Annotated in this window: 97 protein-coding genes and 1 pseudogene; 41 read left to right on the top strand and 57 right to left on the bottom strand. The window is 36.1% G+C overall.

Annotation, left to right across the window (positions count from 1 at the left end; all coding sequences use genetic code 11):
* Positions 1 to 52: 52 nt before the first annotated feature.
* From AC0INN_RS02850 to AC0INN_RS02835, 4 genes are all read right to left on the bottom strand, one after another.
* Positions 53 to 1,192 carry an aspartate aminotransferase family protein gene (locus AC0INN_RS02850; protein WP_273647560.1) on the bottom strand — a complete coding sequence of 380 codons (1,140 nt, stop codon included), beginning with the start codon at positions 1,190 to 1,192 and terminating at the stop codon, positions 53 to 55.
* A gap of 94 nt (positions 1,193 to 1,286) precedes the next feature.
* Positions 1,287 to 2,249 carry an N-acetyl-gamma-glutamyl-phosphate reductase gene (gene argC, locus AC0INN_RS02845; RefSeq protein WP_306611589.1) on the bottom strand — a complete coding sequence of 321 codons (963 nt, stop codon included), beginning with the start codon at positions 2,247 to 2,249 and terminating at the stop codon, positions 1,287 to 1,289.
* Positions 2,246 to 3,442, bottom strand: a complete 1,197-nt coding sequence (gene argG / locus AC0INN_RS02840) for an argininosuccinate synthase (RefSeq protein WP_306611588.1) — start codon at positions 3,440 to 3,442, stop codon at positions 2,246 to 2,248. Before argG ends, argC begins: the two co-directional genes overlap by 4 nt.
* The gene (locus AC0INN_RS02835; RefSeq protein ID WP_172277878.1) at positions 3,414 to 4,103 is read right to left on the bottom strand and encodes a GNAT family N-acetyltransferase; all 690 of its coding nucleotides are present in this window, start codon (positions 4,101 to 4,103) and stop codon (positions 3,414 to 3,416) included. The genes argG and AC0INN_RS02835 overlap by 29 nt, the downstream gene beginning before the upstream one ends.
* A 158-nt stretch (positions 4,104 to 4,261) precedes the next feature.
* On the opposite strand from AC0INN_RS02835, the gene AC0INN_RS02830 reads away from it, so the two are divergent.
* From AC0INN_RS02830 to acs, 9 genes and pseudogenes are all read left to right on the top strand, one after another.
* Positions 4,262 to 4,678 carry an IS1/IS1595 family N-terminal zinc-binding domain-containing protein gene (locus AC0INN_RS02830; RefSeq protein ID WP_306611586.1) on the top strand — a complete coding sequence of 139 codons (417 nt, stop codon included), beginning with the start codon at positions 4,262 to 4,264 and terminating at the stop codon, positions 4,676 to 4,678.
* Positions 4,679 to 4,881: 203 nt separating this feature from the next.
* Positions 4,882 to 6,261: a porin gene (locus AC0INN_RS02825; protein WP_306611584.1), complete on the top strand. Its 1,380-nt coding sequence runs from the start codon at positions 4,882 to 4,884 to the stop codon at positions 6,259 to 6,261.
* A gap of 56 nt (positions 6,262 to 6,317) precedes the next feature.
* A complete protein-coding gene (locus tag AC0INN_RS02820) occupies positions 6,318 to 7,898 on the top strand; it encodes an MFS transporter (protein ID WP_306611582.1) in 1,581 nt (526 codons plus the stop codon).
* 43 nt (positions 7,899 to 7,941) lie between these two features.
* Positions 7,942 to 8,169, top strand: a complete 228-nt coding sequence (locus AC0INN_RS02815; protein WP_172277871.1) for a DUF6814 family protein — start codon at positions 7,942 to 7,944, stop codon at positions 8,167 to 8,169.
* Positions 8,170 to 8,248: 79 nt separating this feature from the next.
* Positions 8,249 to 8,443, top strand: a complete 195-nt coding sequence (locus AC0INN_RS02810; protein ID WP_306611580.1) for a hypothetical protein — start codon at positions 8,249 to 8,251, stop codon at positions 8,441 to 8,443.
* Positions 8,436 to 11,129 (top strand): ATP-binding protein, encoded by a 2,694-nt coding sequence (locus tag AC0INN_RS02805; RefSeq protein WP_306612892.1) that lies wholly within the window; start codon positions 8,436 to 8,438, stop codon positions 11,127 to 11,129. The genes AC0INN_RS02810 and AC0INN_RS02805 overlap by 8 nt, the downstream gene beginning before the upstream one ends.
* 9 nt (positions 11,130 to 11,138) lie before the next feature.
* Complete coding sequence (locus AC0INN_RS02800; RefSeq protein ID WP_306611578.1) at positions 11,139 to 11,504, top strand: response regulator transcription factor; 366 nt, start codon at positions 11,139 to 11,141, stop codon at positions 11,502 to 11,504.
* An 80-nt stretch (positions 11,505 to 11,584) separates the two neighbouring features.
* Entirely contained in the window at positions 11,585 to 13,483 is a 1,899-nt protein-coding gene (locus tag AC0INN_RS02795) for an AMP-binding protein (protein WP_306611576.1), read from the top strand.
* A gap of 42 nt (positions 13,484 to 13,525) precedes the next feature.
* Positions 13,526 to 15,442, top strand: a pseudogene (gene acs, locus AC0INN_RS02790) (acetate--CoA ligase); the annotation flags it as partial.
* 53 nt (positions 15,443 to 15,495) lie between these two features.
* On the opposite strand, the gene AC0INN_RS02785 reads toward acs, so the two are convergent.
* Both AC0INN_RS02785 and AC0INN_RS02780 read right to left on the bottom strand, forming a co-directional pair.
* Positions 15,496 to 15,954, bottom strand: coding sequence for a T9SS type A sorting domain-containing protein (locus tag AC0INN_RS02785; protein ID WP_306611575.1), 459 nt, complete (start codon positions 15,952 to 15,954; stop codon positions 15,496 to 15,498).
* Entirely contained in the window at positions 15,932 to 16,759 is an 828-nt protein-coding gene (locus AC0INN_RS02780; protein WP_306611573.1) for a WD40/YVTN/BNR-like repeat-containing protein, read from the bottom strand. Before AC0INN_RS02780 ends, AC0INN_RS02785 begins: the two co-directional genes overlap by 23 nt.
* 247 nt (positions 16,760 to 17,006) lie before the next feature.
* Here AC0INN_RS02780 and AC0INN_RS02775 point away from each other — a divergent pair, with 247 nt between their 5' ends.
* From AC0INN_RS02775 to nhaA, 3 genes are all read left to right on the top strand, one after another.
* The gene (locus AC0INN_RS02775; protein ID WP_172277860.1) at positions 17,007 to 17,369 is read left to right on the top strand and encodes a hypothetical protein; all 363 of its coding nucleotides are present in this window, start codon (positions 17,007 to 17,009) and stop codon (positions 17,367 to 17,369) included.
* Positions 17,370 to 17,480: 111 nt separating this feature from the next.
* Positions 17,481 to 19,691 carry a RelA/SpoT family protein gene (locus AC0INN_RS02770; protein ID WP_172277859.1) on the top strand — a complete coding sequence of 737 codons (2,211 nt, stop codon included), beginning with the start codon at positions 17,481 to 17,483 and terminating at the stop codon, positions 19,689 to 19,691.
* A gap of 2 nt (positions 19,692 to 19,693) precedes the next feature.
* Positions 19,694 to 20,881, top strand: a complete 1,188-nt coding sequence (gene nhaA, locus AC0INN_RS02765; protein ID WP_306611571.1) for a Na+/H+ antiporter NhaA — start codon at positions 19,694 to 19,696, stop codon at positions 20,879 to 20,881.
* A 53-nt stretch (positions 20,882 to 20,934) separates the two neighbouring features.
* Here the strand turns inward: nhaA and AC0INN_RS02760 are convergent, their stop codons facing one another.
* The 3 genes from AC0INN_RS02760 to AC0INN_RS02750 all read right to left on the bottom strand — a co-directional run bounded on the left by AC0INN_RS02760 (position 20,935) and on the right by AC0INN_RS02750 (position 23,221).
* On the bottom strand, positions 20,935 to 21,078 hold the full coding sequence (locus AC0INN_RS02760; protein WP_172277855.1) for a bacteriocin-like protein: 144 nt from the start codon (positions 21,076 to 21,078) through the stop codon (positions 20,935 to 20,937).
* Positions 21,079 to 21,236: 158 nt separating this feature from the next.
* Complete coding sequence (locus AC0INN_RS02755; protein ID WP_306611568.1) at positions 21,237 to 22,196, bottom strand: YihY/virulence factor BrkB family protein; 960 nt, start codon at positions 22,194 to 22,196, stop codon at positions 21,237 to 21,239.
* A gap of 2 nt (positions 22,197 to 22,198) precedes the next feature.
* Positions 22,199 to 23,221, bottom strand: a complete 1,023-nt coding sequence (locus tag AC0INN_RS02750) for a DUF4421 family protein (protein WP_273647549.1) — start codon at positions 23,219 to 23,221, stop codon at positions 22,199 to 22,201.
* 159 nt (positions 23,222 to 23,380) lie between these two features.
* Between AC0INN_RS02750 and AC0INN_RS02745 the strand changes: the two genes are divergently transcribed.
* Positions 23,381 to 23,854 carry a 23S rRNA (pseudouridine(1915)-N(3))-methyltransferase RlmH gene (locus AC0INN_RS02745; protein ID WP_172277849.1) on the top strand — a complete coding sequence of 158 codons (474 nt, stop codon included), beginning with the start codon at positions 23,381 to 23,383 and terminating at the stop codon, positions 23,852 to 23,854.
* Positions 23,855 to 23,856: 2 nt separating this feature from the next.
* Here AC0INN_RS02745 and AC0INN_RS02740 read toward each other — a convergent pair whose 3' ends face one another.
* The 3 genes from AC0INN_RS02740 to AC0INN_RS02730 are packed head-to-tail and all read right to left on the bottom strand — an operon-like array spanning position 23,857 to position 25,568.
* A complete protein-coding gene (locus AC0INN_RS02740; protein WP_273647548.1) occupies positions 23,857 to 24,672 on the bottom strand; it encodes a tetratricopeptide repeat protein in 816 nt (271 codons plus the stop codon).
* On the bottom strand, positions 24,669 to 25,235 hold the full coding sequence (locus tag AC0INN_RS02735; RefSeq protein ID WP_172277845.1) for a phosphatase PAP2 family protein: 567 nt from the start codon (positions 25,233 to 25,235) through the stop codon (positions 24,669 to 24,671). Before AC0INN_RS02735 ends, AC0INN_RS02740 begins: the two co-directional genes overlap by 4 nt.
* 3 nt (positions 25,236 to 25,238) lie before the next feature.
* The gene (locus tag AC0INN_RS02730; RefSeq protein ID WP_172277843.1) at positions 25,239 to 25,568 is read right to left on the bottom strand and encodes a Sec-independent protein translocase subunit TatA/TatB; all 330 of its coding nucleotides are present in this window, start codon (positions 25,566 to 25,568) and stop codon (positions 25,239 to 25,241) included.
* A 223-nt stretch (positions 25,569 to 25,791) separates the two neighbouring features.
* Between AC0INN_RS02730 and AC0INN_RS02725 the strand changes: the two genes are divergently transcribed.
* Entirely contained in the window at positions 25,792 to 26,733 is a 942-nt protein-coding gene (locus AC0INN_RS02725; protein WP_306611565.1) for a hypothetical protein, read from the top strand.
* Between the two features lie 67 nt (positions 26,734 to 26,800).
* Here the strand turns inward: AC0INN_RS02725 and AC0INN_RS02720 are convergent, their stop codons facing one another.
* Both AC0INN_RS02720 and secD read right to left on the bottom strand, forming a co-directional pair.
* Entirely contained in the window at positions 26,801 to 28,027 is a 1,227-nt protein-coding gene (locus AC0INN_RS02720; protein ID WP_172277839.1) for a TCR/Tet family MFS transporter, read from the bottom strand.
* Between the two features lie 208 nt (positions 28,028 to 28,235).
* A complete protein-coding gene (secD, locus tag AC0INN_RS02715; RefSeq protein WP_172277837.1) occupies positions 28,236 to 31,130 on the bottom strand; it encodes a protein translocase subunit SecD in 2,895 nt (964 codons plus the stop codon).
* Positions 31,131 to 31,347: 217 nt separating this feature from the next.
* On the opposite strand from secD, the gene AC0INN_RS02710 reads away from it, so the two are divergent.
* The gene (locus tag AC0INN_RS02710) at positions 31,348 to 32,712 is read left to right on the top strand and encodes a PQQ-dependent sugar dehydrogenase (RefSeq protein WP_306611562.1); all 1,365 of its coding nucleotides are present in this window, start codon (positions 31,348 to 31,350) and stop codon (positions 32,710 to 32,712) included.
* Between the two features lie 23 nt (positions 32,713 to 32,735).
* Here the strand turns inward: AC0INN_RS02710 and AC0INN_RS02705 are convergent, their stop codons facing one another.
* From AC0INN_RS02705 to AC0INN_RS02690, 4 genes are all read right to left on the bottom strand, one after another.
* Positions 32,736 to 33,941: a hypothetical protein gene (locus tag AC0INN_RS02705; RefSeq protein ID WP_306611560.1), complete on the bottom strand. Its 1,206-nt coding sequence runs from the start codon at positions 33,939 to 33,941 to the stop codon at positions 32,736 to 32,738.
* Between the two features lie 3 nt (positions 33,942 to 33,944).
* The gene (hemN, locus tag AC0INN_RS02700) at positions 33,945 to 35,303 is read right to left on the bottom strand and encodes an oxygen-independent coproporphyrinogen III oxidase (RefSeq protein ID WP_172277832.1); all 1,359 of its coding nucleotides are present in this window, start codon (positions 35,301 to 35,303) and stop codon (positions 33,945 to 33,947) included.
* 272 nt (positions 35,304 to 35,575) lie between these two features.
* On the bottom strand, positions 35,576 to 36,586 hold the full coding sequence (locus AC0INN_RS02695; RefSeq protein ID WP_306611558.1) for a glycosyl hydrolase: 1,011 nt from the start codon (positions 36,584 to 36,586) through the stop codon (positions 35,576 to 35,578).
* Positions 36,587 to 36,660: 74 nt separating this feature from the next.
* Positions 36,661 to 38,190, bottom strand: a complete 1,530-nt coding sequence (locus AC0INN_RS02690; protein ID WP_273647541.1) for an APC family permease — start codon at positions 38,188 to 38,190, stop codon at positions 36,661 to 36,663.
* A gap of 177 nt (positions 38,191 to 38,367) precedes the next feature.
* On the opposite strand from AC0INN_RS02690, the gene pnuC reads away from it, so the two are divergent.
* From pnuC to AC0INN_RS02665, 5 genes are all read left to right on the top strand, one after another.
* Complete coding sequence (gene pnuC / locus AC0INN_RS02685; protein ID WP_273647540.1) at positions 38,368 to 39,045, top strand: nicotinamide riboside transporter PnuC; 678 nt, start codon at positions 38,368 to 38,370, stop codon at positions 39,043 to 39,045.
* Complete coding sequence (locus AC0INN_RS02680; protein WP_273647539.1) at positions 39,042 to 39,668, top strand: hypothetical protein; 627 nt, start codon at positions 39,042 to 39,044, stop codon at positions 39,666 to 39,668. Before pnuC ends, AC0INN_RS02680 begins: the two co-directional genes overlap by 4 nt.
* A 92-nt stretch (positions 39,669 to 39,760) precedes the next feature.
* A complete protein-coding gene (gene dapF / locus AC0INN_RS02675) occupies positions 39,761 to 40,528 on the top strand; it encodes a diaminopimelate epimerase (RefSeq protein ID WP_306611555.1) in 768 nt (255 codons plus the stop codon).
* A gap of 33 nt (positions 40,529 to 40,561) precedes the next feature.
* Complete coding sequence (gene mltG / locus AC0INN_RS02670) at positions 40,562 to 41,587, top strand: endolytic transglycosylase MltG (RefSeq protein WP_273647538.1); 1,026 nt, start codon at positions 40,562 to 40,564, stop codon at positions 41,585 to 41,587.
* 168 nt (positions 41,588 to 41,755) lie between these two features.
* Complete coding sequence (locus tag AC0INN_RS02665) at positions 41,756 to 44,275, top strand: TonB-dependent receptor domain-containing protein (protein WP_273647537.1); 2,520 nt, start codon at positions 41,756 to 41,758, stop codon at positions 44,273 to 44,275.
* 35 nt (positions 44,276 to 44,310) lie between these two features.
* Here the strand turns inward: AC0INN_RS02665 and AC0INN_RS02660 are convergent, their stop codons facing one another.
* From AC0INN_RS02660 to AC0INN_RS02650, 3 genes are all read right to left on the bottom strand, one after another.
* Complete coding sequence (locus tag AC0INN_RS02660) at positions 44,311 to 44,757, bottom strand: adenylyltransferase/cytidyltransferase family protein (RefSeq protein ID WP_273647536.1); 447 nt, start codon at positions 44,755 to 44,757, stop codon at positions 44,311 to 44,313.
* Positions 44,758 to 44,837: 80 nt separating this feature from the next.
* A complete protein-coding gene (galE, locus tag AC0INN_RS02655) occupies positions 44,838 to 45,860 on the bottom strand; it encodes a UDP-glucose 4-epimerase GalE (protein ID WP_273647535.1) in 1,023 nt (340 codons plus the stop codon).
* Between the two features lie 484 nt (positions 45,861 to 46,344).
* Complete coding sequence (locus AC0INN_RS02650; RefSeq protein WP_306611551.1) at positions 46,345 to 47,469, bottom strand: DegT/DnrJ/EryC1/StrS family aminotransferase; 1,125 nt, start codon at positions 47,467 to 47,469, stop codon at positions 46,345 to 46,347.
* 86 nt (positions 47,470 to 47,555) lie between these two features.
* Here AC0INN_RS02650 and AC0INN_RS02645 point away from each other — a divergent pair, with 86 nt between their 5' ends.
* A complete protein-coding gene (locus tag AC0INN_RS02645) occupies positions 47,556 to 49,160 on the top strand; it encodes a S8/S53 family peptidase (RefSeq protein WP_306611549.1) in 1,605 nt (534 codons plus the stop codon).
* Positions 49,161 to 49,228: 68 nt separating this feature from the next.
* Here AC0INN_RS02645 and AC0INN_RS02640 read toward each other — a convergent pair whose 3' ends face one another.
* A complete protein-coding gene (locus AC0INN_RS02640) occupies positions 49,229 to 51,763 on the bottom strand; it encodes a phosphoenolpyruvate carboxylase (RefSeq protein WP_273647532.1) in 2,535 nt (844 codons plus the stop codon).
* A 478-nt stretch (positions 51,764 to 52,241) separates the two neighbouring features.
* On the opposite strand from AC0INN_RS02640, the gene AC0INN_RS02635 reads away from it, so the two are divergent.
* From AC0INN_RS02635 to AC0INN_RS02625, 3 genes are read left to right on the top strand one after another with little or no spacing between them, the layout of a single operon-like run.
* Positions 52,242 to 52,907, top strand: coding sequence for a hypothetical protein (locus tag AC0INN_RS02635; RefSeq protein ID WP_273647531.1), 666 nt, complete (start codon positions 52,242 to 52,244; stop codon positions 52,905 to 52,907).
* 54 nt (positions 52,908 to 52,961) lie between these two features.
* Complete coding sequence (locus tag AC0INN_RS02630; protein ID WP_273647530.1) at positions 52,962 to 53,366, top strand: hypothetical protein; 405 nt, start codon at positions 52,962 to 52,964, stop codon at positions 53,364 to 53,366.
* Positions 53,367 to 53,403: 37 nt separating this feature from the next.
* The gene (locus tag AC0INN_RS02625) at positions 53,404 to 54,009 is read left to right on the top strand and encodes a hypothetical protein (protein WP_273647529.1); all 606 of its coding nucleotides are present in this window, start codon (positions 53,404 to 53,406) and stop codon (positions 54,007 to 54,009) included.
* Positions 54,010 to 54,043: 34 nt separating this feature from the next.
* Here the strand turns inward: AC0INN_RS02625 and lpdA are convergent, their stop codons facing one another.
* Positions 54,044 to 55,444 (bottom strand): dihydrolipoyl dehydrogenase, encoded by a 1,401-nt coding sequence (lpdA, locus tag AC0INN_RS02620; RefSeq protein ID WP_273647528.1) that lies wholly within the window; start codon positions 55,442 to 55,444, stop codon positions 54,044 to 54,046.
* A gap of 103 nt (positions 55,445 to 55,547) precedes the next feature.
* Between lpdA and AC0INN_RS02615 the strand changes: the two genes are divergently transcribed.
* The 4 genes from AC0INN_RS02615 (at position 55,548) to AC0INN_RS02600 (ending at position 58,625) form a co-directional block, all read left to right on the top strand.
* A complete protein-coding gene (locus tag AC0INN_RS02615) occupies positions 55,548 to 55,952 on the top strand; it encodes a winged helix-turn-helix transcriptional regulator (RefSeq protein ID WP_273647527.1) in 405 nt (134 codons plus the stop codon).
* Positions 55,953 to 56,067: 115 nt separating this feature from the next.
* Positions 56,068 to 57,231: an iron-containing alcohol dehydrogenase gene (locus AC0INN_RS02610; RefSeq protein ID WP_273647526.1), complete on the top strand. Its 1,164-nt coding sequence runs from the start codon at positions 56,068 to 56,070 to the stop codon at positions 57,229 to 57,231.
* Between the two features lie 205 nt (positions 57,232 to 57,436).
* The gene (locus tag AC0INN_RS02605) at positions 57,437 to 57,898 is read left to right on the top strand and encodes a lipocalin-like domain-containing protein (protein WP_172277794.1); all 462 of its coding nucleotides are present in this window, start codon (positions 57,437 to 57,439) and stop codon (positions 57,896 to 57,898) included.
* A gap of 70 nt (positions 57,899 to 57,968) precedes the next feature.
* A complete protein-coding gene (locus AC0INN_RS02600) occupies positions 57,969 to 58,625 on the top strand; it encodes a GDSL-type esterase/lipase family protein (RefSeq protein ID WP_273647525.1) in 657 nt (218 codons plus the stop codon).
* 76 nt (positions 58,626 to 58,701) lie between these two features.
* On the opposite strand, the gene AC0INN_RS02595 is transcribed toward AC0INN_RS02600, so the two are convergent.
* From AC0INN_RS02595 to AC0INN_RS02585, 3 genes are all read right to left on the bottom strand, one after another.
* A complete protein-coding gene (locus AC0INN_RS02595) occupies positions 58,702 to 60,054 on the bottom strand; it encodes a DEAD/DEAH box helicase (RefSeq protein WP_273647524.1) in 1,353 nt (450 codons plus the stop codon).
* A gap of 67 nt (positions 60,055 to 60,121) precedes the next feature.
* Positions 60,122 to 60,631, bottom strand: a complete 510-nt coding sequence (locus AC0INN_RS02590) for a hypothetical protein (protein WP_273647523.1) — start codon at positions 60,629 to 60,631, stop codon at positions 60,122 to 60,124.
* 42 nt (positions 60,632 to 60,673) lie between these two features.
* Positions 60,674 to 62,323: an ABC1 kinase family protein gene (locus AC0INN_RS02585; protein WP_273647522.1), complete on the bottom strand. Its 1,650-nt coding sequence runs from the start codon at positions 62,321 to 62,323 to the stop codon at positions 60,674 to 60,676.
* Positions 62,324 to 62,480: 157 nt separating this feature from the next.
* On the opposite strand from AC0INN_RS02585, the gene AC0INN_RS02580 reads away from it, so the two are divergent.
* Positions 62,481 to 62,642, top strand: a complete 162-nt coding sequence (locus AC0INN_RS02580; protein WP_172277785.1) for a bacteriocin-like protein — start codon at positions 62,481 to 62,483, stop codon at positions 62,640 to 62,642.
* Positions 62,643 to 62,708: 66 nt separating this feature from the next.
* Here the strand turns inward: AC0INN_RS02580 and AC0INN_RS02575 are convergent, their stop codons facing one another.
* The 10 genes from AC0INN_RS02575 to AC0INN_RS02530 form a co-directional block, all read right to left on the bottom strand.
* Entirely contained in the window at positions 62,709 to 64,217 is a 1,509-nt protein-coding gene (locus AC0INN_RS02575; protein WP_172277783.1) for a bifunctional GNAT family N-acetyltransferase/carbon-nitrogen hydrolase family protein, read from the bottom strand.
* 82 nt (positions 64,218 to 64,299) lie between these two features.
* Complete coding sequence (locus tag AC0INN_RS02570) at positions 64,300 to 67,275, bottom strand: glycoside hydrolase domain-containing protein (protein WP_273647521.1); 2,976 nt, start codon at positions 67,273 to 67,275, stop codon at positions 64,300 to 64,302.
* Positions 67,276 to 67,594: 319 nt separating this feature from the next.
* A complete protein-coding gene (gene guaA / locus AC0INN_RS02565; protein ID WP_273647520.1) occupies positions 67,595 to 69,124 on the bottom strand; it encodes a glutamine-hydrolyzing GMP synthase in 1,530 nt (509 codons plus the stop codon).
* A 158-nt stretch (positions 69,125 to 69,282) separates the two neighbouring features.
* Entirely contained in the window at positions 69,283 to 70,521 is a 1,239-nt protein-coding gene (gene purD / locus AC0INN_RS02560) for a phosphoribosylamine--glycine ligase (RefSeq protein ID WP_273647519.1), read from the bottom strand.
* Between the two features lie 92 nt (positions 70,522 to 70,613).
* The gene (gene purH / locus AC0INN_RS02555) at positions 70,614 to 72,131 is read right to left on the bottom strand and encodes a bifunctional phosphoribosylaminoimidazolecarboxamide formyltransferase/IMP cyclohydrolase (protein WP_273647518.1); all 1,518 of its coding nucleotides are present in this window, start codon (positions 72,129 to 72,131) and stop codon (positions 70,614 to 70,616) included.
* A gap of 149 nt (positions 72,132 to 72,280) precedes the next feature.
* Complete coding sequence (gene purN, locus AC0INN_RS02550) at positions 72,281 to 72,844, bottom strand: phosphoribosylglycinamide formyltransferase (protein ID WP_172277773.1); 564 nt, start codon at positions 72,842 to 72,844, stop codon at positions 72,281 to 72,283.
* Between the two features lie 77 nt (positions 72,845 to 72,921).
* Entirely contained in the window at positions 72,922 to 73,914 is a 993-nt protein-coding gene (gene purM / locus AC0INN_RS02545) for a phosphoribosylformylglycinamidine cyclo-ligase (protein WP_273647516.1), read from the bottom strand.
* 281 nt (positions 73,915 to 74,195) lie between these two features.
* Positions 74,196 to 74,750, bottom strand: coding sequence for an NADPH-dependent FMN reductase (locus AC0INN_RS02540; RefSeq protein ID WP_273647515.1), 555 nt, complete (start codon positions 74,748 to 74,750; stop codon positions 74,196 to 74,198).
* Between the two features lie 36 nt (positions 74,751 to 74,786).
* The gene (locus tag AC0INN_RS02535) at positions 74,787 to 75,515 is read right to left on the bottom strand and encodes a pirin family protein (RefSeq protein WP_172277767.1); all 729 of its coding nucleotides are present in this window, start codon (positions 75,513 to 75,515) and stop codon (positions 74,787 to 74,789) included.
* A 261-nt stretch (positions 75,516 to 75,776) separates the two neighbouring features.
* Positions 75,777 to 76,163, bottom strand: coding sequence for a winged helix-turn-helix transcriptional regulator (locus tag AC0INN_RS02530; protein ID WP_273647514.1), 387 nt, complete (start codon positions 76,161 to 76,163; stop codon positions 75,777 to 75,779).
* A 91-nt stretch (positions 76,164 to 76,254) separates the two neighbouring features.
* Here AC0INN_RS02530 and AC0INN_RS02525 point away from each other — a divergent pair, with 91 nt between their 5' ends.
* Positions 76,255 to 76,851 carry an FMN-dependent NADH-azoreductase gene (locus tag AC0INN_RS02525; RefSeq protein ID WP_273647513.1) on the top strand — a complete coding sequence of 199 codons (597 nt, stop codon included), beginning with the start codon at positions 76,255 to 76,257 and terminating at the stop codon, positions 76,849 to 76,851.
* A 459-nt stretch (positions 76,852 to 77,310) separates the two neighbouring features.
* Here AC0INN_RS02525 and AC0INN_RS02520 read toward each other — a convergent pair whose 3' ends face one another.
* The 7 genes from AC0INN_RS02520 to AC0INN_RS02490 all read right to left on the bottom strand — a co-directional run bounded on the left by AC0INN_RS02520 (position 77,311) and on the right by AC0INN_RS02490 (position 88,868).
* Complete coding sequence (locus AC0INN_RS02520) at positions 77,311 to 78,693, bottom strand: MFS transporter (protein ID WP_273647512.1); 1,383 nt, start codon at positions 78,691 to 78,693, stop codon at positions 77,311 to 77,313.
* 6 nt (positions 78,694 to 78,699) lie between these two features.
* A complete protein-coding gene (locus tag AC0INN_RS02515; RefSeq protein ID WP_273647511.1) occupies positions 78,700 to 79,215 on the bottom strand; it encodes a nuclear transport factor 2 family protein in 516 nt (171 codons plus the stop codon).
* A gap of 26 nt (positions 79,216 to 79,241) precedes the next feature.
* Complete coding sequence (locus tag AC0INN_RS02510) at positions 79,242 to 81,104, bottom strand: glycoside hydrolase family 13 protein (RefSeq protein ID WP_306611537.1); 1,863 nt, start codon at positions 81,102 to 81,104, stop codon at positions 79,242 to 79,244.
* A gap of 75 nt (positions 81,105 to 81,179) precedes the next feature.
* Positions 81,180 to 83,336 (bottom strand): glycoside hydrolase family 97 protein, encoded by a 2,157-nt coding sequence (locus AC0INN_RS02505; protein ID WP_273647510.1) that lies wholly within the window; start codon positions 83,334 to 83,336, stop codon positions 81,180 to 81,182.
* Between the two features lie 109 nt (positions 83,337 to 83,445).
* Entirely contained in the window at positions 83,446 to 84,516 is a 1,071-nt protein-coding gene (locus tag AC0INN_RS02500) for a SusE domain-containing protein (protein ID WP_273647509.1), read from the bottom strand.
* A gap of 17 nt (positions 84,517 to 84,533) precedes the next feature.
* Positions 84,534 to 86,132 (bottom strand): RagB/SusD family nutrient uptake outer membrane protein, encoded by a 1,599-nt coding sequence (locus AC0INN_RS02495; protein ID WP_273647508.1) that lies wholly within the window; start codon positions 86,130 to 86,132, stop codon positions 84,534 to 84,536.
* Positions 86,133 to 86,138: 6 nt separating this feature from the next.
* The gene (locus AC0INN_RS02490; RefSeq protein WP_273647507.1) at positions 86,139 to 88,868 is read right to left on the bottom strand and encodes a SusC/RagA family TonB-linked outer membrane protein; all 2,730 of its coding nucleotides are present in this window, start codon (positions 88,866 to 88,868) and stop codon (positions 86,139 to 86,141) included.
* A 335-nt stretch (positions 88,869 to 89,203) separates the two neighbouring features.
* Here AC0INN_RS02490 and metG point away from each other — a divergent pair, with 335 nt between their 5' ends.
* Complete coding sequence (gene metG, locus AC0INN_RS02485; RefSeq protein ID WP_273647506.1) at positions 89,204 to 91,240, top strand: methionine--tRNA ligase; 2,037 nt, start codon at positions 89,204 to 89,206, stop codon at positions 91,238 to 91,240.
* Between the two features lie 91 nt (positions 91,241 to 91,331).
* On the opposite strand, the gene AC0INN_RS02480 is transcribed toward metG, so the two are convergent.
* The 6 genes from AC0INN_RS02480 to AC0INN_RS02455 form a co-directional block, all read right to left on the bottom strand.
* Complete coding sequence (locus tag AC0INN_RS02480) at positions 91,332 to 92,036, bottom strand: class I SAM-dependent methyltransferase (protein ID WP_273647505.1); 705 nt, start codon at positions 92,034 to 92,036, stop codon at positions 91,332 to 91,334.
* A gap of 252 nt (positions 92,037 to 92,288) precedes the next feature.
* On the bottom strand, positions 92,289 to 93,101 hold the full coding sequence (locus AC0INN_RS02475; protein ID WP_273647504.1) for a siderophore-interacting protein: 813 nt from the start codon (positions 93,099 to 93,101) through the stop codon (positions 92,289 to 92,291).
* A 261-nt stretch (positions 93,102 to 93,362) separates the two neighbouring features.
* Entirely contained in the window at positions 93,363 to 94,955 is a 1,593-nt protein-coding gene (locus AC0INN_RS02470) for an efflux MFS transporter permease (protein ID WP_306611532.1), read from the bottom strand.
* Between the two features lie 91 nt (positions 94,956 to 95,046).
* The gene (locus AC0INN_RS02465) at positions 95,047 to 96,162 is read right to left on the bottom strand and encodes an HlyD family secretion protein (protein WP_273647502.1); all 1,116 of its coding nucleotides are present in this window, start codon (positions 96,160 to 96,162) and stop codon (positions 95,047 to 95,049) included.
* Between the two features lie 24 nt (positions 96,163 to 96,186).
* Positions 96,187 to 97,497 carry a TolC family protein gene (locus AC0INN_RS02460; protein ID WP_273647501.1) on the bottom strand — a complete coding sequence of 437 codons (1,311 nt, stop codon included), beginning with the start codon at positions 97,495 to 97,497 and terminating at the stop codon, positions 96,187 to 96,189.
* Positions 97,498 to 97,586: 89 nt separating this feature from the next.
* The gene (locus tag AC0INN_RS02455; RefSeq protein WP_273647500.1) at positions 97,587 to 98,432 is read right to left on the bottom strand and encodes a helix-turn-helix domain-containing protein; all 846 of its coding nucleotides are present in this window, start codon (positions 98,430 to 98,432) and stop codon (positions 97,587 to 97,589) included.
* A gap of 71 nt (positions 98,433 to 98,503) precedes the next feature.
* On the opposite strand from AC0INN_RS02455, the gene AC0INN_RS02450 reads away from it, so the two are divergent.
* The gene (locus AC0INN_RS02450; RefSeq protein ID WP_273647499.1) at positions 98,504 to 98,977 is read left to right on the top strand and encodes an Mpo1 family 2-hydroxy fatty acid dioxygenase; all 474 of its coding nucleotides are present in this window, start codon (positions 98,504 to 98,506) and stop codon (positions 98,975 to 98,977) included.
* Between the two features lie 53 nt (positions 98,978 to 99,030).
* Entirely contained in the window at positions 99,031 to 99,891 is an 861-nt protein-coding gene (locus AC0INN_RS02445; RefSeq protein ID WP_273647498.1) for a DUF4349 domain-containing protein, read from the top strand.
* A 40-nt stretch (positions 99,892 to 99,931) separates the two neighbouring features.
* On the opposite strand, the gene AC0INN_RS02440 is transcribed toward AC0INN_RS02445, so the two are convergent.
* From AC0INN_RS02440 to dnaA, 5 genes are all read right to left on the bottom strand, one after another.
* The gene (locus tag AC0INN_RS02440; RefSeq protein WP_172277728.1) at positions 99,932 to 100,309 is read right to left on the bottom strand and encodes a hypothetical protein; all 378 of its coding nucleotides are present in this window, start codon (positions 100,307 to 100,309) and stop codon (positions 99,932 to 99,934) included.
* A gap of 149 nt (positions 100,310 to 100,458) precedes the next feature.
* Positions 100,459 to 101,157, bottom strand: a complete 699-nt coding sequence (locus AC0INN_RS02435) for an SAM-dependent methyltransferase (RefSeq protein WP_172277727.1) — start codon at positions 101,155 to 101,157, stop codon at positions 100,459 to 100,461.
* Between the two features lie 4 nt (positions 101,158 to 101,161).
* Positions 101,162 to 101,662: a Cif family virulence factor gene (locus AC0INN_RS02430; protein WP_273647497.1), complete on the bottom strand. Its 501-nt coding sequence runs from the start codon at positions 101,660 to 101,662 to the stop codon at positions 101,162 to 101,164.
* Positions 101,663 to 102,112, bottom strand: coding sequence for a low molecular weight protein-tyrosine-phosphatase (locus tag AC0INN_RS02425; RefSeq protein ID WP_273647496.1), 450 nt, complete (start codon positions 102,110 to 102,112; stop codon positions 101,663 to 101,665).
* A 103-nt stretch (positions 102,113 to 102,215) separates the two neighbouring features.
* Positions 102,216 to 103,670 carry a chromosomal replication initiator protein DnaA gene (dnaA, locus tag AC0INN_RS02420; protein ID WP_172277724.1) on the bottom strand — a complete coding sequence of 485 codons (1,455 nt, stop codon included), beginning with the start codon at positions 103,668 to 103,670 and terminating at the stop codon, positions 102,216 to 102,218.
* A 137-nt stretch (positions 103,671 to 103,807) separates the two neighbouring features.
* On the opposite strand from dnaA, the gene AC0INN_RS02415 reads away from it, so the two are divergent.
* The 5 genes from AC0INN_RS02415 to AC0INN_RS02395 all read left to right on the top strand — a co-directional run bounded on the left by AC0INN_RS02415 (position 103,808) and on the right by AC0INN_RS02395 (position 109,145).
* Entirely contained in the window at positions 103,808 to 104,236 is a 429-nt protein-coding gene (locus AC0INN_RS02415) for an acyl-CoA thioesterase (RefSeq protein WP_172277723.1), read from the top strand.
* 83 nt (positions 104,237 to 104,319) lie between these two features.
* Positions 104,320 to 105,168 (top strand): prephenate dehydratase, encoded by an 849-nt coding sequence (gene pheA, locus AC0INN_RS02410; RefSeq protein WP_273647495.1) that lies wholly within the window; start codon positions 104,320 to 104,322, stop codon positions 105,166 to 105,168.
* 340 nt (positions 105,169 to 105,508) lie between these two features.
* The gene (locus AC0INN_RS02405; RefSeq protein WP_172277721.1) at positions 105,509 to 106,225 is read left to right on the top strand and encodes a hypothetical protein; all 717 of its coding nucleotides are present in this window, start codon (positions 105,509 to 105,511) and stop codon (positions 106,223 to 106,225) included.
* Positions 106,226 to 106,347: 122 nt separating this feature from the next.
* Positions 106,348 to 108,597 (top strand): DUF2339 domain-containing protein, encoded by a 2,250-nt coding sequence (locus AC0INN_RS02400; protein WP_273647494.1) that lies wholly within the window; start codon positions 106,348 to 106,350, stop codon positions 108,595 to 108,597.
* A 110-nt stretch (positions 108,598 to 108,707) separates the two neighbouring features.
* Entirely contained in the window at positions 108,708 to 109,145 is a 438-nt protein-coding gene (locus AC0INN_RS02395; RefSeq protein ID WP_172277719.1) for a hypothetical protein, read from the top strand.
* A gap of 47 nt (positions 109,146 to 109,192) precedes the next feature.
* On the opposite strand, the gene AC0INN_RS02390 is transcribed toward AC0INN_RS02395, so the two are convergent.
* Positions 109,193 to 110,470 carry a replication-associated recombination protein A gene (locus tag AC0INN_RS02390; RefSeq protein ID WP_273647493.1) on the bottom strand — a complete coding sequence of 426 codons (1,278 nt, stop codon included), beginning with the start codon at positions 110,468 to 110,470 and terminating at the stop codon, positions 109,193 to 109,195.
* 101 nt (positions 110,471 to 110,571) lie between these two features.
* On the opposite strand from AC0INN_RS02390, the gene yidD reads away from it, so the two are divergent.
* Positions 110,572 to 110,814 (top strand): membrane protein insertion efficiency factor YidD, encoded by a 243-nt coding sequence (gene yidD, locus AC0INN_RS02385; protein ID WP_172277717.1) that lies wholly within the window; start codon positions 110,572 to 110,574, stop codon positions 110,812 to 110,814.
* 434 nt (positions 110,815 to 111,248) lie between these two features.
* Positions 111,249 to 112,115, top strand: coding sequence for a prolipoprotein diacylglyceryl transferase (gene lgt, locus AC0INN_RS02380; protein ID WP_228456944.1), 867 nt, complete (start codon positions 111,249 to 111,251; stop codon positions 112,113 to 112,115).
* A gap of 78 nt (positions 112,116 to 112,193) precedes the next feature.
* Here lgt and AC0INN_RS02375 read toward each other — a convergent pair whose 3' ends face one another.
* A complete protein-coding gene (locus tag AC0INN_RS02375) occupies positions 112,194 to 113,711 on the bottom strand; it encodes an NAD(P)H-hydrate dehydratase (RefSeq protein ID WP_273647492.1) in 1,518 nt (505 codons plus the stop codon).
* Positions 113,712 to 113,876: 165 nt separating this feature from the next.
* On the opposite strand from AC0INN_RS02375, the gene mscL reads away from it, so the two are divergent.
* Positions 113,877 to 114,257 carry a large conductance mechanosensitive channel protein MscL gene (mscL, locus tag AC0INN_RS02370; protein WP_172277712.1) on the top strand — a complete coding sequence of 127 codons (381 nt, stop codon included), beginning with the start codon at positions 113,877 to 113,879 and terminating at the stop codon, positions 114,255 to 114,257.
* A gap of 53 nt (positions 114,258 to 114,310) precedes the next feature.
* Here the strand turns inward: mscL and AC0INN_RS02365 are convergent, their stop codons facing one another.
* Complete coding sequence (locus AC0INN_RS02365) at positions 114,311 to 115,270, bottom strand: D-2-hydroxyacid dehydrogenase (protein WP_172277710.1); 960 nt, start codon at positions 115,268 to 115,270, stop codon at positions 114,311 to 114,313.
* Between the last annotated feature and the right edge of the window lie 73 nt (positions 115,271 to 115,343).

Genomic DNA, 115,343 nt, shown 5'->3' with positions numbered 1-115,343 from the left:
TTACGTTTAACAATCTATCATTTTCGTTTTTGCAATTCTGCAATTTTCACTCTTACAATTTCGTCAGTACTTCCCTCAATGCACCAATGAAAAGATCTGTTTCCTCTTTCCTGATATTGAGTGCAGGAAGGATCCTCAGCACCGTTTTATCATTAGAATTTCCGGTAAAAATATGATGATCGTAAAGCAGGCTTTTCCTTACCTCTGCACAATCCCTGTCCAGCTCTATCCCGATCATCAGGCCTTTCCTTCGTATAGAGATGATATGTGGTAAATCTTCAATTTCTTTTTCGATATAGCTTCCCATATGCTCAGCATTATCAATAAGGCTTTCATCCCTGATAACATCTAACACAGCAATCGCTGCAGCACATGCCAGGTGATTACCTCCAAAAGTAGTTCCCAGCAAACCATGGCTTGCTTCAAATTTAGGATGGATCAGGACTCCACCAATCGGAAAGCCATTTCCCATTCCTTTTGCGGTTGTAATTATATCAGGCTGGATACCGAACTCCTGGTGAGCAAAGAAATAACCCGTTCTACCATATCCTGACTGAACCTCATCTAAGATCAAAACAGCATTATATTGATCGCATAGCTCTTTAATTTTAGATAAAAACTCAGGCGTTGGAATCATAATTCCACCCACTCCCTGAATCCCTTCAATAATCACCGAAGAAATTGAATCTCCCTGAGTCCTGAAAACTTCCTCTAATTGCTCTACATTATTCCACTCCGACTTTATGAAACGTTCGGAATAATTGACAGGTGCTACAATTTTCGGATTATCCGTTACGGAAACTGCCGCAGAGGTTCTTCCATGAAAAGAACCGGAAAAATAAAGCACTTTACTTTTTCCATTATGAAAAGAAGCAAGTTTTAACGCATTTTCATTGGCTTCAGCTCCGGAATTACACAGGAAAAGATCATGGTCTTCGTATCCTGATATCTCTCCAAGTTTCGATGCCAGTTCAGTTTGCAATTCGTTTTGTACTGAATTTGAGTAAAAAGAAATTTTTTCTAACTGATCCCTTAATTTCTCCTGATAATAAGGATGATTATGACCTATAGAGATCACTGCATGGCCTCCATAAAAATCAAGGTACTTTTCTCCCTTATCATCCCAAAGAAATGATCCCTTTGCTTTTACAGGATTTATATTGAATAATGGATATACGTTAAATAAGTTCATTTTTTTTAATTGAAGTTGAAAATTTTTAGTTACCGGTTTCGGGTTATTGTTTTACAATTCCACCCTTCCCCATTTTACTTTTATAAGAATGTATTTAAAAACCTATTGGTTTCAAATCCAGTCCCAGGTTTTCTTCCCATCCCATGGCAATATTCATATTCTGAACAGCCTGTCCGGAAGCTCCTTTTAACAAATTATCAATCGCTGAGTGAATAACAACAACATTATTATTCTTTTCAATATGAATCACACAGCGATTGGTATTGATAACCTGTTTGAGATCAATTGCTTTCTCACTCACCTTTACAAAAGGTGCATCTTCATAAAACTTCCTGTACAATGTCTCAATATCTGAAAGCTCCAGGTCTGATTTAACCGTTGAGCTGGTAAAAATCCCTCTTGTAAAATCTCCCCTCCAGGGAACAAAATTCAGGCTTACGTCTTTATTGTTAAAAGAATTCACTTGCTGCAAAATCTCGTCTACATGCTGATGGCTAAGTGTTTTATATGCAGAAATATTATCATTTCTCCAGGTAAAATGAGTGGTCACCTGTAAAGACTGTCCGGCCCCTGTCGATCCGGTAATTCCTGTTGTATACACATCATTCAAAAGTCCTTTTTCAGCCAATGGCAATAGAGCCAGCTGGATAGCAGTTGCAAAACATCCCGGGTTGGCAATACTTTTTACCCCCAAAAGATTTTTTTTATTGATTTCCGGAAGCCCGTAGATAAAATTTCTATTTCCGAAAGCACCATCCAAACGAAAATCATTTCCCAGGTCAATCACCAACGTCTCATCTGTAAGAGCATTCTGATTCAGCCAATTCTGACTTTCCTTATGAGGAAGACACAAAAAAAGAATATCTACAGCCGAAGGATTGTCCGTTAAATCCATTTCACAAACCGTCGCTAAATCCGGGTACAGATCAGAAATCTTTGTACCCGAATTAGAACGACTATATAAAAAACTCAATTCAATATTGGGATGAAAAGCCAACAGGCGCACCAATTCACTACCGGTATATCCGTTAGCTCCTACAATTCCTACCGTTTTCATATTTTCACGCCGTTAATCTGGTGGTAAATATTCAGGGAATTGCTTACAATTTTTGTGTACCCTTTTACATCTTCTCCGCTCCATGCTCTGTTTGCCTCTCCGTAACTTCCAAATTGATCAGACATCAGATCATGTTCAGATTCAATGCCGTTCAAAACAAATCTGTAAGGATAAAGAGTGATGAAAACTTTTCCTGTTACCATTTTCTGAGAGTCAGTAAGGAAAGATTCTATATTTCTCATCACAGGATCTAAAAACAATGCCTCATGCAGCCAGTTCCCATACCAGTCGGACAATTGCGACTTCATCATTTGCTGGTATTTCGATAAAGTATGTTTTTCCAATAAATGATGGGACTTGATGATCACAGATGCAGCCGCCGCCTCGAATCCTACTCTTCCTTTAATTCCGACAATAGTATCTCCTACGTGAATATCCCTTCCGATACCGTAAGCAGAAGCCAATTGTTCTATTTTCTGGATAGCATACACAGGATGGCTGAAGTCCTCACCATTTACTGCTGTAATTTCACCGTTTTTAAATTCGATTTCCAGTTCAGATGACTGGGTTTCTTTGATCTGCGACGGAAAGGCCTCTTCCGGAAGGTTATTTCTGGAAGTCAGCGTCTCCTTTCCACCCACAGAAGTCCCCCACAACCCCTTATTAACAGAATATTGAGCCTTTTGAAACTCCATATCATATCCGTGGCTTTTCAGGAATTCAATCTCCTCTTCTCTCGAAAGTGCCATATCACGGATCGGCGTGATAATCTCAACATGCGGAGCCATTACCTGGAAAATCAGATCAAAACGAACCTGGTCATTTCCCGCTCCTGTGCTTCCATGAGCAATAGCATCCGCCCCTTTTTCCAGTGCATATTTTGCAATTTCCTGAGCCTGAATGGTACGCTCAGCGCTTACGGAAAGCGGATAAGTATTATTTTTCAATACATTTCCGAAGATCAGATACTTCACACATGAATTATAGTAATCTTCCTGAGCGTCAATACACCTGTATTCCTTTACCCCTAATTTCAGGGCTCTGTTTTCAAGTTCTTTTTCTTCTTCTTTTGAAAAACCTCCTGTATTCACAGTTACTGCATACACCTCATATCCCAGACTTTCACTAAGATATTTGGCACAGTAAGAGGTATCCAAACCACCACTAAACGCTAAGATTACTTTCTTTTTCATCGATCTTCTTTTTCGTATTATTGTTCGTATAATGTAATCCACCGGATGTAATCTGCCCCGAAGACAAAAGCCCATCCTGATTTACTTCATCATTATCCTTATTTTGAGGTTCATTATTTTTCACCTCCTTTATATCATTGTTGGAAGGAATAAAAAGCATTGCTGTACATAAGCAGTTCTTCCTTTCCTTTTTCATTAAAATTTCGTAATTCACACAGTTTTTACAACCATTCCAAAATTCCTCATCCTGAGTAAGCTCAGAATAAATAACGGGCTTATAACCTAAATCGCTGTTGATTTTCATGACAGCCAACCCGGTTGTTAATCCAAAAACCTTAGCCGCAGGAAATTTATCCCTTGATAACTGGAAAACTTTATTTTTAATCAGGGTCGCAACACCCCTGTTCCTGTATTTTGGCGAAACGATCAGCCCCGAATTGGCCACAAACTGACCGTGGGACCAGGTCTCTATATAGCAGAAACCTACCCATTCCCCGTTTTCAGTAGCAACAACGGCATTGCCTTCTGAAATCTTCTTACTTAAATATTCTATGGAACGTTTTGCGATCCCCGTTCCTCTCCGTTGTGCAGAATCATACATTTCCTGCTGTATTTCACTCACATACATTAAATGTTCGCATGAGGAAATTTCTATTTCCATTTATTTATCTGAATTTTTCGGCAAATTTAAAGCATAATAACTTTAATAACCAAATTAAAAAGATATTTTTTTTGTTTAAATGATTATTACAAGATAATATATCTTATTTGAAATATATAATTTTGCTAAATTATTATATATTTGCTAAAATATTATATATGGAAAACAAATGCCCTAAATGCAATAGCTCCCATCTTGTAAAAAGTGGGGTGATCAACCAGAAACAAAGATTTCATTGCAAATCCTGCAATTATTATTTCACCGTAAAAAAAATAGGCAAGCAGATCGATGACTACTACGTTACCAAAGCCCTTCAGCTTTACCTCGAAGGATTAAGCTTCCGCGAAATAGAAAGGATTATCGGGGTCTCACATGTAACCATAAGCTCATGGATCAAGAAATACAATATCACCCGGCCGCCGCATTCAGAATTCCATCCCGTATATAAAATCCTGAAGCAAAACGAATTGATCGAATACATGTCCAATGAAGACAATATTAAAAACTCAGGATTGATCATCACACAGTTCGCAGATAAATACATGTTGATCAAGTGGGAACGTTTTAAAAAGTAAACAAACAAAAAGAAGGAATCATAAAATCACCTATTTGCAAAATCAGGAAATGAAACTCTCTATTCCGAGCTTCAGCTTCAACTAACAAACAGGTACTTATAAAAAAACTATATACTTACCATTAATATATATTAAATTTCTCTAAATAAATTATTAATTCCAATTTGGCTTTCACAAAATTAACGCCAAAAAATTGATAATTTATGAAGAAAATACTCACTTTTATTGGATTAGCTTTAATCAGCAATACATTATACTCCCAGGGATCTCCCGACTACGGAAACGGATTAAAAATAAACCTTAATCCTGAAGGAGATAAATTTGTCAGATTTATTTTATGGGATCAGTTCTGGTTAAGGAACTCACAAATGAACCCGGGAAGTATGGTCGGAGGAGAACCCACAGACAATACCTGGAATGTAGGGAACCGCAGACTCCGTGCCTTAACGTACGCCCAGGTTACCAAGCGATATATGATCCTCCTTCACTTCGGCATCAATAACCAAACCTTCATCAATGGAGGAGCGCCGGGTACAACAGGAACAGGAGGAAACGGAAATGGCAAAAAAACACAGCTTTTTTTCCATGATGCATGGAATGAATATGCAGTACTGATGCCGGGAGAAGCAGGAAAATTCACTTTAACATTAGGAGCTGGACTGCATTATTATATGGGACTCTCCAGAATGACTATGGCCTCCACCCTCAATTTTTTAACCCTCGATTCTCCCATATTTTCGTGGCCATTAATCGATAGCTCTGATCAGTTCGCAAGACAACTGGGTATGTTTGCCAAAGGAAAGTATGGAAAACTTGAATACCGCCTTAGCTTAAACAAACCCTTCGCTACAGATCTGGTTCCTGTAAATGTAACCGATCCCTCAAAAGCTGTTGCTGTGGATAATAACGGAAATCCCAGCTTTTCCAAAGCCGGATACGTAGAATATCAGTTTCTGGACGAAGAATCCAATACCCTTCCTTTCAAAGTTGGATCATATCTGGGAACAAAGAAAGTGTTTAATGTAGGAGCCGGCTTTTATCATCAGGCGGACGGAACCAGAACTTCCGTAAACTCAAATATCGAAAAGCACGACATCACTCTTCTAGCTGTTGATGCTTTTGCAGATATCCCTTTGGGAAATGCCAAACATAAAATGGCAGTTTCTGCCTACGCAGGATATTATAATTATCAGTTCGGCCCCAATTATATCCGAAATCTGGGGACTATGAATATCGCAGCAGCTGATCCTAACTTTACAGGACAAAAGGCAATTGCCGGACCTGGAAACTTACAGCCAACGATCGGAACAGGTAATATTATCTATGCACAAGCCGGATTATTACTTCCTAACGAAGCAGAAAAGCCTAAAATCAGAATTCAACCGTTTGCAGCATATACCCATAAAAACTTTGAAGCCTTCGACAAGTCGTCTTCACAGTTTGACGTTGGAGCCAACTGGTTTATAGACGGACATCACGCTAAAATAACAACCCAGTACTCCACCAGACCTGTTTATACCAACCCTACCGAGCGTCCAAAATCCAAAGGCGAGTTCATTGTTCAGTTTCAGATTTATTTATAATGACAGACTCGTTTAAACCCACATAAAAAAATTAACTAACATCAAAATCAAGTGATATGAGCGAAAACCATCATGAAAGCTATGAAAATATGACCGATAAGCAGAAGAACAGAACCATATGGAGTGTTATTACTGCATCTTCACTCGGTACACTGATAGAATGGTACGATTTCTATATTTTCGGAAGTTTAGCTGTTGTGCTGGCAACAAAATTCTTTCCGGCAGACAACCCTACCGCAGCCTTTTTATCCACCCTGGCTACTTTTGCCGCAGGATTTGTTGTGCGACCTTTCGGAGCCCTGTTCTTCGGAAGATTAGGAGATATTATCGGACGAAAATACACTTTCCTGGTCACCCTGCTGATCATGGGATTTTCCACTTTCCTTATCGGATGTATTCCTAGTTATGAAACCATTGGATTTATGGCTCCGGTTCTGGTTCTGATCCTGAGATTATTACAAGGACTGGCCCTGGGAGGAGAATATGGAGGTGCAGCAACTTACGTTGCAGAATACGCACAACCCCACAGAAGAGGCTATTGGACTTCATGGATCCAGACCACCGCTACCGCCGGACTTTTTATCTCATTGATTGTTATTTTAATAACAAAAAACACCCTTTCTGCAGAGGAATTCGACGGCTGGGGATGGAGAGTTCCTTTCTGGATTTCTATTTTAATGGTGGGCGTCTCTTACATCATCAGAAAAAACATGAAGGAATCACCGCTTTTTGCTAAAGCCAAAAGTGAAGGTAAAACATCAAAAAATCCATTAAAAGAAAGTTTCGGAAATAAATACAACTTCAAATTCGTCCTGCTGGCATTGTTCGGAGCCGCAATGGGACAAGGTGTCATCTGGTATACAGGACAGTTTTATGCCATGAGCTTTTTGCAAAAAGTAATGAATGTAGAATCTGCTCAGGTTGATTCATTAATGGCCACCGCTTTATTTTTAGGCACACCATTCTTCGTATTTTTCGGATGGCTTTCGGATAAACTGGGCAGAAAAGCCGTTATGATGACCGGGATGCTGGTTGCCATTTTAGCTTACCGCCCGATTTACAACAGCATGTACAAGAGTGTTAATCTCGAAAGCAAAACCATAGCTTCCAACGGCATCAGTGAAAAGAGAACAGCAAAAATCCATAAAGATATTGCCAGCGACAGCCTGATCACTTTCCATAAGGAAACCCTCTTTACGGATGGAACTTTAATAAAAAAAGACAGCATTGTACACTGGTCGGCAAACGGCCCCGTTATAAAAGACGGAAAGATCGAGGAACCTAAGGTGTCACAGTCCTTAAAGCTCAGTGATGATACCAAATGGTACCTGATATTCCTGGTGTTCATTCAGGTGATCTTTGTAACGATGGTGTATGGTCCTATCGCAGCATTCCTGGTAGAAATGTTCCCGGTAAGAATACGATATACTTCCATGTCATTGCCTTACCACATTGGTAATGGTGTATTTGGAGGACTATTACCTGCAGTAGCCACTTACCTTGTAACCACAGGAAAAGAGGCAGGACACCCTTCATGGTATCTTCAGGGACTGTGGTATCCTATCGGTGTTGCAGCCGTGTGTTTACTCATTGGATTATTTTATCTTAAGAGCAAGAACAATAATATCCACGATTAACCACTGAATCAGTCAAATTTTTATTAATTTTAAAACTACTAAAATGAACGGACTAAAAAAAATATTAGGTATCCTCTGGATTTTAATTGCTTTGGTTGTAGGATATTTCGGGATCACCGTTTTGGGTATTCCAAAAATCACTTCAGGAAAGCAGGAAGACCTTGTTTTTGGCATCATCATCCTTTTTGTTTTGATGCCAATTATTTCCGGAGGACTGGCAGTCTTTGGATATTACGCCTTAACCGGAGAATATTCTGACGACAAAATATAATTATTAATGATGAATGATAATTGGTGAACAATCTGTACAAAGGATCTGTTCATCAATTGTCTTTTATCCATCATCATGTATGAAAAAAAGACACGAACAAAAACTGATCATACTAAGCATTGGATTAGTCATTCTCTTCAGCATTCCTATTTCATTGTTATTCAACAGTGAAAAAGATACTTTTGGCTATCCCGTGATTTTGATCTACATCTTCGCCGTCTGGATGATTTCGATCATCATATCGTTTATAATCGTGAAAAAATATGATGAGTAGTTTTGCTTTATTTGTTGTTGTCCTGCTTTACCTGGCCCTTCTATTTGTGGTCGCCCACCTGGCAGAAAAGAAAAAAAGCAAGTTATGGATCAACAATCCTTACATCTATGCATTATCCTTAGCAGTATACTGTACAGCCTGGACATATTACGGGAGTATTGGCGTTGCTGCCACTACCGGACTCAGCTATCTTCCCATCTACGTAGGACCTATTGTCATTATTCCTGCATGGATATTTATCAACACACGAATCGTAAGAATTTCACGAATCAATAAAATAAGCAGTCTCGCCGATTTTATTTCGCTTCGCTACGGAAACAGCAGAAGCTTTAGTGCCGTTATTACCATCGTTTGCCTTTTAGCAATCGTCCCATATATAGGTTTACAGATTAAAGCCATATCAGAAACCTTCCATTTGGTTACGAAAACTCCGGTATCTCAAAATATTTTAACCGATAATGCAACCTTCGTAGTGGTTTTGATTGCTTTATTTTCCTCCTACTACGGAACAAGATATGTGGATGCTTCAGAAAAGCGCCTTGGAATCATATCCGCTATTGCCCTGGAAAGTTTTCTAAAGCTGTTTTTCATTATCATCCTTGGATTATTTGTGATTTATTTTGCCTTTGACGGATTTTCAGACATTTATGAAAAGGCAAGCAAATTCGAAGATTTCAAACAAAAGAATACATTCAATGGTATTGAAGGTGCTTTGAACTGGATGATCTTATGTATGATCTCTGCAACAGCTATTTGTATCCTTCCAAGACAGTTTCATACAGCCATCGTAGAAAACAGGCAGGAAAAACACATCAAAACCGCCATTTGGTTTTTCCCTCTCTATCTTTTAATTTTTACCATTTTCATTTTTCCAATTGCTTGGGGAGGCAGGCTTTTATTTAACGGACAGAATGTAAATCCTGAATTCTATTCGATCCTGATCCCTCAATATTTTGACAACACTTTAATCACAGTATTTGTTTTCCTTGGAGGACTGAGTTCTTGTATTTCAATGATCATTATATCCGCGATCACATTATCCATCATGCTTTCCAATAACCTCATCATTCCTTACGGTTTACTGGGAAAATTTAAATCTGAAAATGAAATTCAAAACACAAGAAGCATAACGAATATCAGGAAGATAAGTATTTTTGCCCTCATCATAATGGCTTTTGCCTTTTACAAGTATTTTATCCTTAAAACATCCCTGGATTCAGTGGGCCTGATCTCTTTTGTTGTTATTGCCCAACTCGCACCTGCGTTTTTCGGAGCTTTATTCTGGAGAAGAGGAACCTATAAAGGTGCAGTAATAGGGCTTCTTGCCGGGCTGGCCATTTGTTATTTCGGATTGATTATCCCACAGTATTATTTTTCTTACAATCAGGAATTCAAAGGAGTATTGAGAGATATGTATACTGTTTTTGATTTTTTCAGGATTCCTTACTTAAGTAAGATCCCGGAAATTTTCTTTTGGTCAATCTTAGTAAACACCGGGCTATTTACTACAATTTCAGTCAGCGTAAAAGGAAATTACAGGGAACGAAACTTTGCCGAGCTGTATGTGGATGTTGATAAATATATTCAAAACCATGAAAACGCCTTTATCTGGCGGGGTACGGCTTATGTTTCGGATATAAAAAACATCCTGGAACGATTTTTAGGAAAAAAGAAAACAGAACAGGCACTAAGGATATTTAATTTAAAATACAACATCGATTCTCAAACCGAAACAGCAGATTCGAGGTTTATAAAATTCTCTGAAAACCTTCTGGCAGGAAGAATAGGAACCGCTTCTGCCAAGATTCTCATCGAAGGCGTAACTAAAGAAGATAAAATTTCTTTAAAGGAAGTTCTGAACATCCTCGAAGAATCAAAAGAGAATATTACACTCAACAAAAAACTGACTGAAAAATCCAAAGAACTTAAACAACTTTCTGAAGAACTTACCGTAGCTAATGAAAGTTTAATAATTAAAGACCGTCAAAAGGACGATTTCCTGGATTCCGTCGCACATGAACTGAGAACTCCTATAACGGCCATCCGTTCTGCGGGAGAGATTCTAGCCGATGACGATGATATCCCTTCGGACATCAAAAGAGAATTTTTAAACAATATTATTACGGAATCCGATCGTTTAAGTGAGATCATCAATGACATTCTTTATCTTGATAAGCTTGAACATGGAGAAATTGCCCTTACAATAAAGAAAAACGACATCACAGAAACCTACAGGAAGGCATTAAATCCTATCCTTCACCTGATCCAGCAGAAAGATATCCAGGTTAGTGAAACCAATCTTCTCACAGAAAGTGTATTTGAATACGATGAAGCAAGAATGATCCAATTGTTTCAGAATATCCTTGGAAATGCTTTGAAATTTGCAGATCAGCAGGGAGAGATACAAACCCGTTTCTTAAAAAATGAAAATGCCTTAAATATCACTATCTTCAATACGGGTAAACCTATTCCTGAAGAAGATCTGGAGATGATTTTTAATAAATTTTATCAGTCCAAAAATCAGAATATTTTAAAACCAACAGGAAGCGGGCTTGGGCTTGCCATCTCAAAGCAGATTATTGAGGCCCACGGAGGTCTAATCTACGCTGAAAACAAAAGCTCAGGAGTAATATTTACCATAAGCCTTCCGGAAAATATATATAAAGATGAAGTCGAACAGTACTAAAAACACATTATGAAAAAAATAATCATTGCAGATGATGAACATAAAATACTGATGTCCCTGGAATATAGTTTCAAAAAAAACGGCTATGACGTATTCATCGCCAGAGACGGTACTGAAGTATTGGATTTTCTTAAAACCATGGTTCCCGATGTTATCCTTCTGGATATTATGATGCCAAATCTTGACGGATACAGCACCCTGGAAGCCATTAAAGAACAGGAACAGCTGAAACATACAAAAGTTATTTTCCTGAGTGCCAAAAACAACCCAAAAGACATTGAAAAAGGCCTCGAAATGGGAGCTGATGCCTATGTTACGAAACCCTACTCTATCAAGAAGCTGATACAGCAGATTGAGGAATTATTTGATAACTGAGAATAAAAGCTTGGAGAGGCCAGATACAAGACTTCCGACTATCAAAAAAAACAAAAAAAACACGAAATACTATTATTAATATGAATGCAGAAGATTTATTTAAAAGAAGTATCGAAGACAAAGAAAATTTCTGGAAGGAACAAGCCCGGGAAATAAGCTGGTATACATTTCCTCAACAAATTCTTTCGCGAGATACAGACCGCTATCCGGAATGGTATCCGGATGGGCAGCTTAACATGTCTTATCTGTGTATAGATCAACATATTGAAGATGGTTTTGGAGATCAGATCGCTATCATTTATGACTCTCCTGTTACAGACCAGAAAAAAACATACACATTCAGGCAACTGCAGGAAGAGGTTTCAAAATTTGCCGGCGGACTTGCTTCTTTAGGATTAAAAAAAGGAGATACCGCTGTAATTTATATGCCGATGATCCCACAAACCCTTTTTGCAATGCTGGCCTGTGCCCGGATTGGAGTAATTCACAATGTTGTTTTCGGAGGATTTGCCCCGCATGAACTTGTGGTAAGAATTGATGATTGCAAGCCTAAAGCTTTGATAACCGCTACTGCAGGAATAGAAATCGCCAAAAGAATTCCTTATCTGCCATTGATAGAAAAAGCAATTGAGTTTGCTCAGGACAAAGTGGATCACATCATTGTTTACAACCGAAAACTGGTTGATAATAAAGATGAAATGTTTGACGGCCTGATCGATTATGAAGAACTCACCCAGAAGTCTTCCCCGGTTTCTCCTGTTGCAGTGGAATCTACCCACCCACTCTATCTTCTTTATACTTCAGGAACAACAGGAAAACCCAAAGGAATAACAAGAGATACGGGAGGCTACGCAACAGCCCTGAAGTTCTCAATGAAATATATTTATGGCATTGAGCCTGGAGAAACGTATTGGGCTGCTTCCGATTTCGGATGGGCGGTGGGACATAGTTTTTCCGTTTATGGACCTTTAATAAACAGAAACACGACCATTATTTTTGAAGGCAAACCGATCATGACTCCGGATGCCGGAACTTTCTGGCGCATCATTTCAGAATATAAGGTTTCCGCCATGTTTACCGCTCCTACAGCCATCAGAGCTATAAAAAAAGAAGATCCGGACGGGGAGCTCGTCAAAAAATACGATCTATCGCATTTTAAAAAGCAATTTTTGGCAGGCGAACGGTGTGACGTGGCTACCCTGGATTGGTTCAGTAAACACATTGGAGTACCCGCCATTGATCACTGGTGGCAGACGGAATCGGGGTGGCCAATGCTGGGACTGATGACTTTTGATCATCATTATACCATTAAAAGAGCCGCAGCAGGAAAGCCTATTCCGGGGTACGACATTAAAATATTCGATGAAAATGGTTTTGAACTCGATCCTCATCAGGAAGGCTATCTGGTGATCAAACTCCCCCTGCCTCCAGGTGCACTTTCCGGAATATGGAAAGATGAAGAACGTTTTCAGAACAGCTACTTATCACAATATAAAGGATATTACTTCTCCGGAGACGGAGCCATACAGGATGAGGACGGATATTTTTTCATCACCGGAAGAGTGGATGACGTTATCAACGTTGCAGGACACAGGCTCTCCACTTCGGAAATGGAGGAAATTGTCGCTTCCCATCCGGAAGTGGCGGAATGTGCCGTAGTAGGAATCGATAATGAGCTGAAAGGACAAGTTCCTTTTGCCACTGTAGTATTAAAAAACGGTTCCACGATTTCAGAGGAAGATCTTGAAAAAGACACTGTACGAATGGTACGGGAGAAAATAGGAGCAGTCGCATTTTTAAAGAATGCCATGGTTGTAAAACGATTACCCAAAACACGCTCAGGAAAAATCCTGCGAAAACTTATCCGGACGCTTCTGGATGGAAAAGAATTTCAGGTTCCCTCAACGATAGACGACGATCAGATCATTGAGGAAATACAAGAAAAAATCGTTAATTACAGGGCAAAATTCACAAATTAGACATACATTTAATATCAATAAAATTCAAATTTCAAAAACAAAAGGGATATGAGAAATTACTTAATAGAAGATTTACCACATTATTTTGAGGAGTATAAAAAATCTATTAAAAATCCTAAAAAATTCTGGGATAAAATAGCCGATCAAAATTTTGTGTGGTATCAGAGATGGAGTAAGGTAGTTAAGTATGATATGAACGAGGCAAAAATCACCTGGTTTAAGAACGCAAAATTAAATATTACCAAAAACTGCATCGACAGGCACCTGAATGAAAGAGGAGATAAGACGGCTATTATCTGGGAACCCAACGATCCTAAAGAAAAAGCTGAGCATATTTCTTATAGTGAATTGTACGTAAGAGTTAACAAAACAGCTAACGTCCTAAGGGATATGGGCATTGAAAAAGGTGATCGTGTATGCATTTACCTTCCTATGATCCCTGAACTGGCAATCACAATGCTCGCCTGTGCAAAATTAGGAGCGATACATTCAGTAATCTTTGCAGGATTTTCAGCCAATGCAGTAGCTTCAAGGATCAATGACTGTGAAGCGAAGCTAGTAATTACCTCCGATGGCAGCTACAGAGGAAATAAAGTGCTAGACCTTAAAAGTATCGTTGATGAAGCTCTTGAAAAAACAACAACGGTTGAGAATGTCCTGGTCGTTAAAAGAACAAACAATGAGATCAAAATGAAAGAAGGCAGAGATCACTGGATGTCTGAACTCTATGAAAAAGCTTCTCCTGATTTTGTTACGGTAATAATGGATGCCGAAGATCCCCTTTTCATTCTTTATACTTCAGGTTCTACCGGAAAACCAAAAGGAATGCTCCATACCTGTGCGGGATATATGGTCTATACCGCGTATACTTTTAAAAATATTTTCAATTACCAGGAAAATGATATCTATTGGTGTACTGCAGATATCGGCTGGATCACGGGACATTCTTACATCCTTTACGGGCCTTTGCTAAACGGAGCCACTACAGTTATTTTTGAAGGTGTTCCTACATATCCTGACCCGGACAGATTCTGGGAGGTTATTGAGAAGCATAAAATCACCCAATTTTACACAGCACCAACCGCTATTCGCTCCCTGGCCAAGGAAAGTGCCGAATGGGTAGATAAGCATGACCTCAGTTCGTTAAAAGTGATCGGGTCGGTAGGAGAACCCATTAATGATGAGGCATGGCATTGGTTCAATGACCATGTGGGTAAAAAGAAGTGTCCTATTGTGGATACCTGGTGGCAGACCGAGACAGGAGGAATTATGATCTCTCCCCTACCTTTTATAACGCCTACCAAACCTACCTACGCAACCCTTCCCTTACCTGGCGTTCAACCGGTGCTGATGGATGATAAACGGAATGAAATCACAGGAAACCAGGTAACAGGAAATCTCTGCATCCGTTTTCCATGGCCTGGAATTGCAAGAACCATCTGGGGTGACCACCAGAGATACAAAGAAACTTATTTTACCGCTTTTCCCGGAAAATATTTCACTGGAGACGGTGCTTTAAGAGATGAAGTTGGATATTACAGAATTACAGGCCGGGTAGATGATGTAATCATTGTTTCCGGACATAACTTAGGTACGGCTCCTATTGAGGACAGCATCAACCAGCATCCTGCCGTTGCCGAATCTGCAATTGTGGGATATCCTCATGATATCAAAGGAAATGCTTTGTACGGGTATGTTGTTTTAAAAGAAACCGGAGAAAGCAGACAAAGGGAAAACCTTAAAAAAGAGATCAACCAGCTTATTGCCGATCAGATCGGACCGATCGCTAAACTGGATAAAATACAATTCGTTTCAGGATTGCCAAAAACACGTTCAGGAAAAATTATGCGTAGGATCCTTAGAAAAATTGCCGAAGGAGATTTCAGCAACTTCGGAGATATTTCTACGTTATTAAATCCGGAAATTGTGGACGAAATTAAAAATGAAAGAATAGACTAATCTTTATCATTAATAAGAAGGCGCAGGGTTTACCTGCGCTTTTTTTATCAACTCTATTCTTTGATAATTTTTATAGCTTGTCTACCGAGGTTGGAATGTGCACTAAGTAGATAATTCCCTTTAGGATAATGAAAATCCAAAGAATATTTTTTCAGCCTTTTCCCACTGATATCATCTTTCAGAATTTCTGTAATGAACTTTCCTGATGTGTCATACAGCCCGATAATGATATGATCGGAATGTAAAAAATGAATACTGAGATTCAGCTTGTCTTTAACAGGGTTGGGAGCTACATCGATCTGAAGTTTCCTTTCCTGATTCTCTCTGGTAGTTTCCTGCGTTGCAAGATTACCGACAGTCATTTTATAAATACCGGTACCAGCAGCATATGCCACATTACTGTTAACAAAAAATATCCTGTTCAAAGTACCGCCTACTCCTGTGTCCGTCCAGGTTTCCCCACCATTAAAGGTTTCATAAAACCCTGTATTATGCCCCCCCCATCCACCCATGGTCTGGTGAAGTAAAGCCCACAGCCTGAACAAAAGTATCCGGAAAATCCTTTGTTTCCCAGGTAAGTCCGCCATTTAAAGATTTCAATAACCTTCCTGTATTAGGAGATTCTGCTTCAATAGAGCAGAATATTTTATTATTATCCAGAAGCTGCATTTTCCAGACGTACTCAAAAGGAATATTACTATTATATATTTTTGTCCAGCTTGCTCCTCCATCAGTCGTTTTAAGAATAACCGCACCATCATCATCACTTCCGGATGCGAAACCAACGTTCTCATTGATAAAAGTAATTTCTACCAGGGCGGTAGCATACGCGGACATATCCATATACTGCCATGTTATACCGCTATCTGTTGATTTGATAATATAAGCAGGATAAAACCATGCTCCGCAACCGTACACAGTGGATGTACCCACACAATCCAGACCACAGATTCCTTGCGGGTATGGCGAAATATTATCAACTCTTTGCCATGTAGCTCCGCCGTCTGTTGTCTTATAAAAATTGTTATTCAACGTCCCCAGAAAACCTACATTTTCATTTAAAAATTCAATATTCCTATAGTATTCATTGGGTGTCGTGCTCACAATTTGCTGTGTCCAGCTGGTACCACCATTTGTTGTCTTAAAAACAGCTCCGTTGCCGCCCCGGGCTGCCCACCCTAAATTTTCATTAAGAAAGAACACATCATCATACCGCCCTCCCCCATTTCCCGGAGGATAAGAGAACGCGGTCCAGTTATATTGCTGAGCCTGCAGAAGGAATGATGATAGAATAAGAGTAAATAAAATTCTTTTCATAGGTATTAATTTTAAAAACAAATTTGAGGTTTTTGAGATAAGTATACAATAAACTTCTTAATAATTCATGATACTGTCTATCAACGACTAACGGACTTTTAAGTTCAAACATTTGATTGATAGAAATCATCAAATATTTTAACATTTAATTATAGATAAAACAATATAAATCAAATTTTATTGAATTTTATTCAAATAATTTGAAATTTAATTATTACCTTTAAGTACAAATTTAAAACACACGATCATGACAAAAATATTAGCCGGATTATTTCAATCTCACAGTGATTATAAGAAGCTTGAAACGGACCTGGAAAGCTCAGGCTTCGGAGATTCAGATTATATTGTTTATCTCAACGACCATCAAAATTCACAATATCTTGCAAGTGTTGCAGTAAAAGATACAGATCAGGCAGATAATGCCAGGAACGTTTTTAATAAAAATGCTGTGGTAAAAACTTATTTATTTGAGAATATGGGAATAGAACAAGCAGACTACCATAACATAAAAAGATATATTGACGCACGAAATAAAGCTGAAATCCATAACAGTCCCGACGTTAAAATCAAGGGTTCAAGCAACGGCATGGATTCAGAAGTAAAATTCTAATAAAAACTAAAATCTAATAACCGGAAATCCGCAGATCTTTCTGCGGATTTTTTGTCATTGACAAGTGGGAAAATTTTCGTATTTTCGTTTAATTATACGGGATTTACACAAATGAGCTACGACTTAGAACGGGAGAACAAAGAAATACTGGCAAGATATAAAGACCTGATTTCTAATACTTACAGGACTTTGGATGAAGAAAACAATAAACTCATCCGAAAGGCATTTGATATTGCATTAGATGCTCATAAAGATCAAAGGAGAAAATCCGGAGAACCCTATATCTACCATCCTATTGCCGTAGCTAAAATTGTTGCAACGGAAATAGGTCTTGGAGCTACATCAATAGCCTGCGCACTGCTGCATGATGTGATTGAAGATTCCGACTATACCTACGAAGATATCAAGAAGATCTTTGGGGAAAAAATAGCCAATATCGTGAATGGATTAACCAAAATATCCATCATGAATCATCAGAACATTTCCGTACAGTCTGAAAACTACAGAAAGTTATTGCTCACACTATCGGAAGATTTCAGGGTTATACTGATTAAAATCGCAGACCGCCTTCACAATATGCGGACACTGGAAAGCATGGCCCCGGATAAGCAAAAGAAAATTGCTTCTGAAACCGTGTACATCTACGCTCCCATGGCCCACCGTCTGGGATTATACAACATCAAATCCGAGCTTGAAGACCTTTCATTAAAGTATAATAATGCGGAAGTTTTCAATGAGATCACTGAAAAGTTAGAACTAGCCAAGGAAAACCGGGAAAAATACATTGAGGAATTCAAAAAAGAAGTTTCCGAAAGGCTCAAAGAGGAAGGATTAAACTTCAGTATAAAAGGCCGTGCAAAAGCAGTTTCTTCCATTTACCGGAAAATGCTCAAACAAGGAGTTTCCTTTGAGGAGGTATTTGATAATTACGCCATCAGGATCATTTACAAATCAGATGCAAAAAATGAAAAGTTCCTGGCCTGGAAAATTTATTCAATCGTAACGGATGTATACCACAGTAACCCTTCAAGAATGCGTGACTGGATCACACAGCCCCGTTCTACAGGATATGAAAGTTTACACCTTACTGTCCTTGGACCGGATAAAAAATGGATTGAAGTACAGATCCGTTCAGAAAGGATGGACGAAATTGCTGAAAAAGGGGTAGCCGCACATTATAAATACAAAGAAGGATACAAGCAAAGCAGTGAGGACAGAAATTTTGAAAGATGGGTAACAGAGATCCGGGATGTTTTAGAACAGCAGCAGAACCTTTCTACCTCCGAACTTCTGGATAACATCAAACTCAATTTATATTCTAAAGAGGTTTTTGTTTTTACTCCCAAAGGAGAAATCAAAATTCTGCCAACCAACGCTACGGCATTGGACTTCGCATTCTCTGTACACTCTGATTTGGGTATGAAATGCCTAGGAGCCAAGATCAATGGAAAACTGGTTCCTATCTCATATGTTCTTCAAAACGGAGACCAGGTAGATATCCTTTCTTCCCAGAATCAAAAGCCTAAATCGGACTGGCTCGAATTCGTAGTTACTTCCAAGGCAAAATCCAAGATTAAGAGTTATCTTAATTCACAAAAAAATCAGCTGGTAGAAGAAGGAAAAGAAATTTTACAAAGAAAGCTTCGTCACGCTAAAATTAATTTTAATGATGAGGAAGTCAATAAACTTCAGAAGTTTTTCAACTTAAAAACATCACAGGAACTGTTTTTAAAATTCCAGAGCAATGAACTGGATGTAAGCAGTCTTAGAAAATACATCGAAAGTAAAAATGTATTCAATAATTTACTTTCAAGATTCAGAAAATCTCCTTCCAAAAACGTTCATTATGAAGAACCAAAGGAGCAAAACCTGGACATGATCGTCTTTGGAAAAGACGAAGAAAAGTTAAACTATAGTTATGCAAAATGCTGTACCGTAATTCCGGGAGATAAAATTTTTGGATTCATTACGATTTCAGACGGTATAAAAGTGCATAGTGATAATTGTCCGAATGCTATTAACCTGAGGGCACAGTATGATTACCGGGTTATTCCAGCCAAATGGGTTAATGCTGAAAGCTTTAAAAACAGGGTTAAAATTGAAATTGAAGGTTTAGACCGGATGGGAATGATTAACGACATTACCGCCGTGATCAGTGGCACTATGGGAATGGATATGAAAAGTCTTTCCATAGAATCCAATAATGGCGTCTTTATGGGTAACATTATTCTTGAGGTTAAAAATAAAGGTCAGTTGGAAGAAACCTTTAAAAAACTTAAAAATATTAACGGAGTTTCAAGGGTGAGACGATTACAATCATAGGCATGAATTTATCTATTTATTTTAAAAAATTTTTCAACAGCAGTCAATCTTCGGGTATCATCCTTATTTTTTGTGTAGCGATTTCTTTATTAATTGCTAACTCGAGCTTAGGAGAAGGATTTCAAAATTTTCTCCACTATGAAATAGGCACTCATCTTTTTCACTTGAAATATCCGATCCATATCTGGATCAATGATGGTCTCATGGCTATTTTTTTCCTTTTGGTAGGCCTCGAAATAAAAAGAGAACTGGTGGAAGGTGAGCTTTCATCTTTTAAAAATGCTTCTCTTCCGATTTTTGCGGCAGTCGGAGGAATGCTTGTTCCCGCAACCATCTATACCCTATTCAACTCAGGAACAGAATTCAGCAATGGATGGGGAATTCCGATGGCTACAGACATAGCCTTCTCGCTTGCGTTGATTTCCATGCTAGGAAGTAAAATTCCTAATTCCATTAAAATTTTCCTAGCTGCTCTGGCCATTGTTGATGATCTGGGAGCGATTTTAGTTATCGCTATATTTTATACAGATCAGATTCAATGGATGTATTTGTTGATCTCTTTCGGAATTGTCGCTTTCTTGTTTCTTTTGAATTTTTTAAAAGTGACGAGGCTTATTTTCTATATTATCCCTGGATTATTTTTGTGGTATTTTCTTCACAATTCAGGAATTCATGCTACCATCGCAGGAGTATTACTGGCTTTGTCTATTCCTACCAATGCATCCAATGTTCAAATTTCTCCTTTGGAAAAATTAGAGCATCATCTTCATATACCTGTAAGCTTTCTAATCATGCCAATATTTGCCCTTACAAATACCAATATTGCCTTTCACAGCGGAATGGCAGAAGGGTTGATAAGTACTTTGGGATTAGGGATCATCGGTGGTTTAGTCCTGGGAAAACTAATCGGGATCAATTTATTTTCATTTATTGCCATTAAACTTAGAATAAGTTCACTTCCACACAATAGCACATGGTCGCATATGCTGGGGGTAGGCTTTCTTGCAGGAATTGGTTTTACGATGTCTATTTTTATAGCATTACTATCCTTTAAGGAGCAATTTGAAATCCAGGATGAAGCGAAATTTGCAATCCTGATTGCATCGTTTTTATCAGCTATTTTAGGCGTAATTATATTAAGCCTAAGTGCTAAAAAGAATAAATTTATCGACGACGATAGTGATGAGTAATTGCTAACTATAAAAATAAAAAAGAGCACCTTTCAGTGCTCTTTTTTATTGTATTACGGGCAAATGTAAGTGGATATCTTACATAGTCCGTTACAGCAGTAGGTCGTTCCCGGACAATAATCATCCCCGGTTCTGCATGCTAATCCTCCTTTTACGATTTTCAAATCGTTTCTCGTTAATTTTTTGATGTTTTTCATAATAAATTAATTTGGTATTTGTACAAGAATTTCAAATTCTTACTAGTCACTAAATTACCATAAAAATGAATACGAAAAAATATAATCAGGTATTTTTAATTGACCCATAAATAAAATATTAGCTGAATCAATACAATATTGATTGAAGAGAATTCAGATTATTCTTTTTCGTTCGGGGAATGATCTGCCTGCACTTCTTTTCGGAGTTCATCAGCCAGTAATTTTTCTATCCTGAGTTTTCTGATAGCCATATTAAGTTCATTACCAAATAATAGCAGATAAACATTCACATTTACCCATACCATTAAAAGAATCATACTTCCAATGGACCCGTACAGAACATTATAACGGGCGATATCTTTTACATAAATAGCAAATATGTAAGTAGTAAGAACAAAAAGAACAGTCGTTAAAATAGCCCCAGGAACCGCTTGCCTGAACCTGGCAATCTTCACTGTTCCCAACCAGTAAAACATCGCTAATAAAATAAAGTAAAAAAGAGGAAAAGACACAAATCCAATAATCTTAGAAAGGTTATTCACCAGCCAGGAAACATTATGGATAGGTGTAAATAGTTTTAAAACTACTTCTACATAATAGACTCCGAAAAGAGCTAAAAAAACTATGGTGATAAAGCCTATTGTAATAAAAAAAGAAAGAATAAACTCTTTTACGTCACTCAGCTTTTCTTCGGAATTTTCATTGAATCCATTAATGAGGGAAAAAGTCCCGTTTGTAGCAAAAACAAGGGCAAGAATAATGGTTAGATTACTGATTCCCCTCATATTGGGAATGATACTTTTCTCAATATAGCCTCTAACATCAGTTTCCATATTGGAAGGGAAAACATTGTGAATCAGCACTTCAAAAATATAAAAATGAAGCTTATCATAATGCGGCATATAAGGTAAAACGGAAAGCAAGAAAAGGAGAAACGGAAATAAACTGATGGTAAAGCTCCATGAAATAGCGGCTGCCTTTCTTCCTATCTTATCCTTAAAAATACCCGAAATATAAATCTGAAACATTTGCCACAGTGATATTCCCAGGAGCGGGATATGGATATCATCTAAGAATTCCTGAATCTTCAGGATAAAATTAGGTGTTTTTATATTCATAATTATTTCAGGATATTATCTATTTTATCAAAATTTCTGTTGACTATTTGTGGTGCATTAAACCTCAGACCAATTCCAGCCCTGAATTGCCATTGTGTAGATGAATACAAATTGGAATTTGAACTATTTACCCAGTTAAGCTGAGTACCGGCTCCAACAAACCATTTTCCGTTATCATATCCGATCCTTACATTGGAATTCATTCCCATATTAAATTCATGAAAGTCTTCATCAATCAGCTTTGAATAATAAAGCTGAGGATAAAATTCAACCACCGCATACCAATTACTATCGATCACTCTTTGTATTCCTGCACCTGTTCTTAATGCCAGCCTTATATCTTTCGTGGCAGAACCTTCTTCCCCGCTTCCTATCACTTCTCCCTTATATATTGCCCTATCGGAATCTTTCAATATATTATACTGATAAAACAGACCTGTAATAACGACAAAATCATTTTTAGCAGGCTTATAAGTCATATTAGTATAGCTTCTGTAGTTCTCTTTATTTCCGACCCATAAATAACTTGTCTCCCCTTTAAAAGACCTGTAATTAGCATCCGGAAACTGAATATATGCATCCGTGATACTTTCGTCTGAACCATTTAACAAAAGATCTATATACTTCCTGGTATCCCGGAAATATAACCCTTTGATCTGATTATAACCTATCATTTGTCGTAGCTTTGGATTCAGGAAAAAAGCAAAATTCACATTGAAATATTTCGTTTTCCCCTTGATATCATCATCATTATTTATTTTAATCAGTTTAGGTGTAAATGAAATACTGGTATCCAGCCATCTGTACCTTAGAAAAAGCTCAGTGTAAAAAGAATCATTTGGTTTTAGCCTGAAAATTTCTCTTTCATAGCGAAGTCCAAAGGAATTGTTAAGGTAGCTTACGCCTGCAACGAGAGAAATTGTATTATTATCTTCCCTGTACTTCTTATTATACTCATTAACTTCCTGACCATAAGAAGCTAACGGAAAATATAAAAATAAGTAGGGAATAGATTTTATTTTCATCGTGTGATATTGGCTCCGTAAAAATACAGATTTTTTTAGACTTGATAATGAACCGGAAAATTACACCGGTTGGCAGCGAAGGGTAAAATGTATCATAGGAACCCGGGAAAATTCCTTAATTTATGAATATCTTTGTCATCCTAAATGTGATTATATCCTATGCGAATAAGTTTACTTTGTATCGGTAAAACAGATGATAAAGAAATTAATTCTTTGATCAATTACTATATTCCCCGCCTTCCTAAACATTGGAATTTTGAAATAACAGAAATCCCTGATGTTAAGAATGCCAAAAATCTCTCTTCAGATCTTCTGAAGAAAGAAGAGGCAAAGCTTTTTATGAATTATATAGATAAAAATGATCTCGTTATTATTCTCGATGAAAAAGGAAAACAGTTTACCAGCAGGGAATTCTCTCAGAAAATAGATACATGGATGAATTTGTCGGTAAAAAAGATCCACATACTAATCGGAGGAGCCTATGGGTTTTCTGAGGAAATATATACCAGAGCCAACGAAAAAATGTCATTATCTAAAATGACATTTACCCACCAGATGATCCGGTTATTTATCGTTGAACAATTATATCGTGCAGATCAGATTCTACAGGGAAAACCTTATCATAACGATTAAGTTTACTTGGCGGGAGGACATTTTGCAAAATGATCTGCAAGAATTGCTTTTTCGTATCCCAAAGCAACAGCTTTCTCCAAATTGACACAAGCTTCTTTCGGCTTGGCACCGTCAAACAAAATCAGAGATTTTGTTACATAGGACTGAGCAAATTTCGGATCTATGGAAATAGCTTTATTGATATCAGTCAAAGCCTCCTTCTGTTTTTTCATTTTTAAATAGACTTCCGCACGTCCGTTGTATAACAAAGACTCCGGTTTTTCAGAAATGAGCTGATTATAATCTTTTAATGCTCCGTCAAGATCGCCATTATTCTTCTTTAAATTAGCCAATCCCGTTCTTGCAAAGATATTTTCCGGAGCAAAAGATAAAATCTGGTTCAGATCTTTAATAGCCAGTTCTTTCTTTCCCTGGCTGTCATAAATTTTAGACCTTGTCAAATACATATCTACATTTTCAGCATCGATCTGTAATCCTTTATCAATGTATTCAAGGGCTTTCTGTTTATTTCCTTTTTGGCTGTTTACCGATGCCAGATTAGCATATACTGGTGCCGACATTGGATTTGCCCGCAGAGCTGCTTCATACGATTTAAGAGCAAGGCTCGTTTTACCCAACCTCCTTTGGGAAGTCCCCAGATTATTGTAGTACTCCGACTGGTATTTCTGAATCTGTTCTTTTTCGGCTAATTTAGCGTACTGCTCTTCGGCGCACTTATAATCTGCTTTTTTAAAGCATTCTTCCGCTGTTTTTGCGTCCTGGGAATAAAGATTAGCAAATGTAAATGCTAATACTACAAGTAATAAATGTTTTTTCATGAGGTTATCGTTTGTTTGTTGATGACTTTTTTCGCGAGTGCACTAAATATCACTCCCAATAAAAGTCCAACAAACGCCCCCACCAAAATATCTATCGGGAAATGCACTCCTAAATATATACGGCTGTAAGAAACCACTGCAGCCCATACAAATATAGCATAAGGAAACCATCTGAGTTTTTTTCCTAATAAAACACTCAGATATGTAGCTAAAAAGAAAGTATTCGATGCATGAGCAGAATAAAATCCAAATTGTCCGCCACATTTTACGATCCTCATATAATGTTCCAGAGAAGGATCATGGCAAGGTCTTAACCTTTGTACTCCATGCTTAAAGATGCCAGCGACCTGATCGGACACGGTTGTTCCTATAAGTATAAATAAAAGAATAAAAACTAAGGATTTTAACTGGTAATTTTTATAAAGAAAATACAGAAAAATAATATAAAGCGGAACCCAGATCCATGTACTGGAGATAAGCATCCAAAACTGATCAAACGAAGAACTCCCCAAATTATTGAGAAATAAAAAGACATTTTTATCTTCCTGAATGATTTCTTCCATCAGTTATCTGCTTACAGGTCCTTCATAGGTTTCATCTTCAGAAGGCTTTGGCTTTGCAGGCTCAGAAGAAGGTTCGGTAAGAATATCTTTTTCAATATTCTTCATTGGGTTAAAATCTTTAGCAGCATCTTTCACCTTTTCGATCTCACGTTTGATTTCAGAAACAGGGTTATCCGTCTCTTTCATGATCTCGGTTTTAATGTCTTCTACCGCTCCACGCATCTTTCTTACGCCTGCTCCTAAGTCACGCGCTATCTGAGGGAGTTTATCCGGACCGAATAATACAACGATTGCGACTGCAATCAATGCCATTTCTCCAATGCTTAATTCCATGAGGTAAAATTACAAAAGATTATACATATATAATGTAGAAACATAAAATTTAAACAAATTTTAAGATTTTCCATTTCAAAGCTTTAAATATTTTCAATTCAGGCTTATTAATCCTCTTAATATTCAGATCTTTTTAAATTAATCAATAATTAATTCTCTAATTAAAGAATTATATGAAATTTTTCATTATTTTTATTTCTACACAAACATTAAATATATACTTATGAAAAAATTAGTAACTCCCTTCAAGGTTTTTGCCTTGGCAATGGTGCTGTCTTTAACAAGCTGCCAAAATGAAACAACTGAAGTACTTCAGGAAAATACCGCAAAAAAAGAATCTGTTTCCGATTTGAAAAAAGTATTAACTCCCTCTTCTCAAACACTTCCCGATATTGTTCAAACACAATTGAATGATTCAAAGAAAAATCTGGAACAATACCTTAAAAATGATCTTCAGATTACCGGAGTTTCAGTTTTAGGAAAGCTGTCTGATGCAAATGGAATTTCCATTTCTCAAAACCTCATTTCAGATAAAAATACTTATGTGGCGTTTGGTAATATTACAGACCCGGCATCAGTAAAAATAGGCAAAATGACAAATTTTAATTCAGGAGATGAACTATCAGTTGCCCAACAAAGCCTGAAGGATGTCATTAGTCAGGAGGTAAAACCAAATACAGAAGTACTTGAAATTATATGGAACCATAAGGGAGAGCAATTTACTTCATTATGTTTCTACAATACCAGCGGAATTATCTGGGATAATGTGTTAGGAGGACTGGTAATGATGGATAGAGGAAGTAACGTAGTAGCCTCTACTGACAATCAGGCAAAGGTACTTTCGAAGTGGTATAAAGAATGGTGGACGGCAAAATGGCTATGGGGATCCAAGAGAGGAGAAATCGGATATAAGATCACGATTTATTATAATGGATCTACCGTATCTAATACTGATGTAAGTGATTGGGGCAATATCAGTTTAGGAAAAGCAAAAAGCGAAAGCAAAATATTAAAGAGAACCGGAGCTTACGGACAATGCAGATATGCACTTGGATTATGTACACCGACAGGTTCTTTAAGCTTTAATTCAAATAACTTTACCGTATCATTTTCCGGTTTGGGAAGTAATATCGTAAGTAACGGAACCAAGTCCCTTTATCCTTAATCAATACATAGCTAAAAAATAAAGCAGGATGTCATTATTAATATCCTGCTTTTTTATTTAAAATAATTTACTTTTTAATTTCTCTATTTTTCTCGAATGCATAATATGAAATAACCACACTTACAGCCATGAGAAGGAAAGCTAAAAAGAAAGGTGCTCCTGAAAACTTAAATGGCGCCTCATCATGGGTAAAGTAATAAAACAGGTTTGTCATCATAGGAGGGCCTACAATTGCCGTAGCACTCATCAGACTTGTTAAAGCGCCCTGCAATTCTCCTTGTTCATTAGAAGGGACACTTTTTGTAATCACAGATTGAAGTGCAGGACCACAAATTCCTCCTAAACAATAAGGAATAAGGAATGCAAACATCATCCACCCTTCTGTAGCAAATGCAAACAATAACATTCCGATGGCATACAAGGCCAATCCGTAATAAATACTTTTCTGCTCTCCTAATCTTGGAGTTGTCCAACGGATCAAACCTCCCTGTACAAGTCCGACCAATAATCCTACTGCTCCGAGAGATAATCCAACCATCCTTTCCGTCCAGCTGAATTTATACATCGTATAAAAACTCCAGTTGCTCTGTACAGCATGACCTGCAATATAAATCAAAATTAAAGACACGATCAATCCTGAAATTTCAGGATGCTTACCTAAAAACTTAAATGATCCCACAGGGTTGGCACGCTTCCAGCTGAATTCTCTTCTCTTATCTTTATCTAAACTTTCTGGAAGAATAAAATATCCGTAAAGAAAATTGAGCAGGCATAAACCGGCCGCAGCGTAGAATGGAACTCTTGAGCCATAATGCCCCAGAACACCTCCCAGCACAGGTCCAATAATGAATCCCAAACCAAAAGCCGCCCCTATCAGACCAAAGTTTTTAGCCCTGTCCGCGTCAGTAGAGATATCAGCGATGTATGCACTTGCAGTGGTTACACTCGCTCCTGTGATTCCGGCTATAATTCTTCCCAGGAATAACCACCAGATACTTGGAGCTAAAGCCAGTAAAACATAATCTATTGAAAATCCAAAAAGCGAAATGAGGATAATGGGTCTTCTTCCGTATTTATCACTGAGATTTCCTACTACCGGGGAAAATATAAACTGTGTAAACGCATAGGCGAAACCAAGCCAGCCACCATATTTTGCGGCCTCACTGATGTCTGCATGAATCAGTTCCTCAATTAATTTAGGAACAACGGGAATAATGATCCCCCATCCGGTGATATCAATCAGGAGCGTTATAAAAATAAAGCTCATGGCGGCTTTTTTCCTTGAATTTTCCATAATTGTGCAAAATTAATGAAATATAGAAGTATAATGATTCTAAATTGTGAAGATTTAATAATGATAATTGATTATCAAGGATTGAATAGTAGGTCGGACTTACAGCTTAACATTTAATTATTCAAACAATTTTCTTTCCTTAGATTTAAACCAATAAAAAAATAGCCTTTCGAAATGAAAGGCTATTTTTTTATTTATTGTAGTATAATTATTTTGAAGCAAGGACTTCTTTATTCGAAGTCGTTTTTCCATGTACTCCTTCTTCTTTCCCTGACTTAAGGAAGTCATAAGCAATAGCCGAAGCAACAAATATGGATGAATAGGTACCGAAACCAATACCAATTAGCATCGCAAACATAAATCCTCTCAGATTATCTCCACCAAAGATAAAGATTGCTAAAATTACAAGGATTGTGGTAAATGAGGTATTGAATGTTCTACCCAATGTACTTGAAATTGAATCATCAAATAAACCTGCCAATGTTAAAGATTTCTTCTCTCTCAGATATTCCCTGATTCTATCGAAGATAATCACGGTGTCATTGATTGAGTACCCTAATACGGTAAGGATTGCAGCAATGAAATCCTGGTTGATTTCCATATTGAAAGGCATGAATTTATGCAGCAATGAATAAGCTCCCAGAATGATAATCGCATCGTGGAACAATGCAGCAACAGCACCCAGAGAGAATTGCCATTTTCTAAATCTGATAAGGATATAGATAAAGATACCTCCTAAAGCAGCAACAACTGCAAGAATACCGTGGGTTTTGATGTCATCTGCTACAGTAGGACCTACTTTCTCAGAAGAGATAATTCCGGCATGGTCTTTATCCGCAGATTTAAAATCGTGAAGCGAGATATTAGCCGGTAAATTCCCTTTTAATCCTTCATATAATTTTTGCTCAACAGTCTGGTCAGCCTTAAGCGATTCATCATCAATAAGGTAATCTGTAGAGATTTTCAATTGTTTAGAGTTACCAAAGGTTTTAGCCTCAACAGAAGAGTTCTTACCATCTTCTGTTTTAAACATTTTTACCAGATTCTGTTCGATATCTTCAGCATTAACATCTTTATCAAACCTTACTACGTAGTTTCTACCACCAGTGAAGTCAATTCCATACTTAAATCCTTGAGTTGCAATAGATCCGATGCAGATAACAGTTAATATAGCAGAAATGATATACGCATATTTTCTTTTCCCAATAAAATCAATCCACGTATTTCTGAACAGATTTTTCGTCGGAGCTGTCCATACAGAAAGGTGTTTTCCTTTATTTAATCTGTTGAAGATCATTACTCTTGAAAGCAATACAGAAGTAAATAAAGTCATTGCAATACCAATCATTAGTGTTAAAGCAAATCCTTTAATAGGTCCCGTTCCGAAGAAGAATAACACCACTGCCGTTAGGAATGTTGTCGAGTGACCATCAATAATGGCATTTAATGCATGTTTGAAACCATCTTTGTAGGCCTCCAAGATACTTTTTCCGGCAAATAGTTCTTCTTTGGTTCTTTCGTAGATAATTACGTTCGTATCCACAGCCATTGCCATTGTAAGAACGATACCTGCAATACCTGGAAGAGTAAGCGTAAAGTCTCCGGAATCCATAATTCCGAAAATGTAGAATAAGTTAATAACCATTGCGATTACAGCGTACACTCCAGCACCACCATAATAGAAAATGATATAAACGATGATGATTAAAAATGCAATAGCGAATGAGATCATCCCTGCATTAATAGATTCCTGTCCTAGAGACGGTCCTACCTGTGTAGCCTGAACTACTTTAGCTCCTGCCGGTAATTTACCTGCTCCTAAAACGTCTACCAGTTCTTTAGCTTCTTCCTGAGAGAAGTTACCGGAGATCTGAGTTCTACCGTTAGGAATCGCATTTACTACGTTCGGTGCAGTATATACCCTGTTATCAAGAGTTACAGCAACCGGTTTATTAACGTTTTTCTCTGTTAATGTTTTCCATTCTTTAGCCCCTTTAGAATCCATCTGCATATCAACTACTACTCTTCCCAGCTCATCATAGCTGATGTTAGCAGTTTCAACAGCTCCGTCTACTGGTGCTTTTTGGTTGATGTTTCCTCTTATGGCATACAATACAAGGCTCTCAGCATCTGTAGCTTCTGGTTTGTACCCCCACATGAATTGGGTATATTTAATGTTAGCCGGACGTAATGCCTGAGCCACTTTGCTGTTTAAAATTTTATTTACAACTGCAGTATCAGACAATTTAATGTTAGCAACTCCGTTGGTTCTTAACTTGTCTAAATGTAAAAGGTTCATGAAGTTCACATTCTTTGCAACTCCCATAGAATCTCCTTTTGCTGCAACCACACTTGTTAAAGTCTGAAAATAAGGTGCAATTTCAGGAACCTGCTGTACTTCCCAAAACTGAAGTTTTGCTGAAGTCTGAAGCATTTTCTTTACTTTATCGATGTCTTTCATACCAGGCATTTCAACAGAAATTCTCGCTGTTCCCGGTACTCTCTGAACATTCGGCTGTACAGCCCCCATTTTATCAATTCTGGTTCTGATAACCTCAAAAGCAGTACCTACAGAAGCATCAATTCTTCTTTTAACGATACTTTTTACCTGCTCATCAGTAGTATTATACTTAATCTCTGTAAGATTAGTGTTTCCGAATATTTCCGGATCTGCAAGTTTAAGATTGGTTCCTTTTGCTTTGTTTATAGCATCAAACTGATCGAAAAAATTATCTACATAAGATTTAGTAGAATTCTTCTGAACCTCATCAGTTTTATTTAAAGCTTCGATTAGAACAGGATTAGAAGAGTAATTCGTTAAATCACTCACCAAATCTCTTTGGTTGATCTCCAAAAGAACGTTGATCCCTCCTTTCAAGTCAAGACCAAGTTTCATTTCTTTGTCTTTCGCTTTAGAATAATAAAGCTTCGTATAACCAAGATTAAGAGTATCTTCCTTTATTCGTTTGATCTCTTTCTCGTTTCCGTTCGCAGCTTCAATCTGCGATTCAATTTTGCTGGCGTACCAGGTTGGTATAAGCTCATTTAAGCAAATCAACCCCAGTACAATAGCAACAATTGTAATAAGTCCTTTTCCTTGCATTTTGTTATAACTACGTTAAATTAAGTCGGCAAATATAATGATTTTCTTTATATTTTATGAACTTTCAATAACAGAAATGGTTTATTTTCAGATATATCGACAATATGACTTCCATTTAAGATTTATCAATTTTAAAAGCTTATTTTAATGAAGTTTATAAAGTTTAATTGGTATGAAATTTTCATTATGAATACAATACACTAAATATCAAAATATTATGAAAATTTTACTTTTTGTGATAGGGATTTTTTCTTCCCTATTTCTTAATTCCCAGACAATTAATCTGGTAGAATTTGCCACCGGGCTCACGAGTCCGGTCGAAATTACAAATGCCAATGATAGCAGGCTTTTCGTAGTACAACAGAACGGAATCATTAAAATTATTCAACCTTCCGGGACTATTAATACGACTAACTTCTTAAACATTAGCAGCAAAGTTTTGTATGGTGGAGAAAGAGGACTTTTAGGATTGGCTTTCCATCCCCAGTATGCAACAAACGGTTATTTCTTTGTATATTACAACAATGCAACCAACGGAAACATTACTGTTGCCAGATATACCGTAAGCAGCACTGATCCGAATGTAGCCGATGCAAGCTCTGAAAAAATAATACTCAATATTCCAAAACCTTTTGATAATCATAATGGAGGAAGCATTCATTTTGCGCCTGACGGCAAATTATGGGTGGTAACCGGAGACGGAGGTAGCGGTGGAGACCCCAACAATAATGCACAAAACAAAAACTCACTGCTGGGTAAAATGCTGCGCCTCGATATTAACTCCACCAATGCTTATAATATACCTCCTGACAATCCATTTGTGGGTATTGACGGAGCAGATGAAATATGGGCATATGGCCTTCGGAACGCCTGGAAGTTTTCCTTTGATCTCACCACAGGAAATGCCATGATTGCAGATGTGGGTCAGGGACAGATTGAAGAAATCAACAAAAATCCGATTACCCAGGCTGGAATTAATTATGGATGGAGATGTTATGAAGGAAATACGGCCTATAATACCGGTGGATGCGCAGCCGCTTCAACAATGACTTTTCCGGTTGCCGTATATGACCACTCTGGTGGAAAATGCTCTATAACCGGAGGTTATGTTTACCGTGGAACTCTTTATCCGGCATTACAGGGAAAATATTTTTTCGCAGATTATTGCTCCAACCAGATCGGAATGTTGAGCTCTGATAATTCCATAACATGGACGACATCCTACTCTGGAAATGGTTTCTCAACTTTTGGACAAGATAATCAGAATGGTCTATATGTTGCCGGTGTTAATAGCGGAAAGATTTACAAAATTACAAGCGGAACACTCTCAACACAGGAAAATAATAATTTAGCTAAAATAAGGGTATATCCAAATCCTGCTTCTAAAAAAGTATTCATTGACGGTATTAAAGGCCAGAAATTTTCAGTAGAGATCATTAACTCTGAAGGCAGGCTAATGAATCAGCTAAAAATTGGTAATGATAACAGTATTGATATTTCAGGTCTTAGCCCGGGAGTATACTACATCAATTTAAAGTCAGGAGAATTAAAATCCTATAGTCAAAAGCTAATTATTCAATAATGTTAACGAAAGCCTCAATATCATTACATTGGGGCTTTCTTATAAAAACACGCAGTTCCTAAAGCTAGAAGTGGAATTAAAATCAGCAGTCTCTGAACTAAAGAAAAACGCTCCACTTCATCATCCAGTAATTGACTCGGAACTAACGATACCAATGCAATTGCAAGAGCAGCAAGCAAAATTTCAGGTAAGGATAATTTTTCAGAAACATCGACTGAAACATTGTACCCGGAACTGAGAATCCAATAACCCAGAAACAAAATCATGAAAGGAAATGACCATATCCTGTAAGTGTCATAGGCAATAGCATGAAGCCCTAAGGGAATTAGAATAACAATAGCAAACAATAGCAAAAGATACTTGTTGGCCTTTTCAAACTTCCTGTAAACAACATACATCATAAAGAGAATGGGAATCCCAAAAAATATTGAGCATTTGGAAACAAATACCCTTTGAAAGAAATGCGGACTCTCATCTTGTATATAGTCTGTAAATTTTACAGTATAAGCAGATGCTACAGAATCGGCAACTTTTGCGTTTATAAATTCTAAATGATCCAGATAATTAAAAATCATTTTATGATAGTTTGACCCGCTCATTTCCTGGTAGGCTGACACTCCAAAAGTAACAGCAAGCGGTAATATAAGAAAGAAGCTGATCCTCTTTATTAAATGGGAATTTAAAGTGTCTTTAAAAGAAATTCTTTCTCCACTTACTCCATCCACCACCAAAGCAAAGCAACAGATAGGGAGCATCAGGAAAAATGAAACCTCATGTATAAGAATGCTAATAGAAGCAACTAATGATGCCAGCAGAATCTTTTTCTTCCTGAGAAGCCATATAACTAAAATGGTTAGCAAAAAGATGATATGATCCAGGTACCCTATAAGATGGGCCGTAAATATGATATATTGAGATAAAAAAAAGGTCAGATAAAATACAAGAGTGTAAACATCCCCTTTGTTCCGGATTGTTTCTTTACTAGCCATAAACAACAACAATCCATATAGCAACAATATTATAAAAACAGATAAAACAAATATGTTCTGTTCATTTTTCTCTACAAATAATCCCAAAAAACCTCCGGCAAATCCTCTTTTTATAAACCCGAATCTATAATCGAGCATCCAGTGAGCAACGGACCATTGATTGGGAAACCTTATCGTTTTTAAGACACTAAAAACAAGTGCATATGTATAGACAATAATGAAAAGAACTTTTCTATTCATCTATTAAATAGTCATAGAGAAAATCCTGGTTTCAGGTTTATTTCGCATCATTCTAAGATCAAACACCATGGCTACATTTCTTGTAAACGCTCTTCCCTTTTCTGTAATCTTGATCTGATGATCTCTGATTTCAACCAGTTCATCTCTTTCCATTTCCTTAAGCATCTCCAAAGCATTTTCCAGTTCCGGGAAAGAGTTTTGGATATCCCATGTCGTTTCCAGCTGACACATAAGGTTCAAAATATGTCTTCTTACAATTAAATCTTCATGATTAAGGATGTGACCCTTTACCACCGGGATCTCTCCTTCTTCAACGATTTTCTGGTATTCTTCAACCGTTTTTACATTTTGAGCGAAAGCATACCAGGAATCTGAAATTGAAGACATTCCAAGTCCCACCATCAATTGCGTTTTGCTTGAAGTATATCCCATAAAATTCCTATGCAGCTTTTTCTGAATTAAAGACTGATAAAGGTCATCATGCTCCAGGGCAAAATGATCCATCCCAACCTCTATATATCCCAGTTCCTGCAATAAGCTTTTACCATCTTCGTAGAGTTTTCTTTTTTCCTCTCCGCTTGGCAGGTCATTTTCATCAAAACCTCTCTGTCCTACTCCTTTTACCCACGGAACATGCGCATAGGAATAAAAAGCCAGCCTGTCAGGCTTCAGTTCCAGTGTTTTACGAATCGTGTATTCCATTGCATCCCAATGCTGGTGAGGCAGCCCAAAAACCAAATCGTGGCTTATTCCTCCATATCCTATCTCACGGGCTAATTCGGTTACTTCCTTTACTTTTTCAAAAGGCTGTATCCTGTTGATTGCTTTCTGAACTTTCGGATCGTAATCCTGCACGCCGAAACTTACTCGTCGGAAGCCAAGATCATACAAAGTCTGAAGATGCTCTCTTGTTGTATTATTGGGATGTCCTTCAAATGAAAACTCGGGATGTTCTGCAATATCTACAGTAGCAAATATTCCTTCCAGTAATGTCTTTAAATTCTTAGGAGAAAAAAAAGTAGGCGTTCCCCCTCCTAAATGAAGTTCTTTTAATTTAGGTTTTTCATCAAAAAGTTCAAGATAAAGCTTCCACTCTTTCAAAACACTTTCAAGATAAGGTGTTTCAACACTATGCTGCTTTGTAATACGTTTATGACATGCACAGAAAGTACATAATGCTTCACAAAACGGCAAATGGATATAAATAGAAATTCCCTCACCTGAGTTACTTTCATGGAAAGATCTTACCACACTCTCCTTCCATTTTTCAGGAGAAAAGGTGCTTTCGTCCCAATATGGAACAGTAGGATAAGACGTGTAACGTGGTCCGGGAATATTATATTTATCGATTAAAGAGTTCATCTAAAAATTTTAAATTTTTATAAATTGAATAAAATTCACATAAGAATTTCATTCTGCAAAATTAGCTATAACTTATGAATTTTAAATCATGAATTATATTAGGGTTTGTTTTCGAAATTTATAATCAGTCTAAATACCCTTCACAGGCTCTAAATACAAAAAATAAAGCCTTAAAATATTCAATAACCTAATTGTATCCAAAATCACTCAAAGGTATACCGAAGAAAATAATAATGGGTAATAAAACTACAGATATCCTCTATACCAAAAATTTAAAATTTTAATTTCATCAGCTGGATCTTGTCTTTACCCGCAAAGGCAACGGAATTTTGATCAATCCACTCACACACGTATAAGTTTTTTTCATCAGAAATTTTCCTCCAAGTTTTTCCAAAATCTGAAGAATAACTGATATGCTGATCTCCTACTGCTATCATTTCTTTTCCTTTGGATCCCGGTCTAATTTTTACACAGGTAGTATAGCCTGCGTTCGCACCTGACGCCTGAATCTGCCAGGTTTTTCCCCCGTCATTAGTCGTCGCTATGTTATTGATGTTCTCTTTCTGTTTGGTATAATCTCCTCCGACTGCAACTCCAAACCGGTCATCATAAAAATCTATAGAATACATTCCCTGCGATGGCTCACCCTGAATAAATGGTGTAGTAAAAACATCAAACTTCTCCGTTTTAAGATCTAACCTCAGAATTCGGGAAGCTTTACCTCCTGTTGCGATCCACATGTATTTTTTAGTTGAAGCAATGTTTGTATTACTTGCTGCAAAAGCTGCTTCCCCACTGTTTAATGAAATTTCATTCTTTAGCAAATCCCATTTCCCATTTTTAAAAGCAACCAATTTAAGGCGATTACTTAAATCCGAATCACTGAAAGTAAAAGCAAGATGATCATCCACAAAGTGTAAAGCATCATAAAATGCAGTTTTCACCGTATCCTTATACACTGTTTTTGACTGCATATCCTTTTTATCAATTTTAAAGAAATAAGCAGGACTTCCAACATTAATAGCATAAAAATCATTATTGTTCTGAGCCAATGTTCTGAACTCTAACTTCTGATCCGATAATGAAATCTGTTTTTGATTTTTAAAATTTTTAAGATCAACAAAACCAAATTTGGAATCCGTACCCGCATACCAGATTTTATGATCCCAGACCTGGAGCGCTCTTATGCTAATTTTATCATTAAAAATTGTTTCCATGTTTACTTCCTGGGAAAATGTCAATATTCCCAAAAAACAAAATACACATGCTAGAATATTTTTCATAAAAATTTAATTTGGTGAAGACAAAAATAAAAAATCCACAACATTCTGTGGATTTTTTATTTTTATTTTTATTCTTACAAATCTAGATCAGGTTTTTCCAGTGGCTCTTGTTCCGCTTTAAAGGTTTCTCCATATCCTCCGTTTTGTAATTTGGAATTTCTTTTACTATAAAGGAAGTAAATAATAAATCCGATGATCAACCATGCGAAAGAATACATTTTAGCCTCTCTACTTAAATTAAAAATCAGATAAACATTAATTAAAATTCCAAGACAAGCGATTAATGGCAATGCCGGAACTTTAAAGTTTCTCTGCAGATTAGGTTCTTTAACCCTCAACACCCAAACAGCTACACAAACCATAGTGAAAGCAAATAAAGTCCCGAAGCTCGTCATGTGAGCAAGATCATTGATCGGTGTTAAAGAGGCAACTACAGAAATTAAAATTCCCAAGATAATTAAGTTCTTGGTTGGCACTCCTGTTTTTGGATTTACTTTTGAAAAAGTTGCTGGGATCAATCCATCTTTAGACATTCCAAGGAAAATTCTTGATTGTCCCATGATCATTACCATCAATACTGAAATCAATCCAACAGTTGCTGCAATTGTAATGATGTAACCAGCCCAGGCTTGACCAGCAATATCAAATGCATAGGCAACAGGAGCTTTGATCGCATCAGGATATTTCCCTAAAGGATTGAAATCCGTATAATGCATCATACCCGTTAATACAAGAGACACCAATATATATAAAAGTGTACAAATGATCAAAGAAGCAATAATAGCAAAAGGAACATCTTTTTTAGGATTGATTGCCTCTCCTGCCTGAGTCGACACCGCATCGAATCCTACATAAGCAAAGAAAATTGCAGAAGCTCCAGCAACAACCCCTCCTATACCATACGCAGAATGGGAAACCCCATTTTCAGTAATAGTAGTCGCTTCAGGAATGAAAGGAACCCAGTTATCCGTATTGATAAAGAAAATACCGGCAATAATAACAAAAATGATTGCTGATACTTTAAGCATTACAATAAAGTTATTCGCTTTTGCAGCTCCCTTTGTTCCTCTCACCAAAATAGATATAACAAATAATACAATCAAAAATGCAGGTAAGTTCATAGAAAAACCGGAATTTCCGGCTGCCCAATAAGTCTGGGGGTCAGTAGTAAGCCATGTAGGCAAATGCAATCCGAACATTTTAAGGAGTTTTCCAAAATAACCGGACCAGGATACGGCGACCGTCATAGATCCCATTGCATATTCTAAAATCAATCCCCACCCGATAATCCAGGCAAAAATTTCCCCTACTGTTCCATAAGCATAAGCATAAGCCGAACCTTCTACAGGAAGTATGGAAGCAAATTCAGCATAACATAAAGCTGCAAATACACAGGCAATTCCTGCAATTACAAAGGAAAGTGCTAATGCAGGACCTGCATTATAATAAGCTCCTGTCCCGGTAAGTACAAAAATTCCTCCTCCGATAATTGCTCCGATTCCAATAGCTGTAAGACTCCATTTTCCTAAAACGCGTTTCAGCTCACTTTTCTTAATATCAGCTTCATAAGCGCTCATTGGTTTCTTAACCCAAATTTTTGACATATTTTATTGTTTATTTAAGATTTACGAAAGTATAAAAAATTTACAAATACTAACAATTATTGACAAACTTTCATTATTAAATTTATATTTAAGGATATAAAAAACTGATTAACATACCATTCAACTCATTTTTCATCAATATTGAATTTTTGCTTATTTTTGAACACATTTGAACATATGAATCTATATGACCTCTTTGTAAAACCGTATGAAGACTATACAACCTTACAAATTATGCTGGAAAGCGCAGGAACTTTTTTCGGCATCCTCAGTGTCTATTTCTCCATCAAAAAAAATATTTGGGTATACCCCACTGGTATTATTTCGACCCTTATTTATGTTTATATTCTTTTTAACTTCGGATTGCTGGGCGATTGTATGATCAACATCTACTACACTGCTATGAGTGTTTACGGATGGATTTTATGGGCAAAAAATTCAGAAGATAATGTTCATGTGGAAGTTTCATGGGCAACCAAAAAAGAATGGATCTTTGCCAGCATCCTGTTTGCAGTTAGTTTATTACTCGTTACTTTTATATATTATTACAAACCTTACATAGATAATCATTTTTCCATGACAGGTGCTAATTTAGGATTGTATCATCTTGATTGGGTAAATTGGCTTGATGTATTTACCACATCCATATTTTTAGTAGGAATGTGGTTTATGGCCAAACAACGCATTGAGAACTGGATTTTCTGGATCATCGGAGATTTTATTTGCATGCCTATGATGATTTTTAAAGGACTTGGAATCACTTCGGTTCAATATTTGGTATTTACTATAATGGCGATCATAGGATTCGTCAAATGGAAAAAAAGTTATAAAGAAAAAAGAAAGATAAAGTCATGAAAAATTTATTAAAATTAACGTTTAGTTTTTTCACTATAGTTAGTTTAACTTCTTGTTTGGCATATTCTGACGGATATGCTGGTGGTTATGGAGATCCATATTATAATAACGGTTATTATTATGCTCCATCAGGATACTACGGAAGTGGCGGATATTATGGCAATGATGGATATTACTATAGAAATGATATCAATTATTATTACGATAATGGTGCTCCTTATTATTACTATGGGAACAATAATAACAGAAGAAGGGTTTATGTAGAAAGAAGAAGCTCTACAATTACTTCTCAGAGACCTAATAACGGATTGCAAAATACACGTACCAATAACAGTAATTATAACAATAGTAATTACAATAACAATAACGGATATAATAACAGAAACAACGGAAATAGCGGTTTCAGAAATAACAACTCCAATAGTCAGAGTAATCAGGGCAGCGGATATAGAAATGTTCCTCAGCAAAATACTCAAAGACCTCAAAATAACAGCGGTTTCAGAAGTAACAGTTCATCCAACTCTAATAGTCCAATAAATACAAATAACGGAAGTGGATTTAGAAGTAATAATACTCAGCAAGATAACTCTAATCGATCAGGCGGAAGCGGATTCAGAAGATAATCATTCTAAATAATAAAAAACGGGCAGTATTTACTGCCCGTTTTTTATTTTAATATACTAATTTTGTTTGTTTATTTTAATGTAAAGAAAGTATGGAATTTTATAAATATCAAGGCACTGGAAACGATTTCGTAATGGTAGATAACAGAGATCTGCAATTTCCAAAAGACAAAGCAATTATCGAAAAGCTTTGCGACCGACGTTTTGGAATTGGAGCGGATGGTCTTATTCTTTTAGAAAATGATGAAAAGTATGATTTCAAAATGGTGTATTACAATTCCGATGGTGGAGAAAGTACCATGTGTGGAAACGGTGGTAGATGTCTTGTTGCGTTTGCTTTTTTCCTTGATATCTTTGAAGCCAAATGTAAATTTATTGCTATAGATGGAGAACATGAAGCAGAAATCCATAATGGTATCATCAAATTAAAAATGATCGATGTTACCGACATTTCCAATGACGGAGCAGATTCTGTAATGGATACCGGATCTCCACATTATGTAAAATACGTCGAAGATTTGGTTACCTACAATGTTTTTGCAGAAGGAAACGAAATCAGAAATTCAGAAAACTATAAAGAAAAAGGTATCAACGTCAATTTTGTTGAAAAAATTACCGATGATGAAATTTTCGTAAGAACCTATGAACGAGGCGTTGAGGATGAAACATACAGTTGTGGAACAGGAGTTACTGCATCTGCTTTAACCTTTCTACAAAAAAACAATCTAATCTCTGTAAAAGTTAAAACTTTAGGTGGAAACCTTAAAGTGTATGCTGAAAAAAACGGAAATTCTTTCCAGAATATCTGGTTGGAAGGACCGGCAAAACAAGTTTTTAGAGGTAAGGTTGACTTGGTTTAAAAAAAAAGACAACTTTTAATCAACTATTAAATAATGAAAAAAACTATTCTCATTATCATACTGCTTGTTGTAGCGGTAGCAGGATTTTTTGGGTTAAGATTTTATAATACATATTACGGTAACAACGTAGAAAAAGAAGGATATGTTTTAATCCCTCATGGAGCAAGCTTTAAGCAGGTTCTTGATTCTATCGGACCGTATATACAAAATAAAGAGTCGTTTGAAAGAGTAGCAAAGGATAAGGATCTGGAACAACATCTCAAACCGGGTCGTTACCACATCCAGAATGGAACAGGAAATACGAATATTGTCAATATGATCAAAGCGGGAAACCAGACTGAGAATACCTTTAGAATAGGAGATTTTGGTGATATGTATCAAATGATCGGTAAAGTCACAAAAAAAACGGAGCTGGATTCACTCAGATTTGTAAAAGATTTTAATACCATTGCAACTGAAAAAGGATATACCAGCGCCGAAGACCTGAAAAAGTATTTTTTTATCGATTCATATAACTTTTTCTGGACAGTAAGTCCTAAAGATTTTTTTAAAAGATTTGAGGATCAATATAATGGTTTCTGGACAAGTGAAAGAAAAAACAAAGAACAGCAGTCCGGGCTAACAAGAGATCAGATTTATGCACTTGCCTCTATTGTCTATAAAGAATCCGGTGGAAAAAAAGATGAAATGAAAACTATCGCAGGACTATATTTAAACCGATACAGAAAAGGAATGAAATTACAATCTGATCCTACGGTGATCTATGCTATTAATAAGCAGACAAATTTTAAAGAGCCAATCAAAAGGGTTTTATATAAACATCTGTCTACACCCTCTCCATACAATACATATGCTAATCCCGGTATTCCTCCCGGCCCGATATGTATTGTAGATAAGAACTCTGTAGACGCAATACTTAACGCAGAAAACAACAATTATATATATATGTGCGCTGATCCGGCAAGGTTTGGCTATCACAAATTCACGGCAAGTGCTGAAGAGCATGCAATCAATGCAAAAGCTTATCAAAACTGGCTTAATTCAAAAAATATAAAATAAAAAGCAAATTTAACTTTATTTTAACAATTTCATAATTAACATCCGGCCTTAAAAAGCGACATATCTATTACAAACAATAAATTAATCGTAATATTTTGAAATTTAACCCATTAATAATTTCATAATATTAGGAGTTATCCCTTCACGATTTTACACAAACAATACCTTATGAATCACACGGAAATTATTAACCTTTTTACAAAAAAAACCTTAGGGCTTACTTTTGTTCTTTCGGCGGCAGCATTTGCTTTCGGACAGGAAAAAGCAGCTATATCAGGGACAATTGTTAGTAAAAACAATCAACCTGTTCCTTATGCCTCAGTCACCTTCAGCAATAAAGAAAATAAATTACTGAGTGATGCTGCTCTTACTGATGAAAAAGGACAGTATAAACTTGATCTTGCTCCCGGGAATTACGACATCACCGTTGAAGCAATTGATTACAAAAAAAGTGTAGTTAATAAACAAATTGCAGCTGCGGGAAATATCGGCGCCTTATCCATTGAGCCTGAAAAAAGTGCAACCAACCTTAAAACGGGAGATATACAGGGTGTAACGATTACGGTACAAGCAACAAAGCCCTATAAGGTTGAATTAGATAAAAAAACTTATGATGTAAAAAGTGATTTAACTTCTATTGGTGGAAATTTACAGGATGTATTACAAAACGTACCATCTGTATCCGTAGATCCTGATGGAACTGTAAGCATGAGAGGGAGCTCTAATGTAAGATTTTTGATTAATGGAAAACCGTCAGCATTATTAGGTATTGATGACGGTGCAAATGCCCTGCAAGCAATTCCAGCTGATCAAATTGATAGGATTGAGGTAATTACTAATCCATCAGCAAAATATGATGCTTCAGGTACAGCAGGTATTTTAAACATCATACTTAAAAAAAATAATAAATTAGGATTTAATGGTAGTGTAATTGGAACTTTAGGGTATCTTCCAAAAACAAATCTTAATGTAAATCTTAGTTGGAAGAAAGGTAATTGGAATTGGTTTTTAAATGGCGGCGGCGGATATCAAGAAGGTAAAAATAAAAATAGAAGTACTACAAATTATACTTCAGGAGACCTTCTATCAGCATATCAAAACAGCGAAAATAAAACCAAATCAAATAATTACAATGCAACAGCTGGAGTAGTATATGATATTTCACCCAAGACCTCGATTAATTTAAGTGGAACGATTAGAACGTTTGACAATACCAATGATAATCCTATAAATTACATTGATACAAACAGAAATGGCAGTAGCGTATTTTCAACAAGAAATTCTATTGGAGCTAATACCAACACCGGTATGCAAGGGGACTTTGGAATTGATCATAAATTTGACGATAAAGGTCAAAATATTTCTTTATCCGTAAGCTTACAACGAAATCAATCCAATAATAATTCTGATATTACAGCAACTACCAATGATATTTTTAGCTCTTTTACAAATACAAAAGTGAAGACATTAAATAAATCATTAGTAGGAAAATTAGACTATGAATTGCCCATTGGTGAGCATTCAACATTTAATGCTGGATACAAATTAGATCACAATGATAATGATTATGATTATTTTGCTCAAAATCAATTATCACAAACCCAACCTCCTACTGTAATGGGCCGATTTACAGGATTATCTAATTACACTGAAACATTTAATGCTTTTTATGCACAATTCAAAAGTAAGATGGGAGCATTCAGCTATCAAGTTGGATTAAGAGATGAGATTTCAAATATAAACTTTTCTTATCCATATAGAAATCCGCAAACTCCTGATGTAAATACTGATGTTATTTTAAATAAAAAGAAAAACTATAATAATCTTTTCCCTAGTATTTTCTTAAGCTATGACATAGCCAAAAACAATCAAATCTTATTAAACTATTCCAGAAGAATAGATAGGCCAAGATCATTTTTTATGATTCCTATTCCGTCGCCTAGTGATGTTAGAAACTTGTTTCAAGGAAATCCAGATTTAAACCCTTCATATATTGACTCTTTTGAACTGGGATACAACTTATCAAAAAGTAAAGTAACCATTAACCCAACGTTATATTATAGAAAGGAGAAAGACAACGTACAATTTGCTATCATTCAAAACCTTGCTGATCCTGGTTCATTTACTTCTACTCCATTTAATGTTGGATCAGAAGATCGATATGGTTTAGATTTAAATGGTACTTATGATCCTTTTGCCTGGTGGAAAATAATGGGGAACGTGGACCTATTCGGATATAAAACTAAGGGAGATCTTTTTATAGATGGTAATTTCATCCAGTCTTATGATGGTACTGGATTTTCGAGCAGAGCCAGATTAGCCAATACGTTCAAGTTAGATAAAACATTTAGTATTCAAGTTCAAGGAAATTTCCGAGGCGCACAAAAAAATGCAAGTCAGGAGACAAAATCTATTTACTTTTTTAACTTAGGAGCAACCAAAACTATTTGGAAAGGAAATGGAACAATTGCATTTAATATTCAAGATATATTCAATACTAGAGCAAGACAAGTAACAAATTTTGGACCCAATTATACAAGAGAAATGTACATGCAATGGCAACCAAGACAATTTTCAATCTCTCTTACATACAGATTCAAACAAGGAGAAAAAGTAGAACAACAGAAAAGAAAAAAAGATATTAATTCTAATGCAGGAGGAGACGACGATCAAGGTGGTCCAATGTAATACAAAAAAAATCCCGATTATTAATCGGGATTTTTTTATTTTGCATTTACGGGTACTTTGCTTTTCTCCGCTTCGAAAATTCTTTTTCTTAAATCGCTGGAGGAAAACCGGTGGTCCCTTTTATTATAATAAATTTCTATTCCTTTTTGCTCGCAGTATTTTTTTCCTGTAAAATCACGGTCCATATAATCGTCTCCGATAATTCTTACGTCTATTACAAAAGATTTCAAAATGTCTTCCAGATCTTCTTCTGTATAGTAAGGAATGATTTCATCTACAGCACTCACTGCCTTAAGCTGAATATATCTTTCTACAATGGTCTGAGTAGGCTTATTTTTATTAGGGCGATCATGGGAGGGGTCAATCTGTAAACCTACAATCAGATAATCGCAAACGGTTTTTGCTTCTTCTAACATTTTTATATGTCCTGCATGAAGTAAGTCAAATGAAGAGAATGTAATCCCGATTCTTTCTGTTTTCATATTAGTCTATTTAAAACTTCGCTAAGATAGAAATCTTTTATTCAATTCCTTTCATAGAGAAATATTTTATTAATCATTTATTATAAATTTCTTGAGTTCAGGTATTTTTGCCATTCCCAAACTGTTTTTAATGACTCCTGCAAACTGGTTTCAGCCTTCCACCCCAGCTCACGTTCAGCTTTGTCAGCATTGGCATATGCAACCGTAATATCTCCCTCTCTTCTATCACAGATCTGATAAGCAACCTTTACATCATTTGCCATTTCAAAAGCATTCACCACTTCTAAAACTGAGAATCCTTTTCCGGTTCCTAAATTATAAATATCAATAACGGTATTGGTACTAGAATCTGACATTAATTTTTTTAATGCTGCAACATGAGCCTTAGCAAGATCAACAACATAAATGTAATCGCGGATTGGTGTTCCGTCCTCCGTGTCGTAATCATTCCCCCAAATATTTAATTTTTCACGAATTCCTGCTGCCGTCTGCATCACATAAGGAATAAGATTATTTGGAACTCCAATAGGCAATTCGCCTAATTTACCCGAAGGATGTGCTCCAATAGGATTGAAATATCTTAATAAGGAAATCTTTCTTTTATATGCATTGGCAAAATCTTTAAGGATCTCTTCACCCATTTGTTTAGTTTTACCATAAACACTCTCCGGCATTTTTAATGGGGTATTTTCATCAATGGGCATTACATCCGCCTGCCCGTAAACCGTACACGAAGAACTGAAAATAAAATTAGAGAGATCTCTCTTTTTAAATTCCTGAAGAATATTGATCAGAGAAAATAAATTATTCTCATAATAATCAACAGGTATAACCTGACTTTCGCCAACTGCCTTAGAAGCAGCAAAGTTGATACATCCGTCAATTTGATGAGCATCAAAAACCTGACTTAAAAGCTCCTTTCTTTTTAGATCAAAGGGATAAAAAACAGGTTTCTTTCCGGTAATCTCTTCTATATTATTTAAAATAAATCTTTCAGAGTTAGACAAATCATCTACAATAACAACATCAAAGTTATTATTAAGTAATTCCACTACGGTATGGGAACCTATATATCCAAGACCTCCGGTTACGAGTATTGCCATTTATGTTTATATTTTGATTTTTATTCTTCTTTTTGTCCTATAAATTCAATGTTATCACATTTTACCTCGTTATATCTGTACTTGTTAATTAGTATGATCAGCCATGTTGTAATACAAATAAATCCAAACAACATTACATATTCAAATAAAGGAATATCTTCTTCCATCTTACCAAATTCTTGTATAAACACAGTAGTCAAAACCCCTAAAAACATTACAATAAGAAGTCCGTAAAATAAGTTTAAAAAAAAATAAACTTTTCGATAATTTTAACAAAACCAGGATTAAGCTTATAAAGCTAAATAAAAAGCCAAATGCTAAGATCAACAGCGCAAAATATTTTCCACTGGAAATGCTATCAGACTCACTTTTAAAAAGATTATAAACATCAAAAGTGGCAAAACCAAATATAAAAAGTATACAAAAATTGAATACAATTACAAGAGCATTTAACCACTTATATTTAAATAATCTTTTTTTCATTCTATCCCATAAATTCAAGCACAGCATCCGTAATATACTTCAACTGTTCTTCATCCAATTCTGTATGCATCGGAAGAGAAATCACCTGATCCAATAATTTATCCGTATTTACAAAATCTGCATCATTACTTTCCTGGAAATAAGCTTTTTGCTTTCTTAATGCTACCGGATAATAGATCATCGCAGGAATTTCTTTTTCTGCAAGGAATTTTTGTAACTCATTACGTTTTCCGTTTACTATTCTTAAAGTATACTGATGAAATACGTGGGTTGTGTTTTCGGCTCTTTTTGGTGTTAATATGTTTGGGTTTCCTGCAAAAGCCTCATCGTAATAATCAGCAGCTTTTCTTCTCGCTTCATTATAGGAATCAAGATTAGGAAGTTTTTTCCTTAAAATAGCAGCCTGAATACTGTCTAAGCGAGAGTTCACTCCTACTTCATCATGATAGTACCTTTCATACATTCCATGATTAACAATTCCTCTTAAACGGTGTGCCAGTTCATCGTTATTGGTAAAGATAGCTCCTCCGTCTCCATAGCAACCTAAATTTTTAGAAGGAAAGAATGAAGTGGTACCTACCGTAGACATCGTACCTGCCTGTTTTACAGTTCCATCGGAAAACGTATAGTCTGAACCAATTGCTTGCGCATTGTCTTCAATAACGAATAAGTTATTCTCTTCAGCAATTTTCAGAATTTCTTCCATATTAGCACATTGTCCGAAAATGTGTACGGGAATGATCGCTTTCGTTCTCGGAGTAATTGCTTTTTTAATCTGTTCCGTAGAAATTGTGAATGTATCGTAATCTACATCTACCAAAACAGATTTAAGTTTCAATAAATGAATAACTTCTACAGTAGCTGCAAAAGTAAAATCAGCAGTGATCACCTCATCTCCTTCTTTAAGGTCTAAAGCCATCAAAGCAATCTGTAAAGCATCAGTTCCGTTTGCACAAGGAATAACATGCTTTACGTCTAAATAAGATTCCAATTCATTCTGGAAGGACTTCACTTCTGGGCCGTTTATAAAAGCCGCAGAATCCATTACATTTAATACTGCATTATCTACATCATTCTTTATCTTGTAATACTGACTTTGCAAGTCAACCATCTGAATTTTTTTCATAAATAAATATTTCCGTAAAAATAAGGAATTTAAAATCCATTCAAAAATTTTATTGATTTTGTTTTACCTTTATACAAAATAACTCCATGAAGAAAACTCTACTCTTTTGTTTCTTAACCGGTTACTCTCTGGCTTTTGCACAAACAGCACTGGTATTCGTGTATTTCACTGATAAGCCTAATAAGTCAGCATTTTATGCTAATCCCCTTTCTGAGCTTAGCCAGAAATCATTGAACAGACGCACGGCTTTGGGAATTCCCCTGAATGATCAGGATGCTCCCATTGAGCAATCTTATATTCAGAATATCCAAAACCTTGGTTTTACAGTTACCGATTACTCAAAATGGCTTAACGGAGTAGCCGTAAATGCTACTTCAGCCCAGATTGCAACACTTCAGTCACAACCCTATGTCCAGTCGGTAGAAAGTTTTGCAAGAAATGCTTCTGCAGGGACCAAACAGACCAACCCTAATAAATGGGAAAATTTTGACAATACAAATAAAAACCTGACCACATTTGATTATGGTTCAGGCTCAGAACAAATTGATCAGATCAATCTAAGACCTCTTCATCTTGCAGGCTTTACGGGAAATGGTGTAGCCATCGCAGTTATAGACACCGGATTTCCGACAGTAAACACAGGCTCTGCTTTTGCCAGATTATGGACCAATAATAAAATTAAAGGAGGATTTGATTTTGTCACTAAAACGAATGATATTTATAACCCCTCACTCAATGTCCATGGCTCTGTTGTTTTAGGTGCAATTGGAGGTTATATTCAGGATATATTCGTTGGTTCGGCACCTGATGCTGATTTCTATCTTTACCGCAGCGAAAATTCCCTTGTAGAAATTCCTGAAGAAGAATTATACTGGATTGAAGCAGCAGAGGAAGCTGATAGAAAAGGGGTCGACCTTATTACTACATCTCTGGGATATACCACATTTGATGATACACGATATAATTATCAGTATTCTGATATGAATGGAAGCACATCTTTTATAGCCAGAGCCGCCGGGATTGCAACAACCAAAGGTATTTTTGTATTAATTGCAGCAGGAAACTCGGGACAGCTTCCCTGGCATTACATCAGCACTCCTGCAGATAATCCCCAGGTGTTTACGATAGGCTCAGTAGATTCTTCCGGAATCTCATCCGGATTTTCATCTTTCGGGCCTAATGCGTTGGGTGTAATAAAGCCAGACGGCAGTACAAGAGGTACTGCATCCGCTACTGTTTTCAATAATTCAATAACTTCTGCTACAGGAACCTCAATCGCAACACCAATTGCTGCAGGTGGAGTAGCTTGCTTAATTCAGGCTTTTTCCAATATGAACCGAGATCTGATGAAAAATAAATTACGACAAACGGCCTCATTATATCCTTCCCACACAGATCAGATGGGTTATGGGATTCTTAATTTCGGAAACTTCTATAATGGAACTTTAAACACTTCCGAAGCGGTAAAAAAGCAAAAAGTTACTATATTTCCAAATCCTGTAAAAAGCATTCTAAATGTCGCATCAGAAGCAGATGTTATTTCATTGGAAGTTTATGATAACCTGGGTAGGCTCATCATCCGGAGCAACCATCAAAAGTCGATTAAAGTTGAGCATTTTCCGAAAGGTACTTATTACCTTAAGATTCAGACAAAAGATAAATCTTATTATGAGAAATTTATAAAAGAATAAACAAAGTCCACTCAAATTGAGTGGCTTTGTTATAACGAGATTAATTATAATAGTTTTGAGATCGTTTGCTAAGCTGAGTTCCTACTCGCATTAATATTTCCAAACAATGATCTTGTTACCAGCTTTTCATAAGCTTCTTTGTTCCCTTCTCCTTTCTGGATCTTCATTAAAGCATATTGCTGGATGCTTAACAAAGGCAATACAATCTTTTCACGGATCTTTACAGATTTTCTTGACAATGGATCTTCTTCCTGAAGCATGGTAAATCCGGTAAGTTCAAGCATGATATCTTTTGAAAGGTTATATTCTTCAAAGAGCACATTCCAGAATGCTCCGAATTTCGGATTGTTTTTAATATAGTAAGTAAGCGGGAAATAAGATTTATTCATACTCATCATAGAGTTTAAAACTAAAGTTTTAAAGAAGTCCGAACCTTTGTATAATTCTCTTACTTCTTCAAACCTTCCCTGCTTTTTCATTTCCTCCATTGCAAAACCAAAACCAAAAAATCCCGGCACATTCTGCTTCAGCTGGGACCACGAACCCACAAATGGAATAGCCCTTAGATCTTCGAATTTCAATTCGTTCCCGTTTCCTCGTTTTGATGGACGGCTTCCAATATTCGTTTTACCATAGTATTCCAATGTACTCATTTCCTGCAAGTACGGAACGAACATCGGATGTGCTTTCAGATCAGAATACTTTTTATAACTCATCTCTGCCAGCTCACTGATCAGCTTTCTTTCTTTTTCAGTAAGGTCTTTTTTAGAGTTTTTAAATACATCGTTTTCCACTCCCGCCGTTAATAGTTGCTCAAAATTGTATTTTGCCTGCTCTTTATTTCCAAAAATACTGGTTATAGTCTGTCCCTGAATGGTTAGCTCAATTTTATTATTGGCAATGGTATTTCCCTGAGAAGCATAAAAATCATGGGTCTTGCCCCCTCCTCTGGCCGGAGGTCCTCCCCTTCCATCAAAAAATACGACTTTGATCCCCCTTTGTTCGGAAAGTTTAGTAAGAACTTCTTTAGCCTTGTAAATCTCCCAGTTGGCCTTTAAATACCCACCGTCCTTTGTTCCATCGGAAAAGCCCAGCATAATGGTCTGCTGATTACCTCTTTTTTCAAGATGTTTTTTATAAACCGGATTTTCGTAAAGTTCTTTCATTACCTTTTCAGCATTATCAAGCCCTTCCATGGTTTCAAACAAAGGAACAATGTCCATATTGATATTTTCTTCCTGATAACCGCAAATTTTGAAAAATGCATATACATTCATCACATCTTTCACAGCATCGGAATTGGATATAATATAACGGTTCATTCCTCTCATACCATTCAATTGCTGAATTTCAGCAACTTCTGAAACAGTAAGCAAAGTATCCTTTACAATGCCTTCAAAATCATCAGCCTTAACTGTTTTTAAATCCTGAATTAATCGGTTGAATTTTTCATTATGATCAGCTTCCTTATCTCCATATAATTTTGCAAAAACTTCATCTATAACCTGCTGATGGATCCTGCTGTCCTGACGAATATCTAATGTGGCGAAATGGGTCCCGAAAATTTTAACCCGGTCTTTGAAATTCACGAGAAGATCTAAAAATAATGAGTTATGTTCCCGTATAAGAAAATGTTCTGCTTCATCTGCCCTTTTCAGGATATCTTCAGTGGTAATTTTGTGGTTATTAAAAATAGCCGCATACAATTCATCATTAAGCTGTTGTAAAACTTCCGACACGCCTCTGAAACTTAAACGTCTTCTGATAAATTTTAAATGGCTGTAATAAGATTTTAAAATTGCAGAACGAAGTTCTTCAGCGACTCTTTTGGTAACATCAGCCGTTACAAAAGGGTTACCATCCCGGTCTCCTCCCGGCCAAAAACCAAGCTGTATGATATCTTCATGCAAATGAAAATGTCCGTTTCCGAATGTTTTTCTGATCTTGGTAAACAATTCACCAATGGTATCGTAATACACATAGCGTAAATAGGAAATGATACTCAATGCCTCATCAATAGGAGTCGGTTTTTCTTTATTAACAAAAGGAGTTTTTCCCAGCTGCTGAAGAAGCATATCAATATTGGTAACAGAATCAGTGGTAATCGCTGACCTTAAATCCTGAATGATCCTCTGTACAGAACTTGGATAAAATTGTGTAGGGTGAGCGGTGAACACAACCTTTACTGTAAAATCCCTCAACTTTTCACGAACTTTTTCAAGTTTATGATCCTGCTGGGAGCGCTCAAAAAGATTGGTTACCGTTCCATTATCGCTCTCCGAATGTAGATTCGGAAAGGCAGCATCTTCAATACTGTCAAATAAAACTACCTGCCTTTCGATATATTGTATGATTTTAAAAAGCAATTCCAGTTTCTGTTCCTCAGTATGCAGGTCGGTATGGCTTTTAAAAAACTCCTCTACGATTTCTTCAGGGGTCTTTCCGGCCTCGTAACCGTTTTTGCTTTCTTCGTATAAAAATGGGAGTAACATCCCGATATTGGTCATTTTATCATAAGGCAAACTCATAAATAATGAATTGTAGATCTGGAATTTATTTTCTACAATCTGCCTGAATTTCTCTGCGCGTTGGTCATGTATCATATAACAAATGTAAGCGATTTTGAAATTAATTTAATTGACAAATGACAAAAATTAAGACCAAAATGCAAAAAAATAATATTAATTTTATAAATACTTTTGCAGAATAAACACATAAATTAACCATGAACTATCTTTGGAAAAGATTCAACTAAATTATTCTTATTTTTTTTAATTATTATTTCTTTATTAGGAACATTTTACAAACACATTTCTTTTGGTTGGGGATTGGGAGATCTAATAGGATATGCTATTTTATACTTAACAACAATTATCCATTTAATTTTTACTTTAATTTTTAGAAAAAAAAGCAATTCATTTCATGCTATTCTCACTTTGATTTTTTTAATTCAAACTATTATAATTGTTTTAAAAGCTACTATTTGGCGCGGTTCTGAATATCCTTGGAACGGAAATGTTTTTTTATGAATCTCGTGTAAATTGAGTTTAAAATGTATATTCGCAAAAAATTTAACCAGAAATGAAATTCGGAATTATTTTTTATGCAATTTTAGGAAGTTTAGCTTTATTCATAGGTATTTATTTACTACAATATTTTATTCCTCTTTCTATTATTTTTTTCATTGCTTCATTCATCAATGGCGTTTTCATTTATAAAGAATATTCTTTTCATAAAAGTGATAAAATTGAATATGATGAAAATTCAGTTCCTGATGAAATTATAATCAAATATTCGCGTTCGGGTAGAATTATTGCTATTGCCACTTACGGTATATTTGTGATTCTAGGTTTGTTTTTTCTTTTAGGTTTTAAATTCAAATTTAACGGAGCTGCAATATTTATATTATGTATACTTCTTGGATTTACTGGCTATTTTATGTTCAAAATAATTTCAGAGATCAAAAAAATATCACAAATTATCATTTCTATTAATGGAAAAGGGATTCAGGTAAAAAATAATACTAGGTATTTGTGGAGTGAAATTCAACTTGAAAAGATTATTGTAAAGCGTTTGGTGAGCCGTGAATCTAAACATGATTATAAGCCTGAAATAAATTATTTATACTTTTTCCACAACAATGAAAAAATAGAAATCAACATTGATGATTTTGATATTACAGATGGTCAGCTTGCACAAGTTTTGAAAATATTCAGAGGTCGTTTTAATAATTCAAGTATAGTATAGTTTTGATTACCAAATATTAATACCTAAATTTACTCTTCACACTATCCATCATCCATGAAAAAAATATTTACTTTTTTACTCGTAGCCCTTCTCTTCATCTCATGTGAAAAAGATTGTTATAATGCTCCTATGCCGATCCTTTTTAAGTTTGTGGATTCTAATGATGAAAATCTTATTGCCAATGGAACATTGACAACTTATTCAGTTCAGGACGAAGATAACAATAGCGTACAACTATCCAAAACATCTGACAATATGATCATTGTAGAAAATGTAGGTGCTTATAATGGAACAAAAAAGTATAAATTCTTTTCTAATATTAAAGACTTAGATTTTTCAATACAGTCATCAGAATTTAATGGAGGGTGTGATGGCTATCAAATCAATAAATTAACGTTTACAGGTATAGATATTGATGTGACTGCTGAAAAAGGATATTATAAAATTGTATTGGAATAATTCTCTTTCTTAAATTTGCACCGGAAACACATTCTCTATGAAAGTAATCATCGCATTTTCCCTGATTCTCTCCAATCTGCTTTACAGCCAGATCAAGGTTCCTGATGATTATAAAAAAATTCCTGATATTCTCGATACGGTAGAATACCTTTACCCGTTCATTGTTCCTGATAAAGACTATGCTTACTGGCGCGTTCTGAGCAATGATATGGACTATGAAAAATCAGTACTCTATGAAAGCCAGGCTCCTGACTTTATGACCATCAATGAACCTGTTCCTGAAAAAGGTTTTTTCCAGAAATGTATTGGGAACAACTGCTTTTCATATATTCTTGCGTGCAAAAACGAAAGGTCTGTTTATTTTTCCAATGAACAGCAACTGAGAGATTTTCTCGGAACAGTAGACAATCTTCCGGAGGCTATTTTACTGGCAAAAACGTATGGGTATTCTGTGGATACAAGTAACCGATTTACCGGATCATATAAAATAGAAGAAAAATACGTTTCCTTATTTGGTTTAAAATCTAAAGCCTGTCCCGCTACAAAAGAATCTTTTCTTATAAAAATTAATAGAAAAACAGGAAGACTCGAAGCAAAAAGTAATGGAGTGTATTATAAAAGTAATGACTGCAATACCCAATAAAAAAACTACTCTTGAGAGTAGTTTTTTCACAAGATTAAATATTAACAGCTCCCTGTCCGGACGCAATCAGATAGGCTTCCTTCAATGTCTCTGAGTACGTAGGATGTGCATAGGAAATACGGAACATGTCCTCTGCTGTCACTTCATATTCCTGGGCTATAACCCCCTGGGCAATTAAATCCGCAGCCCTTGCTCCAATAATGTGAACTCCTAAGATCTCACCATATTTAGGATCTACCAGTACTTTTGCAAAACCTTCCGTATCCATCGATGCTCTTGCCCTGGCACTGGCCGAGAAAGGAAACGATCCTGACCTGTATTCGATCTGATTTTTTTTAAGATATTCTTCTGTAAATCCAACAGATGCCACTTCCGGCCAGGTATACACCACTGAAGGAATACGGTCATAATGGATATGGCGATTCTGGCCATTGATTGTTTCTGCAACAAGAACCCCTTCTTCCTCCGCTTTGTGTGCCAACATTGCACCACCGATAACATCACCTATTGCATAAATCGTAGAAACTGCTGTGCGGCATTTTTCATCTACTTCAATAAAACCACGGTTATTAATCTGCACCCCTGTATTTTCAAGTCCTAACCCTTCTGTATAAGGTCTTCTTCCCACCGCCATCAATACATAATCTCCTTCCAGCTCATTTTCTTTTCCGCCTTGATCACGAAAAAAAACTTTTGCTGAAGCTCCCAAATTTTCCGCTTTATAAACAGACTGGTTAAGATGTATTTCAATTCCTTCTTTTTTAAGAATCTTTTGAAGGCTCCTGCCCAACCCGTGATCCATTGTGGAAATAAGATGATCCGCGTATTCAAGAATGGTAACCTTAGTCCCTATTCTGCTAAAAATAGAGGCCATTTCAACACCGATTACCCCACCACCGATGATTATCATCGTTTTAGGCTTTTCCTGAAGAGAAAGAGCTTCGGTAGAAGTGATTATTCTTTTCTTATCAATTTCAATCCCGGAAATAGTTGAAGGCTTGGAACCTGTTGCAATGATGTAATGTTTAGCCACAGCAGTTTGTTCACCTTCCTTTCCGCTGATCTGTATAGTGGAATCATTAATAAATCGGGCCATTCCCTGAATATGGGTGATTTTATTTTTATTCATTAAAAATTCAAGTCCGGAAGTATTTTTAGTTACGACCTCCGATTTCCTTTTATACATCTGGCTAAAATCAAGATTAATTTCATTGAGCATAATTCCATGGCTCCCAAACCCGTGCTGTGCTTCTGCGTAGTGATGGGTACTATCCAGTAATGCTTTTGTAGGAATACAGCCAACGTTTGTACATGTACCTCCCAATGTTGTATATTTTTCTATGATTACAGTTTTATAACCCAGTTGTGCACTTCTGATTGCAGCTACATATCCACCAGGGCCAGAGCCTATTACAGCAACGTCATAATTTTCCATTGATTTATTAATTTATTTATAATTAAATTTGCTTGCAAAATAAAAGTAAAATTAAATAAAAACTTTCATTTTGCAAGTGTTTTTTTTTTTTTCAATTAAAATTATGAGTAAAAAAAGATCCGACTGCCCTATCAGCTCTTCCCTTGAAATATGGGGAGATAAATGGTCCCTGCTTATCATCCGTGACCTTATGCTTCATAAAGAATGTACTTACGGAGCTTTTTTGAAAGCAGAGGAAAAAATAGCCACCAATATATTAGCCTCGAGGTTACAACATTTACTGGAAAACGGTATTATTGATAAAAAAGATCATCCTGAAAATAAATTAAAAGTCATTTATTCTCTCACTGAGAAAGGAATTGACCTCGTCCCTATCATCGTAGAGATCAATCTTTGGGGTGATAAATATTTATCAACACCTCCTGATAAAGTAGAGATGCTGAAAAGAATAAAAAAAGATAAAGAAAAGTTTATAGAAACTGCCAAAGCGTACCTGAAGGGAAAATGATACAATTCCCATACACTAATAGTTTTCATAAAACAGAATCATAATAATTTTAAAACTCCATTAACTCAGTTTTCACTTTGTATTCCGTAAATTTGAGTAAAATAAATTTACACTAATGCTCAATTTCGAATTTAAAAATCCAACCAAAATACTTTTTGGAAAAGGTGAAATCGCTAAAATTTCAAAAGAAATTCCTGCTGATGCCAAAATATTAATGATTTACGGAGGTGGAAGCATTAAAAGTAACGGCGTTTATGATCAGGTAAAAGAAGCTTTAAAAGATTATGAAGTGCATGAATTCGGGGGTGTTCCAGCTAATCCGGAATACGAGGTACTTATCAATGCACTGCAGGTGATCAAAGAGAAAGGAATTACTTTTCTCCTGGCAGTAGGTGGCGGTTCGGTTATTGACGGAACGAAATTTCTTTCCGCGGCAGCCAACTACCATAGTGAGCCTTGGGAAATCCTCACCAAACCGGTAAGAACCTTTGAAGGAGAAGGGATGCCTTTCGGAAGTATTCTGACTCTTCCTGCAACAGGTTCCGAAATGAACTCAGGATATGTTATTTCAAGAAGAGAAACTAACGAAAAATTATCCACAGGAGGTCCCGGTCTTTTCCCGCAATTTTCAGTTTTAGATCCGGAGGTTGTACGATCGATCCCTAAAAGACAAATCGTTAATGGAATTACTGATGCATACACGCACGTTCTTGAACAATATATGACGGCTCCATCTTCTGCAGACCTGCAGGAAAGAATTGCAGAAAGTATTTTGATCAGTCTTCAGGAAACGGCTCCAAAAGTAATGGCCGACAATTTTGATTATGATGCTGCCGGAAATTTTATGTGGTGCTGTACCATGGCTTTGAATGGTCTGATCCAGAAAGGAGTGATTACAGACTGGGCCGTTCATGCTATGGGTCATGAATTAACAGCTTATTATGGCATTGATCACGCGAGAACTTTAGCCATCATTGCCCCTTCTCATTACCGATATAATTTTGATTCCAAAAAAGGAAAACTGGCACAATATGCTGAAAGAGTTTGGGGAATTAAAGAAGGAAGTATTGAGGAAAAAGCAGAAGCCGGTATTAAGAAGCTGGAAGAATTTTTCCACAGCTTAGATGTCCAGACTAAACTCTCAGAATATACCCAAGAATTTAAAGGTACTGCTGAAAGAGTGGAAAAAGCTTTTACAGACAGGAACTGGCTAGGTCTGGGAGAATACAAAAAGTTAACTCCTCAGGATGCTTATAAGATCGTAGAAATGAGTTACTAAACAGATTTGATGCTGGAAGTCAGATAATGGAAGTTATTTGAATGATCAATTCCTTCATTTTAAAATATATAAATTCTAATCGTTTCTGACTTCCAACTTTTAATACAAAATTATTTTATTTGTAAACATTTGTTTAAAAAACCTTAATTTCATTATCTATATTTCAAATTTATTTATATTTTAGCATATTCTTAAATTTGTGAAAATGAAAAAACAACTACTTTTATTTGCCTTTTCAGCGCTAGCGCTTACTTCGTGTGAAGATGACAACATGCAGGCTTATGAACTGGATATGATGAAAGGAGAATGGAAGACAAGTAAAACAGAAATTATCTCCGGAAAAGACAATAAAACTGTACTTGCCTCTGATACTCCCAGCGGATGTAGTACCAAAAATACTACCGTGTTCAGAACCGATTATTTTACTTCATATACTTCTTATGCCGGAGTTGGTGCAGATTGTCAGCAGAATGGATTAAGTGAAGGAACCTTTAAATATGATACAGACTCTAAAGACCTTACCATAACATATGGAAATAGTGGGGAACTAAAATACAGAGTTGCGATTTTAAATAGTACGGAACTTAAGCTCCAACAGCTTTTTGGCAATATAGATATCAATGGAGACCAGGTTGTAGATATCGCCTACATTACCTATAAAAGATAAAACCACACTCCCGAAAAGTTCGGGAGTTTTTTTTGAGACGGGTTTTCAATAACTAAAAATTATTAAAAAAATGAAGAAGATTTTATCAGCATTCTTATTGCTGTCATTTGCCATTTTCTTTTCACAGGAAAAAAAACCGATGTTCTGGCAGGACATTCAAAATTTCAAAAAATTAGATAAGGAAACTCCACCACCCAAAGATGCTATTCTTTTAATCGGCAGCTCATCTTTTACAAGATGGACAGATGTGGCGAGTTATTTTCCTGGTAAGGTAATCATCAACAGAGGATTTGGTGGCTCAAGGTTAACAGACCTGAATGCCTATGCTGATGATCTTCTCGCTCCTTATCAACCCAAACAAATCATCATTTATTGCGGGGATAATGATTTTGCAGATAATCACGATTTAAAAGCAGATGTGGTTGTCAAGCGTTTTAAAACTTTCTATAAAAAGATTCGTCAAAGGTTTCCTAACATAGAAGTCGATTACATTTCAATTAAATTTTCGCCAAGCCGGGAAATTCTCTGGCCACAAATGAGAGAAACCAACAAACAGATTGCCGCCTTCATGAAAAAGGAAAAAAATGCTGAATATATTGATATCACTAAGGCAATGGAAGATGCGAATGGAAATGTAAGAAGAGATATTTTCCTTGAAGATATGCTTCATTTAACTCCGGAAGGAAATAAGATCTGGGCAGATGTGATAAGACCTTATATGAAATAGCAGATGTTAACAGAAGATACCTTCTCCACATCCGCAAACAAAAAGCTTCATCTTAACCGATGAAGCTTTTTGTTTATTATTTCTTTCTTTTTGATTTCGAAATTGCTTTCTGCTGTGCCCTGTTAGCCCCAAATTTCTTTGGTGCTTTTCTTTTAGAAGGTCCACCCCAGTTTTCCTTTTTATTCTTATCTTTTTTCTCATGGAAAGCTCCACCTCCTTCGTAAAGCTTTACCTGCGCCGGATTCTTCATTATAATCTGGTCTTCTTCAGATGCAATCTTCTTAGGGTTGATTTTTACTTCTTCAGGGAAATCTATAAATTTCAGCTCTTTATCCATCAAAAGCTCAATATCCAGTACCAACGATTCTTCTTTTTTAGTAACAAAAGTAACAGCTTTACCGTTTTTATCCGCTCTACCTGTTCTACCAATTCTATGGATATACTGTTCAGGAACTTCAGGAGTCTCAAAGTTGATGACATGCGTAATATCCGAGATGTCAAGCCCCCTTGCCATAACGTCTGTAGTGATCAGGCCTCTGATTTCTTCATTTTCAAAGCGTTTCATCGCTTTCAATCTATAGTTTTGAGATTTATTGGAGTGGATAACATCAAATTGTCCGGGGAAAATTTCATCAATCTTTGTAAATAACAAATCGGAGTTCTTCTTATTATTGGTAAAGATCAGAACTTTAGACATTTCGGCGTCATTTTTAAGTAAATGCTCCAGTAGATTGATCTTCGTATTGAAATTTTCAACTTTATATCCTGTCTGTTCTATCTTTTCCAGAGGAGTTCCGGACTTTGCTAATGAAATTTCTATAGGATGGGCAAAATATTCATCCAGCATTTCATCTACAGCTTCCGTCATTGTAGCAGAGAAAAGAATATTCTGTCTTTTCTCTTTCATCATTTCAAAAATATGAGTCAGTTGTGGTCTGAAACCTAAATTAAGCATTTCATCAAACTCATCAATAATCAGCTTCTGAACTTCCTTAAGAGAAATTGCGTTATCAATTGCCAGATCCATTACCCTTCCCGGAGTTCCTACCAAAATATCACATCCGTTATCAAATAAAAGCTTCTGTGTATTGATATTTTTTCCTCCGTAAATTCCGATAACTCTTGCGGTAATATTGGCGGTTAACTTTTCAAGAATTTCAGTTACCTGTACCACCAACTCCCTGGTAGGAACCAATACCAATACCGTTGGATTTCCACTTTTGTTATACTTCCAGGTCTTAAGAACCGGTAAAAGATATGCTAAAGTTTTTCCTGTTCCGGTTTGGGCAATTCCCATTACATCCCTACCCGAAAGTATCGGGCTGATACTCTTTTCCTGAATAGGAGTAGGTTCAAACAGTTCCAAATCTGCTAAAACATCAAGAATTTTTACCGGCAGGCCAAAATCTGCAAAAGTGAGTTTTTCCATTTTGCAAAGATAGGTATTAAAATGTACAATGTGAAATGATAGTTGAATGGTTGATGAATAGCAGGTTTTAATTTACTTTAACGCTTTGACTCACTATCTTGATATCATCATCTTTCCATTGGCTTGACGTAATAATTACATGTCCTTTCTTCCGAGGATCTTTTTTGATCGGAAATTTATCGGCTTCCCATTGCGAGCAATGGGTTGAAATAGGTTTCACTAAAGGCTTCCAATCGGTTTTACTGTTGGTATATACATAAAACGGAGCCCAGCAGCTTGTACACCAAAGCGTATAAGCCCCGATATCATCTTTTCCGTCCCCATTAAGGTCTCCGAGGTTGTACAGTTCAACACCATTTGCTTTTGAAACGGTAAAAGACTTTATTTTTTTGTCACTAAAATAAATTACCGTTTCGCACGCTCCATCACATTCTTCAGTGCAGTCATTTATTTTAAAATAAGCATATTCCTTTGTTCCATTTCCATCGTAATCACCCAGGATTCCTTTTTCTTCTTTATTTTGAGCTGACAGGACAGAACTTCCGAATGTCAGAACAGCTAAAATCATTAGTTTCATATGGTTATTTTTTATTTTAAATGAATCTTTCTTCTAAAAAAATTACTTTCTGGTTATCCTCAGTAACAGAATCAAAACCAATATCACTGAAAAGATAAACCCCAATACCGCTATCAGTGACATTTCTCCGATCCTCGGAGGAGCCTCTGACACAAAAACAATTGTCGTTGCAATCATGTTTGCTCCCAATATGAGCGCTAAAATCATATTAACCGCACTGGATTTGATGATCTGATTCGTTTTGTCGATATTTTTAATTTCACTGGAAATGCTAAACTTATTTTCATCCAGCTTTTGTAAAACAGAACGGAGTTCTCTGGGAATTTCATCTACATTATCCGTGAAATTCATCATTTTATCCATTCCGGTTTTAAGTATATTTTTCGGACTTATTTTTTTGGCAAATATCTTTTTGGTATAAGGATTAAGACTTTTAACAATGTCCAGATCCGGATTAATATTCCTTCCTACTCCCTCTATAAGGCTGATTCCTTTAAACAACAGATAAAAATAGTCCGGCATATGAAGGCGGTTATCTTTCAAAATGTCTTTCATTTTATTGATTACCGTCTGAACATTGATATCCTGCAAAGAAGAACTATGAACAAAATTCAGAATATCATTTACATCATTTTCAAATCTTCTTTCGTCCGGAATTTCATAACTGACAGCCATCTTCTTCAGATACCTCACTATTTTGTGTGAGTTTTTCGCTACAAAACTTACAATAAGATCCTCAAGGATTTCTTTATCATTAGGCTGAATCTGCCCTACTGCTCCAAAGTCAATAAAAACGACTTTCCCATCCTTCTTTACCAGAATATTTCCGGCGTGCGGATCTGCATGAAAGAAACCATAGTCGAGGATCTGAGATACAAACAACCTTAATCCTGCTTCAGAAACCTTTACAGGATCAATATTATGGGCTAAAAGTCCTGCTTTATCAGTGACCTTTATTCCATCAATAAATTCCATACAGAGAATGTTATTATTGGAAAATTCCTCATAAACTTTTGGAACGTAGGTCTCCTTATTATTTTTAAAGTTTCGTGTAAACTGTAAAATGTTATCTTTTTCATTGATCAGAGAAACTTCCTCAAGCAACGATTTCTCAAATGTGGATATAGCCTGTTTTAAGTTCAGTTTCTCTCCAATTTCAGAATAAGAAGAAACAAGCCTTTCCAAGTCTTTGATCAAAAGCAAATCATCCTCAATAACGGTCTGTACATCGGCTTTTTTTATCTTTAGGATTACACTGGTCCCATCTGCTAAAGTAGCCTTATACACCTGTGCAATGGATGCGGTTGCTAAGGGTTGGGACTGAATTTCCAGAAAATGATCCTTCACTGAAATATTGAATTCATTTTCCAGGATTTCAGTTACATTCATTTCTACAGTATCCACCTTATCCTGTAGTTTCTGTAATTCCTGAATCAGTTCCGGGGGAAGTAAATCTTCCCTGTTGCTAAATGTTTGTCCCAGTTTCACGAATGTTGGCCCCAACTCTTCCAAAACCAATCTGATCCTTTCGTAAACAGTTCCTTTTGAAATAATCTCATCAGAACGTTCAGAATCCTCCTCTTCCTGCTTATTCCCATTCATCCGGGCCAGCATATCTTTAAAACCATATTTGCTTAATACGGAAATCAGCCTGGCAGATCTTTTCAGTTTTCTCTGTTGCTTATCAAACATAATTGTGAATAATAAGTGCAAATTACTCCAAAAACCATTCCTAATACAATATCCAAAGAACTATGGAAGAAAAAAAATCCATCTTTATTGTTATTTGCCGGATTTTTTTATCTTTATAGGGTACAAAAATTATTACTAACCCGTAAAATATTACAAAATGAAAAATTTACCGATCAAAAAATTATCAAGAGAAGAATTAAGAACTGTTTCAGGAGCTGGAATTATCGTAGGATGCTCAAATCAATGTTGTCCTACAGACGGAAGACCTAGATGTCCAAAATTGATTTGCCCGGCTGTAGTTTGTCCACAACTTCAATAAGATAGAGGTAACAAAAATTATTTATAAAAAAACAGAATGCAAAAGCATTCTGTTTTTATTTGTTAACTATTTAAGATAAGTTTCATAGAGATCATTTCTCCTGTCTTTGAGAATCTGAACAGAACCATTATAGTGAAGGTCTTTTAAAAGATTTAGATCTACATCCACAATCAAGGTCATCTCCGTATTAGGGGTCGCTTCCCCTTTTACGGCATTAGATGGGAAAGCAAAATCAGAAGGGGTAAATACAGCTGCCTGGCCGAATTGAATATCCATATTATTCACTCCCGGTAAGTTCCCTACACAGCCAGCTATGGCAACATAACATTCATTTTCGATGGCTCTTGCTGCTGCACAATGGCGAACCCTCATATAAGCATTTTGAGTATCTGTAAGGTAAGGGACAAAAAGGACCTTCATTCCCTGGTCTGCCAGAATTCTAGGCAGTTCCGGAAACTCCACATCATAGCAAATTACAAGACCTATTTTTCCGCAATCGGTATCGAATACTTTAATTTCATTCCCACCTTTCATTCCGTAGTATTTTCTTTCATTAGGTGTAATATGAATTTTCCTGTATTCATCAATTCGTCCGTCACGGTGCAACAGATAGCTGACGTTATAAAGGTCATTATTTTCAGGATCAAAAACCGGCATGCTTCCTGAAATAATATTCACATTATAACTGATAGCCAGTTCCGAGATTCTCTCTTTGATCTGGTCAGTTAATTTTGCCAACTCAATCATGCTATCTCTTTCCGATAGTTTGTTAAATGGTGCCAGCAAAGGAGTATTAAATAGTTCCGGAAACAAAACGAAATCAGATTTATAATCTCCCATTACATTAACAAAAAACTCCACCTGCTCATAAAAGGCATCAATATTCTTAAAGTGCCTCATTTGCCATTGTACAAGGCCAAGCCGTATAATGCTATCCTGCATGGTGTTAGGCTTTTTACTGTAATAGATATTATTCCATTGCAGCAAAACTGCATTTTCCTTTGAAGACTCATCTTCCGGAAGATATTTTTTTAAAACACGGATGGGTAAAAAGTTATTGGAAAGCTGAAAAGATAAAACAGGATCATAAATTTCCTTATCCCTCACTTTCCGTATATAATCCCTCGTCGATAATTCGTCACTGTATTTGTGGTAATTCGGAATTCTTCCCCCCAACACAATCGATTTCAGATTTAATTGTTCACATAATTCTTTTCTTGCATCATACAATCTTCTTCCCAATCTCAGTTCACGGTATTCCGGATCTACAAAAACTTCGATCCCATACAGTACATTTCCTGTTGACGAATGGGTATTGAAAGTATAATTTCCGGTAATATCACTATAAGTATGATCATCTCCGAATTCATCATAATTTACGATGATAGAAAGCGCCACAGCAGCTAATTTGCCATCTACTGTAATACAGATCTGTCCCTTTGGGAATATTTTCGTTAATTTTTCGATGCTTTTTTTAGACCATACATATTCTGACATCTGAGGGTAGGCACGCCTCATTGTTTCTACCAACTCATCATAATCCTGTACACTTAAGGTCCTTGTATCTACTTGCATTTTATATAAATTTTATTAAATTTAAGTAAAATAAATCAGATTATGTGCCAGATTTCCTTGTATCCGGGGCGAGTTCTTTAATCTATTGAATAATTATTAAACATCCTTTGTTTTTCTCCACATTAATTTCATCATTGATATTAAATATCTTTGCTTCCTGAAAATCTTTAATTGCAGGAGTACTTATTTTCACATTCTTCGGGTCTATGCCTAAACCTTTCCAATCTATTTTCAGCTTCACTCGAATATCCTGAGGAGCCCAGCTTGCAAGGGAAACCATGATCTTTTTTTCCTGTTTATAAATTGTAGCCAGTACTGCTGGATTATCTGTTTTCACAGGATTGTCAGGAACCCAATAGCCAATCATCTTTGAGCCTTTAATTCCGAAATCATCCCAGGCTTTCCACAGATGAGTTGGATTACTTTTTGCCGACCATCCCAGACGACTTGTCATGCCATAAAGCATTCCCCGCCAAGGATTGCCATCATCCTGAAGCATTTCTCCCATTAGCCCGAAAGGAATACCACTCACCTCAGTTAATAAGAATTCAGGATTATTGTTGTTATAATCAAAATATTCCCCAAACCATAAACGGTTGATATAAGGAAAATGCTCAAGATAAAGATTGGCACTGTTATTAAAACCATCCTTATCATTATACTGATTTGCAGAATGCAGATCAATGATACCGGGATGTCCATTCTGGGTCATTACTCTTTTAATCCTCTTCATTGTTACCCTGTCAAATGCTACATCGTCGAGATAAATTCCGTCAATCCCTAAATTATTGACCAGCCAATTCATCCCTTCCACATAATAATTATGCCAACGGTTCATCCCACTATTAATAATTGCAGCATCTTTAAATTCCGGCACATACCAGGCTGCGATATAGTGATCATGAAGATGCTCCTGCAGCCATGAATAGCCTCCACCCTTTCCTGCGGAAAAAACTTCCTGACCCAAACTTTTCACGGGGTACAGCTCATACATCCGGTTAGAAACCTCCCTGATCGTATTGTAAATTTTCACCTTTAAACCTTTCTCGTGCGCCTTCGTAATGTAGTCCTTCATCTCTTTCGTCGCTACAAACGGATAATTGATATAAGGATTGATCTCATTTCCGTGATGAATGTTGATTACATTAGCTCCACTGGCTTTTATCGTATCAACCGGCTTATAAGCATGATAAAAACGGTTATTCCATTGTTCCTCTGTATTGATCGGATGGAACGGAGTAATCAACAGATGAAAGTTATAATATAGTTCATCTCCTTTTTTCATGCTGCGGGCCCCACTAAAATTATTGACAACAATTTTTCCGCCGGTTCCTTTTATCGTGATCCCTCCTTTATTTTCATTACCCCATGAAGATGGCAGAATCAATGGTTTTTGAAGGTAAAAATTGGTATTAAGCGGACGTGAATAATTCTGGTCCCTTAAGGAAAATTGTATTCCGGCATTTACGTTGCCCAACCATGCTCCATCCTGATTTTTTTTGGCAACATCCCATTTCCAGTTAAAATGATCCGGTCTGTAACCTCCTTTCTGTCCTAATCCCATCATATAGGTTGCTTTATCTTTCTCAAAAGGAATCTGCAAGGCAATATCATCAATCTGCATATCTTTTAATGCAGTAATCTTCACACTGTATTCCATAAATCCGTCAAATTCTATGGAACCTTCTACCTTCATTTGTAAGTTCCCTGAAGTATTTGTGCTTATCCAGGATATTTTACCTTCTTCTTTTCCTATAAACTTAATTCCTGAATTTTTGAAGTTCTCAGGTTTTGCCCCGGGTCCTTTTACTACAAAATGTATAGGTTCACTTAGTATTGAATTGGCCCTTTCTCCGATTGATGTCATTTCCGGAGTAAAAAAAGTCTGAATCTGCTTAGGAAATCCTGAAGCATCTAATTGTACCTTCCTTCCCAGTAAGGAAATTTCCTGTCCTTTGAGCTGTAATGGTGTATATGGTTTGATTACGGTATTAGCCTGCGCCAAGGTAGAATTAAGCCATGGCAACCTGGTCATTTTCCAGGGTTCATCAAAACCTTTATTAACAGGTTTTTCCCCACTTATGTTTAATACAATTTTCACTGTTTGTACAGCAGCATTTTCTGGACGAATGGTAATTGTCCCTTCATAGATTCCGGGAGAAGTATTTTCAGGGATATCAAAGCCACACCAGAAAGCCTGTAAATCATCTTTTTTTACATTTGCGTTTAACTCCAGCTTTTCTCCTTTATAATCTGTACCGTTTGTATTGATACAATTAAAATATCGGGAATCTATTGTCGCTCCTGAAGTACTTTTTAATGAAGAAGCTGTTATTTTTACTTTTTCAAGATTAATTTTTACTGGTAAAACCCCAATCTGAAAAGCATAAAATAGGCCTCTTTCAGTATTTCCATGAAGAACAGATGAGTCCTTTTTATCATCCACCCAACGTTGAGGGATTATATTCATTTTAACAGGGTTTTCTATAGTCTCAGGGAATACAAAATAAGACTGACCTTCATGTTTTTTCATGTATTCTGCAATCTCTTTTTTAGTCGCAATTACTTCCATCGGATCATTGGAGTTGAACTTATCCACCGACTCTATTCTTATCACACTGGCCAATGGTACGGCTCCAACATCTTTAGCAGTCGCTGTATTGGTCCTCTTAAGGTAAGTCGCTTTGGGGTAATTCGTTCTTTCATCCAACTTATAGGGAAGAAAATAGACATAGTAAATTCCCTTTCCTGAAACCGGATTAAAAACAAATGAACCTTCTTCTTCATTCATACTCAGGTATGCATCCGGTTCATACTGTTTTTGAGTAAGGCTGTCTATAATTATGACCTTCTGATCAGCTTTTACATTTATATTTCGCCAGGGAATGACGGCCTTAGCCTGCTTTGAAGATGCATTCCACCGCAATACTGCCCGTTGATTACCCAATTCATCGGCATTCCATTTCTGGATTTGAGGAGGATAGACATGTTGTGCATTACTAAAATTTGGAATAAGGCTTCCTGTCAGAATCAGTGGGAAAATTTTTTTTAAAAGCATATTAAATGAGATAAAGTGGTCAATGATTTACTATTTTTCAAATTTAAGATAAATCACAATACATAGAAAATATTAAATAACTCTTAACACATTACAGGTAAATAAAGAAAGAATATCTCCTCAGAAATAAAAAAACCTCCCATAAGGGAGGTTCAAAAACACAAATGATGAAAAAAAATTATTATATCTATTAGAATATAAATCATGTAATTCTTATACAAATGTACGGCCTAAAAATAAAATAAATCATGAGCTTAATCATAAAATACAAAATCCTACTAAAAAAGTAGGATTCTGCATTTTTATGTTTTAGGTAAGATTATTCCCACTCAATAGTTGCAGGTGGTTTGCTTGAAATATCATAAGCTACCCTGTTAATTCCTCTTACTTCATTAATGATCCTGCTGGAAACAGTATCTAAAAATTCATAAGGAAGTCTGCTCCAGGTTGCCGTCATAAAGTCGATTGTATTGGCAGAACGAACTACCGCAGTGTATTCATAGGTTCTTTCGTCTCCCATTACTCCAACAGACTTAACCGGAAGCAATACTACAAAAGCCTGAGAAACTTTTTCATAAAGATCATTTTTGTATAATTCTTCAATAAATATGTCATCAGCTTCCTGAAGAATTCTTACTTTTTCTGCATCTACAGCTCCTAAAATTCTGATCCCTAAACCAGGACCAGGGAAAGGGTGTCTGTATACCAAATGATGAGGAATCCCCAACTCTTCCCCTACTTTCCTTACTTCGTCTTTGAAAAGCTCTCTAAGAGGCTCTAAAAGCTCAAATTCCATTTCCTCAGGAAGCCCTCCTACATTATGGTGAGATTTGATCACTGCTGATGGTCCGTTTACAGACTGACTTTCGATTACATCAGGATAAATTGTTCCTTGTGCTAAAAACCTAGCTCCTTCAATTTTATGAGATTCTTCATCAAAAACATGGATAAATTCGTTTCCGATGATCTTTCTTTTTTGTTCAGGATCATCTACTCCAGCCAATTTTGATAAAAATCTTTCTGAAGCATCAACCAATTTAATGTTCATATGGAAGTGCTCTCCATAATTCTCCATCACTTTTACATCTTCATTTTTTCTCAAAAGACCAGTATCCACAAAGATACAAGTCAGCTGATCGCCAATTGCCTTATGAATCAAAACTGCAGCAACAGAAGAGTCAACACCTCCTGAAAGCCCAAGGATTACTTTATTATCTCCTACTTTTTCTTTGATATCAGCAACTGTTCTTTCAATATAATTGGTAAGCTTCCAATTTTTCTCAGCATTACAGATCGAGAAAACAAAGTTTTCAAGCATTTTACCACCTTCTTCTGTATGAGAAACTTCTGGGTGGAACTGAACGCAATAGATTTTTCTTTCAGAATTTGAAATAGCGGCGATAACTCCCGATTTTGCATTTAATTCAAAACCTGCCGGCAAATCACCTACTTCATCAAAGTGGCTCATCCAAACCACAGAATTCTGACTCACCCCTTCTAATAGAGCATTTTCTTTAATAATATCAAGGTGAGCCTTTCCGTACTCCCCTTTTTCTCCTTTATTTACTTTTCCTCCTAAAACATGTGCCGTAAGCTGCATTCCGTAGCAAATACCCAGTACAGGAATTCCCTGTTCGTATAATGCTTTCTCAACCAGGTGAGCATTTTCTGCATTTACAGAACTTGGCCCTCCAGAAAGGATAATTCCTTTAGGCTGGCGTTCAAGAATTTCTTGTAATGGTGTATTGTAAGGTAAGATTTCCGAATATACTCCCATTTCACGGATTCTTCTTCCGATAAGCTGGTTGTACTGAGATCCGAAATCTAATATGATAATACCGTTGTTCATTTTATAATTGATTTGTTTGAAAGATATCAGATTTCAGACATCAGATTTCAGATTTTAGTCTGAAGTCTTGAATCTAGCATCTGACTTCTTATTTCTAATATTAACTGTTTTACAAAAAAAGACTTGGAAACGTTCCAAATCTTTTTTTATGATTTTTATTAAAACTTTCCGATGTCTTCTCTGTAGAAACTGTAATCGAAGTGAACCGGAAGTGCATCTTCGTATACTTTCTTGCGAGCTTCTTCATAAGTAGCACCCGTTGCAACCAGGTTAAGAACTCTACCCCCGTTGGAAACCACTTTGTCTCCTTTTCGGATCGCTCCGGCGTGTAGCAACTGACTGTGTTTTACTTTATCTTCTCCTTTGATCTCGAAGCCTATTTCTATATTTCTCGGGTAACCTCCTGAACACATTACCAGACATACGGCTTTCTCGTCTTTAAACTTAAGCTCGATGTCTTTTCCGCTCATACAGTCATTGATTACATCCAAAAGATTGTTTTCCATAAGAGCCATCAATACCTGAGTTTCAGGATCTCCGAATCTCATGTTGTACTCAAGCAGGTAAGTCCCGTTTTTAGTAACCATTAATCCGAAGAAGATAATCCCTTTAAAGCTGAATCCTTCTTCTTTAAGACCGCGAACAGTAGGCTCCAAAATATTTTTTTCAAAATCAGCCTGATGTTCAGCAGTAAATTCCGGGCTTGGTGCCACAGATCCCATACCTCCTGTATTAGGTCCTGTATCTCCGTTTCCGGCTTTTTTATAATCTTTAGCAGCAATACAAGGGAATAGTTTTTCTCCGTTTGAGAAAGCAATGATTGAAGCTTCAAAACCCTGTAAAAATTCTTCGATAACCAAACGGATACCTGCATCTCCATAAATTCTGCGAATCATGAAATCGTGGATTGTAGCTTCAGCTTCTTCCAGGGTATCACAAATTACAACACCTTTTCCGCCTGCTAAACCACTTGCTTTGATCACTAAAGGGTATTCTTGAGTCTGAACGTATTCTTTAGCTTCGTTATATGAATCAAATACTACAGCTTTTGCTGTTTTAATATCATAGGTCTGCATAAATTTCTTAGAGAAAGCCTTGCTTCCTTCAAGACTTGCCACTTTCTGGTTCGGACCAAAAACTTTAAGATCATGTTTCTTAAACTCATCTTTCAAACCAGCTACAAGTGGAGCTTCAGGACCTACAATCGTTAGATCCACCTTTTCCTTGATAGCAAAGTCTCTAAGTTCTTTAATTTCTGATAAATGAACATTTTTCCCTATTACATCCGTACTTGCATTTCCATTAGCAAAAAACATTTTAGTAACTCTGGAGTCTTTATGAAGTTTCGCTGCCAATGCAGACTCTCTTCCACCTTCACCTATGATTAAGATTCTCATACTTTATTTAATTATCTAGTCTATATTATACAAATATATAATTTTGAAAGCGATAAATGCCACCTCAAAACTACTTTTTAATTCTAATTTAATTAATGTAAAAAATGTCTAACTCCTGTAAACATCATCGGAATTCCGTGCTCATTTGCAGCTTCGATGCTTTCCTGATCTTTTACACTTCCTCCCGGCTGGATGATCGCTTTGATACCTTCCTTAGCGCAGAAATCTACAACATCACGGAAAGGAAAAAAAGCGTCTGAAGCTAATACAAGATTTCCGGAGAATTTCTCTTTAGCTCTTTCGATTGCCTGCTGAGTTGCCCAGATTCTGTTAACCTGGCCTCCTCCGATTCCAAAAGCCTGAATACCGTTAGAAACTACTATCGCATTAGATTTTACATATTTTACAACCCTTTGAGAGAAAAGCAATGCTTTTTTCTGCTCTTCAGTAGGCTGTACATCGGTAACTACTTTAATATCTTCAGAGAAATAAGTATCGTTATCCTGAACCAGCATTCCTCCATCAATTTTCACCCATGTCTGCTTATCGGAAACCGGATTTACGATCTTTATAATTCTTAGGTTTTTCTTTTTTCTTAAAATTTCAAGAGCCTCCTCATCAAAATCAGGAGCCATAACAATTTCAAGGAAAGTTTTATTTAATTCTTCAGCAGTAGCCGCATCGATCTTATAGTTCATTGCAACAATTCCGCCAAAAATTGAAATAGGATCACATTCAAAAGTTTTTTGATATGTTTCCAATGCTGAAGTCCCGATCGCCACGCCACAAGGTGTAGAGTGTTTCACAGCACAACAAGCCATCTCTTCTTTAAATTCAGTAACCACTTTCCAGCAAAGATCCATATCGCGGAGATTGTTGAAGGAAAGTTCTTTTCCTCCAAGTTGTTCGAAATCTTTCATCGCTCCATTTTCGAAAGTGGAAACATAATAAGCAGCAGTCTGATGAGGGTTTTCACCGTATCTCAGATCAGCAGCTTTTTTATAAGATGCACTTAAATAAGTAGGATATTCCTCTTCTAAAAGCATTCTTGAAATAGCAGCATCGTAAGCAGAAGTAAGATTGAACACTTTACCGGCCAACTTTTTACGGGTTTCGATATACGTGTCTCCATTCTGTTCCATTTCAATTTTTACGGTTGTATAATCTTCAACATCAGTAATTACAGTAACAGAGTCAAAATTTTTGGCTGCTGAACGAAGCATTGAAGGACCACCGATATCGATAAATTCTACCTTTTCATGTAGAGAAATATCTTTGTTTACGTTTTCAAAGAAAGGATAAAGGTTTACAATAACCATATCGATCAAACCAATTCCATGTTCCTGAACCGTCTTCATGTGTTCTTCATTGGAACGAACAGCAAGGAGCCCACCATGAACTTTTGGATGCAGGGTTTTTACTCTGCCATCCAGCATCTCAGGGAAATTGGTCACCTCATCAATCTGAATCGGATTCAGACCGGCTTCCTTCAAATGTTTGAAGGTACCTCCGGTAGAAATCAATTCGTAGTTTTGAGCTTCCAAAAACTGAGCGAATTCTATTAATCCACTTTTGTCAGAAACACTAATTAAAACTCTCTTTTTACTCATCTTACTTTCAATTTTTTACTTTTCACAGCTATCTCAAACTGTATTCCCGGTCTTTCACCCCCGGATTTACTTTTATTTTACTTAGATTTTTTTTAATTGTAACAATGTCCCTTTCCAGCAATGTAATATTATCAAACAGGTATATTATATTAATTCCCTAATACTTTATTGATCGCTATCGGAAAAATTTCGTACTCAATCTTGTGTACTTTTTCAGCCAATGTTTCCGGAGTATCATTTTCTGTAACGTCAAATGCTTTCTGAAGGATAGCCTGGCCTTCGTCAATTCCCGGAGTTACAAAATGAACTGTTGCCCCGCTTTCTTTTTCTTTAGCTTCAATAACGGCATTATGAACATTCATTCCCCACATTCCTTTTCCACCAAATTTGGGGAGCAAAGCAGGATGAATATTAATTATTTTACCATTCCAGTTTTCGCAGAATTCAGGTTTCAGAATAGATAAGAACCCTGCCAATACAATTAAATCAGTATTTTCAGGAATTACTTTGCTCAATTCACTGCTGAAATTTTTCCCTCTTGGAATGAGTATATTTTCTATATGATGATTTTTTGCTCTTTCCAGCCCGTAGCATTCTCTGTCTGCAACAACCAAAGACACTCTTGCATTTTGGATTTCTCCACTTTCAATGGTATCTAAGATTCTCTGAAGATTGGTCCCGGAACCAGAAACGAGTACAACGATGTTTTTCATTAATTTAGATACTAGATGTCGGATATCAGATTTCAGACTATTTCGTCTTGTATCTGATATCTGACATTTGAAGTCTTTTAAAATGTTAATTTTATTTTCTCACTTCCTTCCCTGATTTCTCCGATTTCGTAAGCATCATCCAGCAGGTGTAAAACTTTCTCTGCATGTTCAGCATCTACAACAACGATCATTCCCACTCCCATATTGAAAGTTCCGAACATTTCTTCGCGAGCTACCCCACCTCTTTTTTCAAGTTCAAGCATTATGCTTGGGATCTGTATTTTTGAAGCATCGATAGAAGCACACAAACCTTCAGGAATAATTCTTGGGATATTTTCATACAACCCACCTCCCGTGATGTGAGCGATTCCTGCAACTTTTACTTCTCCGATTACTTTATGAATATCTTTATAGTACAATCTTGTAGGAACCAATAAAGTTTCATACAAAGGTTTTCCTTCAAATTCTTCTTCAAAATTCGGGAATACTTTTCTTACCAGTGAAAATCCATTGGAATGGAATCCTGAACTCGGTAATGCAATGATCTTATTTCCCGGTTTTATTTTAGAACCATCAATAATCTGATCTTTTTCAACAATTCCTACACAGAATCCTGCAACATCATAGTCCCCAGGCTGATACATCCCCGGCATTTCAGCGGTCTCACCACCTATCAATGCACAGTTGTTATCTTTACAGGCTTCTACCATTCCTAAAACAATTTCTGCTGCAATTTCAGAGTCTAATTTTCCACAAGCCAGATAATCCAGGAAGAACAATGGCTTGGCACCGTGACATAAAATATCATTGGCACACATTGCGAAGCAATCTACACCGATAGAGTCATATTTTTTAGAATCTAAAGCTACTTTAAGCTTAGTTCCTACTCCATCCGTACCGGAAACGAGTACCGGATTTTTATATCCACCGATTTCATAGAAAGCCCCAAAACTTCCCAAATGGTTCAGTACATTGGAATTGTGGGTCTCACCAACCGCTTTTTTGATCTTATCAACGGTTTTGTATCCTTCTTCTTTGTCTACTCCTGCAGATTTGTAAGTATTGCTCATGTTATTATTTAGATTTTAGATGCCAGATTTCAGATTGCAGACTATTGAAAATCTAATATCTTACATCTGAAGTATATCCAACCTTTTTATATTATAATTTTATTTAAAATTTAGAAAATAAAAAAGCCGGCAATCTTAGTAGATTATCGGCCAGTATTTTATCTGAGAATTTTAGAGCCCACAGTTTTCCCTTTTATGGAAAAACATTCTTTGAAAGTGGACTGAATTTTCATCTCTTTTTCTTTTTGCAAAAATAGTAATTTTAAATTAAAATTCAAATTCTATTTTTCAAGGATTGTTTCAATGGCAGAAATCTTAATAATTTTCTCTCTCAACTCATTATCTTTTTCTTCATTAGAGATCTTTTCAGCTGTTTTATCAAAATTATCGTTGAAGAAAGGAAGAGAGAATGTTTCTACAATATTTCCTCCGTGGAAAGGGAAACGTTTTGTTGCAGCTTCCAAAACCCCGGCTCCACCTCTCCCTCCCGGTGATGTAGACATTAAAAGCATTGGTATTTCATTCCACACTGTTCTGTCCTTGATTCTTGAAACCCAATCAAATACATTTTTAAAAGCTGTTGAATATGTTCCGTTATGTTCAGGTAAAGAAACCAAGAGTACATTAGCGCCATCAATTTTTGCTGCAAAATCTTTTGCTTCCTGAGGTACTCCTCCGGCCAATTCTCTCTCATGCTTATAAATAGGCATTTCGAAAGGGTTAAGGTCTACTACTTCTACTTCTGCTTTTCCCGCAAACAAAGAAGCTGCGTAGGATACCAAATGCTTATTCATTGATGCTTCGGAATTACTTCCTGCTATTGCTAAAACTTTCATTCTGTTTAATTTTTTTAATGTCTACAAATTTAATTTTTATTTTAGATAAGATGGTAATTCCATTGGCACTTCCATCAATAATATTTCTGTGTCCTCAATTGCTTCAATATTAAAGCTTTGGGTATCCCAGATTCCTAATCCGTCTCTCTCATTTAAGATTCTGTCGCCTACTTTTGCACTTCCTTTTAGAACAAATGCATAAACCCCGTTTCCTTTTTTGTTAAACACGTAGTTTTTACCATTCCCTTTTGTAAAGTTAGCCAGGTTAAACCATGCATCCTGATGAATCCACACTCCATCATCATTTTTGTTGGGTGAAAGAATCTGCTGGAAACCATTAATTTTCTCTCCTTCTTTGATGCTTTTCTGATCATATCGGGGCTCTACATTCAGCTCTCTTGGAAACACCCAGATCTGAAGAAATTTCACCTCCTCATCCTTATTTTTATTGTATTCGCTATGCTGAACACCTGTCCCGGCACTCATTACCTGAATCTCTCCTTTTTTGATAACCGCCGTTGTACCCATTGAATCTTTATGCTCCAGATCTCCTTCTAATGGAATAGAAATGATTTCCATATCTCTGTGAGGATGTGTTCCGAATCCCATTCCCTGAGAGACGGTATCGTCATTCAACACTCTTAAAACTCCGAAGTTTGTTCTTTCAGGATTTTGATAGTTTGCAAAACTGAAAGTATGGTAGCTGTTTAACCAACCATGATTAGCATGGCCTCTTGAATCTGATTTATGATATACTGTTTTCATATTGTGATTAATTATGGTACAAATGTACGCAGCGTAGACGGAGTGGATATTGATGTAGGGTAAGAAAGGAAAAAAAGGTGAAATCGTTGAAAGGTGAAAAGGCAAAATCGCTGAATTGCGGAACTGCAAAATCGCCATCTTTGTCGATGAACAACTTTCACCCTTTGATAAAAACTTTTTTCAACAAACATTCCTAGCGATTAAACGACTTAACTGTTCTGACTTTTCGCCTTTCAGCATTTTTGTCATTTTGCTTTTCATCTATTCAGCCACTTCGTCATTCTTCGTCTCTTCTTCAATTGTTGTCCCAAAGATATGCTGACGGTGATTTTTACCCCAATTTCCCAATGATTCTACCACAGGGTGAAGTGTTTTTGTATATTCTGTCGGTAAGTATTCAATAGAAACAGGATATGTATCCTTCACAACCCTTTCAAGCAAACCATTTTGTTCTAATTCCTTTAATTCTTTGGCTAAAACTTTCGAAGTAAGCTTGGGAATGCTACGTTCAATCTCTGTGAAACGCTTATTTCCGGCATTCAAAGAAATGATGATCTGTAATTTCCATTTCCCATTAATGACATCCAATGTATCCTGAACAGGTTTAAGAGCCTTTGTACAATCTTTATGATTATGTTGTTTTTCCATTATTCCACTTTCCTTTAGGTAACCACTATACTTTTGAAAGTAAATTTACAATAATTTTGACATTAATAAAAACAAAAAAAATTTAAACAAAATGGCTAACATTTTAAATATCAAAACAAGTATTGTAGGAGAAAATTCTATAAGCAATCAATTATCTCAGACTGTTATCAATCAATTACTGGATAAAAATCCCGGGAGCACGGTTGTTATCCGTGATCTGGGTTTAAATCCTATCCCCCATCTGGAGATTCATCATTTTAGTGCTTCAAGAATTCCGGATGAGGAAAAGAATGATGAACAGAAAGAAGCATCAAAATATTCTAACGAAGCATTAAAAGAAGTTCAGGATGCAGATATTATTGTTATAGGAGTTCCTTTTTATAATTTCAGTTTTCCGTCAACTTTAAAATCCTGGATCGATAGCATATCTGTTGCAGGGAAAACATTTTCTTATATTGACGGGGTTCCGAAAGGTCTTCTGCAAAATAAAAAAATATACCTGAATTTCGCATCCGGAGGTGTGTATGAAAATGGACTTATTGAAAATATGGAAACCTACTTAAAAACCTTATTCGGTTTCATCGGTATTACGGATATCAAAGTTTTCAAATCTCAGGGAACCATGGTTCCACAGTTGAAAGAAACAAATTTATCAAAAGCAATTGCTGAGATTGAAGAACTGGTATAATTCAATTGAGCTAATAAAAATGTAAGTTTTGGCTAAGCCGTTTTTATACTCTTATTGTTGAGGTGGGTTTAAACCCACCTTTTTCATTACAGGAGGATTAGTTTATTTTTTTAAGAAAGGTTAAAAAGCCTCCTTAATTTTGGAATTTCGTTTAAGATAGAAAAGTAAAGCGAAAATAATCAGCATAAGGGCAATCAGAGATTCTAAAATTGCAGACGTATAATTGAGCTATTATTCTCTTTGAATATGGATATATTAAATAATCTCATCAATTTTATGGAACAGTTGCAAACTTCATTTATGATGAATAAATCTGTAATTTAAACTATATTTTGGCTAAAGCTATTTGTATAAATTAGAAAAGCGGACTAAAGCCCGCTTCTATTGATATATTTTTCGACATAATTGTATTGCTGCCTTCTAACTTCTAATATCTGATATATTATTACTAATATAAAATTAAAAATGGACCTGTTGAATTTCTTCTTCAATTTCTTTAGGTGTTTCATCTTCAGATTTAATAAAAATCATCGTAAGGACAGCTCCAAGCAACATACAAACACCTCCTATAACAACATACCCAATTGCATAATTCCCAAAGAGTCCGCTTACAATAGGCCCACCAAAAAGACCGTTGATAATCTGAGGAATTACAATAAAGAAATTAAAGATTCCCATGTATACTCCCATTTTCTTTTGAGGAATAGCATCAATCAGCATCGCATAAGGCATTGCTAAAATACTTGCCCAGGCAAAGCCTAATCCTATCATTGAGATTTTCAGATAACTTACATCTTTGATAAAATACATAGAAATCAGTCCTATCCCTCCACAAAAAAGAGCTAATGCATGAGTTTGTTTTTTTCCGATTAATTTGGCGATTGGGGTGAGCAGAAACGCAAACGGAATTGCCCACAAGTTATAATATCCAAACAATTTTCCTGTAAGATCGCCAGCCCTATTGAATTCAGCTGAATGAGTATCCTGCGGGGACAGTCCGAAATGATGTGTTGCCAAAGCACTTGTGGTAAATACCCACATCGTAAAAAGAGCAAACCATGAAAAAAACTGAACTGCACCTAATTTCTTCATAAGCAAAGGTATTTTAGCAAAATCTTTGAAGATATCAGTAAATTTAGATGGTTCTTGAACCATTTCTTTTCCATTTTCAAATTCTGCAAACTCCTCTGGGGAATATTCCTTTGTACTCACTATGGTATACAGTATGCTTGCCAGTAAAAACCCTGCTCCGATATAAAAGGCATAAATTACATTATCCGCTACAAAACCAGGCTGAGCAACGTTGGAAATTCCAAGTTGAGTTAACCAATCCGGCAAATAGGACCCGATAACCGCTCCGATTCCTATCAGTATTGTCTGAACAGAAAATCCGATTGTTCCCTGATGTTTTGGAAGCATATCCCCTACCAGCGCACGGAACGGTTCCATTGCAACATTGATGGATGCATCCATCATGGCCAAAAATATAACAGCTAATAATAAGACATTTGCTGCCATCATATGGGTTGCGGAAGCAGCATTGGGAAGTAGTACCAGGCCTATTGCGCACAAAATGGCTCCTATTAAGAAGTAAGGCTTCCTTCTTCCCAATGGGCTCCAGGTATTATCCCCCATGTGACCGATAATAGGCTGAACAATCAATCCGGTAACGGGAGCGACCAACCAAAACCAGGAAAGCTCGTGAACATCTGCTCCAAAGTTGGCAAGAATCCGGCTGGCATTCCCGTTTTGTAAACCAAAAGCCATCTGAATCCCTAAAAATCCCATACTCATATTGATGATCTGAGCCATGGAAAGGTTCGGTTTTACTTTTTTAGCCATTGCCTGTTATTTGGTTTTCAATTGCTGCAAAAGTACATCCTCAATCGGTGCCTTTTCAGCCACCACTTTATCTATTACATCATTTGGAACCGTTACGGAAAGGACATATTGTTTTACTTTCCAGCTTCCGTTTATTTTTTCCACCACACCGGAACCACGGCAGATTTTCATCTGGGTATCCAATAATTCATCAAACCAGGCTAGTTTACCGTCTTTACTGAAATACACATTTCTTTTCAAAGAAGTAAAATTCCAGGTCTTCTTTTTATCAAAATACGGCTTAGCCCAAACCATAAAAGCTTTTTTATCCCAAACTTCTGTGGCATCAGTCCCGATGAATGTAGACTCATCAGCAAAATAATTAAAATATGCAGTATAATCTGCTTTGGCAGCAGCAACATTGAATCCGTCGAGCATGGTTCCGATCTCAGCTTTATCTTTCTCGAATTTAGACTGCGCTGAAGAATAGTTGATAGCAAACACCAGGAGTACCAGCGTATAAATGATTGTTATTTTTTTCATATTCTAATTTAAGATATTTGATGTCATTATTTTTGTAATTCAATCACAAGCGATGTTTTTGCAGGTATGGTGATGGTGTTCTGTAATGAAAATTCCTTCCCTGAAATGATATCTTTTCCCTTTTTAATGGTGCCTATAGATTCAGCAAATCGTTTTAAATCCAAAACCTGCTCTTTTTTATTATTATTTAAAACAACCATAACACTGTCTTTTTCATTATACCTGAAATATACGAAAACATTGTCTTGGGGAATATAATTTTTGGTTTTTCCCGTATGAATAACCTCTTTCCCTTTTCTCCAGTTCAGAAGTTTTTGGGTAAAAGTGTAGAATTCCTTTTGCTTTTCCGTTTGGGTTGAAGGATTAAAAGCATTTTGACTGTCTGATTTCCATCCTCCCGGAAAGTCTCTTCGAATATCAGCATCTCCTCCTTTCTTTTTATCCCCCCTCATTCCTATTTCAGAACCATAATATATTTGCGGAATTCCCCGGACAGTTGAAATTACTGTTAAAGCCATTTTGTACGCATCCGGGTCAGCATTAAAAATTTCATTCCATCTCTCGGTATCATGATTTTCGAAAAAGACCATCACATTATCAATATCAGGATACAGGAAATCACTGGTAAATACGTTATACAATTTAATCAGCCCGCTATCCCAACCATTTTTTTCAGTAAATGCTTTAGATAGATCCCCATACAGCATAAAATCCATTACAGAAGGTAAATTGGAATTATAATGAGCAGCCTCTCCTGTTTTTGAATCTTTCTGCCAGGCCGAAATCTGACCGGCTGTATATAACCACGTTTCACCAACAATATTAAATTTCGGATATTCATCAGTAATGGCTTTTGCCCATTTTGCCATCGCTTCTTTATCGTTATAAGGATAGGTATCCACACGAAAACCTCCCAGCTCGGCATATTCGATCCACCAGATTGCATTCTGGATCAGATATTTCAGAACCAAAGGATTTTTTTGGTTGATGTCGGGCATTGTTTTATCAAACCATCCATCCAAAGCATATTTTGTATCAATATCAGATGCATTGGTATCAAACTGAGTCGTTGTTTTATAATTCGAACGATAGAAGCCTTTTTCTCCTTCATCAAACCAATGGATCCAATCTTTGGTTGGCAGATCCCTGATCATCCAGTGTGAAACTCCCCAGTGGTTGGTAACATAATCCAAAACAAGTTTCATATTCCGCTTATTCAGTTCACGGGACAGTTCACGGTAATCTTCGTTGGTACCATAACGTCCATCGATTTTATAAAGATCTGTTTGTGCATATCCATGATAAGAATATACTTTTTCATTATCTTCAATAACCGGAGTTAGCCATACGGATGTAGCACCTAAATTCTGGATATAATCAAGATTATTGATAATACCGCGGAGGTCGCCACCATGCCTTCCGTTGGGAAGCTTTCTGTTTGCTTTTTCAGTAAGATCAGGCTGAGAATCGTTCTTCTCATCACCATTGGCAAAACGATCCGGCATGATCAGATACATCACATCTTTAGAGGTAAAGGACTCCCTGTTGGCTGAATTGGGATTTCTTTGTCTGAGTTCATAAGAATAAGAAGCTATATTTTCAGTTCCTCTTTTTATGTTGATTTTAAACTCAGAAGCATTAATTTCATCCGTATTAATGGTAACGAAGAGATAGTTTGGGTTCTCAACTTTCCGGATATCTTTAATTCTAATACCATTGGACAGCTCAATCCCATAATCTGCGATGTTCTTTCCATAAATCAATAACTGAAGCTCAGGATTTTTCATCCCTTTCCACCAAAATGCAGGCTCTACTCTTTCTAATGTTTTCAACTGGGAAAAAGCAAGGCAACCTGTCAAAAGAGCTAATATTGTATATAGTTTTTTCATAATGGACTTGGTTTAAAAAAACCTTACAGGAATCATATACCTGTAAGGTTTAAGTTTTAAGTTGGTTCTTAAAATTTATTTTATAGGCTTAATGGAGATTGCAAAACCACCACTTCTTACCATTTTAAAATTGATCTTAGACTTGCTTGTAATCTGTTTTTTGTAGATGTTATAGCTTTGAGGATTATTAATATAATCAGCGTCTTTACCGTCTTCATAAATTGTTGCCTCATATTTCTGACCTTTATCCAGGAAAGAGAAGTCTACTGTGTATTCACGTTTGTTCTCGTCTGTAATTCCACCCACGAACCAATTGTCGGTTCCTTTAGCTTTTCTGGCTGTAATTACGTAATCTCCAGGCTCTGCTGCCAGGATTTTTGTATCGTCCCAATCCGCTGCTACATCTTTGATAAACTGGAAAGCATCCATATGCTTCTTGTAATTCTCAGGTAGATCGGCAGCCATCTGAAGTGGCATATACATGGTAACATATAATGCCAGCTGTTTTACCAAAGTAGTCTTTACAAATCGTTTATCACCTGGGAAGTAATAATCCAGTTTAGTCTGGAAAATTCCCGGAGTATAATCCATTGAACCTCCCATCCATCTTGTAAATGGTAAAATGGTTTGATGATCTGCATTATTTCCTCCAAATGCCTCATATTCCGTTCCACGGGCTGCTTCTGCGGAAATGTAATTCGGATAGGTACGGCTTTCTCCTGTCGGACGTACAGATTCATGAGAATTAACCATGATCTTATATTCATTCGCTTTCTCTGCAATTCTGTAAAAATGATTGATCGTCCACTGAGAATAATGGTGCTCGCCTCTTGGAATAATATCTCCTACATATCCTGTTTTTACAGCATCGTATCCATATTTATTCATTAACTGGAAAGCTTTATCGGACCATCTTTCATAATTGGTTGCCGAACCTGAAGTTTCATGATGCATGATCAATTTGATCCCTTTGGAGTGGGCATAATCATTCAGCATTTTGATATCAAAATCCGGATAAGGTGTAATGAAGTCAAAAACAAATTCCTTTGAATGTCCAAACCAGTCTTCCCAACCGATATTCCAACCTTCGATCAGAAGTCCCTGAAATCCGTTTTCAGCAGCAAAGTCGATATACTCTTTAACTTTAGTATTGTTCGCAGCATGCTTTCCGTTTGGAGTTAATTTGGTAAAATCGGTTTTACCTAAATGAACATTTTCTGCCGTAGAATAAGCCCATTGGGATTTTCCGATGATCATTTCCCACCAAACACCCATATATTTTGTAGGGTGAATATAAGAAGTATCGGTATATTTAGTCGGCTCATTAAGATTAAATATCATTTTTGAGTCCATTACCTCTTCTGCTTTTGGAGATACTATAATCGTTCTCCATGGCGTAACAGAAGGAGTTTGAATATATCCTTTCGCTCCTTGCCTGTCGGCTGTAAGATGCGTTTTAAATTTAAAATTCTGAGCATCCACTTCCAGATGCGAAGCAGGATAATCCAAAACCGCCGCTTCAGCTACATTGACGTATAAAGGACTTTTACCTTCTTTCTTTAACATTAAAGGAGACTGAACTGCATTTTTAACCAATGACTGAGAAGCATTGGCATCAAACGCTTTGTCCCATCGACCCGGGATTTCAGAAATTTTTGTTTCCTGATATTGGTACTCCTGAGAATCATAATCAGCCACAATCCACCATGCTTTCATATCTGTCGGAAAATCAATTTCAGAATCTTCCTCTCTGATCACAAAATAATTAAGGTTCTTCTGTTGTGGGAATTCATATCGGAAACCTAATCCGTCATTAAACAACCTGAATTTTACCACAATGCTTCTGTCTGTGGAAGCCTGATTAAGCGTAACAGCTAATTCATTATAGTTATTGATATAGTTTTTCTTTTCTCCAAGTACAGGCTGCCAGGTTTCATTTTTAGAATCCCTTTTCTCATCTGTCTTGGTAAACCCGTTATTCAAGTCAAATTTAGCGTCTTCTGCTTTTGCAATTTCAGAGGCAAATTTAATAGCTGTGTCTTTAAATAATCTCAATCCCAATTTAGAATCTTCAACAACTACTGCCCCATTATATTTTAAGTTATAATAAGGTACTCCCTGCTTTAGCTGAAAGTCCATTTCGAACTTTCCGTCCGGCGATTTTAAAGTTTGTGCATTAACACCCGCAAACATCATTGAGAACAATAAAGCTCCAACTGTAATTTTCTTCATAATGACTATTTATATGTTTAAAAAATAAATAAAGTGTTACTAAAAAGCAACACCTTACTTTTTAAATTCTATGTAATTTAATATTTGATATAGTATTTTTCAGGATATTTTAAAATACAGGAATTACAGAATATTCACCTGTTATATCATTAAAATATACATCATAATGGAATGCTGTAGCTAAAGGAATGTTAGCTCCTCCTACGGCTGCTACTCCAAAGAATTCCTGTGCTACTCCCCAACTTGTTCCCCAATCATGATTAGCTCTGAACTTAAATTCACCGGAATTCATTGCAACATTCTTCTTCACCCAAATATGAGGATCAAAAGTTGATTTCTGAAGATCAAGATCCGTATTCCAGTCCCCTGATGCTGTTCCAATCATTGAAATAGTTGTATAAGTTGTTGACGGAGCAGGTACAGATACTAAAGTATAAGTCAAAGCGGTTGTATTAATACTGAGCTTATAATACCCCGCAGCTGCAACAGGAATATTCCCTGATCCACCACTTGTACTTAATGTTCCTGGAGAACCTAATCCATATTGCGGATCCCATGATCCAGGAGTTTTAATCATTTTAAATTCTCCCTGTGCAAAATACCCAGTATAAGAATAGATCCCGGCAGTAGCCGTTTTTTGCAATGGAAGGAAATTAGTATTAGCTGTTGTATTTGTCCATCCGGCTGATGTGGCATCCCCTATTAGATATAAATCTGTATAGTTATAAACAGGTCCTAAAAGATATGGAGTGATTGTTAAAGTAATTACCTCAGAATAAAAGGGTGCTGCCCCGACTAAAGTTCTTAAGCGAACCTCAATTTCAGCTGCTGCATTTGTAGATGCTCCTAAACTCAATGCTATATTGTTAAGTTGTTTATGAGTAAAGGCTATAGGAGAATTTGTAGCTTCCATAGTAGAAGCATCTTTAAAACTTTTCCCTTTTATTGCAAACTGTAACTGTTGTGTGTAAACTACAGGTAGATCAAAAGTTGACTTACTCCAGGTTACATTCAAAGCTACGTTATCAGGATTGTTTTTATCCAAAACGATCGTTGTCTTATCTGGTGAAATCTTACTTTTGGTAGTTTCAGTAATAACAGCCTCATCATCGTCTTTTGTACATGAGATAACCCAAAGCCCTACGAAAGCTATTGCTAAGATTTTAAAAAAATGTTTCATTTTTAGACTTTTTAAAGTTAATACCCTGGATTTTGAATCAAATTAGGATTAGCTACGATATCATTAGCTGGAATAGGAAATAGATTTCTATATTCATCCACTCCTTTTCCTTCTTTCACACCACCTTTCCAAGGCCATATATAAGCACTTGAGGTAAATTTCCCATATCGTATTAAATCAGTTCTTCTGGTAGCCTCCCACGACATTTCTCGCGCTCTTTCATCTAAGAAAAAGTCAGTATTAATTGATGTAACTAAGTTTCCTCCTGCTCTTGTTCTGAGAGCATTTACATATCCTAATGCAGTTGCAATATCACCTCCTGAACCACCTCTAGTAACAGCTTCGCCATACATTAAATAAATATCTGCTAAACGATATAATGGTATATCAGCATCTACAAAATTTCCTGTAGGGTCAGAACCTGGTGCATTGTTAGCATATTTTATATTTTTATATTTTATAAAAGCATATCCGTCAGTAAAAGCAGTTATATCATTAATCTCCAGATTTTGCCCGCTTGTATAGAAATTACCTCTTTGGTCATTAGAGTTTCCGTTAAACAAACTCACAAAGGATTTCGTCGTTCTTAAACCACCCCAACCACCATTGACACCAAATTGAGCAGCAGGCATTGAACCTCCAATAGCAGCATGTACCATGAAAGTTGAGCCCCCATAAGTTTTTGTACGCATTCCATCATAATTTACTGATAAAATAACCTCCGGATTATTCAAATTATTATCCGCCATAAACAATGAGCCATAATTTGATTTTAAGGCATACCCAGAACTAATTACTTTTTTACAATAAGTAATACAATCTGTATTTCTTTCTGTCCCCGTATAAACTTTTGCGTTTAGATACAGTCTTGCAAGTAATGCCCAGGCAGCAGCTTTATCCGCTCTACCATATTCATTTGTTTTAGGATCTTTTAAATCGTTGGCACAAGCCAATAATTCAGTTTCCACAAACTTAAATAATTCTGGTCTTGTAATTCTTGGAGGCGGATTATTAATGATATCAGTTGTTTCCAATACATAAGGAACATTTCCAAATAAATCTAAAGCATGATAGTATGATTGAGCTCTTAAAAATCGAGCTTCAGCATTCATATATTTAGCTTCAGTAAGATTACTTCCTGAAATTCCATTGGTAGCAAGTTTTTCATCGGTTGTATTTTTGATGAATTCATTACTAACAGCAATAACGTTATACATTCTATAATAAATCGCCGCAACAAAAGGATTTGAAGCATTCCAGGTCATATTATGCATTTCAGGCAAACCAGCATCACTCCAGGCAATAACAGCCTCATCTGTCGTCAATACCTGCATACTATACATCTGACGAAGATAATTGGAAAACCCACCATCTATACCTCCGATATCCGTATTTCCATCTCCATTATTTTCATCACCTTGTCCTCCAATTGCTAAACCTGCATAGATTTTTGCGAGAGCAGGTTTATAATTATTAAAATCTTTGTATAATACGGTAGAGGTTAAACCCAAGGTTGGCTCTCTTTCGAGATCCTGTGTACAAGATCCTGTTGAAATTAAAGTTCCTAATGTAATAGTTCCAATAATTAGTTTTTTATATAAATACTTATTTTTCATGATAGATTAAAATTGAAAGTTAAACCCTACTGAATAAACTTTAGGTCGTTGATAAAATCCGTTATCAATTCCACCAAAAACCTCAGGATCCACACCTTTGTATTTGGTGATTACAAATACATTTTGAGCCATTGCATTTATTCGTAAATTTGTGCCTTTCCCCATAAATTCACCTGCGTTATATCCAACCGTAATGTTATCCATTCTTAGGAACGAAGCATCTTCTATAAACATATCAGAGAATAACTGTGTAGTTGCAAACTGAGTATTTAGAACACTTGAATTGGTATTGCTTAAGAAATTGTTTGCCTGAATATTTGCTATGGAACTGTTAGAAGCTGAATTATTATAAACATAGTTACCTAAAACCGCTCTAAGGGATGTTCCAATATCCCATTTCTTAAACTTCACCTTTGTGGAAAAACCTAGTATAACATCCGGATTCGGTGATTTGTAAAAATATTTATCATCTTCTGTTATTTTTCCGTCCCCATTTCTGTCAATGTAAGCCCCGTCCAATGGTTTTCCGTTAGCACCGTAGACCTGTTGATAAACGTAAAAGGCATTAAGAGGTTGACCAACTGTAATTGCCTGAATATAATTGTTGATTCCAGAAATACTTCCAGCAGGTATCTTATAAGCAGAATCTACATATTGTGAAAGACTCGTAACTTTAGGATTGAATCTCGTTGCATTAAAATTTACATCCCACGTTAGATTTTCATTTTTTATCGGAATGATATTTAAATTAGCTTCAAATCCCTTATTAGCAATAATTCCAACATTTTTAATATTAAAGTTATTTAAATCTCCAGCCCAAGTTGGAACTTTTGCAATCAGATTCTCAGATTTCTTATCAAAATAATCTATTGAACCATTAATCCTACTATTAAGAATTTCGAAATCCAACCCTAAATTTTTTGTGGTTGTAGTCTCCCAAACCAGATTAGGATTATAAACATCCGGACGAAGTAACGTATAAAAGTTATTCCCAAATTGATACTGAGCAGTACTACTATTGCTATATGAATATGAACCAAAAGCAGGATAAAAATTACCTGTTTCCTGTTGTCCTGTTTTACCCCATCCAGCTCTTATTTTCAAGGAATTTATACTTGAAATATTCTTCAGAAAATTTTCTTCATTGATTTTCCAAGCAACTGACACTGCCGGGAAATTACCCCATAAGTTATTTTTATCAACTCCATTCCAGAATGTAGAAGAACCATCTCTTCTTATTGATCCGTTAATGACATATTTATTAGCTATAGTAAAAATACCTCTAGCATAAAAAGACAATAAGGTTCTTCTTGTGTCTCCGGGAGTTGAATAATCTGTTTTTTGGTTGCCATAATATGTAGGTGCTTCAGGAGTAATAGAACGAGTATCCTGATAAGAATAACCTGCAATAATATCCAAATTGGTATCTATTGCATCAATTTTCTTAACATAATTTAAATATGACTCGAAAAGTTTACTTTTTATTTCTTGGGAATACGAACGGTAAGATCCTAAACTCCCTATTCCTTGAGCATAGTCTTTTGATACATTTACAGATCCATCACTTTTTGCATAATCATATGATCCCGTCACATTTAAACGTAAATCAGGCAGAAAATGGAATTTATAATCTAATTGAAGGCTAGGTATAATCCTAAAAACAGACGAAAGATCTCTTTTCCCGTACAATAATCCCAAGGGATTTCTGGTACCATTTACATTTAGTCCTGTAGCCTGATTTTGAGGATCCAACCACTCATAATACCCTCCATAATTTGAATTACCAGAATACACAGGCTGAGTAGGATCAAAATAGATAGATGCTCCAATAGCCCCTTTATCTGGAAATCTGTTCTCAGAAAATGTTCCTTTAAAGTTACCATTAACAGTTAAGTGATTATCAAAAAATTTAGGTGAAAAATTTAAACCTAAAGATGTTCTTTTAAACTCATTTGTTCTAACAATACCATTTTGTTCATTATATCCTATAGAAACTCGATAAGGTAATTTTTTAATACCTCCGGAGAAAGCTATATTATTGTCAGTTCCCCATGCTTGTTGATAAATCTGATCCTGCCAATTGGTATTTGCATTTCCTAGGTATGTCTTTTGAAGTGCAGTTCCGTATGTATTTACAAAATCTCGAAATTGGCTGGCATTGAGGACGTCCACATTACCCATTTTGGTAGAGACTGAAAAATTGGTATTGAAGTTAACTTTCAATTTACCTGTAGTTCCTTTCTTTGTTGTAATTAAAATGACCCCATTTGAAGCTCTGTTACCATAAATCGCTGCGGAAGAAGCATCCTTTAAAATATCAAAAGTTTCAATATCATTTGGATTTATGAGAGCTAATGGATTAGTGGCACCACTTAAGCTATTAAAGTCAATAGGTACACCATCAATTACTATTAATGGATCATTATTAATAAATGAAGAACCTCCTCTTACTCTTATAGTAGAACCTGCACCGGGCGCTCCACTGTTCCCAGTTATCTGCACGCCTGGGGTTTTTCCCACAATTAATTGGTCTGCAGTTGCTGCACCACCATTAAAATCTTTTGATGTCACTGAAGAAATAGATCCTGTTAAATCTGTTTTCTTCTGCTTTCCATATCCAATCAGCACCACTTCCTCTATTTTCTTTTCTTTAGTCACAGAGTCTTGTGCATAAACCATTGAACTGGCCAATAAAAAAGCAGGTGCTATTTTTAATACCGTTGTAAAATTTCTCACAATATTTTTTTTATATAGTTTCGTTTTTGTAGTAATAATGGCGTGAAAACCACGCTTGCAATTTAGAAAAAAATTAGAATTATCATAAATTTAATAAAACTTTAGATAATTTTATGTAAATTAAACGCGGTCCAAAGATTAGATTTCTGCTTTTCATCAATTTACACGATCTTATGCATTGCATAATATTATCGCAGGATTAACAAAAAGTTAAACAAACGTTTAACAAAATGTAATATTTATTTCCCAATAATCGCTTATTGTTGCTAATATTAAGGGCCATCAAGAATTTTCGGGAGATAATCCGTATATTTGTAGTTAAATTATTACTATAAATGTCAAACAGAAAGATGATTACGGCAGCTTTGCCTTATGCAAACGGACCGGTTCATATAGGACATTTGGCAGGTGTTTATATTCCTGCGGATGTTTACGCAAGATTTCAAAGAAGGTCAGGAAAAGATGTAGCGTTTATCTGTGGTTCGGATGAGCACGGAATTCCTATTACCATAAGAGCCAAAAAGGAAGGAGTTACTCCTCAGGATATTGTGGATAAATACCATGAGATCATTAAAAAATCTTTTTCAGATCTTGGAATTTCATTCGATGAATATTCCAGAACCACTTCTAAAAAACATTATGAAACCAGCCAGGATTTCTTTAAAACATTATATGAAAAGGGAAAATTTACTGAGGAAGTTTCTGAACAATATTTTGATGAGCAGGCTAACGAGTTTTTAGCGGACCGCTATATTGTAGGAACATGTCCTAATTGTGGGAATGAAAATGCTTACGGAGATCAGTGTGAGAAATGTGGTACGACCCTTTCTCCTTCAGAACTGATCAATCCGAAATCAATGTTAAGTGGAAATGTTCCGATCCTTAAAGAAACCAAAAACTGGTATTTACCTTTAAATGAATATGAAGATTTCTTAAACGAATGGATCATTGAAGGCCATAAAGACGACTGGAAGCCCAATGTATACGGGCAGGTAAAATCATGGTTAAATGACGGATTAAAACCACGTGCAATGACCAGGGACCTCAACTGGGGAGTTCCGGTTCCTCTTCCTAATGCAGAAGGAAAAGTATTGTATGTTTGGTTCGATGCTCCTATCGGATATATTTCATTCACTCAGGAATGGGCAGAGAAAAACGGAAAAAACTGGAAGGACTACTGGCAAAGTGAAGACAGTGACCTGATTCACTTTATCGGAAAAGATAATATTGTATTCCATTGTATCATTTTCCCGGCAATGATGAAGGCACACGGAGATTATATAATGCCTAAAAATGTTCCGGCATTTGAGTTCCTGAACCTTGAAAACGATAAAATCTCAACTTCAAGAAACTGGGCGGTATGGGCACATGAGTATGTTGAAGATTTCCCGGGACAACAGGATGTTTTGAGATATGCTCTTCTTTCTTCTGCTCCTGAAACAAAGGATAATAATTTTACGTGGAAAGATTTTCAGACAAAAAATAACTCGGAACTAGTAAATAAGTTTGGAAACTTTATAAACAGAGTTATTTCGTTTACAAATAAAAACTTCGAAGGAAAAGTTCCAAATGGTATCTTAGATGAAGAGACTAAAAATGCAATTAAAATTGCATTAGATGAGGTAAGTAATTATCTAGAAAAATATGAATTTAGAAATGCACTAAATTCATTTATGGCTCTAGTAGATTATGGTAATTTATATCTTCAAAATGCCGCTCCTTGGAAAGCGATAGCTGAAAACAAGGATGCAGCGGGTCAAACGATGTTTGTTGGAGCACAAATTGCAGCAGTTGTTGCTCAATTATGTGAACCTTTTATGCCTTTTACTGCTGAAAAGCTATTTGGATACTTTAATATTGACAAAAAGAATTGGAACGAGATAAAAAATTCTGAAATCCAAATTGAAGCTGGTCATAAAATTGAGAATGCACCATTGCTTTTTAATAAGATTGAAGATGACGTTATAGAAGCACAGATTCAAAAACTGGAGAATACAAAACAGAATAATAAAAAAACAAATCCTAACGCAAAACCGATGAAAGAGGAAATTACTTTTGATGATTTTACTAAAATAGACTTAAGAACGGCTACTATTATAGAGGCTGAAAAAGTAGAAAAAGCCGATAAGCTATTAAAGTTTACGGTTGACACAGGAGTTGATATAAGAACAGTAGTTTCAGGAGTTGCTGAGAGTTTTACTCCGGAAGAATTGATCGGAAAACAGGTGATGATCTTATTAAACCTGGCTCCAAGAAAAATTCGTGGAATAGAATCTCAGGGTATGTTATTATTAACCACAAAGCCGGATGGAAAACTATCTTTTGTTACTCCGGATGACAGCAATGTTGAAAACGGTATTGAAATAGGCTAAATATTTAAATGCATAGTAAAAAAATCCCCTAAGGTTTTACCTTAGGGGATTTTTATTTTTATACAATTGTCCTCGCAGGGATACTCATATTCTATTTCTTCATTAGTTTTGCCAAATAAGCATCTTCATCCTGCATCACCTTTTCAATATTGAAACCATTATTTTCTGCAGCATTCTTTAAAGTCTCAAAATCCAGGTATAACCACTTGATAGGATCTTCGGACTCTCCTTTATAGTGTACGATATAATCCAATTCTCCATAATAACCTTCTGCCGGGATATATACTCCGCCATCTTCATCCCGGTCAAACATGTATAAAATATCTGTACTGTCGATTAAAACCTGTCCGTTATCATTGAGCAATAAATGCAGTTTTTGGAGGTAATTATCTATTTCAGCCAGGCTTCCAAAAATCCCGGTTCCATTCATTAACAACAATATGGTATCAAAAGTTTCGCCAGAGAAATCAAGCATATTCTCGCAGACAGCTTTTTTAATTCCTCTTATCTGACACACCTGAATCGATTTTTGGGAAATATCCAATGCCACAACATCCAGATTCCTGATATCCTGAAGATATAAAGAATGAGAACCAGCTCCGGCTCCGATATCTAAAACCTTTCCATAAGATGATTCCAGAGCTTTTTGTTCCAAGGCATTCATCTCTTCAAAGGTTCTGAAAAGATAATCTACAGGAAGTTCATCCAGTTCGGAAATTGAAGTTTCAGTCTGCAAATCTTCAGGATCTTCATTATGATGGTAATCCCAGATTGCTTTTCCCATTAAATCTTTCATAATAACTTTTAATCAAGCAAAGATAAGATTTTTGCCTTGAAAAGCTATCGCGGTAATTGATAGAACAAAAGATAGTCTAATCCAATTAGCGGAGATTAATTTGTTACCGGTAGTAACAGATAGCCCCGATAGGAACGGTTACCCCACAGCAAGAATCGGGAAAGCAAGGCGCGAGGAGTATGAGTGGATAGCGGGAAAAAGCTTCAAAATATACCTATCAAAAGAAACCCGAACGATTTGTCGGGACCATTCTTATTCATTCGCATGCAATTCTCTCCTCCTTTCTGCCTGTGACTCATCTTGCGCAGCACCGGCTTTCCAGTATGAATATGCATATAGCTCAGACTGATTCCAGCTCTTTTCTTTTCTGAAATAATTGCGAACCTCTTTCATGGTGGAGAGTTCACAGGCAATATATCCAAATTTTGAAGTTTCCGGGATCTCCACCCTTCGCACCACCTCAGCAAGCTTGTTTCCTAAGTGAGCATCAGGATTATGAACCCATATGAATTCAATATCGGCCTTGGTTTCCAATTCCTGCTCGTCTTCTCTCCCATGGACTTCGATGACACAAACTCCTTTTGCCGTTTCGGGAAGGGTTTCTAAAATGGCACTCAAAACCGGAATTGCAGTACCATCACCAATAAGAAAATACCAATCTGCCTGAGGATAAAGTTCCTTGGCCTCTGTACGCATCATCACGCCTAGCTTTGAGCCCTTTTTCGCATCTCTAGCCCATTTTGAAGCAGGACCACTATCACCGTGATCAATAAAGTCAATAACCAGTTCATTGGCTTCAAAATCAATTCCCCGATGCGTATACGTACGGATAAAGGGAGCGACTTCCTTTGATGGATGGATCCATTCATGATTTTCATTTAAAGTTGGAAAATAGATCTCGTTCAGCCCATGGGGAGGAATCGCAATTTTATTGTTATCACCGATCGTTGTATTTCTGAACATCGAAACATCTTCGGCCTTAAGATAAACTCTGATAAAATGAGGAGTTATGTATTGTTTTTTGATTACTTCGGCAACGATCTGCCCTGCTTGCATTGTAGCCATACCTTTTTTTTTTAATTAATATGCTATACACCAATCATCCTTTGAAGCCTTTGATAATAGGACATAAGGATAAAGAACATTCTTCATAAAGAATGATACAAATGTAGTTAATTATTTTTATTACGTCTAAATAAAAATAATATTATTGAAATAAATTACATTTTATCGGGTTCATTTTCATACCATAAGATACCAAACAAGAAAACGTAAACCCCAGACTCAAAATAAATCCGGGGTTTACAAGTGAAAAACAAGGTATCTTTACAAAGCGGGACCAGCCGCATCTTTTATTTCTTCTAACAATTTTTTACGTTCTCCCAATCTCCTTCTGGCAATCACGGATTTACCACCCAGCATTCTGATAAATCTACCATACTGAAACCGTTCTTTACCGAAATGATGGGTTAAAACGTAAGCCAATACCCCTAAACCTACTATTATAATGTAACCAAATATCTTTTTGGACGCGATAATGATCGCATTCAGCTGAACGAGTTTCATATTACCGGAAAGTGTTTGAGGAGTCACTGTCATTCCATCAATATAAACAGCCAGATCTCCTACCGCCACCACCTGAAAGTGGTATTGAAACCATGAATAGATTGCTGAAAATATACCTACCGCTAAGAATGTTCTCCAAACCAGCACCAAGCCGATTGCAGCAAGCATATCATCAAGCTCCAGTTTATCAAGCGTATAATACCATACTGAGATAAACAATGAACACATCCCATAACCTTTTAAAAACATAGGCAGATACCAACCTTCATAATTGAATTCCAATACCATTGAAAAGTACATGATCACAGCATATCCTATCATCGCAGAAAATCCTGAAAAAATGAACATCTTTAAAGGTTTTTCATTTTTAAACCAGAAAATAGCTGTAATCCCAGCCAAAATAATTCCCGGAATCATCAGGATGCTGAGCCTTGCATTGGTCAATTGATCATATCCCAATACTCCCACCGCAAACGTATTTTGCAAAGTTGTTGTCCCTAAAAACATTCCCAGCCAGAACAACATGAACAATCCATTCTGGACATTGTTTCTTTTGAATATGGAAAATGACAGATAAGGTCTTTTTAATGTTAATTGTCGTGTTGCCAATAACGCAAAACTTATAAAAGCACCAATGCTGGCCTTCACTATTTTCGAAGAATTCCACCAATCCTGCTGCTTTCCAAAAGAATATACATATGCCGAAAACATGAATGAGGAAATAAAAAGCAGAATACTCAGCCAATCAATATAATGCAAAGGAACTTTAAGGGCAAAATATTTATCATGCATAAAGATCCAATGAATCATTGCCAGTACAAAACATAAAACGGACACAATAATGTAAAAATGCTGCCAGTTGTAAAGAACAGACACTTCTACAGCATAATAACTTGCCACCTGATTCATCATAAGGACGAACGTATAAAATGCTCCGTAGAACATCCCCCTGTTTCCTATCATTGCCATTAATGGTAAGAACAGTTCAATAGTAACCATCATTTTCAGAAAACCGATGACTAGTGCTGTTATTACGATTACCATTGGCTGCAGCGTGGTAGCATTAACATAGCTTAATAGTCCTAAAAGAACAAGAATTAAAGTGATCTTATCGCGTACCTTAAATCTCATCTTCATTCTTAGAACTACAGGCATACAGGCTCCCATTCCTATTGTCGTTGCATAATTTGCCCATAGAAAATATTCTGACAGAGCTCCTGTTCCTCCTACAAGATAACTTATATTACCTGTATACACTCCCCCCAACGGCATTACCACGGCAAGAAGTAATACGATCAGTAAAAGCTGAACCGGCTTTGGAACCCAATCATGATATAAGCCTTTGTTATACATTTTTTAATTTTTTTAGATGTTACAGACAATTGAAAAAGTTGAAAAAGATATCTTACGGACAAATTTTTCAATTTTTCAATCTTTCAATCTTTCAATCTTTCTTGTTAACATTCACATTCATATTCATCCCCGCACTCAGTTTATTGATATCCTCTTTTTTATTAGCGGTAGTAAATTCTATTCTTACGGGAATTCTCTGCTGCACTTTAATGAAGTTACCGGTAGAATTGTCTGTCGGAACACTGGAATATCTCGATCCTGTAGCTGCAGAAATAGCCGTAACAATTCCTTCAAATTGTTGTCCGCCGAGCGCATCCGCCGTCATTGTCATCTTCTCTCCAATTTTAACATTTGGCATCTGGCTTTCCAGAAAATTGGCAGTTACCCATTTCTGACCATTCAGTACAATCGTAGCTACCTGCTGCCCCGGCTGGATCAGTTGGCCTTCGGAAATCGTTCTTCTCCCCATAACGCCGTCATAGGGTGCTGTAATTACGGTATAAGAAAGATTGATTCTTGCCATATCCAATGCCGATTTTGTTCTTTTGATCTCGGCATCATTGATCCCAAGCTTGCTTTTAACTTCCGTCGTAGAAAGGTTAGCTGATTGCTTTTGATTAACTAATGTTTCGTAAGCTGCTTTTTGTGCATCATATTCTGTTTTCACCTGGTCATATTGTTGTCTGGTAACAGCTTCTGAAGCCAATAGGTTTTTGTACCTGTTCAGGTTTTGTTCGGCATTCCATAATCTGGCTTTTGCCCCTGCTAAATTAGACTCCATCACGTTAACATTATTAGAAACCGTATTTACGGATGATGACGTAGCGGAGCGCTGTGCCAAAGCATTTTGATACGCTGCTTCGGCCTGGCCTAGCTGGGTTAAAATTTCATTTTTATCTAAAATAACCAAAGTATCTCCTTTTTTTACCTGCTGGTGCTCAATAAATTTAATTTCTTTGATATAGGCTGAAACCCTGGTATTGATTGGATTGATAAATTCTTCAACCTGGGCTGCTTCTGTATAAGTCTTATCTCCGATATGAAAATATTCCCTAACCAGCCAGAATAAGCCAAAACCAATAGCCAGAAATACAATAATATTGGAAATAATTGCTCTAATTTTATTTTTCCTAGCTTCCTTCTTTTTAGCTACTGCGCTTGAAACCGCAGGTGCCTGTTCTATATTTTGTTGTTCCTTGTTTTCCATTATCTTGATTTTCAGTTTTAAAAATTAAAGTGTTCCCGTAGATTTTAAAAGATTATAATATTGATACAGAACATTGATCTCTGCATTGGCAAAGTCCAGTTCAGACTGTAATTTCTGATTTTGAGCATCAATCATTTCGGCTTGTACAGCCAGCTGATTAAGATATTTAGCCTCTGTAATCTTGTAATTCTCTTCGGCCAGTTTTTTGGCGTCATTAAGAATATCAGCCTGCTGAATAGATTCCTGGTATTTAACATAAGCCGCATTAACTCCCATGTCTACATTTTGCTGAACTAAAGTCATTGCATCTCCGGCTTGCGTTTTTTGTATTTCTCCAAGTTTAATTTTCTCTTTCGTTTTATAAAGATTGTCGATATTGTAACTTAGAGAAACTCCTGCCTGCCATCCTCCGGAATACATATCCAGAACAGGATTTCTTGTCGTAATCGGGCGCTGTAATGTATAACCTCCAAAACCGGATAACGTAGGAAGCTGATCGGTTTTTATAATCTCTATATTTTTATTTGCAACATCAATATTCGTTTTGGCAGACTTTAGCTGTGGATTACTGTTATGAGCCAGATCCATATAATACTCCATTCCGATACCCGCTTCCTTATTGTCTAAACTTTCGACAGGAATAATTTCTGTTTCAGAAGGTAACCCTAATGCAATATTCATATTATAATTAAGGATCTTCCGGTTATTAACGAGCGTTAAGATTCCCTGATCGAGATTCTTTATTGCCAACTCTCCACGGATCACTTCATTGCGGGTAACCATTCCTTGCTGATAAAATTTCTGGATGTTTTTCAGGCGTTCCTGGGCCAGTTTCTTATTATTCTGAAAAACGGATTCCTGATTAAGAATTTTGTAGATATCCAGATAATTGGATATAACTAAGAGCTTAACGTCCTGTTTATTCTTTTCAAGATCCAATTCAGAAAGCTGTTCCCTTAATCCGGCTAATTCTATAGATTTATTCACCAATCCTCCTTTGAAGATCAACTGAGTAGCCTGTACTGCATATGAGCTTCCATAGTGAGGCATAGGAATAGTGGTAGAACCCGAAAAATCTTTGTCAATTGCTACTGCATCTCCCAAGTAAAACTGACTTGTTGATGCCGTTATATTAGGCAACTTCTGTAGTTTTGCGACACCTGTCTGTTGTTTTGCAATATTGATATTTTGAGCGGTAACTTTTAGCTGCTGATGATTCTGAAGAGCCAGTTCAGCGACCTCATTCGCTGTCATTTGTCTGACTTCCTGAGAAAAAAACAGCGCAGGGAATATAGCTATCAAAACTGATAGTGCTGTTTTTATGTAATGTATCATTTTACCTTGTTTTTACATAGGCAAAGTTACGGCAACACAGAAATCAAACAAATGTTTGATAACTGGAAAAAGATGTTCAAATGTAGGATTTACCTGTCAAACTGATTTCTGTATTGGGTGGGACTGATCTCTAAATGCTTCTTAAAAAAGTGAGAAAATGAATACTGATCACTAAACCCAAGCATGGAAGAAATCTCTGAAACAGACTTTTTGGAAGAGTTTAGAAGTACTTTGGCTTCGTTGACCACTATAGCCGCTATGATCTGACTGGCCGACTTTCCGGTAATAGATTTCACCACCGACGAAAGATGTCTGGTTGTAATGGACTGTCTTTCGGCATAGAACTCAACAGCTCTTTCCGTATGGTGATGTTCTGCGAGATCTGTCAAGAAGATAAAAACAATTTCTTCCTGTCTAGACATCTGCCCCATGGCGTTGCTATCCTCCTTGGAAATAATCCCGGCCATCTGGTAGCAAAAAACGGAAAATAAGTGTTCCACTATCTCCTTTTTATACATCATTTCCGTTTCCGAATCCAGTATATATTTAAGGAAATTAACACTTTTCCACACCAACTCCATTTCATCCTGCTGAAAAGGAACTCCTTTATTCATTTGTTGCCTGAAATAACGGTATCCGATAAGACGGTTAAATTTCAGGGATAAAGCAGAAATAAACTCCCTTTTATAAGAAACCATTCTGGATTGAAAGTCATCACTTACCGATACCATTTCATAAACAGTCTGGGGATCGGTTACCATAAACATATTGGGCATAAGTTCAAGGTCCCTGAAATGCTGACGAAGCTTTATAGTCCCGGTTTTAACAAATATAAACGCAGGATTATCTGGACGAAAGGGTTTTTCGACAGAAATTCTTTCAAAGATATTATGCTGTGTAAAGATCTCTACACCGAATTTTTCCAGGACAGACATACCACAAATGTATTCAATCTCTTGGACGATTGCAAAATTTTATTAATTTCGTATTAACCAAATTCCAAATTATGAGAAAGATAGATTTATTTTTCGCAGAATATTGTAAAAACCACAGAAATAAAACCAATAAGCTCATTCATTGGATGTGTGTTCCTCTCACTTTTTGGAGCATATTAGGCTTTATCTCCTTACTTCCTTCACCGCATATTTGCTCTCCTTACTTTGGTTGTGCCAGCATCATAAGCATGGTTGCAGTTGCATTCATTACGCTATTTTATCTCAGACTATCCTTCCTGATCAGCATGATGATGCTTATTATCATGATATTGATGGAGGGTTCAATATATATGGTTAATATACGATTCTTGAAAAACGCATGGATTATTTATTTTTCAATATTCGTGGTTACCTGGATCTTAAGACTTTTCGGACACAGAATCGAAGGTAAAAAGCCTCCCTTCTTAAAAGATCTTCAATTCCTTCTAATGGGGCCTATTTGGTTATTAACCTTTATTTTCAAAAAGACAGGAATAAAATATTAACAGTCTTTCTTTTGAATTATGCATCATTTTTGATAAGATTCATAAAAAGAATCATGAAGAACTTAATTTTACCCTTATTGCTCATAATATGCATTCATTGCAGTAAATCAGATGGTGTCGCCAGTCCAAGAGCTAGTGCTGATCTTGTAGAAGTACTACCGGATGATAAAACAGCTAATTTCTCAAAAAACGAACTAGTTCCTTCGCCTCAAGAGGAACCGCGGGAAAATACACCAAAAAAAATCGATACCATTTCTAAAAAAATCATTAAAAATGGAGAAATGCGTATCCAAGTTTCAGATATTAAAAAATCCCTGGATCAGGTAAATGAAGCCTTAAAGAAAAATAATGCTTATATACAAACAGAAGATTTTCAAAACTCAGATGAAGATGAAAACCTGAGCCTTACGATCCGTGTGCCTCATAAAAATTTTGATGCTTTAATCAATTCTTTTTCTAATGGGATAGGTTCTGTTTTATCTAAAAACATTTCCTCTGAAGATGTTACGGAAGAGTATACAGATGTAAGCATCAAACTAGCCAACAAAAAGATTTATCTTGAAAAATACCGGGATTTGCTTAGGAGAGCCTCCAATACGAAGGATATGCTTGAAATCCAGGAAAAAATCCGTGGTCTGGAAGATGAAATAGATGTTGCAGAAGGAAAACTTCGTTTTATTGATGACCGTGTGAACTACAGCACACTCAATTTGAGTTTATATAAAGAAAAAATAAGAAGTTCAGCTACATCAAAAATAGGTTTTGGAAGCCGGTTCGGAGACTCCATTACCCAAGGCTGGAATAGTTTTATAAGTTTCATACTAGGACTCATCTCTTTTTGGCCATTCTTTTTAGCCATCCCGCTTATTGTTTTCCTTTGGAGAAAATGGAAAGGAAGAAGAAAACAAAAATAGATCTGAATATCTATATCCGGATCTATTTTTGTTTTTAAAACTATGCATTAAAATGCTTCTTTACCATTTCCAGCACTTTCTCGTCTGACATTTGCTGGGACGTGTCTAATGTAATTTTCAGATCCTTGAACTGAGCAGTATCATGCAGATAGTGTTTTAATTCTTCCTGAATTTTTCCCGGACCGGTAATATATACTTCCTGAGAATTTATTAATAAATGTTCAACTTCTTTAAAAAACTTAATCCGATTCGTCCTTTCCGCATTATTACCTGCATTTTCACTTGAATTACCATGCTGAATCTCAGCTTTTACAGGATTACAAAGAAAAAATTTAAAGGCATTTTGTGCATCGTGATTTTTTGCAACGATAGCTTTTTCGGTATCTATCCAGATTCCTGCTAATTTTTTGTCTGACATAATCTTGTATTTTAATGTTACTCTATATAGAACAACAATGGTGCAAAGACGACGTTAATGCATGTTAAAAATAATTGCACTAAAAAAATTAAACAACAATGAAACAAGACCTGTTATACGAAAACTCTTTATAAGAAAGATCTACATAATTATTTACCAAGCACAAATACAGCGGGGATTTTATGAAGTTCCGGTTTTTTCTTTTGCCATTCTTTAATGGTTTTCGTCTGAATAAATTCATGCTCAGGATCGTTGATATTAGCAGCGATACACAATTTTGTATTGGGAGATAAAAATTTACACAGATCTTCGATAAGGGGATTATTCCGATAGGGCGTTTCCATAAAAATCTGGGAATATCCTGTCTTCTGTACAAGGCTTTCCAAATGCAGAATTTGTTTTTTCTTTTCTCCTTTATCAATAGGAAGGTATCCGTTAAACGAAAACTCCTGACCGTTAAACCCACTTGAAATCAGAGCCAGGATAATAGAAGATGGTCCTGAAACAGGTATTACTCTTATATTTTTTTCATGGCACCATTTCACAATCAGATTTCCCGGATCAGCAATGCAGGGAAGTCCAGCTTCAGAAAGCAATCCAAAATCCTGACCTTTTAACATGAGTTCCTGAGCATCTTTAATGTCCGCATTCTCGGTGTATTTATCCAGTAAAAAAAGCTTGAGATCGGATTGTTTTTTTTCAGGAGCAAAGAATTTAATGACCTTTCGGGCAGTTTTTTCATTTTCCACAAAGAAATAATCGGTTTGCATGATATAATCATTCATCACCGGTGAAAAATGATTGATAGGAGTATTTTCTGATAAATAGGCTGGAAGTAAAAAAAGCATTTTTTTATTTTTGGGTTCTTTCTTTTAATGAGGGTTGTTGAAAATATTGGGTCAGATCCATTGAGAACGTCACTGAGGTGATTTTCCATGTCCCGCTGATCTTCATTAAGGTCCATATTTCTTTTCCCCAGTTACTCATTTTTCCGTCATACCAAAAGCTATAATCGAAATTAGCGGAAGCTATGGAACCGTCTTCAATGATCCTGATATTATCAAACTTTTCTTCTGATTTATCGTCTTTAAAACCCTTAATAAAGGTTTTATAATCATCGGTAAAGTGGCTTTCTGCTTTTGGATTTTTTTCAAGACGTTTCAATTGAGTCCTTTCACTATATGTTCCCGTCCATAAAACCGGTTCCTGAAAAAGGGAAAGAAATTTACTTTCATCCCTGGTTTTGATGCTTGTCATAAAATCATCCATTACTTTCCTAATAGCAATCTCGTCGTTTGTCTGGGCAAATAGAAAGTTGGCAATTAAAACAAAAAAGAAAATCAAGTATTTCATTTAATTTATAATTTGATTACGGATCGTATTGCATGCTTCATCCAAAAGTTGATACACATCTTCAAAATCATCCATATTTCCCCAATAAGGATCGGGAACTTCAGCATTTTCATGATTTCCTGCAGCTTCTAAAAACAGAAATATTTTCTGCCTTTGTTCCTCATTTTTTGCTTTTGAAATTACATCCCCATAAATATCAATATCCATACAGTAGATTTTATCAAAATTTTCCAGATCCGCTTTGGTGATGGGTCTGGATCTTTGTTTGGAAATATCAATCCCATGATTAGCTGCCGTTTTTATCGCCCGTTTATCCGGATGTTCACCTTCATGCATTGAAATCGTTCCCGCAGAATCCACTACAAAACCGGGAGGGAGCTTTTCTTTCATAATTCCTTCTGCTAAAGGGCTCCTGCAAATGTTTCCCAAGCACACCATCAATATTTTCATGTTACAATTCTATGAATTAAGGACTAGCATATCTATCAAAATTAAACAAAAAAATGAAGAATAATTCCTATCCTTCATTTTCTTTATATCAAATTAAATTATTCTAGTGTTTGATTCTTTCCGTAAGCTCTTTTACGTACTTTTTCACTTCTTTGTCTATCTTGGAAACATCTTTAATAGTTTCACAAGCATACATTACCGTTGAATGATCTTTACCTCCCATTTCTTCACCGATTTTAGTAAATGTAGCATTGGTAAATTCCTTTGCAAAATACATGGCCAGCTGTCTTGGAAGTGCAATTTCCCTTTTTCTTGTTTTCGAAAGTAACTGCTCTCTTTTAATACCAAAATAATCACATACGATCTCCTGAATATAAGGAATGTTGATGATTTTTTTCTGATTGGCTGCAATCTTATTGATGGTATCTTTCAATAACTCAAGACTAAGATCGGATTTATAAATTGTGGAGTAAGCAATTACAGAATTGATCACCCCTATAAGTTCTCTTACGTTGGTCTTTGCTTCAGCCGCTAAGAAGTCGAGCATATCTTCCGTCAGTACAATACCATCTCTGCTTAACTTATCAACGATAATTTTTCTTCTGGTTTCCAGATCCGGAGATTTGATCTCTGCAGAAAGTCCCCATTTGAAACGGGAAACGATTCTGTCCTGAATATCCATGATATCTACAGGAGCCTTATCAGAAGTCAGAATGATCTGCTTTCCATTCTGATGCAGATAATCGAAAATGTGGAAGAAACTATCCTGTGTCGCCGATTTACCGGACAAGAACTGAATATCATCAATGATCAAAACATCCACCATCTGGTAGAAGTTAGCAAACTCGGTTTGCTTATGTGCCTTTGCTGCTGAAATGAATTGCTGTATGAATTTTTCAGAAGACAAATAAAGGACTACTTTATCCGGAAACTGGCTTTTAACTTCCAATCCTACCGCTTGTCCCAAGTGTGTTTTACCCACTCCATATCCTCCATATAAAAACAATGGATTAAAGGCAGTAGCACCAGGTCTTTTTGCTATAGATCTTGCTACTGTTGCAGCAAATTTATTGCTTTCTCCCTCTACATAGTTATCAAAAGAAAAATCAGATTTCAGATTGGAATCGATATTTACTTTTTTAATTCCAGGTACAACAAAAGGATTAACAATATTGGATGAAAAACCTTGAGGCATTGTTTCCTGCACTTTCGGTGTAGGAACACTTTTCCCTTTCATGTTCATGGTAACTGGTTTTTCTAAGCCATTAGGCTTATTTTCCATTACAGAATACCATAATTTTACTCCTTTACCTATATTTTTCTTCAGGGCCGCAGAAAGTAGAGATAAGTAATTATCCTCAATATATTCCTTGTAAAAATCACTAGGTACCATTAATGTAAGATTATTGTCAACCAAAGAGATTGGCTGCACCTTATCGAACAATAAGTCGAAGGATTTTTCAAGTTTTTTCAAATCAGAATTATCTTCAGCTGCGTTAAGATTGTCACGCATAAACTGAAGGCACTTCTGCCATATCATCATTAAATTTTCATCCATATTTATGCCCCGATTAATTCTTTAGTTAGTACTGTGTTTAGAAGGAAGACAAAGGTCTAATTTTTTATTTTCAAAAAAAAATTTTGCAGGTATTGATTATTTAAAAATATATTTGTATGTATAATTTGAGACCCAAAATGATACACACAATCCACTCAATACGAGTACGTTACGCCGAAACCGACCCTATGAAATATGTCTATTATGGCAACTATGCAACGTACTTTGAAATTGGCAGAGTTGAGCTATTTCGATCCATCGGAATGTCATATAATGAAATTGAAAACCAGGGAATTTGGTTACCCGTTTCCGATTATAAAATTAAGTATTTAAAACCAGCTTTATACGATCAAAAATTAGAAATCCACACCTATATAAAAAAAATACCCGGAGTACGGATTGAATTTGAATATGAAATCTACAACGAAGATGGAGTAAAAATTACCGAAGCTTCTACCACCCTGTTCTTTCTGGATTCATCAACCAACAAAATCATCAGATGCCCGGAGCATTTATTGAATCTTTTTAAAGCAAACTGGAAGGTTGAAGAAAATACCCCTGAATAATTACGGTATATAATTTTTTTAACTATCAACTATTTCATTCCTTTGTTGAAGTTTAATTTACATTTAACAATTACGCAGAATATATGAAGATTGCATTTCTTGGCCCACATGCAAGTTTTACTCAACTTGCCACCACACAACTTTTTCCTGAGGAAGACCTATTACCACAGGCAAATATCCTGGATTGTTTTGAAGCAGTAGAAAAAGGAGAAGTTGCTAAAGCTGTTGTCCCATTGGAAAACTCCATTGAAGGTACCGTTTCCATGACATTAGATTATCTGTATAAAACCCCTGCAATAAAAATCGAAGCTGAAGCTGTGATGCCCATTGCACATCACTTAATGATTCATCCCAACAATTCTATTGAGGAAATCGAGAAGATTTATTCCCATCCGCAGGCATTGGCTCAGAGTTTTCATTTTTTAGATGAACACTACAAGAATGTTCAAAGACAGGATTTTTCTTCTACGGCCGCCGCAGCCAAGTTTGTATCCGAGAACCCTGATCAAAAGATCGCAGCTGTCGCCAACCAATTTGCTGCTAATCTTTATGGTTTAAAAATCATTAACCGGAATATTCAGGACTTTGAGCAGAACCATACACGCTTTATCGTGATCTCTAAAGAAGGAAATTCTTACAAAAACGAAAAATTAGAGGTTCTTGGGGAAAAATCCGGGATGCTCATTACATTACCTGAAGATCATGCCGGAGGATTACACCAGGTACTATCAGTATTCGCCTGGAGAAAGATGAATCTTAGTAAAATAGAATCCCGGACCTTAAAAACGGGACTTGGAAACTACTTTTTCTATATCAATGTGGTAGGTGAATGGCATCCGATCCTGCATGGAAATGCAATACAGGAGCTTGAATCCATCCGCGCAGATGTTGATTTCCTTGGAAATTACAAAGAGTACTTATTAGAAAGTTAAATCTTATTAAAAATACAGGATAGTTATAATATTATCTAAGAAATATAACCTACTAAAAAGCTGTCAGACGTTCTGACAGCTTTATTTTTACATTAAATAAAAATTATTCAATAAAAAGGGATTTATTTAAATTATTTTATTTATCTTTATTCTCAAAAAATTTAAGTATATTTACTTATAGTATAAATACGTAACGTTATATTGAATATAAATTGTAAATTGTTAAAATATTTAAACATAATTTACAATAACTTTATATAAAATATAACCTACAGGCATAATTTTTGCTGTATTTTTACGAAACTAAAACTAGAACCATAACAATTTAAACTTTTATAACATGAAAACTAAAATTTCCATTCTGATCTTATTTTTGATCTCATTTCAAGCCTTTTCACAGGTAGGAATAAACACCACAACACCAGCAGCTACTCTTGACGTAAACGGAGATGTGAAAGTACGCCAGGTTCCAACAACGACAACATTAACTGGATTTGATGTTATGATGTATAATATTGCTACCGGTGAATTACAACAAGCAGATCCTGCATTAGTAGCGAGTGCCGGAAGTGGTGGTGCTACAAACCCTACCCTGTTTGCTGCTAAAAAAACAGCAGGAATCAGTTTATTAAGCTTAGGATTGTTTCCTTCCGGATTTAGAGGAGTTAACTTCCTGACAGCAGAAAGAACAATCGGTAGTGCAGCATTATTCTCTGATACCGACAATACGTATGTTGTTCCATCTGACGGAGTATACGCTATTGGATTTACTTTCCGTTACGGAACAGGATTACAAGCTTCAATCCTTGCCAACAGCCCGGGAGTAGGAATCGTTAGAACAAGAGCAGGGGTAGCTACTACAATAGATAGCCGTGCATTTAGCGGAGCAAACCTAATTCTGTTAAGCTTAACAATTTCAGAATCCAGCTTGAACTCAATCTATAGCTTACAGGCAGGAGATAAGATTTCATTCGGTCTTGTAGGGTCATCTGCGCTTGACGTAGGTTTACTTGGATCAAGTGTTGCTTCATTCTATATTTACAAAGTATCTAACTAGGACTTTTATTTAATTTAATCACTATACACCGTTAATCCATCATATCCCAATATGATGGATTAATTGTTTTTACGAGTAGCTTAACAAACATTTATTTATATTTGATCAAACAAATGAAAATTATGACGGCAAATTTCCTGGTTATTCTACTGATTGTATTGATTGTTATTGTTTATAGTAATTTAAATAGCAGAATACAAAAGCTTGAAAAGAAAATTTCAGACTTACAGGAAAATACTCCTAAAGACATTCCGGTTGCAGGGCTAAAAAAAGAATCTACAAGTCCATCTCAGCTATCTCCTGAAGCTTCACCTATCAATACACATCATGAAAAAGAATCTGCACCGGAGATCTACCCCAACATTCAGGAACAGGTACCATCAGATCAACAAACAGACTGGCTTTCCCCTATTATGGGTTTTCTTAAACAAAACATTCTGGCAGTTATTGGTATTTTCACTTTGGTTTTAGGTATCGGTTACTTTGTAAAGTATGCCATTGATAAAAACTGGATTGGAGAAGCAGCAAGGGCGACAATAGGATTCTTCATCGGTTCAGCTATTATAATTACAGGTCATTTTCTAAGAAAAAATTATGCAACATTTTCATCTATAATATTGGGAGGTGGTATTGCAATCTTATATTTTACCACTACCATAGCGTTTCGTGAATATCATCTGTTCGCACAGAATACCGCTTTTATTATTACATGCTGTATAACATTATTATCTATCATTCTTTCTTATCGCTATAATAGCGAGGTCCTAGTTATTTTTTCATTATTTGGCGGATTTCTAGCCCCTTTAATGATCAGTTCCGGCCAGAGTAATTACTTATTTTTATTCACCTATATATCTGTTTTAAATATCGGAATGTTTATCATTACCTTTTTGAAACAATGGAAAAGTGTTGGAGGAATTGCATTTTTCTTTACGCATCTCTATTTGTTATATTGGATTGTAGAAAAACCTGAAATATTAAGTATTTATTTTTATCTGATCAATTATGTTATATTTTATGCTTTCGCATTGCTTAACAATATTAAGAAAAACATACTTTTTGCTTTTGATACAATATTATTAGTCCTGGTCAACTTCTTTAGTACTCTAAGTTTAATTTACCTTTTTAACAAATTGGGATATGAACCGGTCATCATATTTCCTCTAATCTTTGCAGCAATTAACGGCTGTCTCGTTTTCAGGGAATATAATAAGAAAAGTTTTAACAGCACTTATTCCATATTTACAGGTATTACTGTAAGCCTTCTAACCATTGCTGTCGCATTGCAGTTCAAAACGCATTTGATCACAAGCATCTGGGCAATTGAAGCAACTTTACTTCTTTTTATCTGGAAAAAAACAAATCTTAGTATTTTTAAAGTTTTCTTTTATATTCTTTTTCCTTTGGTCCTGTTAGCTCAAATCATTACATGGGCACAATATTTCGACGCAAAAGATCTTAACGTAATAATCAACCCTATCTTTTTAACAAGTTTGGTGACAATCATTACCATCCTTTTTAATCTTGCCCTACTCAAAAGATTACAGGGAAATAACACTTCCGGAAATAGCTTCTTTGAAAATGCATTTAAAATCCTTAATTACTCTATCATTTATTTCGCGATATTATTTGAATTGATTTATCAGATTTCTGAACAGCCTTTTGCTATTATTTTAGTATCGGGGCTTTTACTGAGTCTGTTCTACATCTTCATCCTTTTACTACTCGGCAGAAAACTGGAAATAAACAGACAAATCGAAAACGGATTGATTTATTTTTTCTTTTGCCTTACTATCATTCATGTTACTTTCTGTGCTTCCGAGCTTATACATGATATCGTATTAAAGAAAACTTCACCTTCTTTCTATGGAATTTATTTACTATACCTCATTCCTTTTATATATGTATATTATTATAAGGTAATAAACACACCGGATTTTTTGAAAATAAAAATTTCGTATTGGCTCGGTGCCTTTACATTGGTTACTGTTGTAAGCTGTGAATTGTATCATTTATATTTATTGGGAAATTCAGTAAACCTTGCAAAACTGCCTGCACTTCAAAAACATTTTAGCATTCTGTATCTTCCAATCATTTGGGCTATCCTTTCAATTATCTTTATTTATACCGGGCTTAAAAGAGAGAATAATGAATTAAGCAGAATCGGATTCACCCTTATAGGGATCGTTATTGTGAAACTGTATGCATATGATGTATGGCAAATGGATAATATCTCCAGAATTATAGCTTTTATATTACTTGGAGTGATTTTATTGCTAAGCTCATTTATGTTCCAGAGATTGAAAAATATCATTAAAAATCTTGTGGATAAAAAGGAGGAAACTGATAAAAATGAAAATTCAGAATTTTAATAAAAACCATTATTTATACATAATTTTTAATTTATCTTGAAATCACATTCAAATTCTACAAAAAAAACTTATATTTAACCTGTTTTTAATCGTTACTTATTCTTTAGATTATGAAAAAAATACTTTATTCTTTTTTATTAGTATCTTCTGTATGTTTGTTTGGACAGAAGAATCCTTCAGCGAAATTTGCTGTTGCTAATGATATTGTTGGAACAGTTGATATGTTCAAGGACAAATCAGATTTCATACAAAGCATGCATGTTTATAAAACGCCTGCTACTTTGCCACAGAATCTAAAAAAATTCAGTTATCTGGCAGACAATGGGATTACAGAGTTCAAAATCAAAAAAGGATATGAAAACCTTGACAGATTAACATTAGCTCAGCTTAATGTACAAAACAACCTACCCAAAGAAACACCTGTAATCATCGAAGGTTATGAATTTTCTAATCCTGAAACCAGTATTTATGCTGATATTTTAGCTAAAACTGAAGTAAAGGATTACAATGGCAAAAAGTCCCTTTTTATTACAACAACCCAGAAATAATCATTAATTTTTGATCATAAAAAAGGATGCTCAGTGAGCATCCTTTTCTAATACTTATTATTCCATTTTTTTCTGAGTTCTTCATAGATCTTTTTCTCCGTGGCATTATTTCCCGGCTCATAAAGCCTGGTGTCTTTAATTTCTTCAGGAAGGAAATCCTGGTCTACAAAGTTTCCTTCATAAGAATGTGCATATTTGTAGTCTTTGCCATAATTAAGATCCTTCATTAGTTTTGTCGGAGCGTTTCTGAGATGAAGGGGTACAGGAAGATTACCTGTTTGTTTTACTAATGCCAATGCATTATTAATAGCCATATAAGTAGAATTACTTTTAGGAGATACTGCCAGATACACTGCAGTTTCACTTAAAATAATCCGGGCTTCGGGATTACCTATTACGTTGACAGCCTGAAAACAATTATTAGCAATAACCAAAGCATTCGGATTTGCTAATCCAATATCCTCAGCCGCAAGAATAAGCATCCTTCTCGCAATAAATTTAATATCTTCTCCCCCGGCGATCATTCTTGCCAGCCAATATACCGCACCATTGGGGTCACCTCCCCGCATGGATTTAATAAATGCAGAGATAATATCGTAGTGCTGTTCTCCATTTTTATCATATAAAGCCATTGTTTCCTGAAGAACGGCAAGAACATCTTCATTGGAAACCTCAGTTGTCTCTGTATTTTTATATTGATTGAGAACCAGCTCAACAGAATTGATAAGTTTTCTGGCATCACCACCCGAATATTGTATAAATGCACCTTTTTCTCCAATTTTTAAATGGGTATTCTCGTCTTTATTGTACCTATCGAGAGCAATGTCCACCAATTCTTCCAGTTTTTCATAGCTTAAAGCTTTCAGGATATACACCTGACTCCTTGAAAGCAAGGCTGAAACTACCTCGAAACTTGGATTTTCCGTGGTTGCACCTATCAGAACGATCCATCCTTTTTCTACTGCGTGAAGCAATGAATCTTGCTGCGACTTATTAAAGCGGTGAATTTCATCAATAAATAGGATTGGCGATTTTCCTGAAAATAGATTCTGTTTTTTTGCTTCATCAATGACATCGCGAACATCTTTTACACCCGAAGAAACCGCAGAAAGTTTATAGAACTTTCTTCCGGATTTTTCAGAAATAATTTCTGCCAATGTTGTCTTCCCCGTTCCCGGAGGCCCCCATAAAATAAGAGAATTGAGCGTATCGTTCTCAATCATCTTCCGTATTGTTCCCTTCTCACCCGTAAGATGCTCCTGCCCCAGAACATCATCCAGGGTTTTGGGTCTTAATTTTTCAGCTAATGGAATATTTTGATTCAAGATATTTTAGGATTTTTGAGTGAATATTTCAGATTTATGTGTCTGAAACTTATAACAAATTTAAACTAATTTTCATTTTTTTACCCTATTTTTGCATTGTTTTGAAATTAACAGTCAACAAGATCATTACTTTTCCTTTGGTAATTTTAGTTAAATTTTACCAATGGTTTATCTCGCCCTTACTCCCTAAAAACTGTCGTTATGAACCTACATGCTCCCATTATATGGTAGAATCACTGCAGGTGCATGGTATTTTTAAAGGATTGTGGCTGGGTATAAGGAGAATTTCAAAATGTCATCCATGGGGAGGTAGCGGATATGACCCCGTTCCTCCAAAGAAATAAAAATTCAGTAATAAACTATCAAAAAAATAGAAATGAGTAATATTTTTTTCAGAATGTACCTCGTAGTATTTGCCTTCGTTACCCAGTGTATTTTTGCACAGGCATACCCTGGCGGTCTATCGGACGGAAGCTTACAAGTAAATGCTACGGAAATCCCCGTTAAAATCTATTCAACAACTGAAATCAGAGATCTGGACTCTTTTGTGGAAAGACCTATCAATAGTAATGTTCTGGTAATTCTGAATAAGTCTAATTTTGAGCCTGCTTACTTCAATTTCAGCGCTGCAACATTAAGTAAATACAAAGAAGCAAAATACCAGTTTTTTGATAAACACTTTAAGCTGATAGAAACTCCGGCTACTCAGGAAAATATTGAAACTTTCAAATATGCTGTAAAAGCAGACAAACCCATTACAGCTGCAGACCATGTTGAACTGGAAACTCCTTTTAAAATATGGGATCCTTCCAATGGGATCAAACTGGGGCCTGTTACACTTCATTTTTATAGCCTGATGTTCATTTTTGCCTTTGGATTTGGTTATCTCCTGATGGCAAGAATCTTCAAAACTGATAATGTCAATTTAAAATATCTGGAACCATTATTTACATGGACGCTGATCGGAACTATTTTGGGTGCAAGGCTAGGCCACGTTATCTTTTATCAGCCTGAATTATTCAAGGAAGATTTCTGGAGTGTCTTTTTACCAATAAGCACAAAAAACGGCCTGAAATTCACAGGCTTTTCAGGATTAGCAAGCCATGGAGCTACTATTGCTTTAATTCTTACAACTCTTTATTACTCGTTTAAGATCATCAGAAAAAATCCTTTCTGGGTATACGATAGATTAGGAATAGTGGTTTCTTTGGGAGGTGCATTTGTAAGAATGGGAAACTTTTTCAATTCTGAAATTGTGGGAAAACCTGTAGACCCGAATTCCCCGTTTGCTTTACTTTTCCCTCAGCAAAGCAGTGAATATGGTCTAACTGTACCACGTTATCCTACCCAGCTTTTTGAAGCCTTCGGATATATTTGCCTGTTTATCCTACTTTGGATCTTATACAAAAAGACAGATAAGAAATATCAGCAAGGCTGGTTATTTGGATTATTTTTCATTATTCTTTGGGCTATCAGATTCTTTGTAGAATTTTTAAAAGAGCCTCAGGGAGATGAATTTATCCAGATCGGAGGCTTGAATACCGGACAGGTACTTTCTATTCCTTTCATGCTTGCAGGAGTAGTGATCATGATTATGTCTAAAAAATTCAAAATTACTCAGGAACAAAACGCAAAACCTGAATAATTATATTCCTTAAAATAAATATAAAAGCCACAATTGAATTGTGGCTTTTATATTTTTACGACCTCCTTTAGAAGTACTTTATAGCTTAACTGCCGTTTTTTTATTGATTTTCTCAAATACTGTTCCCAGTTCATTAATGAGATCAGTAGAAAGCATAGATTCTTTAGAATATCTTTCTGCTGCATAATCTGCTGCTTTTCCATGAAGCCACACCCCGAAAACAGCGGCATCTTCTTCGGAATATCCTTGTGCCAGTAATGAGGTAAGAATTCCTGTAAGAACATCTCCACTTCCTCCCTTGGCCAGTCCCGAATTTCCTGTTGTATTATAATACACTTTTCCATCAGGAGTAATAATTTGTGTATGATGATCCTTCAGGACAATATATATCTGATGCTCATCCGCTTTCTGACGAGCCAGTTCCAGCCTTTCAAAAGAGTCTGCAGATTTACCAAATAGCCTTTCAAACTCCTTGGGATGAGGAGTAATGATTGAATTCTTCGGGATCAGTTTCAGATTTTTTTCATTTTCCGAAATTATATTCAAAGCATCCGCATCCAGGATCAGTGGTTTCTCATATTCTTTTAAAAATTGCAGAAGCACTTTTTGCGTTTCCTTATCTGCTCCTATACCCGGCCCTATACCAAATACAGAATTATCTTCAATCTCTATCTTACTTGTAACTTGATCACCACTTTTTATAAACATGGCTTCCGGACAAGATATTTGTAAAATATTATATCCGCATTCGGGAGCAACCGTGAACGTCAAACCGGCTCCGGTTTTTAAGGCAGCTTTTGTGGATAGCACAGCAGCTCCCATTTTACCGAAGCTTCCTGCAACAATATATACTTTACCATACAATCCTTTATGAGAAAAGTCCGGTCTCGGTCTAAAAATTCTTTTGATCCATTCTTCATCAACTGAAAAATCAGCTGTTTCAGTATTTGAAATATACTCTCTGCTAAGATTTATATCCAAAATCTCTACCTTACCTGTAAATATACCACTTTCAGGATGTAAAAAGCTCTTCTTCCAGAATTGAAAACTCAGAGTATAATCAGCCTTGAAAATAGTAGAGCCTGCAACAGAAGTGGTATCTGTAAAAAGTCCGGAAGGAATATCAATAGAAATTTTAACAACCTTCAGAGTGTTTAAATAATCAACTATTTCTTTGTATGCTCCTTCAAGTTCTCTTGATAATCCGGTTCCGAAAAGGGCATCAATAATAACAGTATCATCATCCAGCGGGTCCTTATCCAGCTCACTGAATCTTTTAACCGGAATTTCCGAAACCCCTTGTACTCTTTCAAAATTGACCTCTGCATCATCGGAAAGTTTCGATTTGGGATCCTCTACAAATACCTCTACATCAAAACCTTCGGTATGGAGCAGCCGTGCAATAGCAAATCCATCTCCTCCGTTATTTCCAACGCCACAGAAAACAAAAAACTTCTTATGATTTTTACAATGTTCAGATATCCAGTTTACACATGATTGTGCTGCGCGCTCCATTAGTTTAATTGAAGAAATTTGATCGTTCGATATCGTAAACTGATCACACGCCCTTATTTGCTCCTTCGTAAATATTTTCATTTCATATTAGTATCCGACTAATTTATAATATTTTTTATTAACGCAAAGGCGATTACTCCACATTCACATTATTTAAAAAGAATACAAATAAATATCCCATAAACGCGAAAAAAATAACAATTTTAGCTATATTTGTCTCATACACAACATAAAAAAAATTAAATTATGGGATTTTTAAAGGAATTTAAAGAATTTGCAGTCAAAGGCAATGTCATTGATCTTGCAGTAGGGGTTATCATTGGTGCAGCTTTTGGTAAAATTGTTTCATCATTTGTAGAAGATGTTATTACTCCTCTTTTACTTAATCCGGCTCTAAAAGCTGCAGGGGCAGAAAATATCAAAACCCTGGTATGGAACGGCGTTACCTATGGTAATTTCCTGGCGGCAGTTATTAACTTCCTTTGTATAGCAATGGTTCTTTTTATAATGATTAAAGGAATTAACAAAGTATCAAAGGCAAAAGAGGTTGCTCCGGCTGGTCCTACAGATGATCAGAAATTATTGATGGAAATCAGAGATTTACTAAAAAACAAGAACAACATATAACATAAAAACACCTCATTTGAGGTGTTTTTTATTTCAATACGAACTTCATTCGATTAGTGAATCTGTAGTATACTTGAAATCTGCTCCGCTAAAGAAAGACCAATTCTATCCTGTGCTTCCAATGTTGAAGCTCCTGTATGAGGTGTGAGGGAAATTTTAGAATGAGTGAGAATGTCTTTTGAAGGAGTAGGCTCATTAATGAAAACATCCAGTCCTGCAAACTTCACTTTTCCGGAATCCAGGGCTTCAATTAAAGCCACCTCATCAATAACACCTCCGCGTGAGCAGTTCACTATTGCAACTCCGTCCTTCATAATTTCAAACTCATTTTTTCCGATCATATATCCGTCTTTCTGTGCCGGTACATGAAGGGTAATAAAATCCGAATGCTTCAGAACATCCTGTAACGGTTCCGTTTCAATATCCACATTAATAAACTGGTTGTTATAGAACTTGACTTTTATACTTGCCCTGCCTACATTATTATCAGCCGCAACTACTCTCATTCCAAGACCTAAAGCAATCCTAGCAACCTCCTGTCCTATTCTTCCCATTCCAACGATACCGATGGTTTTCCCTCGCAATTCTATTCCTTTAGCATATGCTTTTTTAAGTCCTGCAAATTCAGTATCTCCTACTACAGGCATCTTTCTGTTCGAATCCTGTAAAAATCGTGCTCCTGAAAATAAGTGGGCAAATACCAATTCCGCAACCGACTCCGAAGAGGCAGATGGTGTATTGATTACATGAATTCCTTTTTCCCTTGCATAATCTACATCAATATTATCCATACCAACTCCTCCTCTTCCGATAATCTCAATGGATGGACAATTATCAATAATATCCTTTCTTACCTGTGTCGCACTACGTACCAGTAAAGTACGGATCTTGTGCTCATTAATGTAATCTACTAAAAATTCCTGTGGTACTTTTGTTGTGATTACTTCAAACCCTTTTTCAGTTAATGCATCAATTCCAGATTGATCCAGACCGTCATTTGCTAAAACTTTCATAAATACAATGTCTATTTAAATTTAAAAAGATTTAAAAATTAAAATTCGGCGTGCTGCTTTATCATTAATCTTT

The sequence above is a fragment of the Chryseobacterium subflavum genome (assembly GCF_055762745.1).
The sequence above is the reverse complement of the archived record's forward strand: the minus strand, read 5'-3'. Positions and strand labels throughout refer to the sequence as shown.

Excerpts from the sequence above, each read along its gene's own strand:
- AC0INN_RS02690 (WP_273647541.1), bottom strand. The coding sequence starts at position 38,190 with ATGTCAAAAATTTGGGTTAAGAAACCAATGAGCGCTTATGAAGCTGAT.
- AC0INN_RS02805 (WP_306612892.1), top strand. The coding sequence starts at position 8,436 with ATGAGTAGTTTTGCTTTATTTGTTGTTGTCCTGCTTTACCTGGCCCTT.
- AC0INN_RS02815 (WP_172277871.1), top strand. The coding sequence starts at position 7,942 with ATGAACGGACTAAAAAAAATATTAGGTATCCTCTGGATTTTAATTGCT.
- AC0INN_RS02515 (WP_273647511.1), bottom strand. The coding sequence starts at position 79,215 with ATGAAAAAAATAACAATCATTTATACGCTGGTACTCCTGGTGTTTGCT.
- hemN (WP_172277832.1), bottom strand. The coding sequence starts at position 35,303 with ATGAACTCTTTAATCGATAAATATAATATTCCCGGACCACGTTACACG.
- AC0INN_RS02720 (WP_172277839.1), bottom strand. The coding sequence starts at position 28,027 with ATGGAAAATTCAAGGAAAAAAGCCGCCATGAGCTTTATTTTTATAACG.
- AC0INN_RS02745 (WP_172277849.1), top strand. The coding sequence starts at position 23,381 with ATGCGAATAAGTTTACTTTGTATCGGTAAAACAGATGATAAAGAAATT.
- AC0INN_RS02785 (WP_306611575.1), bottom strand. The coding sequence starts at position 15,954 with ATGGGTGGATGGGGGGGGCATAATACAGGGTTTTATGAAACCTTTAAT.
- AC0INN_RS02755 (WP_306611568.1), bottom strand. The coding sequence starts at position 22,196 with ATGAATATAAAAACACCTAATTTTATCCTGAAGATTCAGGAATTCTTA.
- AC0INN_RS02455 (WP_273647500.1), bottom strand. The coding sequence starts at position 98,432 with ATGTCTGTCCTGGAAAAATTCGGTGTAGAGATCTTTACACAGCATAAT.
- purN (WP_172277773.1), bottom strand. The coding sequence starts at position 72,844 with ATGAAAAACATCGTTGTACTCGTTTCTGGTTCCGGGACCAATCTTCAG.
- AC0INN_RS02610 (WP_273647526.1), top strand. The coding sequence starts at position 56,068 with ATGCTCAATTTCGAATTTAAAAATCCAACCAAAATACTTTTTGGAAAA.
- dnaA (WP_172277724.1), bottom strand. The coding sequence starts at position 103,670 with ATGGATGAAAATTTAATGATGATATGGCAGAAGTGCCTTCAGTTTATG.
- AC0INN_RS02650 (WP_306611551.1), bottom strand. The coding sequence starts at position 47,469 with ATGAAAAAAATTCAGATGGTTGACTTGCAAAGTCAGTATTACAAGATA.
- AC0INN_RS02830 (WP_306611586.1), top strand. The coding sequence starts at position 4,262 with ATGGAAAACAAATGCCCTAAATGCAATAGCTCCCATCTTGTAAAAAGT.
- AC0INN_RS02475 (WP_273647504.1), bottom strand. The coding sequence starts at position 93,101 with ATGGCTACAATGCAAGCAGGGCAGATCGTTGCCGAAGTAATCAAAAAA.
- AC0INN_RS02585 (WP_273647522.1), bottom strand. The coding sequence starts at position 62,323 with ATGTTTGATAAGCAACAGAGAAAACTGAAAAGATCTGCCAGGCTGATT.
- AC0INN_RS02605 (WP_172277794.1), top strand. The coding sequence starts at position 57,437 with ATGAAAAAACAACTACTTTTATTTGCCTTTTCAGCGCTAGCGCTTACT.
- AC0INN_RS02425 (WP_273647496.1), bottom strand. The coding sequence starts at position 102,112 with ATGAAAATATTGATGGTGTGCTTGGGAAACATTTGCAGGAGCCCTTTA.
- AC0INN_RS02440 (WP_172277728.1), bottom strand. The coding sequence starts at position 100,309 with ATGTCAGACAAAAAATTAGCAGGAATCTGGATAGATACCGAAAAAGCT.
- AC0INN_RS02775 (WP_172277860.1), top strand. The coding sequence starts at position 17,007 with ATGACAAAAATATTAGCCGGATTATTTCAATCTCACAGTGATTATAAG.
- AC0INN_RS02595 (WP_273647524.1), bottom strand. The coding sequence starts at position 60,054 with ATGGAAAAACTCACTTTTGCAGATTTTGGCCTGCCGGTAAAAATTCTT.
- AC0INN_RS02500 (WP_273647509.1), bottom strand. The coding sequence starts at position 84,516 with ATGAAACATTTTTTTAAAATCTTAGCAATAGCTTTCGTAGGGCTTTGG.
- AC0INN_RS02575 (WP_172277783.1), bottom strand. The coding sequence starts at position 64,217 with ATGCAAGTAGATACAAGGACCTTAAGTGTACAGGATTATGATGAGTTG.
- AC0INN_RS02660 (WP_273647536.1), bottom strand. The coding sequence starts at position 44,757 with ATGAAAACAGAAAGAATCGGGATTACATTCTCTTCATTTGACTTACTT.
- guaA (WP_273647520.1), bottom strand. The coding sequence starts at position 69,124 with ATGAACAACGGTATTATCATATTAGATTTCGGATCTCAGTACAACCAG.
- AC0INN_RS02640 (WP_273647532.1), bottom strand. The coding sequence starts at position 51,763 with ATGATACATGACCAACGCGCAGAGAAATTCAGGCAGATTGTAGAAAAT.
- mscL (WP_172277712.1), top strand. The coding sequence starts at position 113,877 with ATGGGATTTTTAAAGGAATTTAAAGAATTTGCAGTCAAAGGCAATGTC.
- AC0INN_RS02760 (WP_172277855.1), bottom strand. The coding sequence starts at position 21,078 with ATGAAAAACATCAAAAAATTAACGAGAAACGATTTGAAAATCGTAAAA.
- AC0INN_RS02615 (WP_273647527.1), top strand. The coding sequence starts at position 55,548 with ATGAGTAAAAAAAGATCCGACTGCCCTATCAGCTCTTCCCTTGAAATA.
- AC0INN_RS02405 (WP_172277721.1), top strand. The coding sequence starts at position 105,509 with ATGAAAACTAAAATTTCCATTCTGATCTTATTTTTGATCTCATTTCAA.
- AC0INN_RS02535 (WP_172277767.1), bottom strand. The coding sequence starts at position 75,515 with ATGAAAACAGTATATCATAAATCAGATTCAAGAGGCCATGCTAATCAT.
- AC0INN_RS02540 (WP_273647515.1), bottom strand. The coding sequence starts at position 74,750 with ATGAAAGTTTTAGCAATAGCAGGAAGTAATTCCGAAGCATCAATGAAT.
- AC0INN_RS02495 (WP_273647508.1), bottom strand. The coding sequence starts at position 86,132 with ATGAAAAATAAGTATTTATATAAAAAACTAATTATTGGAACTATTACA.
- pnuC (WP_273647540.1), top strand. The coding sequence starts at position 38,368 with ATGAATCTATATGACCTCTTTGTAAAACCGTATGAAGACTATACAACC.
- AC0INN_RS02635 (WP_273647531.1), top strand. The coding sequence starts at position 52,242 with ATGAAATTCGGAATTATTTTTTATGCAATTTTAGGAAGTTTAGCTTTA.
- AC0INN_RS02725 (WP_306611565.1), top strand. The coding sequence starts at position 25,792 with ATGAAAAAATTAGTAACTCCCTTCAAGGTTTTTGCCTTGGCAATGGTG.
- AC0INN_RS02750 (WP_273647549.1), bottom strand. The coding sequence starts at position 23,221 with ATGAAAATAAAATCTATTCCCTACTTATTTTTATATTTTCCGTTAGCT.
- AC0INN_RS02850 (WP_273647560.1), bottom strand. The coding sequence starts at position 1,192 with ATGAACTTATTTAACGTATATCCATTATTCAATATAAATCCTGTAAAA.
- AC0INN_RS02400 (WP_273647494.1), top strand. The coding sequence starts at position 106,348 with ATGACGGCAAATTTCCTGGTTATTCTACTGATTGTATTGATTGTTATT.
- AC0INN_RS02445 (WP_273647498.1), top strand. The coding sequence starts at position 99,031 with ATGAAGAACTTAATTTTACCCTTATTGCTCATAATATGCATTCATTGC.
- purD (WP_273647519.1), bottom strand. The coding sequence starts at position 70,521 with ATGAGAATCTTAATCATAGGTGAAGGTGGAAGAGAGTCTGCATTGGCA.
- AC0INN_RS02695 (WP_306611558.1), bottom strand. The coding sequence starts at position 36,586 with ATGAAAAATATTCTAGCATGTGTATTTTGTTTTTTGGGAATATTGACA.
- AC0INN_RS02820 (WP_306611582.1), top strand. The coding sequence starts at position 6,318 with ATGAGCGAAAACCATCATGAAAGCTATGAAAATATGACCGATAAGCAG.
- AC0INN_RS02730 (WP_172277843.1), bottom strand. The coding sequence starts at position 25,568 with ATGGAATTAAGCATTGGAGAAATGGCATTGATTGCAGTCGCAATCGTT.
- AC0INN_RS02795 (WP_306611576.1), top strand. The coding sequence starts at position 11,585 with ATGAATGCAGAAGATTTATTTAAAAGAAGTATCGAAGACAAAGAAAAT.
- AC0INN_RS02465 (WP_273647502.1), bottom strand. The coding sequence starts at position 96,162 with ATGGAAAACAAGGAACAACAAAATATAGAACAGGCACCTGCGGTTTCA.
- AC0INN_RS02735 (WP_172277845.1), bottom strand. The coding sequence starts at position 25,235 with ATGGAAGAAATCATTCAGGAAGATAAAAATGTCTTTTTATTTCTCAAT.
- AC0INN_RS02530 (WP_273647514.1), bottom strand. The coding sequence starts at position 76,163 with ATGGAAAAACAACATAATCATAAAGATTGTACAAAGGCTCTTAAACCT.
- AC0INN_RS02835 (WP_172277878.1), bottom strand. The coding sequence starts at position 4,103 with ATGGAAATAGAAATTTCCTCATGCGAACATTTAATGTATGTGAGTGAA.
- AC0INN_RS02645 (WP_306611549.1), top strand. The coding sequence starts at position 47,556 with ATGAAGAAAACTCTACTCTTTTGTTTCTTAACCGGTTACTCTCTGGCT.
- AC0INN_RS02520 (WP_273647512.1), bottom strand. The coding sequence starts at position 78,693 with ATGGCTAAAAAAGTAAAACCGAACCTTTCCATGGCTCAGATCATCAAT.
- AC0INN_RS02450 (WP_273647499.1), top strand. The coding sequence starts at position 98,504 with ATGAGAAAGATAGATTTATTTTTCGCAGAATATTGTAAAAACCACAGA.
- AC0INN_RS02825 (WP_306611584.1), top strand. The coding sequence starts at position 4,882 with ATGAAGAAAATACTCACTTTTATTGGATTAGCTTTAATCAGCAATACA.
- AC0INN_RS02480 (WP_273647505.1), bottom strand. The coding sequence starts at position 92,036 with ATGAAAGATTTAATGGGAAAAGCAATCTGGGATTACCATCATAATGAA.
- pheA (WP_273647495.1), top strand. The coding sequence starts at position 104,320 with ATGAAGATTGCATTTCTTGGCCCACATGCAAGTTTTACTCAACTTGCC.
- nhaA (WP_306611571.1), top strand. The coding sequence starts at position 19,694 with ATGAATTTATCTATTTATTTTAAAAAATTTTTCAACAGCAGTCAATCT.
- AC0INN_RS02525 (WP_273647513.1), top strand. The coding sequence starts at position 76,255 with ATGGCTAACATTTTAAATATCAAAACAAGTATTGTAGGAGAAAATTCT.
- dapF (WP_306611555.1), top strand. The coding sequence starts at position 39,761 with ATGGAATTTTATAAATATCAAGGCACTGGAAACGATTTCGTAATGGTA.
- AC0INN_RS02415 (WP_172277723.1), top strand. The coding sequence starts at position 103,808 with ATGATACACACAATCCACTCAATACGAGTACGTTACGCCGAAACCGAC.
- lpdA (WP_273647528.1), bottom strand. The coding sequence starts at position 55,444 with ATGGAAAATTATGACGTTGCTGTAATAGGCTCTGGCCCTGGTGGATAT.
- AC0INN_RS02710 (WP_306611562.1), top strand. The coding sequence starts at position 31,348 with ATGAAAATTTTACTTTTTGTGATAGGGATTTTTTCTTCCCTATTTCTT.
- AC0INN_RS02505 (WP_273647510.1), bottom strand. The coding sequence starts at position 83,336 with ATGAAGAAAATTACAGTTGGAGCTTTATTGTTCTCAATGATGTTTGCG.
- AC0INN_RS02800 (WP_306611578.1), top strand. The coding sequence starts at position 11,139 with ATGAAAAAAATAATCATTGCAGATGATGAACATAAAATACTGATGTCC.
- AC0INN_RS02510 (WP_306611537.1), bottom strand. The coding sequence starts at position 81,104 with ATGAAAAAACTATATACAATATTAGCTCTTTTGACAGGTTGCCTTGCT.
- AC0INN_RS02375 (WP_273647492.1), bottom strand. The coding sequence starts at position 113,711 with ATGAAAATATTTACGAAGGAGCAAATAAGGGCGTGTGATCAGTTTACG.
- galE (WP_273647535.1), bottom strand. The coding sequence starts at position 45,860 with ATGGCAATACTCGTAACCGGAGGTCTTGGATATATAGGTTCCCATACC.
- metG (WP_273647506.1), top strand. The coding sequence starts at position 89,204 with ATGTCAAACAGAAAGATGATTACGGCAGCTTTGCCTTATGCAAACGGA.
- AC0INN_RS02395 (WP_172277719.1), top strand. The coding sequence starts at position 108,708 with ATGAAAAAAATACTTTATTCTTTTTTATTAGTATCTTCTGTATGTTTG.
- AC0INN_RS02430 (WP_273647497.1), bottom strand. The coding sequence starts at position 101,662 with ATGAAATACTTGATTTTCTTTTTTGTTTTAATTGCCAACTTTCTATTT.
- AC0INN_RS02570 (WP_273647521.1), bottom strand. The coding sequence starts at position 67,275 with ATGCTTTTAAAAAAAATTTTCCCACTGATTCTGACAGGAAGCCTTATT.
- AC0INN_RS02810 (WP_306611580.1), top strand. The coding sequence starts at position 8,249 with ATGAAAAAAAGACACGAACAAAAACTGATCATACTAAGCATTGGATTA.
- AC0INN_RS02665 (WP_273647537.1), top strand. The coding sequence starts at position 41,756 with ATGAATCACACGGAAATTATTAACCTTTTTACAAAAAAAACCTTAGGG.
- AC0INN_RS02580 (WP_172277785.1), top strand. The coding sequence starts at position 62,481 with ATGAAAAATTTACCGATCAAAAAATTATCAAGAGAAGAATTAAGAACT.
- AC0INN_RS02770 (WP_172277859.1), top strand. The coding sequence starts at position 17,481 with ATGAGCTACGACTTAGAACGGGAGAACAAAGAAATACTGGCAAGATAT.
- purH (WP_273647518.1), bottom strand. The coding sequence starts at position 72,131 with ATGAGTAAAAAGAGAGTTTTAATTAGTGTTTCTGACAAAAGTGGATTA.
- AC0INN_RS02365 (WP_172277710.1), bottom strand. The coding sequence starts at position 115,270 with ATGAAAGTTTTAGCAAATGACGGTCTGGATCAATCTGGAATTGATGCA.
- AC0INN_RS02625 (WP_273647529.1), top strand. The coding sequence starts at position 53,404 with ATGAAAGTAATCATCGCATTTTCCCTGATTCTCTCCAATCTGCTTTAC.
- secD (WP_172277837.1), bottom strand. The coding sequence starts at position 31,130 with ATGCAAGGAAAAGGACTTATTACAATTGTTGCTATTGTACTGGGGTTG.
- AC0INN_RS02600 (WP_273647525.1), top strand. The coding sequence starts at position 57,969 with ATGAAGAAGATTTTATCAGCATTCTTATTGCTGTCATTTGCCATTTTC.
- AC0INN_RS02630 (WP_273647530.1), top strand. The coding sequence starts at position 52,962 with ATGAAAAAAATATTTACTTTTTTACTCGTAGCCCTTCTCTTCATCTCA.
- argC (WP_306611589.1), bottom strand. The coding sequence starts at position 2,249 with ATGAAAACGGTAGGAATTGTAGGAGCTAACGGATATACCGGTAGTGAA.
- AC0INN_RS02470 (WP_306611532.1), bottom strand. The coding sequence starts at position 94,955 with ATGTATAACAAAGGCTTATATCATGATTGGGTTCCAAAGCCGGTTCAG.
- AC0INN_RS02590 (WP_273647523.1), bottom strand. The coding sequence starts at position 60,631 with ATGAAACTAATGATTTTAGCTGTTCTGACATTCGGAAGTTCTGTCCTG.
- AC0INN_RS02435 (WP_172277727.1), bottom strand. The coding sequence starts at position 101,157 with ATGCTTTTTTTACTTCCAGCCTATTTATCAGAAAATACTCCTATCAAT.
- mltG (WP_273647538.1), top strand. The coding sequence starts at position 40,562 with ATGAAAAAAACTATTCTCATTATCATACTGCTTGTTGTAGCGGTAGCA.
- purM (WP_273647516.1), bottom strand. The coding sequence starts at position 73,914 with ATGAGCAATACTTACAAATCTGCAGGAGTAGACAAAGAAGAAGGATAC.
- argG (WP_306611588.1), bottom strand. The coding sequence starts at position 3,442 with ATGAAAAAGAAAGTAATCTTAGCGTTTAGTGGTGGTTTGGATACCTCT.
- AC0INN_RS02740 (WP_273647548.1), bottom strand. The coding sequence starts at position 24,672 with ATGAAAAAACATTTATTACTTGTAGTATTAGCATTTACATTTGCTAAT.
- AC0INN_RS02705 (WP_306611560.1), bottom strand. The coding sequence starts at position 33,941 with ATGAATAGAAAAGTTCTTTTCATTATTGTCTATACATATGCACTTGTT.
- AC0INN_RS02780 (WP_306611573.1), bottom strand. The coding sequence starts at position 16,759 with ATGAAAAGAATTTTATTTACTCTTATTCTATCATCATTCCTTCTGCAG.
- AC0INN_RS02680 (WP_273647539.1), top strand. The coding sequence starts at position 39,042 with ATGAAAAATTTATTAAAATTAACGTTTAGTTTTTTCACTATAGTTAGT.
- AC0INN_RS02460 (WP_273647501.1), bottom strand. The coding sequence starts at position 97,497 with ATGATACATTACATAAAAACAGCACTATCAGTTTTGATAGCTATATTC.